105 protein-coding genes, 2 tRNA genes and 3 pseudogenes (2 of these 110 running past the window's edge) are annotated in these 111048 nt (G+C 64.1%); 52 read left to right on the top strand and 58 right to left on the bottom strand.

Translation table 11 applies throughout. From position 1 onward, the window contains the following. The 5 genes from FYK34_RS09100 to FYK34_RS09080 all read left to right on the top strand — a co-directional run. Positions 1 to 452, top strand: the 3' portion of a protein-coding gene (locus FYK34_RS09100; RefSeq protein ID WP_149296075.1) for a hypothetical protein. The gene continues 82 nt to the left of window position 1, outside the view; 452 of the gene's 534 nt are visible here — the last part of the coding sequence; the start codon falls outside the window, past its left edge; the stop codon is at positions 450 to 452. 62 nt (positions 453 to 514) lie between these two features. Further along, on the top strand, positions 515 to 1876 hold the full coding sequence (gene radA / locus FYK34_RS09095) for a DNA repair protein RadA (RefSeq protein WP_149296074.1): 1362 nt from the start codon (positions 515 to 517) through the stop codon (positions 1874 to 1876). 2 nt (positions 1877 to 1878) lie between these two features. After that, complete coding sequence (locus FYK34_RS09090; RefSeq protein ID WP_149296073.1) at positions 1879 to 2439, top strand: sigma-70 family RNA polymerase sigma factor; 561 nt, start codon at positions 1879 to 1881, stop codon at positions 2437 to 2439. Further along, positions 2436 to 2621 (top strand): zf-HC2 domain-containing protein, encoded by a 186-nt coding sequence (locus FYK34_RS09085; protein WP_149296072.1) that lies wholly within the window; start codon positions 2436 to 2438, stop codon positions 2619 to 2621. Before FYK34_RS09090 ends, FYK34_RS09085 begins: the two co-directional genes overlap by 4 nt. Before the next feature lie 74 nt (positions 2622 to 2695). Next, positions 2696 to 3601, top strand: a complete 906-nt coding sequence (locus tag FYK34_RS09080; RefSeq protein WP_149296071.1) for a tetratricopeptide repeat protein — start codon at positions 2696 to 2698, stop codon at positions 3599 to 3601. Positions 3602 to 3645: 44 nt separating this feature from the next. Here FYK34_RS09080 and FYK34_RS09075 read toward each other — a convergent pair whose 3' ends face one another. Further along, positions 3646 to 3996 (bottom strand): DUF2325 domain-containing protein, encoded by a 351-nt coding sequence (locus FYK34_RS09075; protein ID WP_149296070.1) that lies wholly within the window; start codon positions 3994 to 3996, stop codon positions 3646 to 3648. Between the two features lie 153 nt (positions 3997 to 4149). On the opposite strand from FYK34_RS09075, the gene FYK34_RS09070 reads away from it, so the two are divergent. Next, positions 4150 to 4941 carry a transporter substrate-binding domain-containing protein gene (locus FYK34_RS09070; protein WP_149296069.1) on the top strand — a complete coding sequence of 264 codons (792 nt, stop codon included), beginning with the start codon at positions 4150 to 4152 and terminating at the stop codon, positions 4939 to 4941. Here the strand turns inward: FYK34_RS09070 and FYK34_RS09065 are convergent. After that, positions 4932 to 5894, bottom strand: coding sequence for a hypothetical protein (locus tag FYK34_RS09065; RefSeq protein ID WP_149296068.1), 963 nt, complete (start codon positions 5892 to 5894; stop codon positions 4932 to 4934). The two genes, FYK34_RS09070 and FYK34_RS09065, sit on opposite strands and share 10 nt — an antisense overlap. A 111-nt stretch (positions 5895 to 6005) precedes the next feature. Beyond that, positions 6006 to 7589 carry an ABC1 kinase family protein gene (locus tag FYK34_RS09060; RefSeq protein WP_231137413.1) on the bottom strand — a complete coding sequence of 528 codons (1584 nt, stop codon included), beginning with the start codon at positions 7587 to 7589 and terminating at the stop codon, positions 6006 to 6008. A gap of 159 nt (positions 7590 to 7748) precedes the next feature. On the opposite strand from FYK34_RS09060, the gene FYK34_RS09055 reads away from it, so the two are divergent. From FYK34_RS09055 to nudB, 7 genes are read left to right on the top strand one after another with little or no spacing between them, the layout of a single operon-like run. After that, entirely contained in the window at positions 7749 to 8480 is a 732-nt protein-coding gene (locus FYK34_RS09055; protein WP_149296066.1) for a C40 family peptidase, read from the top strand. Between the two features lie 60 nt (positions 8481 to 8540). Then, positions 8541 to 8762 (top strand): hypothetical protein, encoded by a 222-nt coding sequence (locus FYK34_RS09050; RefSeq protein WP_149296065.1) that lies wholly within the window; start codon positions 8541 to 8543, stop codon positions 8760 to 8762. A gap of 12 nt (positions 8763 to 8774) precedes the next feature. After that, a complete protein-coding gene (locus tag FYK34_RS09045) occupies positions 8775 to 10013 on the top strand; it encodes a lipoprotein-releasing ABC transporter permease subunit (RefSeq protein WP_149296064.1) in 1239 nt (412 codons plus the stop codon). Then, complete coding sequence (gene lolD / locus FYK34_RS09040; RefSeq protein ID WP_149296063.1) at positions 10006 to 10698, top strand: lipoprotein-releasing ABC transporter ATP-binding protein LolD; 693 nt, start codon at positions 10006 to 10008, stop codon at positions 10696 to 10698. The genes FYK34_RS09045 and lolD overlap by 8 nt, the downstream gene beginning before the upstream one ends. Positions 10699 to 10752: 54 nt before the next feature. Continuing rightward, positions 10753 to 12042, top strand: a complete 1290-nt coding sequence (locus FYK34_RS09035) for a mechanosensitive ion channel family protein (protein ID WP_231137412.1) — start codon at positions 10753 to 10755, stop codon at positions 12040 to 12042. Between the two features lie 12 nt (positions 12043 to 12054). Further along, on the top strand, positions 12055 to 12675 hold the full coding sequence (locus tag FYK34_RS09030; protein WP_149296062.1) for a response regulator transcription factor: 621 nt from the start codon (positions 12055 to 12057) through the stop codon (positions 12673 to 12675). Beyond that, a complete protein-coding gene (nudB, locus tag FYK34_RS09025; protein ID WP_149296061.1) occupies positions 12676 to 13128 on the top strand; it encodes a dihydroneopterin triphosphate diphosphatase in 453 nt (150 codons plus the stop codon). It begins immediately after the preceding gene. A 77-nt stretch (positions 13129 to 13205) separates the two neighbouring features. Here the strand turns inward: nudB and FYK34_RS09020 are convergent, their stop codons facing one another. The 4 genes from FYK34_RS09020 to gntR all read right to left on the bottom strand — a co-directional run bounded on the left by FYK34_RS09020 (position 13206) and on the right by gntR (position 17030). Then, positions 13206 to 13820, bottom strand: coding sequence for a beta/gamma crystallin domain-containing protein (locus tag FYK34_RS09020; RefSeq protein WP_149296060.1), 615 nt, complete (start codon positions 13818 to 13820; stop codon positions 13206 to 13208). 183 nt (positions 13821 to 14003) lie between these two features. After that, the gene (locus tag FYK34_RS09015; RefSeq protein ID WP_149296059.1) at positions 14004 to 15311 is read right to left on the bottom strand and encodes an MFS transporter; all 1308 of its coding nucleotides are present in this window, start codon (positions 15309 to 15311) and stop codon (positions 14004 to 14006) included. 26 nt (positions 15312 to 15337) lie between these two features. After that, a complete protein-coding gene (locus tag FYK34_RS09010; RefSeq protein ID WP_149296058.1) occupies positions 15338 to 15838 on the bottom strand; it encodes a gluconokinase in 501 nt (166 codons plus the stop codon). A 172-nt stretch (positions 15839 to 16010) separates the two neighbouring features. Next, complete coding sequence (gntR, locus tag FYK34_RS09005; protein ID WP_149296057.1) at positions 16011 to 17030, bottom strand: HTH-type transcriptional regulator GntR; 1020 nt, start codon at positions 17028 to 17030, stop codon at positions 16011 to 16013. 112 nt (positions 17031 to 17142) lie between these two features. Between gntR and FYK34_RS09000 the strand changes: the two genes are divergently transcribed. Next, positions 17143 to 17754, top strand: a complete 612-nt coding sequence (locus tag FYK34_RS09000; protein WP_149296056.1) for an FMN-binding negative transcriptional regulator — start codon at positions 17143 to 17145, stop codon at positions 17752 to 17754. Between the two features lie 151 nt (positions 17755 to 17905). Here the strand turns inward: FYK34_RS09000 and FYK34_RS08995 are convergent, their stop codons facing one another. Next, positions 17906 to 18727 (bottom strand): hypothetical protein, encoded by an 822-nt coding sequence (locus FYK34_RS08995; protein WP_149296055.1) that lies wholly within the window; start codon positions 18725 to 18727, stop codon positions 17906 to 17908. Positions 18728 to 18971: 244 nt separating this feature from the next. On the opposite strand from FYK34_RS08995, the gene FYK34_RS08990 reads away from it, so the two are divergent. From FYK34_RS08990 to FYK34_RS20885, 3 genes are all read left to right on the top strand, one after another. Beyond that, positions 18972 to 23114 carry a PAS domain S-box protein gene (locus FYK34_RS08990; protein ID WP_168209692.1) on the top strand — a complete coding sequence of 1381 codons (4143 nt, stop codon included), beginning with the start codon at positions 18972 to 18974 and terminating at the stop codon, positions 23112 to 23114. Between the two features lie 137 nt (positions 23115 to 23251). Then, positions 23252 to 23707 (top strand): GNAT family N-acetyltransferase, encoded by a 456-nt coding sequence (locus tag FYK34_RS08985; RefSeq protein ID WP_149296053.1) that lies wholly within the window; start codon positions 23252 to 23254, stop codon positions 23705 to 23707. A 25-nt stretch (positions 23708 to 23732) separates the two neighbouring features. Further along, on the top strand, positions 23733 to 24704 hold the full coding sequence (locus FYK34_RS20885) for a GNAT family N-acetyltransferase (protein ID WP_231137411.1): 972 nt from the start codon (positions 23733 to 23735) through the stop codon (positions 24702 to 24704). 1 nt (position 24705) lies between these two features. Here FYK34_RS20885 and FYK34_RS08970 read toward each other — a convergent pair whose 3' ends face one another. The 9 genes from FYK34_RS08970 to FYK34_RS08930 all read right to left on the bottom strand — a co-directional run bounded on the left by FYK34_RS08970 (position 24706) and on the right by FYK34_RS08930 (position 35263). Beyond that, positions 24706 to 25386 carry a DUF3313 domain-containing protein gene (locus FYK34_RS08970; protein WP_168209691.1) on the bottom strand — a complete coding sequence of 227 codons (681 nt, stop codon included), beginning with the start codon at positions 25384 to 25386 and terminating at the stop codon, positions 24706 to 24708. Positions 25387 to 25574: 188 nt separating this feature from the next. After that, a complete protein-coding gene (locus FYK34_RS08965) occupies positions 25575 to 25772 on the bottom strand; it encodes a hypothetical protein (protein WP_149296051.1) in 198 nt (65 codons plus the stop codon). Positions 25773 to 25995: 223 nt separating this feature from the next. After that, positions 25996 to 26886 (bottom strand): maltose ABC transporter permease MalG, encoded by an 891-nt coding sequence (gene malG, locus FYK34_RS08960; RefSeq protein ID WP_149296050.1) that lies wholly within the window; start codon positions 26884 to 26886, stop codon positions 25996 to 25998. A 10-nt stretch (positions 26887 to 26896) separates the two neighbouring features. After that, a complete protein-coding gene (malF, locus tag FYK34_RS08955) occupies positions 26897 to 28426 on the bottom strand; it encodes a maltose ABC transporter permease MalF (RefSeq protein WP_149296049.1) in 1530 nt (509 codons plus the stop codon). Positions 28427 to 28489: 63 nt separating this feature from the next. Next, positions 28490 to 29698, bottom strand: a complete 1209-nt coding sequence (malE, locus tag FYK34_RS08950; RefSeq protein WP_149296048.1) for a maltose/maltodextrin ABC transporter substrate-binding protein MalE — start codon at positions 29696 to 29698, stop codon at positions 28490 to 28492. 36 nt (positions 29699 to 29734) lie between these two features. Then, complete coding sequence (locus FYK34_RS08945) at positions 29735 to 30868, bottom strand: ABC transporter ATP-binding protein (protein ID WP_149296047.1); 1134 nt, start codon at positions 30866 to 30868, stop codon at positions 29735 to 29737. An 18-nt stretch (positions 30869 to 30886) separates the two neighbouring features. Beyond that, positions 30887 to 32485 carry an alpha-glucosidase family protein gene (locus tag FYK34_RS08940; protein WP_149296046.1) on the bottom strand — a complete coding sequence of 533 codons (1599 nt, stop codon included), beginning with the start codon at positions 32483 to 32485 and terminating at the stop codon, positions 30887 to 30889. Between the two features lie 76 nt (positions 32486 to 32561). After that, a complete protein-coding gene (locus FYK34_RS08935; RefSeq protein WP_149296045.1) occupies positions 32562 to 33857 on the bottom strand; it encodes a maltoporin in 1296 nt (431 codons plus the stop codon). Between the two features lie 371 nt (positions 33858 to 34228). Next, complete coding sequence (locus FYK34_RS08930; RefSeq protein ID WP_149296044.1) at positions 34229 to 35263, bottom strand: substrate-binding domain-containing protein; 1035 nt, start codon at positions 35261 to 35263, stop codon at positions 34229 to 34231. A gap of 165 nt (positions 35264 to 35428) precedes the next feature. Here FYK34_RS08930 and FYK34_RS08925 point away from each other — a divergent pair, with 165 nt between their 5' ends. From FYK34_RS08925 to FYK34_RS08895, 7 genes are all read left to right on the top strand, one after another. Further along, on the top strand, positions 35429 to 37051 hold the full coding sequence (locus tag FYK34_RS08925; RefSeq protein WP_168209690.1) for a methyl-accepting chemotaxis protein: 1623 nt from the start codon (positions 35429 to 35431) through the stop codon (positions 37049 to 37051). A gap of 11 nt (positions 37052 to 37062) precedes the next feature. After that, a complete protein-coding gene (locus tag FYK34_RS08920; RefSeq protein ID WP_149296042.1) occupies positions 37063 to 37782 on the top strand; it encodes a substrate-binding periplasmic protein in 720 nt (239 codons plus the stop codon). A gap of 194 nt (positions 37783 to 37976) precedes the next feature. Then, on the top strand, positions 37977 to 38648 hold the full coding sequence (locus FYK34_RS08915; protein WP_149296041.1) for a CerR family C-terminal domain-containing protein: 672 nt from the start codon (positions 37977 to 37979) through the stop codon (positions 38646 to 38648). Then, the gene (locus FYK34_RS08910; RefSeq protein ID WP_196782671.1) at positions 38641 to 39603 is read left to right on the top strand and encodes an HlyD family secretion protein; all 963 of its coding nucleotides are present in this window, start codon (positions 38641 to 38643) and stop codon (positions 39601 to 39603) included. Before FYK34_RS08915 ends, FYK34_RS08910 begins: the two co-directional genes overlap by 8 nt. Beyond that, positions 39600 to 40523, top strand: a complete 924-nt coding sequence (locus FYK34_RS08905) for an ABC transporter ATP-binding protein (protein ID WP_196782669.1) — start codon at positions 39600 to 39602, stop codon at positions 40521 to 40523. The genes FYK34_RS08910 and FYK34_RS08905 overlap by 4 nt, the downstream gene beginning before the upstream one ends. A 15-nt stretch (positions 40524 to 40538) precedes the next feature. After that, complete coding sequence (locus tag FYK34_RS08900; protein ID WP_149296039.1) at positions 40539 to 40973, top strand: hypothetical protein; 435 nt, start codon at positions 40539 to 40541, stop codon at positions 40971 to 40973. 68 nt (positions 40974 to 41041) lie between these two features. Beyond that, positions 41042 to 42178 (top strand): ABC transporter permease, encoded by a 1137-nt coding sequence (locus FYK34_RS08895; protein WP_149296038.1) that lies wholly within the window; start codon positions 41042 to 41044, stop codon positions 42176 to 42178. A gap of 85 nt (positions 42179 to 42263) precedes the next feature. Here FYK34_RS08895 and FYK34_RS20620 read toward each other — a convergent pair whose 3' ends face one another. The 5 genes from FYK34_RS20620 to FYK34_RS08870 form a co-directional block, all read right to left on the bottom strand. Further along, complete coding sequence (locus FYK34_RS20620) at positions 42264 to 42968, bottom strand: hypothetical protein (RefSeq protein ID WP_174774511.1); 705 nt, start codon at positions 42966 to 42968, stop codon at positions 42264 to 42266. A gap of 245 nt (positions 42969 to 43213) precedes the next feature. Continuing rightward, positions 43214 to 43822, bottom strand: a complete 609-nt coding sequence (locus tag FYK34_RS08885; protein ID WP_149296037.1) for a 3'-5' exonuclease — start codon at positions 43820 to 43822, stop codon at positions 43214 to 43216. Next, the gene (locus FYK34_RS08880) at positions 43822 to 45627 is read right to left on the bottom strand and encodes a putative nucleotidyltransferase substrate binding domain-containing protein (protein ID WP_149296036.1); all 1806 of its coding nucleotides are present in this window, start codon (positions 45625 to 45627) and stop codon (positions 43822 to 43824) included. The genes FYK34_RS08885 and FYK34_RS08880 overlap by 1 nt, the downstream gene beginning before the upstream one ends. A gap of 55 nt (positions 45628 to 45682) precedes the next feature. Beyond that, positions 45683 to 46462: a class II glutamine amidotransferase gene (locus FYK34_RS08875; RefSeq protein ID WP_149296035.1), complete on the bottom strand. Its 780-nt coding sequence runs from the start codon at positions 46460 to 46462 to the stop codon at positions 45683 to 45685. Between the two features lie 160 nt (positions 46463 to 46622). Next, a complete protein-coding gene (locus tag FYK34_RS08870) occupies positions 46623 to 47534 on the bottom strand; it encodes a LysR substrate-binding domain-containing protein (protein ID WP_149296034.1) in 912 nt (303 codons plus the stop codon). A gap of 143 nt (positions 47535 to 47677) precedes the next feature. Between FYK34_RS08870 and FYK34_RS08865 the strand changes: the two genes are divergently transcribed. The 3 genes from FYK34_RS08865 (at position 47678) to FYK34_RS08855 (ending at position 50722) form a co-directional block, all read left to right on the top strand. Continuing rightward, complete coding sequence (locus FYK34_RS08865) at positions 47678 to 48538, top strand: MBL fold metallo-hydrolase (RefSeq protein WP_149296033.1); 861 nt, start codon at positions 47678 to 47680, stop codon at positions 48536 to 48538. Positions 48539 to 48549: 11 nt separating this feature from the next. Next, the gene (locus FYK34_RS08860; RefSeq protein ID WP_149296032.1) at positions 48550 to 49233 is read left to right on the top strand and encodes a DsbA family protein; all 684 of its coding nucleotides are present in this window, start codon (positions 48550 to 48552) and stop codon (positions 49231 to 49233) included. 163 nt (positions 49234 to 49396) lie between these two features. Next, entirely contained in the window at positions 49397 to 50722 is a 1326-nt protein-coding gene (locus tag FYK34_RS08855; RefSeq protein WP_231137410.1) for a chitinase, read from the top strand. A gap of 17 nt (positions 50723 to 50739) precedes the next feature. On the opposite strand, the gene FYK34_RS08850 is transcribed toward FYK34_RS08855, so the two are convergent. From FYK34_RS08850 to FYK34_RS21060, 9 genes are all read right to left on the bottom strand, one after another. Next, on the bottom strand, positions 50740 to 51465 hold the full coding sequence (locus tag FYK34_RS08850; protein ID WP_149296031.1) for a peptidylprolyl isomerase: 726 nt from the start codon (positions 51463 to 51465) through the stop codon (positions 50740 to 50742). A gap of 187 nt (positions 51466 to 51652) precedes the next feature. Further along, positions 51653 to 52429 (bottom strand): peptidylprolyl isomerase, encoded by a 777-nt coding sequence (locus tag FYK34_RS08845; protein ID WP_149296030.1) that lies wholly within the window; start codon positions 52427 to 52429, stop codon positions 51653 to 51655. 31 nt (positions 52430 to 52460) lie between these two features. Beyond that, entirely contained in the window at positions 52461 to 53249 is a 789-nt protein-coding gene (locus FYK34_RS08840) for a peptidylprolyl isomerase (RefSeq protein WP_149296029.1), read from the bottom strand. A gap of 20 nt (positions 53250 to 53269) precedes the next feature. Beyond that, entirely contained in the window at positions 53270 to 53536 is a 267-nt protein-coding gene (locus FYK34_RS08835) for a BolA family protein (RefSeq protein WP_149296028.1), read from the bottom strand. After that, positions 53533 to 53835 carry a YciI family protein gene (locus FYK34_RS08830; RefSeq protein ID WP_149296027.1) on the bottom strand — a complete coding sequence of 101 codons (303 nt, stop codon included), beginning with the start codon at positions 53833 to 53835 and terminating at the stop codon, positions 53533 to 53535. Before FYK34_RS08830 ends, FYK34_RS08835 begins: the two co-directional genes overlap by 4 nt. Further along, positions 53835 to 54368, bottom strand: coding sequence for a septation protein A (locus FYK34_RS08825; RefSeq protein ID WP_149296026.1), 534 nt, complete (start codon positions 54366 to 54368; stop codon positions 53835 to 53837). Before FYK34_RS08825 ends, FYK34_RS08830 begins: the two co-directional genes overlap by 1 nt. Positions 54369 to 54429: 61 nt before the next feature. Continuing rightward, complete coding sequence (locus FYK34_RS08820; protein ID WP_149296025.1) at positions 54430 to 55371, bottom strand: SPFH domain-containing protein; 942 nt, start codon at positions 55369 to 55371, stop codon at positions 54430 to 54432. Between the two features lie 9 nt (positions 55372 to 55380). Then, the gene (locus tag FYK34_RS08815; protein WP_149296024.1) at positions 55381 to 55806 is read right to left on the bottom strand and encodes an NfeD family protein; all 426 of its coding nucleotides are present in this window, start codon (positions 55804 to 55806) and stop codon (positions 55381 to 55383) included. Between the two features lie 98 nt (positions 55807 to 55904). Further along, positions 55905 to 56033 carry a hypothetical protein gene (locus FYK34_RS21060; RefSeq protein ID WP_269203866.1) on the bottom strand — a complete coding sequence of 43 codons (129 nt, stop codon included), beginning with the start codon at positions 56031 to 56033 and terminating at the stop codon, positions 55905 to 55907. Positions 56034 to 56137: 104 nt separating this feature from the next. Here FYK34_RS21060 and FYK34_RS08810 point away from each other — a divergent pair, with 104 nt between their 5' ends. Further along, complete coding sequence (locus tag FYK34_RS08810) at positions 56138 to 56725, top strand: IMPACT family protein (protein ID WP_149296023.1); 588 nt, start codon at positions 56138 to 56140, stop codon at positions 56723 to 56725. A gap of 32 nt (positions 56726 to 56757) precedes the next feature. After that, complete coding sequence (locus tag FYK34_RS08805) at positions 56758 to 57690, top strand: DHH family phosphoesterase (protein WP_149296022.1); 933 nt, start codon at positions 56758 to 56760, stop codon at positions 57688 to 57690. Positions 57691 to 57693: 3 nt separating this feature from the next. Here the strand turns inward: FYK34_RS08805 and FYK34_RS08800 are convergent, their stop codons facing one another. Then, a complete protein-coding gene (locus FYK34_RS08800) occupies positions 57694 to 58353 on the bottom strand; it encodes an HAD family hydrolase (RefSeq protein ID WP_149296021.1) in 660 nt (219 codons plus the stop codon). Positions 58354 to 58510: 157 nt separating this feature from the next. On the opposite strand from FYK34_RS08800, the gene FYK34_RS08795 reads away from it, so the two are divergent. Together FYK34_RS08795 and FYK34_RS08790 are read left to right on the top strand one after the other, a co-directional pair. Continuing rightward, entirely contained in the window at positions 58511 to 59146 is a 636-nt protein-coding gene (locus FYK34_RS08795; protein ID WP_231137409.1) for a nucleotide-binding protein, read from the top strand. A 179-nt stretch (positions 59147 to 59325) separates the two neighbouring features. After that, positions 59326 to 60276: a GMP reductase gene (locus FYK34_RS08790; RefSeq protein WP_149296019.1), complete on the top strand. Its 951-nt coding sequence runs from the start codon at positions 59326 to 59328 to the stop codon at positions 60274 to 60276. Positions 60277 to 60314: 38 nt separating this feature from the next. Here FYK34_RS08790 and FYK34_RS08785 read toward each other — a convergent pair whose 3' ends face one another. The 8 genes from FYK34_RS08785 to lptF form a co-directional block, all read right to left on the bottom strand. Then, positions 60315 to 61052: a class I SAM-dependent methyltransferase gene (locus tag FYK34_RS08785; protein WP_149296018.1), complete on the bottom strand. Its 738-nt coding sequence runs from the start codon at positions 61050 to 61052 to the stop codon at positions 60315 to 60317. Between the two features lie 80 nt (positions 61053 to 61132). After that, positions 61133 to 61612, bottom strand: a complete 480-nt coding sequence (locus FYK34_RS08780) for a MaoC family dehydratase (protein WP_149296017.1) — start codon at positions 61610 to 61612, stop codon at positions 61133 to 61135. A gap of 58 nt (positions 61613 to 61670) precedes the next feature. After that, positions 61671 to 62210, bottom strand: coding sequence for a GNAT family N-acetyltransferase (locus tag FYK34_RS08775; protein ID WP_149296016.1), 540 nt, complete (start codon positions 62208 to 62210; stop codon positions 61671 to 61673). Further along, complete coding sequence (locus FYK34_RS08770) at positions 62207 to 62977, bottom strand: alpha/beta fold hydrolase (protein WP_149296015.1); 771 nt, start codon at positions 62975 to 62977, stop codon at positions 62207 to 62209. Before FYK34_RS08770 ends, FYK34_RS08775 begins: the two co-directional genes overlap by 4 nt. Positions 62978 to 62988: 11 nt before the next feature. Next, positions 62989 to 63555 (bottom strand): GNAT family N-acetyltransferase, encoded by a 567-nt coding sequence (locus FYK34_RS08765; RefSeq protein WP_149296014.1) that lies wholly within the window; start codon positions 63553 to 63555, stop codon positions 62989 to 62991. A gap of 65 nt (positions 63556 to 63620) precedes the next feature. Continuing rightward, entirely contained in the window at positions 63621 to 66191 is a 2571-nt protein-coding gene (locus FYK34_RS08760; RefSeq protein ID WP_149296013.1) for a [protein-PII] uridylyltransferase, read from the bottom strand. Position 66192: 1 nt separating this feature from the next. Beyond that, positions 66193 to 67269: an LPS export ABC transporter permease LptG gene (lptG, locus tag FYK34_RS08755; protein ID WP_149296012.1), complete on the bottom strand. Its 1077-nt coding sequence runs from the start codon at positions 67267 to 67269 to the stop codon at positions 66193 to 66195. Positions 67270 to 67281: 12 nt separating this feature from the next. Beyond that, complete coding sequence (gene lptF / locus FYK34_RS08750; RefSeq protein ID WP_149296011.1) at positions 67282 to 68382, bottom strand: LPS export ABC transporter permease LptF; 1101 nt, start codon at positions 68380 to 68382, stop codon at positions 67282 to 67284. A gap of 193 nt (positions 68383 to 68575) precedes the next feature. Here lptF and FYK34_RS08745 point away from each other — a divergent pair, with 193 nt between their 5' ends. The 5 genes and pseudogenes from FYK34_RS08745 to FYK34_RS08725 form a co-directional block, all read left to right on the top strand. Next, positions 68576 to 70141, top strand: coding sequence for a leucyl aminopeptidase (locus FYK34_RS08745; RefSeq protein WP_149296010.1), 1566 nt, complete (start codon positions 68576 to 68578; stop codon positions 70139 to 70141). Further along, entirely contained in the window at positions 70128 to 70556 is a 429-nt protein-coding gene (locus FYK34_RS08740; protein ID WP_149296009.1) for a DNA polymerase III subunit chi, read from the top strand. Before FYK34_RS08745 ends, FYK34_RS08740 begins: the two co-directional genes overlap by 14 nt. A 44-nt stretch (positions 70557 to 70600) precedes the next feature. Further along, positions 70601 to 72901 (top strand): hypothetical protein, encoded by a 2301-nt coding sequence (locus FYK34_RS20700; protein ID WP_196782667.1) that lies wholly within the window; start codon positions 70601 to 70603, stop codon positions 72899 to 72901. Continuing rightward, positions 72898 to 73449 carry a cob(I)yrinic acid a,c-diamide adenosyltransferase gene (locus FYK34_RS08730; protein ID WP_149296008.1) on the top strand — a complete coding sequence of 184 codons (552 nt, stop codon included), beginning with the start codon at positions 72898 to 72900 and terminating at the stop codon, positions 73447 to 73449. Before FYK34_RS20700 ends, FYK34_RS08730 begins: the two co-directional genes overlap by 4 nt. A gap of 150 nt (positions 73450 to 73599) precedes the next feature. Then, positions 73600 to 73713 (top strand): annotated as a pseudogene (locus FYK34_RS08725) (IS5/IS1182 family transposase); the annotation flags it as partial. Positions 73714 to 73766: 53 nt separating this feature from the next. Here the strand turns inward: FYK34_RS08725 and FYK34_RS08720 are convergent. Both FYK34_RS08720 and FYK34_RS08715 read right to left on the bottom strand, forming a co-directional pair. After that, positions 73767 to 73988: pseudogene (locus tag FYK34_RS08720) on the bottom strand (transposase); the annotation flags it as partial. Between the two features lie 256 nt (positions 73989 to 74244). Then, a complete protein-coding gene (locus FYK34_RS08715) occupies positions 74245 to 75642 on the bottom strand; it encodes an OmpP1/FadL family transporter (protein WP_149296006.1) in 1398 nt (465 codons plus the stop codon). Positions 75643 to 75802: 160 nt separating this feature from the next. Between FYK34_RS08715 and FYK34_RS08710 the strand changes: the two genes are divergently transcribed. The 5 genes from FYK34_RS08710 to FYK34_RS08690 are packed head-to-tail and all read left to right on the top strand — an operon-like array spanning position 75803 to position 83696. Then, on the top strand, positions 75803 to 78766 hold the full coding sequence (locus FYK34_RS08710; protein WP_149296005.1) for a molybdopterin-dependent oxidoreductase: 2964 nt from the start codon (positions 75803 to 75805) through the stop codon (positions 78764 to 78766). Beyond that, complete coding sequence (locus tag FYK34_RS08705) at positions 78763 to 79944, top strand: VOC family protein (protein ID WP_196782665.1); 1182 nt, start codon at positions 78763 to 78765, stop codon at positions 79942 to 79944. The genes FYK34_RS08710 and FYK34_RS08705 overlap by 4 nt, the downstream gene beginning before the upstream one ends. Positions 79945 to 79958: 14 nt before the next feature. Next, positions 79959 to 80936, top strand: a complete 978-nt coding sequence (locus FYK34_RS08700; RefSeq protein ID WP_149296004.1) for a fumarylacetoacetate hydrolase family protein — start codon at positions 79959 to 79961, stop codon at positions 80934 to 80936. Next, a complete protein-coding gene (locus FYK34_RS08695; protein ID WP_149296003.1) occupies positions 80933 to 81832 on the top strand; it encodes a 4Fe-4S dicluster domain-containing protein in 900 nt (299 codons plus the stop codon). The genes FYK34_RS08700 and FYK34_RS08695 overlap by 4 nt, the downstream gene beginning before the upstream one ends. Continuing rightward, on the top strand, positions 81822 to 83696 hold the full coding sequence (locus FYK34_RS08690) for an acyl-CoA synthetase (protein ID WP_196782663.1): 1875 nt from the start codon (positions 81822 to 81824) through the stop codon (positions 83694 to 83696). Before FYK34_RS08695 ends, FYK34_RS08690 begins: the two co-directional genes overlap by 11 nt. Positions 83697 to 83698: 2 nt before the next feature. Here FYK34_RS08690 and FYK34_RS08685 read toward each other — a convergent pair whose 3' ends face one another. Then, complete coding sequence (locus tag FYK34_RS08685) at positions 83699 to 84361, bottom strand: TetR/AcrR family transcriptional regulator (protein ID WP_168209689.1); 663 nt, start codon at positions 84359 to 84361, stop codon at positions 83699 to 83701. 120 nt (positions 84362 to 84481) lie between these two features. Between FYK34_RS08685 and FYK34_RS08680 the strand changes: the two genes are divergently transcribed. From FYK34_RS08680 to FYK34_RS08655, 6 genes are all read left to right on the top strand, one after another. Continuing rightward, the gene (locus tag FYK34_RS08680) at positions 84482 to 85132 is read left to right on the top strand and encodes a TetR/AcrR family transcriptional regulator (protein ID WP_149296000.1); all 651 of its coding nucleotides are present in this window, start codon (positions 84482 to 84484) and stop codon (positions 85130 to 85132) included. 240 nt (positions 85133 to 85372) lie between these two features. Then, positions 85373 to 85888, top strand: coding sequence for a MarR family winged helix-turn-helix transcriptional regulator (locus FYK34_RS08675; RefSeq protein ID WP_149295999.1), 516 nt, complete (start codon positions 85373 to 85375; stop codon positions 85886 to 85888). Positions 85889 to 85926: 38 nt separating this feature from the next. Next, on the top strand, positions 85927 to 86607 hold the full coding sequence (locus FYK34_RS08670) for a paraquat-inducible protein A (RefSeq protein ID WP_149295998.1): 681 nt from the start codon (positions 85927 to 85929) through the stop codon (positions 86605 to 86607). Beyond that, positions 86604 to 87248 carry a paraquat-inducible protein A gene (locus FYK34_RS08665; RefSeq protein ID WP_149295997.1) on the top strand — a complete coding sequence of 215 codons (645 nt, stop codon included), beginning with the start codon at positions 86604 to 86606 and terminating at the stop codon, positions 87246 to 87248. Before FYK34_RS08670 ends, FYK34_RS08665 begins: the two co-directional genes overlap by 4 nt. Before the next feature lie 371 nt (positions 87249 to 87619). Further along, positions 87620 to 89248 (top strand): PqiB family protein, encoded by a 1629-nt coding sequence (locus tag FYK34_RS08660; RefSeq protein WP_196782661.1) that lies wholly within the window; start codon positions 87620 to 87622, stop codon positions 89246 to 89248. After that, entirely contained in the window at positions 89245 to 89823 is a 579-nt protein-coding gene (locus FYK34_RS08655) for a PqiC family protein (RefSeq protein ID WP_149295995.1), read from the top strand. The genes FYK34_RS08660 and FYK34_RS08655 overlap by 4 nt, the downstream gene beginning before the upstream one ends. 118 nt (positions 89824 to 89941) lie before the next feature. Here the strand turns inward: FYK34_RS08655 and FYK34_RS08650 are convergent, their stop codons facing one another. The 6 genes from FYK34_RS08650 to FYK34_RS08625 form a co-directional block, all read right to left on the bottom strand. After that, on the bottom strand, positions 89942 to 90751 hold the full coding sequence (locus tag FYK34_RS08650; RefSeq protein ID WP_149295994.1) for a bestrophin-like domain: 810 nt from the start codon (positions 90749 to 90751) through the stop codon (positions 89942 to 89944). 129 nt (positions 90752 to 90880) lie between these two features. After that, positions 90881 to 92311 carry a putative bifunctional diguanylate cyclase/phosphodiesterase gene (locus FYK34_RS08645; protein ID WP_149295993.1) on the bottom strand — a complete coding sequence of 477 codons (1431 nt, stop codon included), beginning with the start codon at positions 92309 to 92311 and terminating at the stop codon, positions 90881 to 90883. Between the two features lie 17 nt (positions 92312 to 92328). Continuing rightward, positions 92329 to 93915 carry a methyl-accepting chemotaxis protein gene (locus FYK34_RS08640; RefSeq protein WP_168209688.1) on the bottom strand — a complete coding sequence of 529 codons (1587 nt, stop codon included), beginning with the start codon at positions 93913 to 93915 and terminating at the stop codon, positions 92329 to 92331. A gap of 73 nt (positions 93916 to 93988) precedes the next feature. Beyond that, complete coding sequence (locus tag FYK34_RS08635; protein WP_149295991.1) at positions 93989 to 95518, bottom strand: DHA2 family efflux MFS transporter permease subunit; 1530 nt, start codon at positions 95516 to 95518, stop codon at positions 93989 to 93991. A 10-nt stretch (positions 95519 to 95528) separates the two neighbouring features. Continuing rightward, positions 95529 to 96671, bottom strand: a complete 1143-nt coding sequence (locus FYK34_RS08630; protein ID WP_149295990.1) for an HlyD family secretion protein — start codon at positions 96669 to 96671, stop codon at positions 95529 to 95531. Positions 96672 to 96714: 43 nt separating this feature from the next. Beyond that, entirely contained in the window at positions 96715 to 98166 is a 1452-nt protein-coding gene (locus FYK34_RS08625; protein ID WP_231137408.1) for an efflux transporter outer membrane subunit, read from the bottom strand. 88 nt (positions 98167 to 98254) lie between these two features. On the opposite strand from FYK34_RS08625, the gene FYK34_RS08620 reads away from it, so the two are divergent. After that, a complete protein-coding gene (locus FYK34_RS08620; protein ID WP_149295989.1) occupies positions 98255 to 98893 on the top strand; it encodes a TetR/AcrR family transcriptional regulator in 639 nt (212 codons plus the stop codon). Between the two features lie 144 nt (positions 98894 to 99037). After that, positions 99038 to 99697 carry a TetR/AcrR family transcriptional regulator gene (locus FYK34_RS08615; RefSeq protein ID WP_149295988.1) on the top strand — a complete coding sequence of 220 codons (660 nt, stop codon included), beginning with the start codon at positions 99038 to 99040 and terminating at the stop codon, positions 99695 to 99697. Positions 99698 to 99746: 49 nt separating this feature from the next. On the opposite strand, the gene FYK34_RS08610 is transcribed toward FYK34_RS08615, so the two are convergent. Next, positions 99747 to 100685, bottom strand: a complete 939-nt coding sequence (locus tag FYK34_RS08610; RefSeq protein ID WP_149295987.1) for a GGDEF domain-containing protein — start codon at positions 100683 to 100685, stop codon at positions 99747 to 99749. A 116-nt stretch (positions 100686 to 100801) separates the two neighbouring features. Here FYK34_RS08610 and FYK34_RS08605 point away from each other — a divergent pair. Next, positions 100802 to 101669, top strand: a pseudogene (locus tag FYK34_RS08605) (IS5 family transposase); the annotation flags it as partial. On the opposite strand, the gene FYK34_RS08600 reads toward FYK34_RS08605, so the two are convergent. The 3 genes from FYK34_RS08600 to FYK34_RS08590 form a co-directional block, all read right to left on the bottom strand. Then, the gene (locus FYK34_RS08600) at positions 101638 to 102654 is read right to left on the bottom strand and encodes a tyrosine-type recombinase/integrase (protein WP_149295986.1); all 1017 of its coding nucleotides are present in this window, start codon (positions 102652 to 102654) and stop codon (positions 101638 to 101640) included. The pseudogene FYK34_RS08605 and the gene FYK34_RS08600 sit on opposite strands and share 32 nt — an antisense overlap. A 162-nt stretch (positions 102655 to 102816) precedes the next feature. Further along, positions 102817 to 102892: transfer RNA gene (locus tag FYK34_RS08595), tRNA-Thr, on the bottom strand. A gap of 46 nt (positions 102893 to 102938) precedes the next feature. Next, a complete protein-coding gene (locus FYK34_RS08590) occupies positions 102939 to 103364 on the bottom strand; it encodes a hypothetical protein (RefSeq protein WP_149295985.1) in 426 nt (141 codons plus the stop codon). A 270-nt stretch (positions 103365 to 103634) separates the two neighbouring features. On the opposite strand from FYK34_RS08590, the gene FYK34_RS08585 reads away from it, so the two are divergent. Next, positions 103635 to 103707, top strand: a tRNA-Thr gene (locus tag FYK34_RS08585). Here FYK34_RS08585 and nudC read toward each other — a convergent pair. From nudC to FYK34_RS08570, 3 genes are read right to left on the bottom strand one after another with little or no spacing between them, the layout of a single operon-like run. Further along, a complete protein-coding gene (gene nudC, locus FYK34_RS08580; RefSeq protein ID WP_149295984.1) occupies positions 103707 to 104510 on the bottom strand; it encodes an NAD(+) diphosphatase in 804 nt (267 codons plus the stop codon). The two genes, FYK34_RS08585 and nudC, sit on opposite strands and share 1 nt — an antisense overlap. Positions 104511 to 104536: 26 nt before the next feature. Next, entirely contained in the window at positions 104537 to 105670 is a 1134-nt protein-coding gene (locus tag FYK34_RS08575) for a YbdK family carboxylate-amine ligase (RefSeq protein ID WP_149295983.1), read from the bottom strand. Further along, complete coding sequence (locus tag FYK34_RS08570) at positions 105663 to 106868, bottom strand: cation:proton antiporter (protein ID WP_149295982.1); 1206 nt, start codon at positions 106866 to 106868, stop codon at positions 105663 to 105665. The genes FYK34_RS08575 and FYK34_RS08570 overlap by 8 nt, the downstream gene beginning before the upstream one ends. Before the next feature lie 92 nt (positions 106869 to 106960). On the opposite strand from FYK34_RS08570, the gene FYK34_RS08565 reads away from it, so the two are divergent. Beyond that, entirely contained in the window at positions 106961 to 107782 is an 822-nt protein-coding gene (locus FYK34_RS08565) for a M90 family metallopeptidase (RefSeq protein WP_231137407.1), read from the top strand. On the opposite strand, the gene FYK34_RS08560 is transcribed toward FYK34_RS08565, so the two are convergent. Both FYK34_RS08560 and katG read right to left on the bottom strand, forming a co-directional pair. Continuing rightward, a complete protein-coding gene (locus tag FYK34_RS08560; protein WP_149295980.1) occupies positions 107779 to 109092 on the bottom strand; it encodes an MFS transporter in 1314 nt (437 codons plus the stop codon). The two genes, FYK34_RS08565 and FYK34_RS08560, sit on opposite strands and share 4 nt — an antisense overlap. A 183-nt stretch (positions 109093 to 109275) precedes the next feature. Beyond that, a protein-coding gene (gene katG, locus FYK34_RS08555) for a catalase/peroxidase HPI (protein WP_149295979.1) crosses the window boundary here: on the bottom strand, positions 109276 to 111048 show its 3' portion. The gene runs 438 nt beyond the window's last position; the window shows 1773 of its 2211 coding nt (coding positions 439-2211); the start codon falls outside the window, past its right edge; its stop codon occupies positions 109276 to 109278.

The following is a 111048-nucleotide window of genomic DNA, read 5'->3' as shown; positions in this document are numbered from 1 at the left end:
ATTCCGACAAGGCGATAGGCGCCGCCTGCCGCCAGACCGGCCGTTCGCTGGAAGAGTGCTACCAGCGCAATCCGAATGCCGACAAAGCCTTCATCTACGCCGGATGGCGCGAGATGAACGAGTACATGGCCAAGAACAAGCTGGAGACGATGACGCCGCCGGTGGACAAGCAGGCCGATGCCAGCGGCGGCGCGGCGGTGGGCGATGCCCGCCCGCCGGCGCCGGCGGCGGGCAAGTCCAGCGATGCCGGGCCGCATCCTTTGACCAGCGAGGAGGCCGACCGCGCGGCCAAAACCGACCCCGAGGTGGCCGCCGTGCTGGCCGCCATGCATCGCCAGGACGGCGGCGGCAAGCCCGCGCCGTCCAGCAAGGGTGAGGCCGATCAAAAGCGCCTGCTCAACATCATCAACGAAATCAACAAATCCGACCCCAATCGCCCGCCGCAACACTGACGCGGCGACGCGCAACGCCGGCTCCTGTTATGCTTGGGCCTTTGTTTGCGTAACTCGATTCGATGGCCAAGAGCAAAACCGTATTCAGCTGCACCGAGTGCGGCGGACAGTCCCCCAAGTGGCAGGGCCAATGCCCGCACTGCAATGCCTGGAACACCCTGGTGGAAGCCGTGGCCGCGCCGGCCGCGGCCAGTCCGCGCTTCCAGTCCTGGGCGGCCAATGTCACCAAGGTGCAGAAGCTGTCCGAGGTGCAAACCGAAGAAACCCCGCGCGACCCTTCCGGCATTGAGGAGCTGGACCGCGTGCTGGGCGGCGGCATCGTGCGCGGCGCCGTGGTGCTGATAGGCGGCGATCCCGGCATCGGCAAGTCCACGCTGCTGCTGCAGGCCCTGTCGCAGATCGGCCAGAGCCGCAAGGTGCTGTACGTGTCCGGCGAGGAGTCGGCGCAGCAGATCGCGTTGCGCGCCTCGCGCCTGGCGCTGGATACCAGCCGGGTGGATCTGCTCGCCGAAATCTGCGTCGAGAATATCCTGTCCACGCTGAAGCGCGAGCAGCCGGAAGTGGTGGTGATCGACTCCATCCAGACCTTGTACACCGAGCATGTGACCTCGGCGCCGGGTTCGGTGTCGCAGGTGCGCGAATGCGCGGCGCAGCTGACGCGCATGGCCAAGCAGAGCGGCATCACCGTGCTGCTGGTGGGCCATGTCACCAAGGAAGGCTCGCTGGCCGGCCCGCGCGTGCTGGAGCACATGGTGGACACCGTGCTGTATTTCGAGGGCGATTCCCATTCCAGCTACCGCATGATACGGGCGATCAAGAACCGCTTCGGCGCGGTCAACGAGCTGGGCGTGTTCGCCATGACCGATCGCGGCCTGAAAGGCGTGTCCAACCCGTCCGCCATCTTCCTGTCTTCCTACCGCGACGATGTGGCCGGCTCCTGCGTGCTGGTGACGCAGGAAGGCACGCGGCCCTTGCTGGTGGAGATCCAGGCGCTGGTGGACGACTGCCACGGCTTCCAGCCCAAGCGTCTCACCGTCGGCCTGGAGCAGAACCGGCTGGCCATGCTGCTGGCGGTGCTGCACCGCCATGGCGGCGTGGCCTGTTTCGACCAGGACGTATTCCTCAACGCAGTGGGCGGCGTCAAGATCAATGAGCCGGCGGCCGATCTCGCCATCATCCTGGCCATGGTTTCCTCCTTGCGCAACAAGGCGCTGCCGGAGAAGCTGGTGGTGTTCGGCGAGGTGGGCCTGGCCGGCGAGGTGCGCCCGGTGACGCGCGGGCAGGAGCGGCTGAAGGAAGCGGCCAAGCTGGGCTTCACCCGCGCCATCGTGCCGTCCGCCAACAAGCCGCGGCAGGAGATAGAGGGGCTGAAGGTGCTGGCGGTGGATAGGCTGGACCAGGCTGTGGAATTCTGCAGGGAGTGAGCATGATAGATCCGCAACAGATCGAGCAGGAGCGGCCCTACCTCTTGCGCTACGCGCTGGCTCAGCTGCGCGAGCGCGACGCGGCGGAGGAGGCGGTGCAGGAAACGCTGCTGGCGGCGCTGGAGTCCAAGGATAATTTCTCCGGCAAGTCCAGCCTGCGCACCTGGCTGACTTCCATTTTGCGCTTCAAGCTGATTGACGCCTTGCGCCGCAAGGGCAAGGAAAAGCTGTTCGAGTCTCTGGAAGATGAGGCTGACGACGGCGATTTCGACGGCCTGTTCGCCAAGGACGGCCATTGGCGCGAACCGGTAAAGGCCTGGAGCGGGCCGGAGTCGCAGCTCGTTTCGAAGCAGTTCTGGGAGGTGTTCGAGCAATGCTCCAAAGTGATGCCGCGCCGCACCGCCATGGTATTCGCCATGCGCGAAGTGATGGGCATGGAAATCGCCGAGATCTGTAACAATCTCGAGATTACGGCGACCAACTGTTCAGTACTGCTGTACCGGGCGCGCATGACGCTGCGCGAATGTTTTTCCACACGCTGGAGCCGGGAGGACGAGCGATGAAGTTGAGTTGCCGCGAAGCCAGCCGGCTGATTTCGGCCGGCCTGGACAGACCCTTGAGCGCAGCCGAGCATCTCAAGCTGCGCATGCATCTGTTGTTGTGCGGCAATTGCCGCCAGTTTTCCCGGCAGCTCGATTTGCTGCGGCAGGGCGCGCGCCGCGCCGGCCAAGGTTTGGAGCCGTAAACGGATAGTCGATACTTTGACATTGTCATTTTAATTGTTGATACTGGGCCTTTCTTGACGGAAAGGCCTTTGTCATGTCCGCTGGCGAACTGCTGCAACATCTGATTCAAATCCATGATGACCAGCCGGACGAGGCGGCTGAGCAATTGCGGGGGCTGGTTCAGGCGCCGGACCTGGCGGCGGCCGATCGTCCGCGTCTGGCCTGGCTGATCAATCACATGCTAGGCGAGGAAAAAGGCCAATGGCGCGCGGCCTGGTCCTTGCTGAAGCACTTGCCGCTGGATGGCGCCAACCAAACGCTGCTGCGGCATTGCTTCGTCGCCGCCACGCTGGCCGGGGACGCATTGGGCGTATGGCAGCTGGAAAGGCAGTGGCGCGATGCCGGGGCGCAGGACGCCGAGATCCATCTGCTGGTGCGCGTGGGCGTGCTGCAGGGCCTATGCCGCAGGGCGCCCCTCGCGTCCTTGCTGATCATGTTGAATGAGGTTCTGGACGTGTTGGATGCCGGCAAAGCCCAGGGGCATGATGCCACTTTGGCCATGTTGTTCAACAACATCGTATCCACCCTGCTGGAGCGGGCTGACCTGGAAAACGAAGGCGCCGCCGCTTGGAACACGCTTTGGCGCGCCGCCCAGGCGGCGCGTGGCTACTGGGGGCGTGCCGGCAACTGGGTCAATCACGAGCGCGCCGAATACCTGCTGGCGCAGACGGCCAATCGTTTCCAGCGCTGGCAGGAAGGCTTGGCGGCGGCCAATGAAGGCTTGGCCCTGATCGCCGCCAATGGCGAGGAAGCCGTGGATCAGGCTTTCCTGCTGCTGGAAAGAGCCAGGGCCTTGTTCGGCCAGGGACGGGAGGCGGAGGCGAGGGGCGCCTATGATGCCGCCGAATCCTTGGCCGCGGGGTTTGGCGCCAGCTTGCGGCCATGGTTTGATGGCTGCGCCCGGCGGGCAAAAAAGAAGCCGGCGCTGGCCGGCTTGTGAGTCTACAAAGGTCGAGCTTGGAGAAAATTTCGGGCTGCGGGCGCTCAGCGTTTGCGCCTGCCGGCGGCCTCCGGCCCACGCTTGGGGCAGGCGGCGCAGGGCTGTTCGCACATGCCGGCGCCGGTTAGCGATTGCTTCAGCGCGCATACGGAGCGGCGACAGGCGATGAAGCGGATTTGCTGCTCGGCCGCCAGTTCGCGGAAGTGGCGCATCACATTGTGGCCCAGGAAGTCGGTGAACAGGATCAACAGATCGGTGCCGGCGGGCAGCCGGTCTACCTTGCGTTGATGCGAGCTGTTGCGGCCGCTGAGGTGGCGGTGGATGGTGATGCCGTAGTCTTGCAGCACGTCCGGAATATTGCCCAGCGTATCGGCTCCAACCAGCATGGCGTTCATGCGCGATCTCCTGTGGTGATTTTTGATAATGATAATAATTATCATTTAATGAGTCAAGCCTCCCTGGCCCGCGGGCTCGATGGCGAGAGGTCCGCGTAGCGCCTATGTTGTAAACATCGCGTTGCAAACGCCGGCGCCGGCGGGGAGGGCGTCATGAGATGGACGGGACTGTCGTGCTATTGGATCGCGTCTTGCCTGGCCTGGGCCTGCAGTCCGGCGCAAGCCGACCTGTTATCCAAGGTGCAGCGCCAGGGTACGCTGGTGGTAGGCGTGGAGGGCACGTTTCCGCCTTACAGCCAGTGGAATCACGGCAAGCTGGAAGGGTTCGAGGTGGACTTCAGTCGCGCTTTGGCCAGGCAGATGGGCGTGGAGGCGCGCTTCCAGGCCATAGGCTGGAGCCATATGCTGGACAGCCTGGCGCATGGCCAGGTGGATGTGGTGATCAATCAGGTGGTTTCCACGCCCGATCGCCAGCGCCGTTTCGATTTTTCCATCCCTTATACCTATTCCGGCATGCAGATGGTGGTGCGCAAGGCGGATCAGCTGCGCTTTCGCGATGCCGCCGCTATGCGCGGTAGCCATGTCGGCGTCGGGGCGGGCACCAATTACGAACAATGGCTGCGCGCCCATGTGCCTCAGGCTCATCTCCACCTGTATCACGATGACCTGACCAAATACGAAGGCCTGCGCCGCGGCGAGGTGGACGCCATCGTGATCAATCGGCTGGCCGCGTTTAATTTGATGCTGAGCACGAAGGGCGATCTGGTGGCGGCGGGGCATGTGCTGGCACCGGAGGATGCCTGCGTGGCCATGCGCAAGGGCGATCCGGCGTTTCTCGCCATGGTGAACCGCGCCATTGGCCATCTGCTGCGCGACGGCACCTTGCTGGATTTGTCGCGCAAGTGGTTCAAGGCCGACATCGTCAGCCGGCCGGATCAGCCGTAGACATCCACCTGGCTGACCAGCCCAGCCTGGCCGTCATCTTTCAAGTAGACGCCCGCGCTTTGCATCTGCGCGGTGGGCGTGGCGCTGGCCGCGTCGCGGCGTATCGTCAGCGGCGCCCGCACGCTGGGCAGCAGGATGGCGCCGATATGCGCCTGTTGCAGCGTCTCCGTCTGATCGCTGCCGTCGGTGAGGCGGCCGGTCCATATCTTCAGCTGCGCGTAAACCGGGTCCGACTCGTCGATCACGCCGTCGTGGTTGGCGTCGTATTTCGCCAGATCGGCGAAGCCGTCGCCGGTTTGCGGGCCGAAAAGTTCGCCGCCATTGTTGATCTTCCCGTCGCCGTTCTTGTCCAGGACCAGCCAGCCGCCGTTGCTGGGGAATGGCAGCTGGCTCGCCTGCCCATTGTTTTCCAGATCGAAATTCACCGTGGCGCCGCTGAAGCCGCCGGCGTCGGGGCCCAGCGTGATCATCAGCGGATCATGCGGCTGGCCGCCGCTTTGGCTGCTGGTGCTGCTGTGGTATTGATAACGGCTGCTCATGGACAGGTTCAGCGAAAACTGAAATTGCTTGCCGTCCTGGGTGGCGATCTGGCCCTGCGCCGCGAAGTTCAGCTGCTGGGTTTCCTGATAGTCGATCTCCTGCAGCGTCGTGACGGCGGGCGTCGGGGGCGGCGCGGCCGCGCCGCTGTCGTTCTTGGCGGGAGACTGGCCGTCCCACAGCCAGATCTGGATGCCGAAGGCTTTTTCCAGTATGGCCTTGACCAGGCCGAGCAGGCCATTGGTGTCGCCTTGCAGCATGGCAGACTGCAGGCTCCGCACGCCTTGCTGGCTAAGCTGCACATTGTCGGGCGCGGCCGGGGGCGGCTGGGAAACCGTCACGGTTTGCCGGATGCTGGCGGTCTGGGTTTGCGTGAACTGGCTGGAAAGATCGGCGGAAACGGAAGCGATGCGCATGGCGGCGGTCCGATGAAGGCGCGGGGATGTTTCCTTCATCGGCACCGTCCGCCGTAACTTGATGCTGTGGCGAATGCGTATCGCCAAGCGGCTGCCGATCTGCTACGGCGCTTATAAATCCTTGCCGGAGCGCCAGATGGACCAGACCAGCCAGATGCTGTTGAGCAGCGCCAGCATGAAGCCGAAGAAGCCGAAAAAGGGCAGGCCGAACAGCTTGGGCCCCGCGTTCACCGTCATCACAATGGACGAGCCTATGATCAGGCAGCCGGTGACGATGCCCATGGTCAGCCGGTTGCTGCTGCGGTCCAGTTGCTTGCCGAAGCTGTCCAGGCGCTGCAGGTCCAGATTGACGCGAAACTTGCCGTGGCGCATGTCGCGGCCCACGCGCACCAGGTCGCGCGGCAGGCCGGTGATCATTTCCAGCCCTTCCGACAGGGACTGCTTGCCGCGCTTGAGCAGCGCGGCCGGGTGGTAGCGGGCGACCATCAGCTCCTTGACGAAGGGCGTGATGTGCGCCACTAGCTGGAAATCCGGGTTCAGCTGGCGCCCCAGGCCTTCCAGCGTCACCAGCGCCTTGAACAACATGGCCATGTCCGGCGGCAGCACGATGCCGTGGTTGCGGATCAGGTTCATGATGTCGGCGATCAGCTGGCTGATGTTCAGATTCTTGAGCGGCACATGTTCGTACTGGAACATGAATTCGCCCACTTCGTCGGCGAATTTCTGCATGTCCACCGGCGTGTTGCCGGTCCATTCGATCAAGACGTCTATGATGCCATGCTCGTTGTGCTCGGCCACGGCGGACAAGAGATCGACGATTTCGTCGCGCCGCAGGTGGCTGATGCGGCCCACCATGCCGAAGTCGATGAAGGCGATGCGGTGCTCGGCCAGGAAGAACACATTGCCGGGGTGGGGGTCGGCGTGGAAGAAGCCGTTGACCAGTATCATCTTCAGCACCGCGTCGGCGCCGCGCTGCGCCAGCAGCACCGGGTCCAGGCCGCTGGCCGCCAGCCGCGCGAGATCGCTGGCCGGGATGCCGTCGACGAAGCTCTGCACATTGACCGCGGCATTGGTGTACTCCCAGTGCACGCGCGGCACCTCCACGCAGGGATCGTCGGCGAAGTCCTTGCCGAAACGCTCCATATTGCGCGCCTCTATCGCCAAGTCCAGCTCGCGCCGGAGCGAGCGCGAGAACTGGGCGACGATGCCGGATGGCTGGTAGCGGCGCAGCTCCGGGAATTCCAGCTCCACCAGGTGGGCGAGGTGGGCCAGGATGCGCAGATCGGCCTCCACCTTTTCCGAAATGCCGGGGCGGCGCAGCTTTACCGCCACCTCGCTGCCGTCGCGCAGCCTGGCGCGGTGCACTTGGGCGATGGAGGCGGAGCCTATCGGCTGCATGTCGAAGGCGAGGAAAAGCTGTTCGGCGGACTGGCCCAGAGCCTCGCGCACCAGCCGTTCCACCGCGGCGGGCGGCAGCGGCGGCACGCGGTTTTGCAGTTTTTCGAATTCTTCTATCCAGTCCGGCGGAAACACGTCGACGCGGGTGGACAGGATCTGGCCCAGCTTGATGAAGGTGGGGCCCAGCTCCTCGCAGGCCAGCCGCAGCCGCACCGCCGTCGGCTGGCCGGACTCGCCGTCCGGCAGCCCCAGGTTCAGCCATTCGCTGGCTTTTTCCATGGCGCGCGGCAGCTTCAAGCGCTGGGCGAACTCTCCCAGGCCATGCCGTATCAAAATTCCGCTGATTTCTCTTAATCGCGGTAAGTCCCGCATTGCAATCAAGGTTTCCCGTATCATGTGCTTTTCGCCGCTCCGCTTGGCTTTACACTACCGGCCCCGTCCGATAGAGTGCGGCCTATGAAATTGCAACTCCGCTTATCTGCGCTGGCGCTGGCGGGCTTCATGGTCTTCGCCCAGGCCGCGCCAGACAAGGCCGCGCCGGACAAGCCTCCGGCCGATAGCGCCGCAGCCGACAAACCGGACGACCCCATCTCCAAATACGCCGCTCCGCAAGAGGATGCGGTGGGCGACCTGCTTTTGCAAGCGATGAGTCTGTTGGGCGTGGCTTATCGCTTCGGCGGCAACACGCCGGATGACGGCCTGGACTGCAGCGGTTTCATCCGTTACGTATTCCAGAAGTCGCTACGGGTGAACCTGCCGCGCACCGCTGCCGAGATGGCTCATGTGGGCAAGGCGGTGGGCCGCGGCGAACTGATGCCGGGCGATCTGGTGTTCTTCAATACCCGCGGCTTCAATTATTCCCATGTCGGCATCTACATGGGCAACAACAAATTCATCCACGCGCCGCGAACGGGCAAGAACATCGAAGTGTCGAACCTGTCGCAGAGCTACTGGACGGCGCGCTACAATGGCGCGCGCCGGGTCAATCGCAGCACCGCCTATCTGCCGGCGGACACATCCGAGGATGTGAGCGTGAAGGGTGGTTCGAAAAAGTCGGAACCGGCGGCCAAGTGCCGCAAGGGTCACAAGAAATGCAAGGCCGCCGCCGCGTCGGCGCGCGGCAAGAAGGGCGCCAAGGCTGCGCACGCCGCGAAGTCCAGCGCCAAGAAGAAAAAGCACAGGCACTGATCGGCCTGGCCGAGCGACGATGCCCGCAGTTTGCGGGCATCGTGTTTTCAGGAAGGTAATATGACATTGAAGATTGAGATGCCGGTCTGGAAGGATCCGGACGGCAACGTCGTCGCCTGCGTCGAGAAGCTGAAGGTGATGCGCGAAAACCTGGAAGAGATCGCCCAGCTGGCGCAGGACGCCTTCGAGGACGCGGTGCTGATGGGCTGCGAGGAGCAGCAGGTGCGCGACTATCTGGCGGCCTTGATGCAGAGCCTGGAAAACCCTTACCGTCCCGAGTGAGAAAAGCAGAACATGCCATTTGAAGCCTTTATCGGGCTGCGCTATCTGCGCGCCAAGCGCCGCAATGGATTCATTTCCTTCATTTCCCTGATTTCCATCGTCGGCATCGCCTTGGGCGTGGCGGCGCTGATCATCGTGCTGTCGGTGATGAACGGCTTCCAGAAGGAAATCCGCGGCCGCATCCTCAGCGTGGCCTCGCATCTGGAAGTCAGCGGCTACGATGGCCGCCTGCCCGATTGGCAGGGCATGCAGGCCATGCTGGCCAAGCAGCCCCATGTGCTGGCCGCGGCGCCTTTCGTGTCCAGCCAGGGTCTGTTCGTGGCTTATGGCAATGTGCGCGGCGGCCTGCTGCGCGGCATCGAGCCCAAACTGGAAAACCAGGTGGTGGACGTGGGCCGCCACATGGTGGCCGGCAAGCTGGAAGACCTGAAGCCGGGCAGCTTCGGCATGGCGCTGGGCGTGGAGCTGGCGCGCCAGCTCGGCGTCGGCGTCGGCGACAAGGTGACGCTGATGACGCCGCAGGGCAACATCACGCCGGCCGGCATGATTCCGCGCAGCAAGCAGTTCACCGTGGTGGGGATCTTCAAGGTGGACATGTATGAATTCGACGCCTCGCTGGCCATGGTCAATCTGCGCGACGCCCAGGTGCTGGCGCGCATGGGCGATGCGGTCAGCGGCGTGCGGCTGAAGCTGGACGACCCGATGCTGGCGCCGCAGTTGAAGGCCGAGCTGCGGCCGCGGCTGCCGCAGCTGATGGTGACGGACTGGACCGACACCAATGCCAATTACTTCCGCGCGGTGCAGATCGAGAAGCGCATGATGACCATCATCCTGACGCTGATCGTGGCCGTGGCCGCCTTCAACCTGGTGTCCACGCTGGTGATGGTGGTGACGGACAAGCAGGCCGACATCGCCATTCTGCGCACGCTGGGCGCCTCTCCGGGCAGCATCATGAAGATTTTCGTGATTCAGGGCGCCGTGGCCGGCGTGCTGGGCACCTTGTCCGGCGCCGTCGGCGGCGTGATCATCGCGCTGAACCTGGACGTGATCGTACCCATCATCGAACGCATCATCGGCACCAAGCTGCTGTCCAGCGACGTCTACATGATCGACTATCTGCCGTCCGACGTGCAGTGGGGCGACGTGTCCACCATCACCATCATCTCCTTGCTGCTGGCGCTGTTCGCCACGCTGTATCCCAGCTGGCGCGCCGCGCGCACGCAACCGGCGGAGGCCCTGCGCTATGAGTAAGGTATTGAGCTGCCGCGGCCTGGGCAAACGCTACCAGGAAGGCAAACTGGGTCTGGACGTGCTGTCCGGCATTGATCTTGACGTGAACCGGGGCGAGCATCTGGCCATCGTCGGCGCCTCCGGCTCCGGCAAGAGCACGCTGCTGCACTTGCTGGGCGGGCTGGACTCGCCCAGCTCCGGCAGCGTGGAGGTGCTGGGCAAGGACCTGTCCAAACTGTCCGAAACCGAGCGAGGCCGCCTGCGCAACGAATCCATGGGCTTCGTCTACCAGTTTCACCACCTGCTGCCGGAATTCTCCGCCTTGGAAAACGTGATGATGCCGCTGCTGATCCGGCGCATGGACAAGGCCGAGGCGGCGCGCCGGGCCGGCGAGATGCTGGACAAGGTTGGCCTGGGCAAGCGGCTGGAACACAAGCCGGGCGAACTGTCCGGCGGCGAGCGCCAGCGCGCCGCCATCGCGCGGGCTCTGGTCACGCAACCGGCCTGCCTGCTGGCGGACGAACCCACCGGCAATCTGGACGCGCAAACGGCGCGCCAGGTGTTCGAGCTGATGCTGGAGCTGAACCGCACCCTGGGCACCAGCCTGATCATCGTCACCCATGATCTGGAGCTGGCGGGCCGCACCCAGCGCGTGCTGCGATTGAACGAAGGGCGGCTGGCGCGGTCGGAAACGGTTTCCGCCTGAAAATGAAACGGGCCGAATTTCGGCCCGTTTCCCGTTTTGACAAGGAGTCGGACTTTGCTGTTGTTCATCCGCAAGGAAATGGATTTCTTCGCCCTGATGGATGCGCTGCAGACGCGCAACGGGCTGATAGAGCTAGGCATAGGCGCGGCCTGCATGCTGTTGGCGCTGTTCATCGCGCGCCGTCTTTACCACCGCTGGTTCTCCCATCACCCAGAGCGCTACGAGCAGTTCCTGCCCTACCTGGGGTTCCGCTTGGTGCTGCCGCTGTCGGCGCAGCTGCTGGTCATCCTGGCCAGCTTCACCTGGGGCCGGCTGGAACACGCGCCCATGCTGGTGCTGCACATCTTCAGCGCGCTGTTGTTCTGGCTGGCGGTGATCCGCCTGTGCACCGCTGTGGTGAGGCAGGCATTTCCCAACGGCCGCTTTGAGCGGCATTCCGAACACCTGTTGGCCACCGTGCTGTGGCTGGGCTTCGTCAGCTGGGCGATAGGCTTCGATGTGGCGGTGACAGACTGGCTGGAGTCCATCAGCTTCTCCATAGGCAAAACCAGGCTGGACATGCTGACCATCATCAACGGCCTGCTGTGGGTGACGGTGATCGTGGTGGTGGCGTTGTGGGGCAGCCGCCTGATCGAGGCGCGCATCATGAAGCTCAAGCACCTCGACTCCAATCTGCGCATCGTGTTCGCCAAGCTGACGCGCACCTTGCTGTTGATCGCCGCGGTGCTGATCGCGCTGCCGGTGGTGGGCATCGACCTGACCGTGCTATCGGTGTTCGGCGGCGCGGTCGGCATCGGCCTGGGTTTCGGCTTGCAGAAGATCGCCAGCAACTTCGTGTCCGGCTTCATCATCCTGCTGGACCGCTCCATTCGCATCGGCGACCGGCTGATGGTGGACAATCGCGTCGGCTACGTCACCAAGATCACCTCGCGCTACGTGGTGCTGAAGGGGGCCGACGGCACCGAGGCGCTGGTGCCTAACGATACCTTGATCTCCGGCACGGTGATCAACCAGTCCTACTCGGACAAGAATATGTGGACCAGCCTGCCGGTGCAGGTGGCTTACGGCACCGATCTGGACCTGGCGCTGGACTTGCTCAAGCAGGCCGCGGATCAGCCGCGCGTGCTGAAGAACCCGGGACCCAACGCCTTTGTCACCTTATTCGCCGACAGCGGCATCAATCTGGAGCTGGGCTTCTGGGTGGCCGATCCAGAAAACGGCTTCATGGGTTTGAAGTCAGACATCAATCTGGCCATCTGGCGCTTGTTCAAACAGCACAATATCGACATCCCCTTCCCGCAGCGGGAAGTGCGCATCATCGGCGACAAGCCGGCGCAGGGCTGACACGGAGGCATCATGAGCGCAAAGCGACTGGCTATCATCGACGACGACGAAGCGGTGCGGCAGTCGCTGCTGTGGCTGCTGGACGGCCAGGGTTACCAGGCCGACGGCTTCGACAGCGGCGAGGCCTTTCTGGCTGCTGAGAATGGTTTTGAGTACAATGGCATCATTTTGGACCTGCGGCTGTCCGGCGTCAGCGGCATCGTGGTGTTGGAAAAGCTGGCTGGCTGGCCGTATTGCCCGCCAGTGATCATGCTGACCGCGCATGGCGATGTGCCGCACGCGGTGGCGGCCCTGAAGCTGGGCGCGCTGGACTTCATCGAGAAGCCGTTCGACGACGTGCATCTGCTGGAGCGCGCGGCCGCCGCGGTGGCCTTGGACGAGCAGAACCGCCAGCTGCATGGCCAGCAACTCAAGGTGGCGGCGGCGCTGGCGCTGCTGACCGAGCGCGAGCGCGAGGTGATGCAGCTGATCCTGGCCGGCAAGTTGAACAAACAGATCGCCGAGGAGCTGTGCATCAGCATGAAGACGGTGGAGGTGCACCGCTCCCGGGTATTCGAAAAAATGGGCGTCAAGTCCGCGGTGGAACTGGCCGGCATGCTGGCGGCGCCCGGCGCGCAAGGAGGCAAGGCATAGATGGGCAGCAAGCAACCGGTGTCGGTGCTGGTGGTGATCCACACCCGGGATGGCCAGGCATTATTGCTGGAGCGGGCGGACAAGCCCGGCTACTGGCAATCGGTGACCGGCAGCCGCGAAGGCGACGAGGACCTGCTGGATACGGCGCGGCGGGAGCTGGCCGAGGAAACCGGGCTGGACGCCGAGCGTTACGTGCTCAGCGACTGGCACAAGGTCAATCGCTACGAAATTTACGAGCATTGGCGGCATCGCTACCCGGAAGGCGTGACGCACAACGACGAACATGTATTCGGCCTGTTGCTGGACGAGCCTTGCGAGGTGAAGCTGGCGCCGCGCGAGCATTTGGGTTACCGCTGGTTGCCATGGGATGAGGCGGCGGCGTTGGTGTTTTCGCCGTCCAACGCGGAGGCCTTGCGCGCGTTGCCGCAGCGCTTGGGGCTGAAGGCTGTCTGAGGCCCGCGCGCTCGCCTGCTGTTCAAAGCCCGCCTAGGCGGGCTTTGTCGCGTTTGTGGCGGCCCCGGAGGCTAGCCTTATTTCTTGACGCTGTTCAGGGAAAAGGTGATCCGGGTTTGATCGTCGCGGTGGTAAGACATATTGGCCGGGAAGGTTTCCGGGTGCGATGTGATGTGGATTTCGTGCTTATGCGGGTCCCATTGGAAGTAGATCGTGCCTAAGGCTACCGGGTTGCCGCCGCGATCAAACACGAAAATAGCGCAGGTGACTTCATTGGAGCTGCCGCTGGCCGGCAGAAAAACATAGCCATCCTGGCCGGATGGGACTTCGACTCGGCCGATTTCGGCGGCCTCGAAGATCATTTTGTAGTCGCCAGGCTCCCCGCCAGTCTTGTCGTGCAGCTTGAGCCCCACCGCGAAGAGGGTATCCAGCGCCAGCACCTGGAATTTGGATAGCCCGCTGATTTGCGCGTCTATGTTTTGATGGCGGCCGGGCGGGTATTCATGAGACAGGCCGCTGCCGTTGATGTGCTGATAGCAAATGACCTTGGCGGTTTCGCCGACTTCCACTGATTTGTATTTGTCATTGAGTTCGCCATGCAGGGTGACATCGTCGCCCACCTTGTAGTACGTGGGTTCGCCCTGCAGATCGCTGGTGCGAAAGAAAGCGATTTGGTCCGGTAATAGCGCCATGCCGTGCTCCTTGGTTTAGGGAAGGGGAAATCAGGCTTTGACTTGCAGGGCGCAGCATGCTGGCAGGCCATAAGAACGGCAACCGGCCATGCGGCCAGCGGGAGGCGGCTTGCTATTTCCCTGCTTTGTGCAGGGTTATGGCGAGGGAAAGAGCCCCGGCTTGCGCCGGGGCCGAGGGGAGCCTTAATCCGGGGAGACGCCGGGTTCGGGCAGCTGCTCGATGCGGCCGAGCAGGAAAACAAAGGCCAGGATGCCGACTGCCAGCATGCAGCCGGCCACCAGGAAGGCATTGGTGAAGGAATGGGTGGCGCCGACGATGAGGCCGGTGACGATGGGGGCGACCGCGCCCATCATATTGTTGGCGAAGTTCATGATGCCGCCCACGGTGCCGGTGCCGCCGCGCGGCGCGATCAGCGAGGGCAGGGACCAGCCTACCGGCGCGGCCGCGGCCAGGCCGCTCAGCGCGATGGTGATCCAGATGATGGCGATGTAGGGGTCTGTCGTGGTGGTGGCGCCGAACACCGCCATGCCCATGGCCATGCCGCACAGCAATACGGTCTTGCGCACGCGGGTCTCGTCATGGCCGCGCGCGATCAGCTTGTCTATCAGCCAGCCGCCCACAAAAAGATCGGCCGCGGTGGCGAACAGCCACGGTATCGCGGAAAACCACGCCGATTTCAAAATATCCATATGCATGGCCTGCACCAGATAGCCGGGCAGCCAGGTCAGGAACAGGTAGAACACGTAGCCGTAGGCGGCGAAGCCGATGGACAGCCCCCAGACTTTGCGCTGGCGCAGCAGATAGCCCAGCATGGCCAGCGAGCCTTGCTGGCTGACGCCTTCCGCGGTCGCGCCGCCCTGGGCGATGTATTGGCGCTCGGCCTCGCTCAGTTTCGCGTCGGCGCTGGGATCGCGATAGATCAGGTAGAAGGCGATGAAATACAGCACGCTGAGGACGGCGGACAGGCCAAAGCCCCAACGCCAGCCCAGATGCACCACGGCCAGCGCGATCAAGGGCACGCCTATCACATTGGAGAACTTGGCGGCTGCATCGAAAATGGCGGTGGCCATGGCCCGCTCGCGGCGCGGGAACCAGTAGCCGGTGGCCTTGGCGCTGACCGGGAAGCCCGGCGCCTCGGCGATGCCCAGCAACACGCGGGCGGCGAAGATGCCGGCAAAGCCGCCGGCGCAGGCGGTGAGGGTGGCGGCCACGCCCCATAGCAGCGCGCCCAGGCGGCCGATGCGCGTGGTGCCGAAACGGTCCAGGATCACGCCGGTGGGAATCTGCAGCAGCGCGTAGCTCCAGAAGAAGGCGCTGAACAGCAGGCCCAGCTCGCCGTTGCTGAGACCGAATTCATGCTGCAATTGCGGCGCGGCCACGGACAAGCTGATGCGGTCGAAGTAATTGATCAGAATGCCGACGCCGAGCAGCCAGCCTATGCGCCAGCGCCGGGTCGGGACCTGGTAAGTGTGTTGGGACGGGGCATGCATATTATTCTCCTCATTCCTGCGTGGTGTTATTCGAGCGTGGAAAGAATCTGCCGCAGCAGCGCCGGCAGCGGCGCGCCGATGTCTATGTCTATGGCGCGCTCGTCGGCAGCGGGCGGCTCCAGGTCGGCGAACTGGCTGGCCAGCAAGCTTTCCGGCATGAAGTGGCCGCTGCGTTCCCGCATGCGGGCGGCGATCAAGTCCGGCTCGCCGCGCAGATGGACGAAGCGCAGCTCGGGATCGCCGGCGCGCAGCACGTCGCGGTAACGGCGCTTCAGGGCCGAGCAAGCCAGCACGGCGCTTTGCCCTTGCGCGCGGTTGCGGCGCAATTGCTCGGCCAGATTGGCCAGCCAGCCGGCGCGGCTGTCGTCGTCCAGCGGGATGCCGGCGCGCATTTTTTCGATGTTTTCCGGGGGGTGGAAGCTGTCGCCCTCGATGAAGCCGGCGCCCAGTGCCTCGGCCAGCATCTGGCCCACGCTGCTCTTGCCGCAGCCGGCCACACCCATCACGACGATATTGCGGGTTTGCATGTTAGCGCTAACAATTTTGAGTGAAAGGAAAGCCGGCTGGAAGACGGCGGATTGCTGATGATGTTAGCGCTAACAAAAGTGGAGCAACAAGCGGCGAGATCAAATTTTCGATCGCAGCGGGAGGAAATGTAGTCGCCGCACAACAGCCGGGCGAGGGTTGTTAGGCCGGGTTTCAGCTGCTGCGGCGCAACATCAGCTCGAAGCCCAGATCCATGCGCAGGGTTTCCGGCGGGACGCCGTCCATCAGGCGCAGCAGGGCGCGGGCCGCTTGCTCCCCTATCGCGCGACGTGGCGTGGCCACCGTGGTCAGCGAGGGCGTGCACCAGGCGGCGGACTGCAGATCGTTGAATCCGGCCAGGGCCAGCCGCTCCGGCACCGCGATGCCCAGTTGCTGGCAGCGCGCCAGCGCGCCTATGGCCAGATCGTCGTTGCAGCAGAACAGCGCGTCGCAGTCCGGCCGTTGCCGCAGCGCGGCGTCGAGCATGTCCGCGCCCATTTGCATGCTGGACGGCGACGGGTCCAGCCATTCCAGGCCGGGGTCGCTCAGGCCGGCCGCGGCCAGCGCGGCGCGATAGCCGTCCAGCCGTTTCATCACGCGCTCGTCCAGTTGCGCGCCCAGAAAGCCGATGCGCCGCTTGCCGCGCGCCAGCAGGTGGCGGGTGATGGCGGCGCCGGCGTCTTCCTGCGAGAAGCCCACGCAACAGCGGCCGTCGTCGGCCAGGTCCATCATGTAGACGGCTGGCAGGGCGTGCTGGCGCAGCAGCGCGTCGAAAGGCTCCGCATGGCTCAGCCCGGTCAGCAGCAGGCCGTCCGGGCGGTGCTGCAGATAGGCGCGCAGCAGTTGCAGCTCCTGCTCCGCGTCGTAATGGCTGTTGCCTATCAGCATTTGGTAGCCGGCCGGCGCCAGTACGGCTTCGATGCCGGCCAGGGTATCCAGAAACACCGTGTTGCCCAGCGAGGGGATCAGCACCAGCACGGTGCGCGAGCGCGCCGAGGCCAGGGCGCTGGCCGAGCGGCTGGGCACATAGCCCAGCGCGTCCACCGCCTGCAGCACCTTGTCGCGCAGCGGCGGCGACACCAATTGCGGCTGGTTAAGGGCGCGCGATACGGTAATGGCGCTGACGCCGGCGGCCTTGGCCACATCATGCATGGTGATGCCGCCGCCGGAGCGGACTCGCGGTTTTCTGGACATGAAGCTGATAAAGAGTGAAGACCCCCGCCATTGTAACGCAGCGCGAGGCGCGCATGGCTTGCCTGCTCATGACGTAAGCTTAATAATGACAAATTACTTGCCGGAGCCTGCCATGTATCTGCCCAAGCATTTTCAAGAGTCCGATGTCGAAGCCTTGTTGGCCTTGATGCGAGCCCGCCCCTTGGCCGCGTTGGCGATCAACGGCGAGGACGGGCCGGTGGTCAACCATATCCCTTTGCTGGCGTCGCGCCAGGGCGAGACGCTGGTGCTGCGCGGGCATGTGGCGAGGGCCAATCCCTTGTGGCGGCAATTGGAGAACGGGCCGCAAGCCGTCGCGGTGTTTCAGGGCGACGACGCCTATATCACGCCGGCCTGGGACCCGGACAAGACCAAACATGGCAAGGTGGTGCCCACCTGGAACTATAGGGTGGCGCACGCGCGCGGCCGCCTGCGCGCGGTGGACGATCCGCAGTGGCTGCGGGCCATGCTGCATGATTTGACGGCGGAGCATGAGGCGGCATTCGACGCGCCGTGGCGGGTGGATGACGCGCCGGCCGACTATATCGACAAGCTGTCGCGCGCCATCGTGGGCATAGAGCTGGCGGTGGAGCGCTTGGACGGCAAGTTCAAACTCAGCCAGAACGAGAGCGAAGCGGCGCGCGGCAGCATCCGCGAGGGATTGGCCGCGCGCGGCCAAACAGGGGTGGCCGTCGCGATGCGCTAGGTGCGGTTGACGTTGGCGGCCGGCGTCGCGTGTGAGCCTCCCACGGCTTTATTTGTGCCGCGCGGACAGGGCATGCTGTGCGGCGCGCGCAACGCCTCGCTTCGCCCCGCAATCCCTGGCGAAGCGAGCGCTCAGTCCACGTCAACCGCCGCTATCGACGCATCCGGCCCAGCAAGGCGGCCATATCGTCCGGCGGCGGGCGCTTGCCCTGTCGCAGCTGGCGCAGCAGATTATCGAGAAAACCGCATAACAGCATGGTGGATGTGGCGACCGCGCCTATGCCGGCGGAGTCCCACTCCGTCACGATGCCTTGTAGATAGGCGGTGAGCCGGTTGCTGCCTTGCTGGTAATCGTGGTGGAGCGTGATGGCAGGCGTGCCCCATAGCTGGTAGTTGTGCTGCAGCGTGGTCTTTTCCAGCCGTCGGCGGCACAGGATGTCGTTGCCGTCGAACTCGAGGAATAGCGGATTCAGGGTGGAGCAGCCCCGGATGTGGCCGCGATAGGCGCGAGAAATCAGGCCGATGCAGGACTCGATTTCTATCATGGGCTGGCGGCTGGGCACGGGATAGCCCAACAACAGGGTGAAGGCGGCGGCCAATGGGTCCGCCCAGCCTCCCGCCAGCTCAAAACAGTGAGGCTGCGCTTGCCGGTCCAGCCAGGCCGCCGGCAGATGGATGGCCCCGATCTCCATGTGCTGAGAGCAGGCGCAATCCAGGTCGCGCAAAGGCCAATTGTGCCCGTCCGCGCAAGCCCAGGCCTGCTGCGGATAGGCGACGCTCAGCTCGGACAGCACGGCTTCCGAGGTGATGATGAATACCTCGCCGTGATAGGAAACGAACAGGCCGCTGCCAAAAGCAGGGCCAAACAAGCCGCCCGTGCTCATGGGACGGAAGGCCGCCACCATGGGATTCAGCTGCTGATAGATCCGTTCCAGACATTGCAACGGATCCTCCAGATTGAATTGGAACTCCATCCCCGATCCTTCAAACCAATTATTGTTTTACCGCTGAAGAATAGTTCAAATTCGGACGAATGCGACGCTGTCCCGCGACTGCCGCCGCGTCGGCGCCTTGGGCAACAATGCTATACATCTAGTGTGGGTGCTGAGGATAAGCATGGTGCGATGAGTGGGCCGGCGCGCGCGGAGCGGCGCCAGGACTGGCGCTGTGATTGGCTTGGGGGACAAGATGCGGATCAAGCCGCGGACGCGATATATCTTGTTGGCGACGGCGGGCTACGGGATTTTTGCCTGGGCCTGGCTGGCCTTTGCCGGGGACGGCATCCGCATGCTGGGCGGCTCGAATCCGTCCATGCTCAATGAAGGGCTGTTTGCGCTCTGCAGCGTGTTGCTGTTGTCGCTGGGCTGGCGCGCCGCGCCGACAGAGGACGGCGCCTCGGCTGCGCAGCGTCCCGCGGCGCTGGCGGCGGACCTGCTGCCCAGGCAGGGGGCAGTCGGACTGGCGTACGCGCTGGCCTGCGTGCTGACCGCGGCCATCGTGGCCTTGCGCGTGGCGCTGGTGAGCGATGCCGGCGCGCAGCCCTCGCTGATCCTGTTCACGCTGCCCATCGTGCTGTGCGCCAGTCTGGGCGGTTTCGGCCCCGGCCTGCTGGCAACCCTGCTGGCGCTGCTGGCCGCGGATTTCTCGCCGGCCTGGCCCTGGCATGCCACCCTGCGCTGGAGCAGCCCGCTGCAGCAGGCCTTATTGTTGGGCGAGGGACTGGCGATTTCCGGTTTTGGCGCCATGCTGCGGCGCAGTCTGTCGCGGGCGGAGCTGAACCACAGGCTGCTGGACTCCGTGGTGTCCAGCACTTCGGACGCCGTGTTCATCAAGGACGTGCAAGGCCGTTACCTGCTGATCAACCAGGCGGGCCTGGCCTTTGTCGGCAAGGCGCGGGCGGATTTGCTGGGGCGGGATGACCTGGCGGCCTTTGATGAAGCGACGGCGCGCAAGCTGATTGCCTCGGATCGCGCGGCCATGCAATCGGGGCGGGTGCAGACTTACGAGGAATGCCTGACCTTGCAAAGCGGCGAGCGCATGGTGTTCCAGGTGACCAAGGGGCCTGTTTACACGCCGGATCATCGCCTGATAGGCCTGTTCGGCATTTCCCGCGACATCACCGAGCAAAAGCGCGCCGCGGAGGCCCTGCAAGCCAGCGAGGCGGAATTGCAGCTGGCGCAGCAGCTGGCCAGCCTGGGCAGCTGGAGCTGGGATTTGGCCAGCAATCGCGTGCATTGGTCCAATGAGACTTATCGTCTGTTCGGGCTGGCCAGCCAGGACGCCCCCCCCGCCTATGCCGCTTGGCAGCGTTACTTCACGCTCGATGGCTGGATGCAGCTGTCCGACGCGATGGAGCGCTGCCGCCTGATCGGCCTGGGTTACGAGTGCGACCTGGAATTGCTGCGCCAGGACGGCACCTCATGCTGGGTGACGGTGCATGTCGAAGCCCGGCGCGACGAAGAAGGCAAGGTGGCCGGCTTGTACGGCACCATACAGGACATCACCGAGCGCACGCAGATGGCCTTGCTGATCCAAGAGAGCGAGCAGAGGCTGCAATTGGTGGTGGAGGCGACCAGCGACGGCTTCTGGGACTGGGATTTGCGCAGCGGCAGGATTTACCGTTCGCCGCGCTTCTACGAGGTGACCGGCGCGCATCCGGAGGAGAATGACGGCGATTTCCGGTTCTTCCGCCAGCTGGTGCATGCTGCCGATCTGCCCTTCGTGCTGCAGGCGTTGGAGGCGCATCGAAGGGGCAAGACGCCGCGCATCGAGGTGGAGTTCCGGCTGGCCGATCAGACGAGCGGCGTGCGCTGGCTGCAGGTGCGCGGGCGGGCGGTGGAATGGGACGAGCGCGGCGCCGCCTTACGGCTGGTGGGCAATTTGTCCGACATCACCGAGCGCAAGCGCGTGGACGACGACTTGCGGCTGGTGTTGAACGAGGCGGGAGACGCGATCTGGGTGATAGACGCGGAGGGCGGCTTCGTGTTTGCCAATCCCGCCGCCTGCCAATTGACCGGCCACAGCATGGAAGAGCTGAAAACCATGCGCTTGCGCGACTTGCTGGCGGGGGAGTGCCTGTCTGCCCTGCCGGGTCATCTCGCCGCCCTCGATGCCGGCGCCTTCCAGCGCTCGGAATGGCTGCTGCGCCGCAAGAAGGGCGGCAACGTCAGCGTGGATCTCAGCACCGGCAAGCTCAAGGACGGCCGCTACATGGCCTTTGGCCGCGACCTGACCGAGCAGCGCCGGGCGGAGCAAGCGCTGCGCCAGCGCGAGCAGCAGCTGGCGCGCGTGATCGAGGGCTCGGACCAGGGCTACTGGGACTGGAATCTGAAGACCGGCAGCTTCCAGGTCAGCCCGCGCTGGGAGGGCATGCTGGGTTATGAGCCGGGCCAGATGCGCATCACGGGCGAAAATTGGTACAGCCATGTCCATCCCGAGGACGCCGAGCGCGCGCGCGAATCCATCCGCCGCAATCTGAGCGGGGAAGCGGCCAGCCATGAAGTGGAAATCCGTTGCCGCACGCGCGGCGGTGACTGGCGCTGGATATTGTCCCGCGGCCGGGTGGTGGAGCGCGACGAAACCGGCGCGCCGATGATGATGGCCGGCACGCATACCGACATTACCGAACGCAAGGTGTTCGAGCAGGCGCAAAAGGAAGCGGCCGCGGTGTTCGCCAGCAGCTACGAAGGCATCCTGATGGTAAGCCCCGATGGCTTCATCACCAAGGTCAATCAGGCCTTCACCCGCATCACCGGCTACAGCGCGGAGGATGTCGTGGGACGAAAGCCCAGCATCCTGTCGTCGGGCCAGCAGCCGGAGAGCTTTTACGAGGAGCTGTGGCGCTCCTTGCACGGCCACGATTTCTGGCGCGGCGAGCTGTGGAACCGCCGCAAGAACGGCGAATTGTATGCCGAGCTGCTCTCCATCTCCGTGGTGCGGGACGAGCATGGCGAAGTTCAGCATTACATCGGCATCTTTTCCGACATCACCCAGTTGAAGCAGCACGAGGCGGAACTGGACCGCGTGGCGCACTTCGATCCCCTCACCGGCGTGCCCAACCGGCGTCTGCTGTCCGACCGCCTGCGCCAAGCCATCGTGCGGGCGTCGCGCAGCGGCAAGTCCTGCGCGGTGTGCTTCCTCGACCTGGATGGTTTCAAGACGGTCAACGACCAATATGGGCACGAAATGGGCGACCAGCTGCTGATAGGCGTGAGCAGCCATCTGAAGTCCGTGCTGCGCGGGGGCGATACCCTGGCCAGGCTGGGCGGAGACGAGTTTGTGGTGCTGTTGTCCGACATCGAGGCCGCCGATGAGTGCGTGCTGGTGCTGGACCGCATCCTCGAAGCGGTGGCGCAGCCGGTGGCCATAGGCAGCGCGGCCATCAGCGTGACGGCCAGCGTAGGCGTCAGCCTGTATCCGCAGGACAACGCCGACCCCGACACCTTGCTGCGCCATGCCGACCAAGCCATGTATGTGGCCAAGGAGAGCGGCAAGAACCGTTACCAGCTGTTTGACCCGGAAAGCGACCGCAAGGCGCAAGAACACCGGCAGTTTCTGGAGCTGCTGCGCCAGGCGCTGGAGCGCAACGAGTTCGCGCTGTTCTATCAGCCCATGGTGGATCTGGTGGATGGGGAAATCATGGGCATGGAGGCCCTGATTCGCTGGCGGCATCCGCAGCGTGGCTTGTTGGCGCCTGCGGAGTTCCTGCCGCACTTGCGCGGCCACGAGCTGGAGAGCGCCTTTGGCGACTGGGTGCTGGACGCGGCGCTGAAACAGGCGTCGAAATGGGCGGAGGCCGGGCATCCCTTGCGCATCAGCACCAATGTCAGTCCAAGCTATCTGCACGGCGGCGACTTCTGCGCCAAGCTGGCGGCGGCCCTGTCGCATTATCCCAATGTGGCGCCTGATCATGTGGAACTGGAAGTGCAGGAAAGCGCGCAGGCCGATGTGGAAAAAACCATCGCCACCCTGCAGCAGTGCCGTGGGCTGGGCGTGCGCTTCGCCCTTGACGACTTTGGCACCGGCTACGCCTCTTTGAATTATCTGCGGCGTTTGCCGGTGGATACGCTGAAAATCGACAATAGCTTTGTCCACGGCATGCTGGTCAGCATAGATGACCGCCGCACGGTGGAGGGCGTGATCCAGCTGGCCGGCATCTTCGAGCGGCGTGCCGTCGCGGAGGGGGTGGAGACCCTGCCGCACGCCGCCTTGCTGCGCCGCTTGGGCTGTCGCTACGCCCAAGGCTATGGCATCGCCCGCCCCATGGAGGCGGAGGCCGTGTCCGGCTGGTGCCGGCGCTGGTCGCAAGGCGCCATCTGGCGGCAGCTGGATGCAGCGGCGGAGCCGGATGGTCAAATGTAATGACAAGCCCTGACGCGCGGCGTTATGCTGCGCGACTCAGCCGGCCCGCCTTGGCGCAGTCCATGGCGGGCTTTTTCATGGTGCGCGGCCGGCACCGAATGGCGGCATCATCGGCGGCTGGCCGCGGGAGGGGGTCTATGTCTGAATCCTGGGAGGTCCGGCCGGCCTGCGCCGCGGATGCGCCGCGATTGAGCGAGCTGTACCGCCAATTGACCGGAGACCCTGCCGTCCGGGTATGTCCGGCGCGGCTGGAGGCTCTGGCCGATGGCCTGCGCGCGCAGGTGTGGGTTGGCGTGCGAGGCGGCGAAGTCGCGGGCACGGTCTGGCTTGGTTTTTGCGAGGACATCATGTACGGCGAGCAACCCTTCGCCGTGCTGGAAAACATCGTCGTGGACCCGCGCCATCGCGGCGAGGGCCTGGGCGAGGCCTTGCTGAAGGCGGCGGAGCGCCGTTGTCTGGCGCGCGATTGCAGCAAGATCATGCTGCTCAGCTCCGCCGGCCGGGAGGACGCGCATCGTTTTTTCCAGCGCCAGGGCTATCGCGGCGACGCCAAGCGCGGTTTCGTCAAATACCGCCGCGACATGGCGGTTTGAATCAAATCATTCGGGAAAACCAGCAGTGGCAAGCAATATCGAGATCAAGGCCAGGGTCAGCAACCCGGCGGCATTGGCAGAGCGGCTTCAAAACCTGGCCGGCGGCGCCGCGCGCGTGGACGCGCAAGACGACACCTTCTTCGCCTGCGCCCATGGCAGGCTCAAGCTGCGGGTGGACGGCGAGGGGCGAGGCAAGCTGATTTTCTATCAACGGCCGGACGCCGCCGAGATAAAAGCATCGGATTTCCTGGTCAGCGAGTGCGGCGACGCCGACGCGCTGCGGGTACTGCTGGCCCGCGCTTACGGCGAATTGGGCCGTGTGCGCAAGCTGCGCCGAGTGTATCGGGTCGGCCGCTGCCGCGCGCATCTGGACCGGGTGGATGGGCTGGGCGATTTTATCGAGCTGGAGACGGAGCTGGCCGCCGGTGAGCCGGAGCAGGCCGGGCGGCAGGCGGTGGCGGACTTGATGGCCGCGCTGGGCATCCGCGATGAGGATTTGATCGACAAGGCCTATCTGGACTTGTTGGCGGAGCGCTCCAAAACGGGTGTGAGCATCGCGCTGGAACGGCCGGACCAGCCGGAGGCGCTGGCGCTGATAGATGAACTGGACGCCTACCAGGTGCCGCTGTACCCGGCGGAAAGCCATCACGGCGTGGATGTCTCGGTATTGCTGCAGCCCAATGCGGCGTTCGCCGTCGCCCGCGACGAAACCGGCCAGGCGGTGGGCTGCGGCGCGGTCTGGTGCGTGCCGGAGTACGGCGAATTGAAGCGCATGTATGTGCGGCCGCAATGCCGCGGCCGGGGCGTGGCGCGCGCGCTGATGGATTTTCTGGAGGAGCAGGCCAAGGCCCGCGGCTGCGCCGCCATGACCTTGGAAACCGGCATCCACCAGCACGAGGCCATCGCCTTGTACCGCCGCGCCGGTTATGAGTTCTGCGCGCCGTTCAGCTCCTACGCCGAGGACCCGAACAGCGTGTTCATGCGCAAGCCGCTTTGAGTCAGGAAGCCTTGCCCAGATGGGCGGCCAGCTGGCGGGCGCTGTCCTTGCACCACTGGTCTATCAGCGGCTTGATCAAGTCCAGCGTCAGCGGCGCGTCCTTGGATTTGCTCTTCTTGTTTTCGCGCAGATTGACGGTGCCGGCCAGCAGCGTGCCGTCCTGGGCGTCCTCCAGCTGCGCCATGCTGCCTATCTTCAGCAGATAGGGTTCCTTGCCGGCGGCCAGCCTGGCCAGATTGAACACGGCCTTGACCGGCAGCAGGTCCACCGCGTCCATGCCGGGCCGGTCCTGGGTGAGGCCGGTCACCGCCACGCGCAAGCGCGCCACGCCCGGCGCAGCTTGCAGCGCCACCTTCACGCCGGCCGCTTCCAGTTCGGCCTGCAGACGTTGATGGAAATAGGAAACGATGGCGTTTTCATCGCCGGACTGCAGCAGTTCCCAGTTGCCGTCCTGGCCCTGGCGCATGAACAGCAGCGGCTCCAGCAGCACGGCGTGATAGGTTTTCAGGTCCACGCCGGGTTTCAAGTACACGCGCTGGTCCGGCATCATCTTGCCGGGCTGGAAGGCATCCAGCGGCAAGGTGAACAGGTTTTCCTTGGGCGCGGCGGACGCCGGCTCGTCGGCCCAGGCTGCGCCGCTGAGGGCGAGCAGGGTGCAGATAGTCAGTACGGACAATTTCATGATTGGCCTCGAAGTTGCGGTCAGTGCAATACGCTGACATGCGCTTGGCCGAATGGTTCGGCTTATTGCATTCTCGGGGCCTGTCGCGCGCTTGTCTAGATGGTATGCGGCAAGCATGGTAGGGCAGGCGGCAAGGCCTTGCCCGCGCAGGATCATCATCCATCAAGCGGTCAAAGTCCGAAAGGCGCTCACCGCCGCAAATAAGTAAAGAGCGCCAATGCCAGGATGCAGGCGATGATCATCAGATTGAGCAGGACTTCCTCCTCGACCGCTTGAAAGCGGCTGCGGTCGCGCTCGGCGAGGCGGTCGCCATGGAGTTTTTGAAACCAATAATGCAGGAGATTGCTGGGGTGGGACGGCTTGGGGTCGCCATGTCCGGATTTCATGATGCAGGCCCTGTGCAAACAAAAGCTTATGACAAAGCATTTTACGCCGGCGGTTTATGCAATCAACATGAATTGGCTTGAGGAAGACCGGAAAAAAGCGAGAAGTTGATCCAGCGCAGAAGCGGCAAGGGAAGAGGGCGCGGGGTGTCGCGGAATGGTTAAGGCGAGGCGCCAAGCGGGCCGCATCCGTTCCCGGCCCGTCGGCGCCTGTCTGCTCGATGTTTCAGCCCTTGACCCCGCCGCTGCTCAGGCCGCTGACCATCCAGCGCTGGGCGACGATGAACAGCACGGTGATGGGCAGGCCGGACAGGATGGCGGCGGCGGCGAAGTCGCCCCACAGATAGTTTTGCTCATACAAATACAGCTTGGAGCCGACGGCCAGCGTCAGGTTCTGTTCCTGGTGCAGCAGCACCGAGGCCACCGGGTACTCGATGATGGCACCGATGAAGGCCAGCAGGAAGACCACGCACAGAATGGGCAGGGCCATGGGCAGCAGCACGTGCCAGAAGGCCTGGAAGGGCGTGGCGCCGTCCACGATGGCGGCTTCTTCTATCTCCGCCGGCAGGGTGTCGAAATACCCCTTGATGGTCCAGATGTGCAGGGCGATGCCGCCGGCGTAGGCCAGCACCACGCTGCCGTGGCTGTCCAGGCCCAGCCATGGTACATAGCTGCCGATCTGGTCGAAGATGGAGTAGATGGCGATCAGGGACAGCACGGCCGGGAACATCTGCGCCAGCAGCAAGAGGTTGAGGCCCAGCTGTTTGCCGCGGAAGCGCAGCCGCGAGAAGGCGTAAGCGCTGGTGGTGGACAGCAGCAGGATCAGGCTGGCGCTGATGAAGGCGATCTTCACCGAGTTCCACAGCCAGCGCAGCACGGGGAAGGGCGGCTCCACCACGCGGCCGCCCACGTCGGTGTAGGACAGGCCGAAGGCCAGTTTCCAGTGCTCCAGGCTGATGCTGTCCGGCAGCAGGCTGCCGGCGGCGAAATTGCCGGGGCGCAGCGAGATGGACACGATCATCAAGAAGGGGAACAGGGTCAGCAGCAGGAAGGCGATCAGCCCCAGGTGGGCCAGCCAGAGCCGGCCGGTATGGGTATTGTCTTGAACCATGGCCATGGCGGTCTCCTCAGCGTTTTTCTTGCGCGTTGATGCGCGACAGGCGCAGATTGATCAGCGACAGCGCCGCCACCAGCACGAAAATCAAGGTGGAGATGGCGGCGGCCAGGCCGAAGTTCTGCCCGGAATCCTGGAAGGCGATGCGATAGGTGTAGGACACCAGGATGTCGGTGGTGCCGGCCGGCACCGCGCTGTCGATGAAGTCCGGGCGGCCATCGGTCAGCAGCGAGATCAGCACGAAGTTGTTGAAGTTGAAGGCGAAGGACGCGATCAGGAGCGGCATGATGGGCTTGAGGATCAAGGGCAGGGTGATCTGGGTCAGATTGGTCCAGGCGCTGGCGCCGTTGATGGCCGAGGCTTCGTACAGGTCGGACGGTATCGATTTGATCAGGCCCAGGCACAGCAGCATCATGTAGGGATAGCCCAGCCAGGTGTTGACGATCAGCAGCATGGCCTTGGCCAACAGCGGGTCGGAGAACCAGCTGGGGCGGATGCCGAACAGGCCGTGCAATACCATATTGATCTCGCCGAAGTTCTCATTGAACAGGCCGCGGAAGATCAGGATGGAGATGAAGCCGGGCACGGCGTAGGGCAGGAACAGCAATACGCGGTAAAGGCCGCGGCAGCGCAGGGCTTCCCAACTGAGCACGGTGGCCAGCGCTAGGCCGATGGCGAAGGTGAACAGCACGGTCAGGGCGGAGAATATCACCGTCCAGGCGAACACTTTCAGCATGGGTTTTTGCAGGTCGCGGTTGGCGAACAGCTGCCGGAAGTTTTTCCAGCCCACATTGACGCGGAAGCCCGGCGCGATGTTTTCGCCCTGGGCGGTGCGGTAGAAGCCGCGCTCGAAGTCCGGGCGCAGCGTTTCGCCGGTCTGCCGGTTCAGCAGGGCGCCGTCGGCCTGGCGCGCGTACAGGCGCTTGGCCGGGCTGAAGCTGCTGAGCGAGCTGAGGCGGTAGGGCACGGTTTGTCCCGGCAGGGTCAGCGTCAGTTGGCGCAGCGCAGGCTGCAGGGCGATGATGTCTTTCAGGCCCAGCCTGTCGTCGGCGCTTTGGCCAGGGGCCGCCTGCAGCGCCAGTTTTTGCGCGGCGGGCTGGGCGGCGTCCAGCTTGATCGGCGCGGATTGCCAGGCGGCGCCGTCGTCGCGCGCCAGTTCCACTCGATATTGCCCGCCCTGGCGATACAGCTGCAGATGCAGCGGGTCGCCCTCGCCGGCGTAGGTCTGCTCCAGCAGATAGGCCGTGGCGCGCTCAAAGCTCAGCAGATTGCTGGAGCTGTAATTGGTGAAGCCTATGCCCACGGTGTAAAGCGCGGGCAGCAGGACGAAGACCAGTATGGCCGCCACGCCCGGAAACAGGTAGCGCAGCGCGTAGGCCTGCTTCAGGGTGAAAATGGCGGCCGCGCCGGCCAGCAGGGCGAGGCCGCCCAGCGCCAGCCACGCATGGCCCGCCTGATAGACCAGGAAGTCCAGCCATAGGCCGGCCATCACGAGTACCGCGCCCAGCACAGGCCAGGCCTGGCGCGCTTGAATCTTGAACATGCTATGCACTCCCTGTTGCCCTGGGCCGCCGGACGCCGCAAGCGGCGTCCGGACTCAGCCGCCTCAGTTGCCGCGGATCTTGGCCGCCGCGGCGTCCAGGCCGGCCTTCACGCCTTGTCGGCCCTGGGTGACGTTTTGCAGCGTGGACTGCATGGTGGACCAGAACTTGCCCATTTCCGGGTTATTGGGCATGGGCGCGCCGGCCTTGGCGCTGAGCATGGTGGCGCGGATGTTCGGATCGCTCTTGAGCTGGGCGTAGAAGGCCTTGCTGGCCGGCACGCCCAGCGGCACGTCGTCGTTGATGGTCTTCAGCCCGTGCGGAGTCAGCATGGTGTTTTCGATGAACTCGGTCGCCAGCTCCTTGTTGTGGCTGGCGGCGCTGATCATGGCGCCCAGCACGCCGACGAAGGGCGCGGCCGGCTTGCCGTTGACGCTGGGAATCGGCGCCACGCCGAAGTCGATATGGCTCTTCTTCAGGTTTTCCCAGGCCCAGGGGCCGCTGATCATCATGGCCACCTGGCCCTTGTTCACGCCGGCCTCCATGTCGGCGTAGCTGGCGCTCTTGGGCATGGCGCCGCTATGGATCAGCTTCATCAGGGTGTCCAGGCCGGCCACGGCGCCGGCGTGGTTGACGCCCACGTTCTTGGCGTCATAGGTGCCGTCGGCCTTCTGCTTGAACGGGTAGGCGCCGCCGGCCGCCAGCAGCGGCCAGGTGAAATAGGTATTGGTGAAGTCCCACAGGATGGCCTTCTTGCCGCTGGCGGACAGTTTCTTGTCCAGAGCCATGACTTCGTCGAAGGTCTTGGGCGGCGTCGGCACCAGCGCCTTGTTGTAGATCAGCGCCACGGACTCCAGCGCGATGGGGTAGCCCCAGGTCTTGCCGCCGCTGGTGAAGGCCTTCCAGCCCAGGTCGTCGATTTCGCCGCGCAGCTTCTTGCTGGGGTTGACCGGGGAGAGCAGGCCGGCGGTGGACCATTCTCCCAGGCGGTCATGCGGCCAGATCCAGATGTCCGGGCCCTTGCCGGCGGCGGCGGCCTGCTGGAACTTGCCGGCGGCGTCTTCCGGGTGCTCCACCACTACCTTGACGCCGGTCTGCTTGGTGAACTCTTCGCCCAGCTTGGCCAGGCCGCGGTAGCCCTTGTCGCCGTTGATCCAGATCAGCAGCTTGGCGTCGCCGGAGGCCTGCGCCAGCGGGGCGGCGAAGGCGCCGGCCACGGCCAGGCTCAGGGTCAGGCAGGCGGCGCGGCTGAATTGTCTGCGAGTGATCTTCATCTCTATATCTCCTCTTCTTGGGGGTAGGGACGCTTGCTAGGCGCAAGCCAGGCCCGGATGGCGAGCCTGCAGATTGAGCGGGTCCAGGCGGCGCAGGGCCCGGCCCTGGTCGTCGAACAGATGGCCGTCGGCCGGATCGAACACCAGGCGGCAGGCGGTGCCGGGTTCGAACTGCACCAGCGGCGGCAGCCGGGCGGACAGCGGCTCGGCGCAGCCCGCGGCTTCCAGATACAGCACGGACGATTCGCCCAGGTGCTCGACGGCGATGACGTTGCCGCGCACGCTGTTGTCGCCGGCTTTCAGGCTCAGGTGCTCGGGGCGCACGCCCACGCACACCTCGGCGTCGGCGGGGAGGCCCGCGGCGTCCACAGCCACGCGCACGGCCTGGCCGTCGGCCAGCAATACCGTCGCGCCCTCGGCGTCCTGGCTTTGCAGGCGGCCGGGCAGGAAGTTCATGCCGGGCGAGCCGAGGAAGCCGGCGACGAAGCGGTTGGCCGGCTGGTAATACAGCTCTGACGGCGAGCCCACTTGCTCGATGCGGCCGCCGCGCAGCACCACGATGCGGTCGGCCAGGGTCATGGCCTCGATCTGGTCGTGGGTGACGTAGATCATGGTGGTGCCCAGCTCGCGGTGCAGCTTGGCGATCTCGATGCGCATCTGCACCCTGAGCGAGGCGTCCAGATTAGACAGCGGCTCGTCGAACAAAAACACCTTGGGCCGCTGCACGATGGCGCGGCCGATGGCCACGCGCTGGCGCTGGCCGCCGGACAGCTCCTTGGGCTTGCGCTCCAGCAGGTGCTCGATCTGCAGCACCTTGGCCACCTGCTCCACCTGGGCCGCGTAGTCGCTCTTGCGCTTGCCGGCCAGCTTCAGGCCGAAACCCAGGTTGTCGAACACCGACATGTGCGGATACAGCGCGTAAGACTGGAACACCATGGAGATGCCGCGCTTGACCGGCGGCAGCTCGTTGACGCGCGCGCCGTCTATTTTCAGCTCGCCCTCGGTGATCTCCTCCAGCCCGGCGATGGTGCGCAGCAGGGTGGACTTGCCGCAGCCGGAGGGACCGACGAATACGATGAACTCACCGTCCTGGATGTCCAGGTCGATTTCCGTCAAGGTTCGGGCCAGGCCGAAATCCTTGGTGATGCCTCGCAGGCTGACCGCTGCCATCTTGTTCTCCCGCCTGTTCTAGGCCAATTGGCCCATCCAGCCGCCCCAGCCTTCCAGCGTGAGTTCGCGGCCATCGCGCCGGGCGCCCGTCAGCGGGCAGCCGGCCAGTTCTTCCGCCTCCGCCGGCAGCGTGTAGCCGCGCGGCTCGGGGCTTAAATTGAACACGCACAGCGTTGTGTCGTCACGCGTGAATGCCAGCACCTGGGCGTCGTCGTCCAGGAAGCGGATGTCGCCGTCCTTGAGCGCCGGCTGGCCGCGCCGCCAGGCGATGAAGCGGCGGTAGAAGGCCAGGCAGGAGTCCGGATCCGCGTCCTGCACGTCCACCGCCAGCCGCCTGTGCGCGTCCGGCATGGGCAGCCACGGCGTCTCGCTGCCGAAGCCGCCGTCGGCCAGGTCATGCCGCCACGGCATGGGGGTGCGGCAGCCGTCGCGGCCCTTGAATTCCGGCCACATGGCGATGCCGTAGGGGTCTTGCAGCTGCTCGAAGCTCAGCTCTGCCTCGGGCAGCGCCAGCTCCTCGCCCTGGTACAGGCAGGCCGAGCCGCGCAGCGACAGCAGCATGGCCAGGATGCACGGCGCGAAGCGCGGGTGGCCGGCGTTGCGGCCCCAGCGAGTGGGCATGCGGATGGCGTCGTGGTTGCCGGTGGTCCAGCAGGCCCAGCCGCTGCCGATTTGCGCTTCCAGCTCGCGCACTTGGCGGCGGATGTAGTCGGCGGAGAAGGCCGGCGTCAGCAGGTTGAAGCTGTAAGCCATGTGCAGCTTGTCGTTGCCGGCGGTGTATTCCGCCATGCGGGCCAGGCTGTCGTCGTCGCCTATCTCGCCCAGGGCCACCGCGTCGTATTCGTTCAGCAGGCTGCGCAGCCGCTTGAGGAAGTCCAGGTTCTGCGGCTGCGACTTGTCGTAGCGGTGAGCCTGGTAGCCGTAGGGATTGTCCGCCGTCACGGTGGCGTTGTCCCGGATCTGGGCCGGGGGATTGTCGCGCAGCTGGGTGTCGTGGAAGTGGAAGTTGCAGGCGTCGAAGCGCAGGCCGTCCACGCCCAGCTCCAGCCAGAAGCGCACCTCGTCCAGCATGGCGTCCTGCACCTCCGGGTGGTGGAAGTTCAGGTCCGGCTGGGAGGCCAGGAAATTGTGCAGATAATATTGGCGGCGGCGGGTGTCCCATTGCCAGGCGGAGCCGCCGAACACCGACATCCAGTTATTGGGCGGGCTGCCGTCGGGCTTGGCCTCGCTCCACACATACCAGTCGGCGCGCGCGTTGTCGCGGCTGGCGCGGCTTTCCGCGAACCAGGCGTGCTGTTCGGAGGTGTGGGACAGCACCTGGTCTATCATCACTTTCAGGCCCAGGCGATGGGCTTCGCTCACCAGATGGCGGAAGTGTTCGATATCGCCGAACATCGGGTCCACGGCGCGATAGTCCGACACGTCGTAGCCGAAGTCCTTCATCGGCGACTTGAAAAACGGGCTGATCCAGATGGCGTCCACGCCCAGGCTGGCCACATAGGGCAGTTTGCCGGTGATGCCGGCCAGGTCGCCGACGCCGTCGCCATTGCTGTCGACGAAGCTGCGTGGATAAATCTGGTAAATCACGCCGCCGCGCCACCAAGCGCTTTTGCTCATGCTGCTCTGCTCCCGCCCCGCAGGGCATTGGATGGAAAACAAGGGGAGGCGGGCGCCTCCCCGATTCAACGATGGTTTACCACCAGGCTTCGGCCTGGGCGCCTATGGTCACGCCGTGAGTCTGGTTGCCGAAGTGGCCGACCACCGACAGCGGATTGTTGACGTCGGCGCCGGCGGCCAGCTGCGCGGCCTGGTTCCACTTGGCGTACGTGGCGAACAAGCGCAGCTGCGGACGGCTCCAGAAGCCTTGATCAGGCGAGATCAGGAAGGCCGCGGTGGTTTTGAACAGGGTGCGGCGCTCGCCATTCTCCGGCTTGACCTGGTCGTAGCCCATTTCCAGCGCCGCGCCCAGATGCTTGGTGAAGGCATAGGTAGGGCGCGCGCCCAGGGAGATCCAGGTTTGGCCATTGCCCTGGGCCGGCGTCTGCTTCTCCCATACCGCCACGGCCATGCCGCCGAACTTGCTGCCGGCAGGCTGCCATTGCAGCTGTTCCACCAGGCGGTACTTCTTGTCGTCGCTGTTGGCGTTGGGGTTGGGGTAGCCGTAGCTGCCGGCGATGCTGCCCTTCATGTATTGCAGGGCCAGCTTGTTGTAGCCGCCCAGCACGCCGCTCTGCGTGTGCATCACGTTGAAGGCGACGCCGTTGGTGGCCTGGTTGGCGGTGTCGGCGCTGTCTTTCTTGGCGTAGCGCAGGTCCAGGCCCAGGGTCAGCTCGCCGCCCGGATTGACCTTGATGCCGGACAGGCGGAAGTCGTGGCCGGTGACGCCCAGGGTGTGGTCCAGCTTGTCCACGGAGACATTGCCGCTGTCCACGGTGTTCTGGCGCCAGGCATAGGCGAACTTGCCCACGCCGACATCTATGTTTTCGATGCCGGCGCCGGGACCGGAGTTGTCCCAGAAATAGAAGTCATTGATGTGCACGTCCTGGCGGTCGTAGAAGCGCTTGCCTGCCCACACCTTGGCCTGGCCCAGGCCGATGTTCTCGGCGGTGACGAACATCTCGCGCAGGGCGAACTTGGAGTTGGAGTTGCCGTTCTTGTCCGAGCTGCTGTCTTCCCAGTCTTGCCACTGCTTGGCGCTCATGGCCAGGCGGGAGTCCACGCGGAAGCGCGCGCCGGTTTCGGCGTCGGCGTATACCTGCTTGCCCAGGGCCAGTTCGGCGTAGGTTTCGCACTCGTTGCCCAGGCGGTATTTGGCGCCTGCGCCGGGCAGCTGGAAGCACGATTGGGAGCCGCCGCCGCCCTGATTGCTGCCCACGCCGCTGCGCAGGTAGCCGCTGAAGTCCAGGCCGGCGCCATCGGCCAGTGCGGTCACAGGCAAGGCCGCTGCGAGGCTCAGCGCGGCCAGAGGGAGGAATGCTGCTGATTTCATCATCTACCCCTTCAATGTTGACTACGTTTCACTGGGCGAGGCATCTCGCCCGTCTCCATCTCAAATCGGTTTGAATGAATTTAAACCGGTTTAAATTTTGTGAAACGATCATACGTCCGAAGACGGATTCCGGGGTACGGCATTTCTCGCATTTGTTGAGACAAAACAAATGCACACGGTTTTTATGCTGCGGCTGCTTTCATGAAAACATTGTCATAATTTTAATTTTTCATTGGAATCAGTGGCTTGCGCATCTGTGTGCGTGGGTGGCTTGGGTTGATCTGTTGCATTGCAACGAATTAAACCGTTTCAAATTTGTAAGATTACAACATTGAGACGCAGACGAAGCCTCCGCAGGACGAAACAGGGGGTCAGCGAGGGGCGGCCTCGCTTTGGCGAGCCAGCGGCGCATCGGAGTTGCCTGGGCGCAGCACCGGCTGCCAGAGACGAGTCAGGCTTTGGGCAGGCTCGCCGGCCAGCCTGGCCAGCATCAACTCCGCCAGGGTCTTGCCCGCTTGCCTGGGTTCAGGCTGCAGTACGGCGCTGATGGGATCGGTTTCGCCATCGCTTTGCGGCAGGCCGCCGAACACGATGATGGAAAGGTCCTGGCCCGGTCTCAGGCCGGCTTGGCGCAGCGCCTGCATGGCGCCCACCGCGGCCACATTGTTGTCCACCACCACGGCGCTGGGGCGGGTCGGCGCGGACAGCAGCCTTTGCATGGCCAGTTTGCCCTGCTGAGGATTCAGTTCCGCGATCTCCAGCCGTTCCGGCGCGGGAACGATGCCGGCTTGCTCCAGCTCCAGCAGGAAACCATCGCGACGCTGGGACGCGAAGTTCATGCGCAGCGGCGCGCTGATCAGGCCGATGTCGCGATGGCCGAATTGCAGCAAGCGCTGCACGGCCAGGCGCATGCCGGCCTCGTTGTCGTAGTCGAACCAGGAGTAGGGTTGGGGCAGCTTGGAACGGCCGTGGGCGACGAAGGGAAAGCCGCGTTCCTGCAGGTACTGCAGGCGCGGATCGTTGACCAGGGTGCGCGCGACGATCAGGCCGTCCACGCGCGCGGCCGACACCATGCGGTGATAAGTCGCCAGCTCATTGGCCTGGGCGGCGGAGACGATGACCAAGTCCATCTGCGCTTCCGCCAGCTTTTCCGTGATGCCGGCGATCACGTCCAGAAACACGGGGTCGCCCAGGTCGGACGGCTCGAAGGGATAGATCAGCCCTATGCTGTCGGTCCTGCCCGTCGCCAGCTTGCGGGCGATGGTGTTGGGGCGATAGCCATGCTTGGCCGCGGCAGCCCGCACCCGCTCCCGGGTTTCGGCGTTGACTTCCGGAAAACCGTTCAGCGCGCGGCTGACGGTGGCGGGGGACAGTTTCAATAGGGCGGCGAGCTGGCGCAGGTTCATGACGAAAACGAGTGGGCGTTGCGTGAAATATGCCTAGGGTAGCGCGAAACGCGGAGGCTGGATATCGCTGGCGTCGGACGCGCCGCATGGGCTTTTGCGCGCGCCATCCTAGTCTACACTGTACTGATGCGTAGCAACGCCGCGGCCTGCGGCGGGGAGGCGGAGATGGCATGGCGTTTGACGGTGGGGCGGCGTATCGCCGTGTTGATTATCCTGTCCATAGTCTCCTTCGTGCTCTTGGGCGCGATCAGTCTGTCTCGCCTGAGCGCCGTGCAGCAGCAGTTGCGCAAGCTGGACGAGGTGTCGCTGGCCGAGGTGGACATCTCGCGCAGCCTGAGCGCCGAACTGACGGGCATGCGGCTGGAGACGGTGCGCCACATCGCCTCGCGCAATCCCGATGTCAAACGCGCGGCGGAGCAGCTGATACGCAAACACCGGGAGAACCTGGATCAGTTGCTGACGGCCTATCACAAGCTGCCCTTGCCGCCGGAGCAGCAACAGAAGGCCGAGCAGTTCCAGTCCACGCTGGCCGAATACATAGACGCGATCACGCCCTTGCTGGCGGCTTCGCTGGCCGATCCCGAGCATCCTCCGCCGGTGTACAACCCCAAGATCAACGGCGCGGCCAGCTCCATGGGCGCGCTGGTGGACGATATGGTCAAGAGCAGCCGCGACGACGCGAGCGCGGGGCGCGCGGGCGCGGAGCAGGATTACGCGGCGGCGTGGCGGCAGATGCTGACGGTGATCGCGCTGGGCGCGCTGGTGTTGTTGGCCGTCGGCTATCTGCTGCAGCGCTCCATCACCGTGCCTTTGGACGGCGCGCGCGACGCGTTGGCCAAGGTGGCGCGCGAGCTGGACTTCACGCGCCGCACCCAGCCGGCGGGGCGGGATGAGATCGCCGACGCGCTGCAGGCGCTGGATTCCTTGCTGCAAACGCTGCAAGACAGTTTCGTGGAGGTGGGCGGCGCGGTCGGCGGCGTGGCGGAATCCGCCCGCGGCATGCGCGAAACGGCGGACGAGCTGGCGGACAGCGCGGCGACGTCGTCCCAGGCCTGCTCCAGCATGGCGGCCTCGGTCGAGCAATTGACGGTCAGCATCGCCCATGTGCGGGACCGCGCGCAGGAGGCGAGCCGGCTCAGCAGCGACTCCGGGCAACTGGCCGCGTCCGGCGAGCAGGTGATACTGCGCACGGTGGGGCAGATTCAGACCTCGGTCGACGCCGTGCGCGAGGCGGCCGGCACGGTGGACACGCTGCGCGATCAGGTGGCGGCGATAGGCCGGGTGACCGAAGTGATCAAGGGCGTGGCCGAACAGACCAACCTATTGGCGCTGAACGCCTCCATCGAAGCGGCGCGCGCCGGCGAAACCGGCCGCGGCTTCGCCGTGGTGGCGGACGAGGTGCGCAAACTGGCGGAGCGCACGGCCCAGGCCACGCTGGAGATAGACGGCATGATTCAGGCGATGCAGCAGGAGGCGATGAACGCGGTGCGGCGGATGGACGAGGTGGTGAGCGGCGTGCAGGGCTGCGAGCAATCGGCCAATCGAGCCGGCGAAACCATCACCGAGATCAGCAGCCGCTCGGCCGAGGCGGTGGCCTTGGTCGGGGAGATCGCGGCGGCTATCGCCGAGCAGGCCGACGCCAGCACGACGATAGCCCAGCAACTGGAGCGCATCGCGCAGATTTCCGAGGAAAGCAGCGACGCCGCCGACTCCACTTCCGGTGCCGCGCAACGCTTGAACGCGCTGGCGGAGGAGCTGCACGCCACCGTCTCCCGCTTCCGGGTATAGGGGGCGCGGCGATGCGGCTGACTGCCGGCGCGATCCTGACCCTGGCGGCGGCGGCCGGCATGGCCCAGCCGCCGCATTACCAGTCCTACACGCTGGCGGTGGAGCCCTGGGGCATACTCGACACCGACCGCGGAGTGGGGCCGGACTTCATCCGCTTTCTGGCCGAGCGGGCCGGCTTCACCGTGGATGCCCGCGCCTGGCCGTATCTGCGCGTGATAGACGGCATGCGCAGCGGCGAAAACGCCATCAATCTGGGCATTCCCACGCCTGAGCGCGACCGTTACGGCATCGCCGTCTGCACCATAGGCTCGCTCAAGGTGTCCTTGCTGTATGGGCGCGGCGCGGGACGCCGGCACGACAACGCGGCCAGCTTCGCCGGCATGAGCATAGGCGAATTGCGCGGCAGCCGGACACTGGAGGCGTTCGACCGCGCCGTGCCGCACAAGCAGGTGCTGATCAGCGACATGAGCCAAGGTGTGCGCATGCTGGCGGCGGGGCGGCTGGACGCCACGGTCTGCGTCCGCCCCGGCTGCGGCAATGTGCTGGACGAGGCTGGCCTGGAGGAGCGGCAGGTGGGCGAATGGCTGTTCAGCGAGCAGCCGCTGGCCATCTATGTCTCGCGCGCTAGCGCGCTGTCGCGCGACTCCTCCACCATGCTGCGCTTGCGCCTGGCCTGCGACTCCTATGCCGGCAGGCAGGAAGTGCGCAGGCTGCTGGCGCCGTTTCACTAAGACCCGCCAACAAAACCCCCGGCCCCGCGTCGCGCCATCTGGCCCGCGCCGGCGCTGAATCCTTCCCCACCCGCATCGTGGCGCATCGCGCGTCTTGTCCCTTTGATTTGAAGCGCCGTCACGGTTTGCTTGCAATTGGAAAAAAATTTCCAGATAATTTGGAAAATATTTTCCAAATATCGAGCCAGCCCATTATGTTCCAGCCAGAGACGCCATCTCCCAAGCACGCCACCGGCGATGAAACCCGGCAGGCCCTGCTCAGTGCCGCCACCGAGGTCTTCCTGGCCGATGGCTGCAAGGCCGCGCGGGTCAAGGACATCGCCGCGCTGGCGGGCGTGCGCCTGTCGGCCATCAACTACCATTTCGGCGGCAAAGAGGGCCTGTATCTGGCGGTGCTGCAACACCATGCCAGGCTGGCCTTTCGGCACGCCCCGGTGCCGCCGCTGCCGCGGGAGCTGCCGCTGGAACAGCGCTTCCGCACTTTCGTGCAAGCCCTGGTGCGGCGCATGCTGGACCCGGCCAGCCCCTCGCGCATCGCCAGCCTGATGGTGCGGGAGGCGGCCAATCCGACGCCGGCGCTGGAGTCGATGCTGGAGCATGTGATCAAGCCGCAGTCGGCCATTCTGTTCGGCCTGTTGGCCGAGCTGTTTGGCCCGGATGCGACGCCGGACCTGTTGGCGCGTTGCGGCATCAGCGTGGTGAGCCAGAGCATGGCCTATGTCGGCATGCGGGCCCTGGTGGAAAAAATGCGGCCCGGTTTCTATCAGCGCGCGGATGGCCTGGACGAGCTGGCCGAACATATCAGCCAGTTTTCCTGGGCCGGCCTGAACGCCTTGGCCGCGATGGAAAGGAGCAAGCATGCGTAGCTGGATGGTTGCGGCGGCGTTGCCGTCCTTATTGGCGTTGGCGGGCTGCGAGAGCGGGGCCAGCGATGCGCTGCATGGCTATGTCGAGACGGAGCCGGTGCGGCTGGCGGCGCCGGTGGCCGGCAGGCTGTTGAAACTGCAGGCTGAGCGCGGCGATGCGGTGGCGGCGGGGCAGATCCTGTTCGTGCTGGAACAAGACAATGAAAAGGCGGCGGTGGCGGAGGCCGACGCGCGCGTGAAGCAGGCGCGGGCGCAGGCGGCCGACCTGGACAGCGGCAAGCGGCCCGATGAGCTGGCCGTGCTGGAGGCCGATTTGCGCATGGCCGAGACGGCGCTGCGCCAGTCCGAAGCGGACTGGAAGCGCCAGCGCGAACTGGCCGGCAGCGGTTTCCTCTCCCCGGCCGCGCTGGACGCTTACCGGAGCAAGCGCGATGCCGACGCCGCGCATGTGGCCGAGCTGCAGGCGCAGCTGCGCAGCGGCAAGCTGGCCGGCCGCGAGCAGAGCCGGCTGGCCGCGCAGGCCGGCGCGGATGCGGCGCGGGCGCAATTGGCGCAACGGCAATGGACGCTGGCGCAAAAAGCGGTGGCGGCGCCGCTGGCGGCGCGGGTGGAGGACAGCTTCTACCGCGTGGGCGAATGGGTGCCGGCCGGCGCGCCGGTGCTGGAGCTGCTGGCGCCGGGCGGGGTCAAGGCGCGCTTCTTCGTGCCGGAGCCGCTGTTGAAAGCATTCGCGCCGGGCGCCAAGGTTACGCTCAGCTGCGACGGCTGCGGCCAGCCCATCGCCGCCACCGTGCGCTTCATGGCCCGCGACGCGGAGTACACGCCGCCCATGATTTACAGCAAGGAAAACCGCAGCGAATTGGTATGGATGGCGGAAGCCGCGCCATCCGCCGGCGACGCCGCGCGCCTGCGGCCCGGCCAGCCGGTGGACGTGCGTCTGGCGGGCCGGCCATGAACGGCTATGTGATAGACGTGCAAGGCCTGACCAAGCGCTTTGGCGACAAGACCGTGGTCGACGGCCTCAATATGCAGGTGCGCGGCGGCGAAATCTACGGTTTCCTCGGTCCCAACGGCTCCGGCAAAACCACCTCCATCCGCATGATGTGCGGCCTGCTGACGCCGGACGGCGGCACCGGCCACACCCTGGGCTACGACGTGGTGCGCGAGGCGGCGGCGATCAAGCGCGAGGTTGGCTATATGACCCAGCGCTTCGGCCTGTACGAGGACCTGACCATACGCGAGAACCTGGATTTCGTCGGCCGCGTTTACGGCATGGACCGGCGGCGGGAGCGCGTGGACGCGGCGCTGGAGCGGCTGGGCCTGACGGGGCGGCAAACCCAGCTGGCCGGGCGTTTGTCCGGCGGCTGGAAGCAGAGGCTGGCGCTGGCCGCCTGCATGCTGCACCAGCCTCGGCTATTGCTGTTGGACGAGCCGACGGCGGGCGTCGACCCGCAGGCGCGGCGCGACTTCTGGGACGAGATCCACAAGCTGGCGCACGAGGGCATCACCGTGCTGGTGTCCACCCACTATATGGACGAGGCCGAGCGCTGCCACCGCCTGGGCTATATCGCCTACGGCAAGCTGCTGGCCATGGGCACACCGGATGAGTTGATCGAGCAGTCCGATCTGGTCACCTGGACCATAGCCGGCCAGGGCGCGGCCGGCCTGGCCAATGAGCTGGAGCGGTCGCCGGCAGTGGAAATGGTGACCCGTTTCGGCAATGCCCTGCATGTCAGCGGCGCCGATCCCGAGGCGCTGGCGGCGGCGCTGGCGCCGCACCGCGGCCGGCCGGGGCTGCAATTCGAAGCCGGCTCGCCGGCCTTGGAGGATGTGTTCATTCATCTGATGCGGCAATCCATGGACAACTTTCGCTGAATCTTCGGAGAAAATATGACAATCAACAGAAACAAGTTTGTGAATGCATTCGTGGTCTTCGCCTTATTGGCCAATATCGGCTTGTTTTGCTCCACGGCGATCCAGGTCGGCTTCGCTCATAACCTGGGCGTGCCCAGCGTGCCGGCGAATATCACGATGGCGCCGGATGAAGCGTTTGCCTTGCCGGGGCTGGCCGCGCGCGACTGGGCGGCCGGCGCTTGCGTCACGCTGGCCATGGTGGGCGCGCTTGCCCTGTTTGGGAAATTTTCCCGCCGCACGGCGCTGGCCCTGATCGCGATGGTGGAGTTCACCACTTTGCTTCCCATCATCCAGGCGCATTTCGGCGGCAGGCTGCCGGCCGGCGCGGACTGGATATTCATGCACCACTGCATCAGCGGCGGGCTGGCGCTGATTGCGGGGCTGATCGCGCCGGCGGAAGCGCGGGCGTAGCCGGCGGGTCGTTTCGGCGTTTTGGCCGGCGCCTAGCATGAGCGAGCGCCGGCAAGGAGAGTTCAGCAATGAGCGAGCGTTTCAGCCTGGCCCGGTTATGGGCGATCATCCTCAAGGAATTCATCCAGCTGCGGCGGGACCGCATCACCTTCGCCATGATGTTGCTGCTGCCGCTGGTGCAGCTGACCATTTTCGGCTTCGCCATCAACGGCGATCCCAAGCACTTGCCGACAGTGGTGGTGGCCCACGATCAAAGCCGCTTCAGCCGCGCCCTGATCGCGTCCATGGCCAACTCCGGCTATTACGATTTGATCCGAACCGATGCCGGCGATGCCGAGGCCGACGCCATGCTGGCGTCCGGTCGCGCGCAGTTCGCCGTGGTGATTCCGCCGGACTTCAGCCGCAAGCTGGTGCGCGGCGAGCGGCCGACCCTGCTGCTGGCCGCCGACGCCACAGATCCTTCTGCCACCGGCAACGCCATCGCCACCATGCAGCAATTGGCCGCCACCGCGCTGGCGCATGATCTGACCGGCCCGCTGGCCGGGCTGCAGCCGGGAGCCAGTCCGTTCGACTTGCGCATCCAGCGCCGCTACAACCCGGAAGGCGTCACCCAGTACAATATCGTGCCGGGGCTGATGGGCGTGATTCTGACCATGACCATGATCATGATGACGGCGCTGGGCATCACGCGCGAGGTGGAGCGCGGCACCATGGAGAACCTGCTGGCGACGCCGGTGCGGCCGCTGGAGGTGATGGTGGGCAAGATCGCGCCCTATGTGTTGATCGGCTATGTGCAGGTGGCGGTGATCCTGCTGGCGGCGCAGTTCGTGTTCCATGTGCCGTTCGTCGGCAGCCTGCCGCTATTGCTGCTGTGCGTGCTGACCTTCATCGGCGCCAATCTGACGGTGGGCATCACCATTTCCAGCGTCGCCCGCAATCAGACCCAGGCCATGCAGCTGACCTTCTTTTTCTTTCTGCCATCCATGCTGTTGACCGGCTTCATGTTCCCGTTTCGCGGCATGCCAGAGTGGGCGCAGGTGGTGGGCGAGGTCTTGCCGCTGACGCATTTCTTGCGGCTGATTCGCGGCGTCATGCTCAAGGGCAATGGCCCGGAGGTGCTGTGGCTGAATGTGTGGCCGCTGCTGCTGTTCATCGCCGTGGTGATGGGCATAGGCCTGAAACGTTTCCGCAAGACGCTGGATTGACGCCGCGGCGCGCCTCGCGTCCGTGGATCGGAAAATGAAACGCCGCCAGCGGCGGCGTTTCATTTTCGCCTGCTTGGGGCAGGGCTTACACCGATAAGGACATCAACAGGCTGGTGATGTCGTTGTTGCCGGCGCTGGCCTGATACAGGCTTAGCGCGGCCTGGGCCTGCTGATTGAGCGCGTTGCTCACCGCAGAGGCGCTGTTGGCGTTGTTGGTATTGCTACTGCTGCTTCGGCTGGCAGTCTGATTGCCGCTGTTCAGCAGATTGGCCAAGCCGTTGTTTTGATCGCCGCCGCCATGATGATGATGGTGGTGATGGTGGCGATGGCCGCCCTGGCTCTCCTGCGCGCCGTTGGCCTGTTGCAGGCCTTGCTGCAGCTGCTGGAAGGCCTGTTGCGCTTGGCTCAGGTTGCCGGATTGCAGGTCTTGGCCCAGGCTATTCAGCAACGAGGAAATGGAGCTGCCCGAGCCGGATACGTTGGATGCGTTGGATGCGCTGCCGGTGGTCTGGCTGTTGTTGGCCACGCTGATGGGGTCGGTGGCGGTGGTGGCGGCGCTGGCGCTGGAACTTGAGGCGGTCGCGCTGATCGCCTGGTTCAGGGCGGCGCTGAAATCCTGGCTGCCGGAGCCGGATTGGGAACCGTTCCATTGCTGCAGTGCGGCCAAGGCCTGCTGCGCGCCGGCCAGGTCGCCCTGTTGTCCGTATGGCGTCGGATGGCCGATATCTTGTCGGCGTAGCTGATGCAGCGAATGCAGTTGCTGCCAATTGTCAGTGCTGCGGATAGACATGGTGCTTCTCCTTGAAAACGTGGATGCCGGGCAGCGCTTCACGGATCCGCCGCTGTCCTGGACCGGGCGGCCTGCAATTCTTGCCGCCTTGCCGCCTTGGTTTGCCGCCTTGCCGGTGGGAATATGTCGGTTTTCCGATTTTTCTTGCCGGAACAATGGCTTGCTGATCCGGTAAGGAGCAAGCTGCGTGCCAGATGCAGAACTGGACTCAAAGGCAAGTGTTTATAAATATTGCGTCATATGGTTTAGCCATGGCCGCGCTGGCGCAACGCCTGGTAGAGCATGGCTACGCCCAGGGCATCGTTTAAGGCGTCATGGCGCGGCGGGGCGGGAATGGCCAGGTCGCGGTAGAGCTCCGCCAGCCGCAGGTCGATATGGGCGCCGTGATTTTGCTTGAACTTATAGTCGTAATACAGCCCGGAAACCTCTATCTTCCGCTGCGGCAGGCCTATGCCCAGCAGCGGCTTCACATATTTGTTCAGCACCGCCACGTCGTATTCCAGGTAGTAGCCAAGCAAGGGGCGGCCATCGATGAAGGCCAGCAGCTGTCTGATCGCTTCTTGCGGCGCCAGTCCATCCGCCAGGTCGCGTTGGCGCAGGCCGTGGATGGCGATGTTGCCGCCTTCGAGCGCGGCTTGCGGCTTGACCAACAGGTAGAGCGATTCGCTGCTGAGGATGCGGTTGCCGCGCAGCTTGACCGCGCCTATGGACAGCAGCTCGGCCTCCTGGATATTGAGGCTGGTGGTTTCGCAGTCCAGGCTGACCAGCTCGTGAGGATGCTCGTCAAGCAGGCTGCACCAGCGCGGATCGCGCAGTTTCGCCAGTTGCCAGCGTTTGCGCAAGCGGTCCAGCATCACAGGCTGCCCAAGCGGAAATGGTGGCGCAACAGCGCCTTGAAGCGCTTCACCACCGCCAGCGCCTCCTTCAGCAAGTCCCGCTCCAGGGTGGACAGTTGCTCAGGCGGCAGCAGATTGTCCGGCGGCTGGCCCGCGTCCATGCGGCGCAGACCGTGCTCCAGCCGCAGCTGGGCCAGGATGGATAGCGCCTCGCACACGTCGTCGGCCAGCGCCGGCTCCAGCCGGCCTTGCGCCACCAGCGCCTGGGCGCGCGCCGGACTGGCGGTTTCGGCCACGCTGTTTTCCAGCGCCAGGGCGCGCAGGCCGTGCACCAGCGGGAAGATGCCGCCTTTTTTCAGGTCCAGCGCATCTTGTCCCTCATGTTCGCGCGTGCGCAGGCGCGAGAACGGGCCGAGCGGCGTGTCAAACTGGTCCACGGCGCGGGCGAAGCGGGCGTAGAAGCCGGCGTCGTCTTGCAGCCGTTCGCGCAGGTAGGCGCGGCTGTCCTGCAGCAGGCTGGCGTCGCCGCACACCGCTTCGGCGTCGCAGAAAATGGCCAGCCGCATCATGCCCTCGCCGCTGGGATGGGCCAGCCAGCCGTGGATGCGGTCGCGCATGGCCGCGCGCGTCAGCCGCCATTCCGGATTGCTGACCATGACGCCGCCGGGGCAGGGCGGATAGCCGAAGCGGGCCAGGGCGGCGGAGAAGGCCTGGCAATGCTCCGCCAGCCGCTCCGGCGCGTAGCCGTCGCGCAGCAGCAGGGCATTGTCCTGGTCGGTTTTCAGAATCTGCTCGCCGCGGCCCTCAGAGCCCAGCACGATCAGGCAGCTGTTGTCCACCAGGTCGGCCGGGGCGATCATGCGCCAGGCGCGCGAAAACAGACGGGCGTTCAGCGCCTGCACCAGCCGGCCCAGCTGCGGCGGCCGCACGCCATGGCCGGACAGGATGCGGATCAGGCGGTCGATCTGGCCGGCGATATCGCTCAGCTCGTCCAGGCTGCTGGCTTGCTCCAGCCTTTGGGCGATCAGGTGGGAGTGATTGGAGAAATAAGACAACACGTCCACCTGGGCCAGGATGCCCACGGCGCTGCCGCGGTCGGTCACCACCAGCCGGCGCAGATTGCGCTGCGTCATCAGCAAGAGCGCATTGAACAGAAAGTCGTCGATGTCTATGGTCAGCAAGTCGTAGCCGCAATGGCGGCCTACCGGCTCGGCGCTGTCCACGCCGTCCACGATGATGTCGCGGAAGTCTGTGGTGGTGAAAATGCCCAGCCGCTCGCCTGCGCGCACCAGCACGGATTTGCTGCGGTGCGATTTCATCGCCGCCGCCGCGTCGCGGATGCTGTCCGCCGCATCGACGAAAACCGGCTGGCGGCAGCCGGCGTCGCGCACGGTGGCGGTGAGCAGGGTTTGCAGCTCCTGGTTGCCGGCGCGCTGGGCCAGCATGCCCAGCTTGTGCGACACGCCGGCGTAGAAATAGGCGCCGAAGCGCGGGTTATTTTCGGTCAGGGCCAGCAGTTCCGCCCGCGGCAGGGCGAACAGCAGGGCTTCTTCTTCCACCAGGAAACGGTGCGGCGTCTGGCCGGCGATCAGCGCGCGGGCGTCGAAGCTGTCGCGCGGGTGGTAGCGGGCCACCACCTCCTCGTCCGCCAGCTCGCACACCTTGCCCTTGATCACCACATACATCGCGTCTATCGCCTGGTTCGGCGCGATCACCACGGCGTCGTCGGGAAAGTAGACGATGTCGGCGCGCGCCTCCAGCGCGTCGCGCTCGGCGGGGCTGAGGGTGTCGAACGGCGGCTGGCTGAAGTCGAAGCGGCTCATGACGGGTCCGGTCGGTGGTGGCCTGTCTTCAGCATACCGTCAATCGGCAGGGGCGTCAGTCGGCCTTGCGCGTCATGAGCGGGGCGCCGTCGCGGAACAGGATCAGCTCGCCGGGCGCCAGCGCCGTCCAGTGCTCGTTGTCCGTCAGCGGCTGGGTGGCGATCATCGCCACCTGATCGCGCGGGGTGGTGACGGTGGCGAAGTCCACGCTGACGTCGTCATCCACCAGGTGGGCGGTATTGAACGGCGAGCGGCGGATGATGTAGTGCAGATGGGTGGAGCAGTGGGCGAACAGCACTTCGCCGTTGCTCAGCATGAAGTTGAACACGCCGCTGGCGCGGATTTCCGCGGCCAGCGCCGCCACCTCTGCGAACAAGGCCTCCAGCTCGGGCGGTTCCGCCCATTTGGCGCGCAGCCGCTCCATCAGGTAGCAGAAGGCCTGCTCGGAGTCGGTGGTGCCCACTGGGCGGAAATACTGGCCGGGCGCGGGCTGGAAGTTATCCAGATTGCCGTTGTGGGCGAAAATCCAGTATTGCCCCCACATCTCGCGCATGAAGGGATGCGTGTTGGCCAGATTGACCTTGCCCTGGGTGGCCTTGCGGATGTGGGCGATGACGTTTTCCGACTTGATCGGGTAGCGCCGCACCAGCTCGGCGACGGGGGACTCGACCGAGGGCTTGTCGTCCAGGAAGACGCGGCAGCCTTTCTGTTCGAAGAAGGCGATGCCCCAGCCGTCGGCATGGTGGTCGGTGAGACCGCCGCGGCGGTGAAAGCCCTCGAACGAGAACAGGATGTCGGTGGGGATGTTGCAATTCATGCCCAATAGCTGGCACATCGGTTTGATTCCACTTCTTGTCGGATTGCTTGGCGCCGGATATGACCGGCATGTTTCATGTAGCTGAGCTTAGGCGATCTGGACGCTGCCGGCAATTGCCAAAAACCCAGGCGCGCCGCATGCCATGCGGCCGCGCCGAATCGACATCAGGCGATGCGATTCAGGCGTCCGCGCGGTCCCACGGCGGCAGCGGGCCGCCCAGCTTTTCCAGCAGGAAATCCAGCAGGCTGCGCAGCGACAGCGGCAGCAGCCGGCGTGACGGATACAGCGCGTGTATGCCCAGTATTTGCGGCTGCCAGTCCGGCAATAGGGCCACCAGTTCGCCGCGGCGGACATAGGGCGCGGCCAGGTAGCTGGGTTGCAGGGCGATGCCGCCGCCGGCGGCCGCGGCGCAGAGCAGGGCGCTGGCTTCGTTGGCGCTGAGCGCGCCGCTGACGCGCGCGCTTTGCTGCTCGTCGCCGCGCTGGAAATGCCATTCGCTGCGGCCGAAATGGCTGTAGCTGAGGCAGCGGTGGCTTTCCAGCTCCAGCGGATGGGACGGCGCGCCGTGGCGGGCCAGATAGGCGGGAGAGGCCACCACCAGCGAGCGGCAATCGCACAGCCGCCGTCCCACCAGGCCGGGGTCTGGATCGTTGGTGATGCGGATGGCGAGGTCGATTCTTTCTTCTATCAGATTGACGGCGCGGTCGCCCAGCTGCAGGTCGATGCGCAGCTGCGGGTGGCGCTCGCTGAACTCCGCCACCAGCCCGCCCAGCACCGCCAAACCCAGCGAGGTGCTGGCCGCCACGCGCAGCAGGCCGCGTACCTGACCGTCGCGCAGGCTGGCGTCGGCGCGCACCTCGGCCGCCAGCTCCAGCATCTGCTGGCAGCGCGCCAGACAAGTGAGGCCGGCGTCGGTGAGGGTGACTTTGCGGGTGGAGCGCTGCAATAGCCGCACGCCCAGCCATTGCTCCAGTTCCTCCACATAGCGGGTGACCATGGGACGGGACATGTCCAGCTTGTCTCCGGCGGCGGTGAAGCTGCCCAGTTGGGCCACTTCGGCGAAAACCTGCATCGCGGTGAGCCTGTCCATTTATATGATCGATTTAAGAAACAATAATGCGCATTTTAGCGCATTTATTGGTTCGATAATTACGCCTATAGTGTGCGCATCTTCACTGACACGCAGTGCAACCCGCCGGCGGGCGCCGGCTTCAAGACTTAAGGAGTTACACCATGATCCGTCAAACCCTGATCGCCGCCGCCCTCGCCGCCGCCGGTTTCGCCCATGCCGGCGACCTCAAGCTGTCCGTCTACAACGCCGACAGCAACAGCTTCAACGTGTCTTCTGTGCTGGTCACCGGCGACAAGGACGCCGTGCTGATCGACACCGGCTTTACCCGCGCCGACGCCTACCGCATCGCCGCCCGCGTGCTGGACAGCGGCAAGAACCTGAAAACCATCTACGTCAGCCAGGCCGACCCGGACTACTACTTCGGCGCCACCGTGCTGAAGCAGATCTTCCCGCAGGCCGAGCTGGTGGCCGCGCCGCAAGTGCTGGCTCACATCCAGGCCAATGTGAAGGGCAAGGTAGCCTTCTGGGGTCCCAAGATGGGCGCCAACGCCCCGCAGGCCAAGCCGCTGCTGCCGACTGCGGTCAAGACCGACAAGATCATGCTGGAAGGCAAGGCGCTGGAGTTGCGCGACACCCAGGGCGTGATGGCTCACCGCGGCTATGTCTGGATTCCGTCCATCCGCGCCATCGTCGGCAATGTGGGCGTTTACTCCGGCATGCACGTCTGGACCGCCGACACTCAGAACGACGCCGAGCGCAAGGGCTGGTACCAGCAGTTGGACGATATGGAGGCGCTGAAGCCGGCCGTGGTGGTGCCGGGCCACATGATAGCCGGCGACAAGATGGACGTTTCCGCCATACGCTACACCCGCGACTATCTGAAAACCTTCGAGGCTAAAAACGCGCAAACCGCGAATAGCGCCGAGCTGATCTCCGCGATGAAACAGGCCTACCCGCAAGCGGCCGAAGTGTCCACGCTGGAACTGGGCGCCAAGGTGCGAAAGGGCGAAATGAAGTGGTAAGCGAGAGCGCAATGAAACTGCACTACTTTTACGATCCGCTGTGCGGCTGGTGCTACGGCGCCTCGCCCTTGCTGACGGCGGCAGCCACTTTGCCGGGCATGGAGCTGGTCATGCACGCCGGCGGCATGATAGACGAGGCCGAAGGCCGCACCATCACGCCGGACTGGCGCGGCTACGTGATGCCGCACGACGCGCGCATCGCGCAGATGAGCGGCCAGCCTTTCGGCGAGGCTTATTTTGAAGGCCTGCTGCGCGACATCGGCGCGCCGCTGGCGTCGGACCCGGCCATCGCCGCCATCCTGGCGGCCGGCAAGCTGGGCCTGGACCCGCTGGCCATGCTGGCCCGCATCCAGCAAGCCCATTATCAGGAAGGCCGGCGCATCGCCGAGTTTGAAACGCTGAGCGCCTTGGCAGCAGAGCAGGGCGCCGACGCGGCGGCCTTCGCCGGGGCTTGGCGCGCGGCGCGGACCGAGGCGGAGGGGCATATCGCCGAAACGCGTCAGCTGATGAATCGGCTGGGCTTGCGCGGCTTTCCGTCGGCGGTGTTGGAGCAGGATGGCCAGTTGGAGCGGCTGGAGCTGTCTGGCTGGTTAGGCAAGCCGGAGCAACTGGCCGCCGCCTTGGCCGAGCGGCTGCCCAAGCCGGCTCCGTCCGGCGACGACGCGCTGTTCTGCACGCCGGAGAGTTGCCGCTAACATGGCCCGCCATCGAAACCGCGTCCCCTCAGGGCGCGGTTTTCTGTGCGGTTTGCTTTGATAAATACCCAATATGGATTTTCATCTTGCATTCTCTGTTTCATCGCATAGTCTGAAATACCAATTAGATACCAATTGGCCAAATCAAGACAAGGAGATGGAGATGCAGATGCGATTCGGCATACCTTTGCGCGCGGCCGTTCTCGCGCTATCGCTGGCCTGGGGGCAGGGCGTCTTGGCGGCGTGCCCGGCCTGGACCGAGGGAACAAGCTACCAGGCGGGCGATGTGGTCAGCTACAGCCATGCCAACTACACGGCCCTGGTGGCGCACACGGCTTATGTCGGCGCCAACTGGAATCCGGCCGCCACGCCCACGCTGTGGGGCGCGGGCGGCACATGTTCCGGCGGCGACCCTACCCCTCCCACCCCGCCGACGCCTCCCACCCCGCCCAGCCCGCCGCCGGGCAATACGGTGCCGTTCGCCAAGCATGCGCTGGTGGGGTATTGGCATGATTTCGCCAATCCCAGCGGCCCGGCTTTCCCCTTGTCGCAGGTCAGCGCGGACTGGGACGTGGTGGTGGTGGCTTTCGCCGACGACGCCGGCAACGGCAATGTCAGCTTTACGCTGGACCCGGGAGCCGGCAGCCAGGCCCAGTTCATCCAGGACATCAAGGCTTTGCAGGCCAAGGGCAAGAAGGTGGTGCTGTCGCTGGGCGGGCAAAACGGTTCCGTGACCTTGAACAACGCCACGCAGGTGCAGAACTTCGTCAACAGCCTGTACGGCATCCTCACTCAGTATGGATTCGACGGCATTGACCTGGACCTGGAAAGCGGCAGCGGCATCGTGGTCGGCGCGCCGGTGGTCAGCAATCTGGTCAGCGCGGTGAAGCAGCTTAAGGCCAAGGTGGGAGCCAGCTTCTATCTGTCCATGGCGCCGGAGCACCCGTATGTGCAGGGCGGCTTCGTCGCCTACGGCGGCAATTGGGGCGCCTACCTGCCCATCATCGACGGCTTGCGCGATGATCTGTCGGTGATCCACGTCCAGTATTACAACAACGGCGGGCTGTACACGCCGTATTCCAATGGCGCGCTGGGCGAGGGCTCGGTGGACATGCTGGTGGGCGGCAGCAAGATGCTGATCGAGGGCTTCCCCATCGCCAACGGCGCCTCGGGCAGCTTCCAGGGCCTGCGGCCGGATCAGGTGGCTTTCGGCGTGCCTTCTGGCCGCAGTTCGGCCAATTCCGGCTTTGTCACGCCGGACACGGTGGCCAAGGCGCTGGGCTGCCTGACCGCGCTGCAGGGCTGCGGCAGCGTCAAACCTTTGCAAGCGTATCCAACCTTCCGCGGCGTGATGAGCTGGTCCATCAACTGGGACCGGCACGATGGCTACAACTTCTCCACGCCGGTGGCGGCCAGCCTGCATCAGCTGCCCGTGGCCAATGCGGCGAGCATGAAAAAGGCCGCCGGCAAGAAGCCGGCGGCCCGATAGGCTGACAGGATGGCCGCTTAGGCGGTCATCTGGTAGCCGCTGATCTGGGCGGCGGATACCAGGCTGTTCAGGTACTCGTGCATGGCCTGGTTGACGGCCATGTCGGTCAGATAGTGCTGCAGGCGCTCCTGGATCTCGTCGAAGCCGATCTTGCCGCCTTGCTCGCGTTGCTCCACCTGGATGATGTGATAGCCGAACTGGGTTTCCACCAGGTGAGGAGTGATCTGGCCGGCTTCGGTGCTGAATACGGCTTGTTCGAATTCCGGCACCATCTGGCCGCGGCCGAATTGGCCCAGGCTGCCGCCTTGCTTGCCGGACGGGCAGGTGGAGTGCTCCTGGGCCAGCGCGGCGAAGCGCGACGGGCTGGCTTGCACTTCGGCCAGGATGCCTTCGGCCTTGGCCTTGATCAGGCTGGCTTCCAGGCCTTCGCCCTTGGGCAGCAGGATGTGGTTGGCTACGGCGCTTTCGCCGGCGCTGAAACGCTCCGGGTAGCGCTCGTAGAAGTCGCGGCAGCTGGCTTCGTCTATGGTCGGCACTTGCAGTTTGCTGTCCAGCAGGGTTTGGATGGCTTGCTGCTCGTCGGCCACATCCAGGCCTTCGCTCTTGGCCTGTTGCACCAGCAGGGTGTGCAGGATCAGTTGCTGGATCGCGGTGTCGCGCGGGCTGGGGGTGTCGGCATAGTGGTCCAGTTGGGACGCGATCATCTCTTCGCTGATTTCCACGCCGTTGACGGTAATGGTCATGAGGATTCCTGTGCGGAGCGGCCGCCGGGCGGCGTTTCCGTGTGAGGCTGCGGTAGCAGCCGGTGAAAGGGGCAGGTCGGGCCTGCGCGACGATGTGCCGGCACGGTAAGCGCGGCGGAGCGGGCTGTCAAGTCTGGAAAAACAAACGGGGACGGCATGCCGTCCCCGTTGTCTCGCCAGAGGCGGATTACTGCTGAATCTGCGCCTTGGCCTTCAGCTCGGACACGTACTTCTCGACGCGGGCGCCCATCACGCGCTGGGTCAGCTGCGGGCGGATGTCGTCGAGCTTGGGCACGTTGCGCTCGGTGCGCATGTCGTCCAGCTTGATCACGTGCCAGCCGTATTCGGTCTTCACCGGCTTGGCGGTCACTTCGCCCTTGGCCAGCTTGGTCATGGCTTCGGAGAACGGCGCCACGAAGGTGCCGGCTTCCTGCCAGCCCAGGTCGCCGCCGTTGCCCTTGCTGCCCGGATCCATGGATTTTTCCTTGGCCAGCTTGTCGAAGGACTTGCCCTTCTTCAGCGCGTCGATGATGGACTTGGCTTCAGCCTCGGTCTTCACCAGGATGTGGCGGGCGTGGTATTGCTTGGTTTCCGGCACCGAGGCCACCAGCTTGTCGTACTCGGCTTTCAGATCGGCGTCGCTGATCGGATTGGCCTTTTCGAAGTCCTTGATCAGGTGGTTGGCCAGGGCCATGGCTTGCATATTGGCCAGTTCGGCGGTGAATTCCGGCGACTTGTCCATGCCCTTTTTCACGGCTTCCTGGCGCAGCACCTCGGCGGTCACCAGTTGGTCCTTGATCTGGTCGCGGGCCTGCGGCGTGATGTTCTGGCCCTGGGCTTCCATCATGTTGACCACGGCGTTGATGCGGGCGTCGGAAATTTGCTGGCCGTTCACGGACGGGCCGGCAAAGGCGCTGCCGGCGAAAGCGGCGAGGAGGGCGGTATGCAGCAGGATCTTACGCATTTTGTTTTATTCCTGGTTCGGTATCGGGGTGTTACTGGATTTTGCTCTTGGCGCGCAGTTCTTCCACGGCCTTGGCTATCACTTCTTCTTGCAGCTGGCGGCCGAGCTGCGGCTTGACCGCGTCAAGCGGCGGCACTTGCGCGTCGCGGACGTCTACCATCTTGAACACATGCCAGCCCAGCGGGGACTGGAACGGTTTGGCGCTGATCTGGCCCTTGGGAATCGCTTTCAGCGCTTCGGCGAGCTTGGGGTCCATCTGGGACAGATTGCCCCAGCCCATGTCGCCGCCGGTTTGCTTGGCGTTGGGGTCGATGGAGCGGGTCTTGGCCAGTTCCTCGAACTTGCCGCCCTTCTTCAGCTGGGCGATCAGCTTCTGCGCGTCGGCCTCGCTGGACAGCGTGATCTGCAGCGGATGGACTTCCTTGGTGCCGACAAACTTGGCCACTTCCTGGTCGTAGCGGGCCTTGATCTGGGCGTCGCCTATGCCGGCTTTGCCGACGATGTCGGCGAACAGCGCGTCGCGCAGCAGTTCCGAGCGCGCTTCGTCCATGCGCTTGATGAATTCCGGCTGCTTGTCCAGGCCGCGGCGGGCGGCTTCCTGCAGGATGACCTGACGGCTGATCAGCGAATTCTTCAGTTGTTCGCGCAGCTGCGGGGTGTCCTGCACCCGGCCGCCATTGCTTTGCACCACGTTGGCGACGGCGGCGTCCAGTTCAGACTTGTCGATGGCTACGCCGTTGACCACCGCGATGGATTCGGCGGCGGCCGGCAGACTGATCGAAGCCGCCAGCAGCAGCGCGGCGATACGGGAATGCTTCATGTTTGCCCTTTGGTAAAGATTCAGAGTTCTTCTGGTGTGAGCGCGCGGATGGCCAGCGCGTGCACGCGGCTGCGCATCAGGTCGCCCAGGGTTTGGTAGATCAGCCGGTGGCGTTGCACGCGGCCCAGGCCTGCAAAACGGGTGCTGACTATGGTCAGCGTATAGTGGCCGCCACCGCTCCTGGCGCCGGCATGGCCGGCGTGCAGGGCGCTGTCGTCCTGGATGTCCAGATGTTCCGGCGCCAGCGTCTGCAGCGCCGCTTCCAGCAATTGCACGGTGTCGCTCATGCCGGGAACACCTGGCGGAATGGCTTGACCTCGACGCGGGCGTAGACGCCGGCCGCGCGGTAGGGGTCGGCGTCGGCCCAGGCTTGCGCCTCGGCCAGCGAGGGGAATTCGGCGACGATCAGGCTGCCGGAAAAGCCGGCCGGGCCCGGATCGACGCTGTCTATCGCCGGAAACGGGCCGGCCAGCGTCAGGCGGCCGGCGTCCTGCAGCGCCTGCAGCCGGGCCAGATGGTCAGAGCGGGCGGCGAGGCGCTTGTCCAGCGTGCCGGGCGCGTCTTGCGCGACGATGGCGTACAGCATTATTTCTTTTCCTCGATGTACTTGGCCAGGAACAGGCTCTGGGCGATCACGAACAGCAGCATCAATCCCATGCCGCCAAACATCTTGAAGTTGACCCAGACGTCCTCGCTGAAGTGGTAGGCGACGAACAGGTTCAAGGCGCCCATGAAGGCGAAGAAGCCGCACCAGGCCCAGGTGAGCCTGCGCCAGATCGGCGCCGGCATGTCGATTTGCTGGCCCATCATCAGGCGCAGGCCGTTCTTGCCGGCGAATTCGCTGATCAGCAGGCCGCCGCCCATTACCCAGTACAGCACGGTGGGCTTCCACATGATGAAGTGTTTGTCGTGCAACAGCAGGGTGGCCCCGCCCAGCACGACGACCAGCCCCAGGCTGATCCATTGCATGGTGTCCACCTTGCGGTGCTTGAACCAGGCCCAGGCCACCATGACGACGGTGACGGCGATGGCCACGCCGGTGGCGATGAACATGTCGCGCGTCAGCCAATAAGCGGCGAAGAACAAGGCGACGGGGAGAAGGTCGGTTAAAAATTTCATGCGGGTGATTATGCGGGCAGGCGCAGGCAGATTCAAGCCGCGGCGGGGCCGCGGCAAGGGTTTAACGGTTAGTTTGTTTGACGACGCTAAGGGCGCTGGCCACCAGTCCGCCTACGTCGGCGACGTTGCTTGGCATGATGATGGTATTGTTTTCCTTGGCCAATTTGCCGAAGGCGGCAATGTATTGCTCGGCCACTTTCAGGTTGACCGCCTCCAGTCCGCCCTCGGTGCGCACGGCACCGGCAATGCGGTTGATCGCGTCGGCGGTGGCGTCGGCCACCAGGCGGATGGCTTCGGCCTCACCCTTGGCCTGGTTGATGGCAGCCTGCTTGTTGCCCTCGGAGTTGTTGATGGTGGCCTGCATCTCGCCCTGCGATTTCTGAATGGCGGCCTCGCGCGCGCCGGTGGCCAGGTTGATCTGCTCCACCTTCACGCCCTCGGACTGGGCAATGCGGGCGCGCTTTTCGCGCTCGGCGGTGATCTGGGCCTGCATCGCGTGCAGGATGTCCTGCGGCGGCACCAGGTCCTTGATCTCGTAGCGCAGCACCTTGACGCCCCAGTTGATGGCGGCCTCGTCCAGCGAGGCCACCACGCTGCGGTTGATGTCATCGCGCTCTTCAAATGTTTTGTCCAGCTCCAGCTTGCCTATCACCGAGCGCAGGGTGGTCTGCGACAGCTGGGTGATGGCGACGATGTAGTTGCTGGTGCCGTAGGAGGCCAGCTTGGCGTCGGTGACCTGGAAATACAGGATGCCGTCCACCTTGAGCTGGGTGTTGTCGCGCGTGATGCAAATCTGGCTGGGCACATCCAGCGGGATTTCCTTCAGGCTGTGCTTGTAGGCGATGCGGTCGATGAACGGGTTGATGATGTTGAGGCCGGGCGTCAGCGTGGCGTGGTAGCGGCCCAGCCGTTCCACGATGTAGGCATGCTGCTGCGGCACCACGGCCAGCGATTTGAAGATGAAGACGACGACGGCCAGGAACAGGATCAGGGCGATTTCCATGGTGGACTCTTATTCGGGTTGTTTCGAGGCGATCTTGAACAGATTGCCGGCGCGGCCTGCGATATAGCCGCAGTCTCCGGCCTGCAAGGCGGGGTCCAGCAGTTCGGCGTCCCACTCCGCGCCGCGGTAATGAATGCGGGCATGGCCAGGCGAGGTTGGCGCCAGGATTTCCACCTGGCGGCCCCAGTCGGGATCATCTTGCGGCTGCGAGGGCTTGGCCAGGCGCCGCCGACGCTGCCTGACCAGCGTGACGCCGATGACGCCGCTGAGGCTGGCGATCAGCCATTGCCACAGTTCGGGCGCGCCGAGCCAGGCGGCCAGGCCGCCGCAAGCCATGGCCACCGCCACCACCAGCAGATAAAAGGTGCCGGACATGAATTCTAGGATCAGCGCGACGAGCGCACTGCCCAGCCAGAAAGTAAGCGCTTGCAACATGGAAATCCCGCAAGATGGCCAGACGCTCATTGTCCGGCCATTTGATGAAAATGACAACGGGGTGGCTGCGAGGCCGCGTCGCCCGCTGTCTTGCGGGTTCAGACGTGGTCGCGGTCCGGCAGGTAGTGTGACAGATGGATGGCGTCCTCGCTCTCCAGCCAGCACTTCTTGATGAACAGCCACAGGCCGGCAATGATCAGCGAGGAGGTCAGCAACAAGGTTTTCATGGCGATGCTCCATGGGGTGCCTGCTTGCAGTCTAGACCTTCGCTGGGCGTTGCGAGGCTGCGGCGTTACAATGCCGACCCGTTTCAGACCGCAGGATGCGACAAATGTTCCAGCTCGAAGAAAAAGCCAGCGCCGAGGTGGACATCCGCAAGAGCCGTTTCATCGGCATCGTGCAACCGGTAGCCAGCCGCGAAGCGGCGCGGGCGGCATTGGACGAGATTCGGCGCCAATGGCCGGACGCCAGGCATTACTGCGCTGTCTTGCTGTGCGCGGGCGATTCCATGCTGGACGACGACGGCGAACCGTCCGGCACCGCCGCCAAACCGATGTATAACGTATTGCAGCACCGCGAAATCACCAATGTGCTGGCCGTGGTGGTGCGTTACTTCGGCGGCATCAAACTGGGAGCGGGCGGCTTGGTCAGGGCCTACACTCAAGCTGTCAACGCCGCGCTGGACCAAGCCAGGCTGACGCCCGTGGTGCGGAGACGTCGTGTTCGGCTGGGCGTGGATTTTTCCGGCGAGGCGCGCTTGCGGCGCTTGTGCCAGGACATGAGCGTGGTGGTGGTGGCGCAGCACTATGCCGAGCAGGCATGGCTGACGGTAGAGATGGCGGAGACGGGGCTGCAGGCGCAGCTGGCCGCATTGCTAGACGGCATGGCCGGCGCGCTGGAGGCGAAGCCCGACGATTGACGCGGATGAGTGAACGGGGAGGGGCAGGCAGGATGACTCAGAAACAATACAGGCTGGTCACGCGCAGCGACTTCGACGGACTGGTTTGCGCGCTTTTGCTGAACGAGCTGGGCTTGATCCGCGAGGTGCAGTTCGCCCACCCCAAGGACATGCAGGACGGCAAGGTAGACATAACCGGCGACGACATCACCACCAATCTGCCCTATGTGGCCAAGGCGCATCTGGTGTTCGACCACCATCTGTCGGAGACGCTGCGCAATGCGACCGACGCCGACAACTATGTGATAGACCCGCGCGCGCCGTCGGCGGCCCGCGTGGTGTACAACCATTACGGCGGCAAGCAGACCTTTCCCGATATCAGCCTGGAGATGATGGAGGCGGTGGACAAAGCCGACTCCGCTCAGTTCAGCATCGAGGAAATCCTCAATCCCAAGGGTTGGGTGCTGCTGAGCTATCTGATGGATGCGCGCACCGGGCTAGGCCGCTTCCGCGAGTTCCGCGTCGGCAACTTCCAGCTGATGATGGATTTGATCGGTTATTGCCGGAATCACTCCATAGATGAAATTCTTGCCCTGCCTGACGTGCAGGAACGGGTGGCGCTGTACCGCGAGCACGAGACCGAGGCCAAGGCGCAGATCCTGCGCTGCGCCCGCGTGCACGGCAATGTGGTGGTGCTGCATCTGCAGCAGGAAGAAATCATTCATCCAACCAACCGCTTCATGGTGTATGCCTTGTTCCCGGACTGCAATGTGTCCATCCACGTGATGTGGGGGCTGAACAAGCAAAACACCGTTTTCGCGGTGGGCAAGTCCATTGTCAACCGCAGCTCGCGCAGCAATATCGGCGCGCTGATGCTGCAATACGGCGGCGGCGGCCACGAAGCGGCCGGCACCTGCCAGGTGCCGCATGATCAGGCCGACGACGTGCTGGAGGAACTGGTGGCGCGCATCCGCGGCCTGGGCTGAGCCTTACAGCGTACGGATCAGCGCCAGCGCCTGGTGCAGGTCGGAGCAGACGGCCAGTGCGGCGGCGCGGTCGTCTTCGCTGGGCGTCAGCAGGTCGGGCACCAGAATCACGCGCGCGCCGGCGGCCACGCCGGCCTGCAGCCCCATGCGTGAGTCCTCCAGCACCAGGCAGCGCTGCGGCGCCACGCCCAGCCTGCCCGCCGCGGCGTGGTAGGCGTCTGGCGCCGGCTTGGTACGCGGCACCTCGTCGCCGGCGACGGTGATTTCAAAGAACGCTCCCAGTCCGCTGCGGCCCAGTTTCAGGTCCGCCTTGAGCCGTTGCGTGGAGGTGGCCACGGCGCGCGGGATGCCGTTCTGTTCGGCCCAGCGCAGCAGTTCCAGGATGCCGGCTTTCAGCGGGATGGGCTCGTGGCGCAGGATGTGCTGGTAATGCTTGTCCGATCCTTTTTGCAGCCGGTCCGCCGCCTCCTCGTCGCCCAGATACTCCGCCACGTAACGCATGCAGCCCTGGAAGGACATGCCTACCATGGCCTGCAGCATGTCTTCCCGGATCTCGATGCCCAGTTCGGCGCCGGCGCGGCGCCAGGTCTCGTTGGAAAGCCGTTCGGTGTCCAGCATCAGGCCGTCCATATCGAACAGCAGGGCGTCGAAACTGCGGGGCATTGCAACTCCTTGTCGGGTGAATCGTCTGTCTAGGGCCGATTGTGCGGCCAGACGGCGGGGACTGTCGAGCCGCAACGTCATGGAAAGGCCGGTTGGGTCATGGCTCTGGTATAGTGGCGACATGCGGCAAAGAGGGGAGGGCGATGTGCGGTCGGTATTGATAGCGAATCCGAAGGGCGGCAGCGGCAAGTCCACGCTGGCCACCAATCTGGCGGGATATTTCGCCGCCAGCGGCAAGAAAGTGATGCTGGGCGACGTGGACAGGCAGCAAACTTCCCTGCATTGGCTGAGTCAGCGTGACGCGGGCTTGCCATCTATTTCCGGCTGGGAAGTGGCGCCCAATGAGCCCAAGCGGCCGCCCAAGGGCACGGAAGTCGTGGTGCTGGACAGCGCCGCCGGCCTGCATGGCAAGAAGCTCAGCGCCCTGCTGTCGCAAGTGGGGCATGTGATCGTGCCGATCCAGCCTTCGCCTTTCGATATGTGGGCCAGCGAGGACTTCTTCGAGCAGATGCTGGAGGAAAAAACCATACGCAAGAACAAGGCCTTCATGGCGGTGGTGGGCATGCGGGTGGACCCCCGCACGCGTTCGGCGCGCGAGCTGGAGCAGTTCCTGGCGCGGCATGAGGTTCCGGTGCTGACCTGGCTGCGCGATACCCAGCTCTACGTGCAGGCGGCGGGCGCCGGGATGTCCTTGTTCGATTTGCCGGCCTCGCGCACGGCGCGCGACCGCGAAGCCTGGCAGCCCATCCTGCGTTGGCTGGGCGAGGACCCGCAGGCGTGGTGCGACAAGTAAAAATTTTACCTTCAGACTCTTGACGTGAAGAAATAATGAGCGTAGCTTGATTACGTAACTGCGTGCGAGCCAAAGACGGCATCGCAGGGGTAGCTGCAAATGGGAGCCTATAGGGCTCCCGTCTTTGTTTGGGGCCCCTGTTTTTTTCGACTACCTATCCAGCTTTGGGAGCAACACGCATGATCCAGACCGAACTCAATTACGGCGACGTATACCTGGTGCCGAAGAAAACCGTGGTGGACAGCCGCAAGGAGTGCGACACCTCCGTGCAATTCGGACCGCGCACTTTTGTGATGCCGGTCTATCCCTCCAATATGAAGTCCGTGGTATCGGCGGAGACCTGCGAGTACTTCGCCCGCCAGGGCTGGTTCTACACTATGCACCGCTTCAATGTCGACGCGGTGGCCTTCACCCGCGACATGCAGTCCAAGGGCCTGTTCGCCTCCATCAGCGTCGGCGTCAATGAAGACACCATCGAACAGCTGGACGCGTTGAAGGCGGCTGGCCTGACGCCGGAATACATGACGCTGGACATCGCCAACGCCTGGTGCGTCAAGGCGGAGCGGATGATCAAGCACATCAAGCAACACTTCCCTGACACCTTCCTGATCGGCGGCAACGTCGCCACCGCCGAAGCCGCGCGCGATCTGGAAGCCTGGGGCTGCGACGCGATCAAGGCCGGCATCGCCGGCGGCCGCGTCTGCATCACCAAGAACAAGACCGGCTTCCACCGTCCGATGATCTCCACCGTGCGCGATTGCGTGGGCGCGGTGAAGATTCCGGTGATCGCCGACGGCGGCATCGTCGAGCACGGCGACATCGCCAAGGCCCTGGTCTGCGGCGCCAAAATGGTGATGGCTGGCTCGCTGTTCGCCGGCTACGACGAATCCGCTGGTGATATCGTGGAAATCAGCGGCAAGCACTACAAGGAATACTTCGGCAGCGCCTCGCAATTCAACAAGGGCGCCTACGTCAACGTCGAAGGCAAGAAGATCCTGGTCGAGTACAAGGGCAGCATCCCCAAGCTGCTGCGCGAGCTGCAGGAAGACCTGCAGTCCTCCATCAGCTACGCCGGCGGCAGCACGCTGTCCGCGCTGCGCGAAGTGGAGATGATCCAGGTTTACCGTTGATGGCGCGAGCGCGCGCTCCGGTCATGCCGGCGCCGCGCTCAAACTAGCCGGCAGATGCTGTAGCGGTAGCCGTATTCGAAGCCATCGGGGTTGGAGATGGCCGGCAGGCTGGCGTCGAGCAGGGTTTCCGCATCGGCATAGCCGAAGGTGTCGCTCAGGGCGGCTTCGATATTGCTCTGCGTGGTCAGATAGGCGATGAGCTGCCGCCGGCTGAAGGTCACGGGCAGCGAGCCTTGCCCCTGGCGCATCAGCTGGATGCCGGTTTCCTCCGCCTGCGGCTGGAAATGCGGCACGGCGCGCTGAGGCGCGGGAAACTGCCGCGGATAGCTGTCGCGTAGCCAGTGATTGAAAGCCGGATCCGCGCGGTGGCCGGCCAGCCAGAAATTGTAGATCAGCCAAGTCGCGCCCGGTTGTGACGCCCGGCGCATTTCCCGCAGCGCCTCTGCGCGGTCGAACCAGTGAAAAGCCATGCAAATGCTCAGCAGGTCGTACTGGGCCGAGGCTAGCGACGCCAAATCGCCCACCTGGACGTCCAGGCCTTTGCGCCTGGCTTGCTCCGCCATCTGCGGCGAAGCGTCGATGCCTTCGACGGTATCGGCCAGCCTCAGCAAGGGCAGGGTGGAGTGACCGGTGCCGCAGGCGATGTCCACCGCGCGGCGATAGGGGCCGGCCAAGCCGGCTTCCCGCAGCCAGTCCTCGATGATGCCGTGCACGGGCGGGCGGTGCCGATCGTAGCGGCTGGCGATGTCCGGGTTGGCGAAATGATTGTGAGACATGGGTAGGCTCCGGCGATGAAGGGCTGGAGCATGGTTAGCTAATTGTCATTTTTCGTCAAGCGGGCTAACGCGTCGTCGCCTCAGGCTTGCGGGACGGGCGCGCTGCGTTCCGGCGCGGTTTGCCGGCATTGCAGCCAGATGGCGCACTCCAGCTGCATGGCGATGGCGTCATCCTGATTGCGCGTGGTCCATTTGACTTTCACCACGCCGAAGTCCGGCTGGCTGCCGGAGCGGCGCTTTTCCAGCACTTCCACTTCCACTTGCAGCGTGTCGCCGGCGCGCGTCGGCTGCGGCCAGCGCATTTTGTCTATCTGCATGCCGATCAGGCCGTTGGCGGCTTTGCCCAGTTCCGATTCGGCCACCAGGCGCATGGTCAGGCTGCTGGTGTGCCAGCCGCTGGCCGCCAGGCCGTTGAAGAAGGTCTGTTTCGCCGCCTCGGGGTCCGTATGGAAGGGCTGCGGATCGAACTGGCGGGCGAAGGCGATGATTTCGGCTTCGGACAGGGTGTGCTCGGCGCTGAAAAAGCGTTGGCCGAGCTGCAGGTCTTCGAAGTAGAGCATGATTCAGCTTACGTTAACGTAACATTGGCGGCCAGCATAGCGCGTGTCCGCGATCTGGTCAAAGATTGGATTGTCCTGATTCGAAAGCATAAATCCTGTCCAAGGACGGCTCGCCGTGCAGTTCCGCCGTTTCCTCGCGCAGCAGCCGGAAGCCATTTTTGAGCAGCACGCGCTCAGAGGCGGAGTGGCGGCTGTCCACGGCGGCCAGCAGTGGGCCATGCGCCAGCCAAGGCCGCAAGGCCGGCGCCAGCCAGCCCAGCGCTTCGCTGGCCAGTCCCTGCCCCCAGTGAGCGGGCGCCAGCTTATAGCCCAGCCACTGGCTGCCGTCGGCGAAGCGGGTGGCCTGCAAGGTGCCGATGGCTTCGCCGCCGGCCTTGAGGCGCAGTGCCCAGTTCAGCCAAATTTCGCCGCTGTCGGCCGGCGCGCCGCCGGCGAACTCGTGGTATTCGGCGCGCATGGATGCCAATGAGGGATGCGGCCGTTCCGGGATGAAGCGATATAGCTCAGCGGCTTGAAAGGCGTCGAACAGTTCGTCCGCGTGGGCCTCGCGCAGCGCTTCGATGCGCAGGCGGGCGGTTTCACCAGCCAGGGTATTCATGCGTTTGCCTTCAACGTCGATGCGATGGCGGCGGCGAATCCGGCTGGACTATCCCAGGCCAGGGAATGGCCGGCGTCGGGGACGATGCGGGTGGCGATGCCGTGGCGCGGCAGCCATTCGGTGTCCGGATCGGGCAGGGAGCGTTCGCCGAAGATGATGCAACGCGGCATGCTCAGCGCCTGCAATTGATCGCGCCAGCTGACCGGGCTGCCTTCTATCAGTCCCTTCGCCGCGCGGTGCACAGCCAGCGGCGAGGCGACGGCCATGCTGCCGGCCCAGTTGGGGTTGTTCGCCCCAAAGGCCGCAATGCTTGCCCCGTGGCCGCGCGCGACGTAGTCGGCCTCGCCCCAGGCCGCTATCGCGCGGCTATAGGTGCCGCCGCCGCTGTCCAAGTTCGGCTCGGCCAAGACCACGTGCCGGATGCGACCCGGCATCAAGGTGGCCAGTTCGATGGCGACACTGCCGCCCATGCTGTGGCCGAACAGGTCGAAGCCGCGCAAGTCCAGATGTTCGATCCATTGGGCCAGCGTTTGCGCTTGGGCGCGCGGGGTGTAGCTGAAGTCTTCCGGCTTGTCGCTGAAACCATGGCCCAACAGATCGACCAGCAAGGCGCGGCGGCCGGCTAGGCCCGGCTCGGCCATGAGCCGCGGATAGTCGAAGGACGAGGCGCAGCCCAGTCCATGCAGCATGATGAGCGGCGCGCCATGGCCGGGAAGGTCGTGATAGCGCAGATGGGCGTCTGGCTGGCTTAACTTGTGAGATCGCACGGAATTTGATTTTAGTTGGTCAGCGCATACAGGGTGGTGTGGCGCAGGCTGCCGTCCGGCGCGATGCGCTCGTTGCGCATGATGCCTTCCAGCGTGAAGCCGGCGCGTTCCGCCACGCGGCGGCTGGCCACGTTTTGCTCGTCGGACAGGCAGGCGATGCGGCGCAGGCCCAGCTCCTGCCGCGCAAAGGCGCAGATAGCGCGCGTGGCTTCGCTTATCAGGCCCTGACCTTGCCAGTCGTGGTGGACCCAGAAGCCGATTTCCGCCCGCTGGTGTTTCCAGCTGATGCTATGCAATCCGCTGGCGCCGACGAAGTGGCCGCCGTCCTTCAGGAACAGCAGCATGGTCAGGTTTTTGCGGGCTAGATAGTCGACGCGGCTTTGGCGGCAGAAGGTTTCCGAGATGTCGACCGACGGTTCTTCCAGCGCCCAGGGCATGGAGGCGGGGAAGGCGCGCAGCGCATCCAGCGAGGCGCAGACCGCGGAATATACGATGGGGCCGTCGCCGGGTTGCGGGCTGCGCAGAATCAGGCGTTCGCTTTCGATCTGGTCCGGGATGTCGCGCAGAATATCGCTCATGTCATGCTCCTTGCATTGTGAAATGCAATGGTAACGTTTGGCATGAAATATTCAAATGGGAAATTTCAGACGCGCAGCGCGTTGATCAGCTCCGCCTCCAGCGCCAGCGCGGTCTTGTCGTCTTTGAGTCCCGGGCCGGAAATCAGGAAAGAGTCTTCGGCGCGGCTGCCCAGGGTCATGATCTTGGCCGACTGCACATTGAGCCGGTAGTCGGCCAGCACCTTGGCGATGCGGGCCAGCAGGCCGGGTCGGTCTCCCGCCACGATGGACAGGATGAAGTAATTGTCCTTGTCATCCGGGCGGATGGAGACCTGCGGCGTGATAGGGAAGTGCTTCAGGTGGCGGCTGATGCGGCCTTGGGGCGGCAATGGCAGGGGCTGGTCCGCCGCCAGCGCGGCGGCCAGTTCAAATTCGATGAAGTTGATCATGTCGCGGTAGTCGCCGTCATGATGCTCGGGCACGAAGACGTGGAAAGTATCCAGCGCGTAGCCATGGCGCGTGGTGTAGACCTTGGCGTCGGCGATGCTGTAATTGGTGCGGCCGAAGAAGGCGCAGGCGCGGGCGAACAGTTCCGGCCGGTCCGGCGAGTAGACCAGCACCTGGATGCCGTCGTGGTCGTCGGCCAGCCTTGCTCTGACTTGCGGCGCGTCGGGGTTGAGCTGGCGGTTCAAGACGCGGGCATGCCAGGCGATTTCCTTGGCCTCGTGGCGCAGGAAGTAGACGGTGTCCAGCTGCGCCCACAGTCCGGCTTCCACGCCGTCCGGGATGGCGTGCAAGCGCAGCAGGGCGCGCGCCTGGTTCTTGCGGGCTTCGAGTTCCGAGGCGATGTCGGTTTCGCCGCCGCGCGACAGCACGCGCAGCGTGGCGTGGTACAGGTCTTCCAGCAGCTTGGCCTTCCAGGTGTTCCACACCTTGGGGCTGGTGCCGCGGATGTCCGCCACCGTCAGCAGATACAGCGCGGCCAGCCGGCGCGGCGTGCCCACCAGTTCGGCGAAGCGCTGCACGGTTTCCGGGTCGTAGATGTCTTGCTTTTGCGCGATGCTGGACATGGTCAGGTGGTGCTGCACCAGCCAGACGATCAGCGCGCAGTCTTCTTCCAGCAAGCCGTGGCTGCGGCAGAAGGCTTCGGCGTCGGCCATGCCCAGCTGCGAGTGGTCGCCGCCTCGGCCCTTGGCGATGTCGTGGAACAGTCCGGCCAGATACAGCGCCTCCGGCCGTTCGAAGTCGTTGATCAGCCGCGACAGGAAGGGGTATTCGTGGTTGTAGGCGCTGATGGCGAAGCGGCGCAGGTTGCGCACCACCATCAGGATGTGCTCGTCCACGGTGTAGACATGGAACAGGTCGTGCTGCATCTGGCCGATGATCTGGCCGAAGTTGGGCAGGTATTGGCCCAGGATGCCGTACAGGTTCATGCGCCTGAGCGTGCGGGTCAGGCCGGACGGTTCGCGGAACAGCTGCAGAAAGGTGGCGCGGTTGCGCGGGTCCTGGCGGAAGCGGTCGTTGATCTGGCTGCGCGCGTGCCACAGCGCGCGCAGCATGCGCGGCGCGAAGCCGGACAGCTCCGGGTGGCGCTGCAGCGTCAGGAAGGCTTCCAGGACGGCGTGCGGGTGGCGGTCGAAGACGTGGACCTCGCGTATGCCCAGCATGCCGTTGACCGCATGGAAGTATTCATTGATGTGCTGGGTGACGCGCGGCACCTGGCAGTAGATGCGGCCGCGCAGATTGGGCAGCAGGATGCCGTTGAGCTGGTTGACGGTTTTGGCGGCGCGGAAGTAAAGCTGCATCAGCTGTTCGCTGGCGCGCTTGGCCGGCGTGTCGGCCAAGCCCCAAGCCAGGGCGACTTGCTGCTGCAGGTCGAAGATCAGCCTGTCCTCGCGGCGCCGGGCCAAGAGGTGCAGGTCGATGCGCAGCTTCTGCAGCTCGTCCTCGCTATGCTTGATCAGCCTGGCCTCGGCCAGGGTCAGGATGCCGCGCCGCACCAGCGCGTCCCAGTTGTCGCCCAGGCCGGCCGCCTTGCTGATCCACAGTATGGTGTGCAGGTCGCGCAGGCCGCCCGGGCTTTCCTTGAGATTGGGCTCTAGATTGTTGCTGACGCCGAAGTGCTTGGTGTGCCGCTGCTGTTGCTCGCGCGTCTTGCCCTCGAAAAAGGCTAGCGGCTCTCGTTGGGCTTCCAGTTGCTGGATCAGCTCCAGCCACGGCGCCAAGGGGCCGGCCACCAGACGGTTTTCCAGCAGATTGGTTTCTATGGTGATGTCGGCGCGGGCCTCGCTCAGGCATTCCGCCACCGTGCGCACGCTGTGGCCTATCTCCAGGCCGATGTCCCACAGCAGGCCGATAAAGCCGGATACCTTGTCCTGCAGCTCGTTGGGCGCCGCCTCCGGCAGCAGGATCAGGATGTCGATGTCCGAACCCGGGAACAGCTGGCCGCGGCCGTAGCCGCCCACCGCCGCCAGGCTGGCCTCGCGCGCCAGGCCCTGCGCCGTCCACAGCTCGGCCAGCGCCTCGTCCACCGCGCGGCTGTAATGCCGCAGATAGGACGGCGCGTCGCGGGTTTCGCGGTAGCGCGCCGCCAGTTGTTGCCGCTTGTCGGCCAGCGTCTGCCGCCAATGTTGCAGGGGTGTGGCCGCAAGCGTCATATCAGCGCCTTTCCTGTTTCGCGATGATGGCGAGGCCGCCCAGGAAGAACAGCAGCGTGGGCAGCGTGGCGGATAGGATGGCGTTCCAGTCGTACAGCAGGCCGAGGTGGCCGAACAGGCGGTTGACAAAGTGGAAGGTCACGCCCAGACAGATGCCGGCGAACAGCTTGATGCCCAGCTGGCCGTGGCGGCGCTGCTGCGGCGTGAAGGCCAGGGCCACCAGCGCCATCGAGATGCAGGCCAGCGGGTAGAACAGCTTGCTCCACAACGCAATCTCATAGCGCTGGGTTTGTTGCTTGTTCTTCTTCAGGTGCTCGATATAGGTCAGCAGGTTCAGCGCCGACATCTGCTCCGGCACCACCAGCAGCACGGACAGAATGGACGGCTCGACGATGGATTTCCAGTTCAGGCTGGGGTAGAAGGCGCTGCTGGTGTGGTCGGCGGCCAGGGTGGTTTCCTTGACGTTCTCCAGCTGCCAGCTGTGATCCTGCTTGGAGTAGGTGCCGCGCTCCGCCAGGCGGGTGCGCACCAGCTTGAAGTTCTGGTCATAGGTGTAGATGCGCACGCCCAGCAGGGTGTTGTCCGGCAGCATCTCACGCACATTGATGAAGTTCTGGTTGTCCTTGACCCAGGTGCCGGAGCGGAATTCGCGCGCGATGATGGAGTGGGTGGCGGTCAGCTTGCCGCGTTCGGCCTCCTGCATGGACCACGGGGCGATGAACTCGCCCAGCACGATGGTGAGAATGGCGAAGCCCAGGCCGAACTTGAGCAGCGTGGAGGCAATCTGCTTCAGCGTGACGCCGGAGGTGCGGATCACCGTGTATTCGCTGGAGCTGGCCAGCTGGGTCATCGCCACCATGCCCCCTATCAGCACGGCCAGCGGCATCAGTTCGTAAGCATGTCCCGGCATCAGCAGCGCCACGTAGGTGGCCATGGCCGTGGCGTTGTAATTGCCCGTGCCCAGGGCGGGCACTTCGCCCAGGAGGTCGAAAAAGCCGTACAGGCCCAGCAGCGCCAGCAGGGTGAACAGCGTGGACTGGGTCAGCGTGCTGATGATGTAGCGGTGGATCAGTTTCATTGCTTGGTCGTGTCAGTTTTTGCCGAACATTTTGGCCAGCGACTGGCCAAACGGTTGTTGTGGCCGGTTGCGATGCTTGAGCAGCGCCAGCGCCAGCAAGAGCAGCAGCCCGTGCACCAGCGCGACCGCCCAATAACCGGCCTTGCCCTGCGCGATCCAGTTGCGCGCCAGCGTCAGGCCGTTTTGGTAGGCGAAGAAAAACAGCAGGGCAAACAGCAGGTTATAGGTGTGGCCGCTGCGCGGGTTGTAATAGGACAGCGGCAGGGCCAGCAGGGCCAGCACGATGCAGCTGATGGGCATGGACAGGCGCCAGGCCAGCTCGGCCCGGTATTCCGGATTGTTGCTGCCCAGCAGCACGCGGGTGGGGATGGATTGGCGGTTGCCGGCCGGGCCCGTGCTGATCTGGCTTTCGCCTATGCTGGCGATATAGCGCTTGAACTCGCCCACTTGATAGTCGGCCTTGCCCGGCTCGCCCACATAACGCTTGCCGTCCTCCAGCACCAGCGCCCGTTCGCCGTCTTTCTGCGTGGTGATGTAGCCGCGCTTGGCGAAAATGGTGCTGACTTTGCCGTCGGTCATGTCCTGCATGAAGATATTGGTGGCCGCGCTGTTCAGGCCGGAATAATTTTCAATGAAGTAAACCTTTGTCGCGGAAGACGATTCCTTGAAGACGCCGGGGGAAATGGCGGAGATTTCTTCGCGGCGTTTGATGATTTCCGCGTAATCCTGGCTGCGCTGGTCCGCCCAGGGGCCGACGAACAGCGTCACGCCGGCCACCAGCACTGCCAGCGGCAAGGTAAAGCGCATGATGGGCCAGATCCAGTCGCGCAGCGACAGGCCGGAAGACAGCCATACCACCATTTCGTGATCGCGCCAGGTGCGCGTCAGCACCACCAGCACGCTGACGAAAACGGTGAGGATCATCAGCACCGGGAAAAAGCCCAGCGTCCAGAAGCCGATCAGCGCGGTAATGGCCTCGTTGGCGATCTGGCCTTCCGCGGCGCGGCCCAGCATATTGATGGCCTGGGTGGACACAATGATGGCCAGCAACACGACGAAGACGCCCAGGGCGGTGAAAGTCAACTCGCGTGTCAGGCTTTTGTGGAAAACCATTTATTCAGTGCCTTTTTGACTTTTTGTGAAAAGCATTGTGATAATTCGATGAGACAATTCTGAAGCGCCATTTCCGGCAAAATCGGATTAAACAACAATCCCGCGTTCACCGGCGGCCTAGCCGTCCGTCTTCCCCGAGCTTAGACGGCCGTCATGAGGTGGGCGACGACACTCGTTCTACAGCGGAGTACCTATGGAATTTAACATAAAAAGCGGCAGCCCGGAGAAGCAGCGCGTCGCCTGCGTCATCGTCGGCGTTTACGAATCCCGCAAGCTGACTTTCGCCGCCGACCTGCTTGATCGCATCTCCAACGGCTTCATCAGCGACGTGATTCGCCATGGCGACATGGAGGGCAAACTGGGCAGCACGCTGGTACTGCATTCGGTGCCGCATACCCTGTGCGACCGCGTGATGCTGGTCGGTTTGGGCAAGGAACGCGAATTCCGCGCCAAGGAGTACCGCGAAGCGGTGCGCGCCTCGGTGAAGGCCCTGACCCAGACCGCCGCTGGCGAAGCCGTGAGCTATCTGACCGAGCTGACGGTCAAGAAGCACGATGTGGAATGGATGATAGAGCAGGCCGCCGTGGTGACGCTGGACGCGCTGTATCGCTTCGACCGCTTCAAGAGCAAGCAGGATGAGTCCGCGCGCGAGCCGCGCAAGCTGACGCTGGCCGTGCCGCGCCGCAGCGACCTGGCCGACGGCGAGAAAGGCCTGCAGCGCGGGCTGGCCATAGGCAACGGCATGCGCCTGGCCAAGGACCTGGGCAACCTGCCCGGCAATGTGTGCACGCCGACCTATCTGGGCGAGGAAGCGCGCAAGGCGGCCGAGGCCTTTGGCGCGGAAGCGGAAGTACTGGGGCCGAAGGAAATTGCCGAGCTGGGCATGCACTCCTTCCTGTCCGTGGCCAAGGGCAGCGAGCAAGAGCCGCGCCTGATCGTGCTCAAGCACCAAGGCGCCAAGGACAAGAACGACAAGCCCATCGTGCTGGTGGGCAAGGGCATCACCTTCGACTCCGGCGGCATCTCGCTGAAACCGGGCGAGGGCATGGATGAGATGAAATACGATATGTGCGGCGCGGCCACCGTGTTGGGCGCTTTCCGCGCCGCGGTGGAAATGAACCTGCCGCTGAACATCGTCGCCATCGTGCCCTCTTGCGAAAACATGCCCAATGGCAATGCGGTGAAGCCGGGCGACATCGTCACCTCGATGTCCGGCCAAACCATTGAAATCCTGAACACCGACGCCGAAGGGCGCCTGATCCTGTGCGACGCGCTGACCTATGCCGAACGTTTCAACCCGGCCACGGTGATCGACGTCGCCACGCTGACCGGCGCCTGCGTGATCGCGCTGGGCCATATCGCCACCGGCCTGTACAGCAACCAGGACAGCCTGGCCCGCGAACTGCTGGCCGCAGGCGAAGAAGTGGCCGACCGCGCCTGGCACATGCCGCTGTGGGATGAATATCAGGAAATGTTGAAGAGCCCGTTCGCCGACATGGCCAATATCGGCGGCCGCCCGGGCGGCAGCATTACCGCGGCCTGCTTCCTGTCGCGCTTCGCCAAGGCCTACGATTGGGCGCATCTGGACATCGCCGGCACCGCCTGGAAGGGCGGCAAGGACAAGGGCGCCACTGCGCGTCCGGTGCCGCTCCTGGTGCAGTTCCTGCAAGACCGCGCCGACATCGCGCTGGGCAACGTCGTCCGTCGCGGTCGTCCGCGCCGCGAGGCGCCCGAAGTGGCGGAAGATGACCAAGATTGATTTTTACACCCATGTCGCCGACCCGCAGGCTTTTGCCTGCCGGTTGGCGGATACGGTGCAACGTAAGAAAGAACGGTTGCTGATCTGGCTCGACAGCGAACGCGATGTCGAGGTGTTCAGCAACCGGCTGTGGAGCTTCGGCGATACCCGCTTCGTGCCGCATTGCCGGCTGGGCGCGCCGGAGGCGGCGGACACGCCGATATGGCTGGCGGCCAGCCTGCCGCATGATCTGGCGCATCCCGTTCTGCTGAACCTGGGGGCGGATGTGCCCTATGCATTTGAGCGGTTTGAGCGCATTCTTGAAATCGTGGGGCGCGACCCCGATTCGCTGGCCATCGCCCGCGAACGCTTCCGCGCCTACCGCGAGCGCGGCTGCACCATCGAACATCACGACATGAGTCAAACGCAGACATGACTGAGTCGCCGAAAGCCAATGAGCCAGACTGGTCCGGATTCAATTTGCCGGTCCTGACTGAGGTGGTGGAAGAACAGCCGGTGCCCACGCTGGCCGAAGAGGCCGTCGAGGTGCCGGAGTTCGATTTCTCCAGCGAACTGGACCTGCTGGCGCACGAGCTGGCGGATGCCCCTGCCGAAGGCGGCGTGGCGCTGGAAATTCCGGAGCTGACGCTGGAGGATTTGTTGGCGAGCGAAGCGCCGGCCGCCGCGGCAGAGCCGCCGGCGCTGGACTTCAGCGCCTTGCCCTCGCTGGAATTGACGGATGTCGGCTCGCTCGACGAGCCGACCGCGCTGGACTTTGTGCTGCAGCCGCGCGAACCGGCGGCCGGGCTGGAAGCGTTTGTCGACGCCAAGGATGTCCAGCTTACGCCCTTCCCTGATCTGGCAAGCCCGGCCAGCGAGTTAGCTGAGCCGTCCCCCTCCGAGCCAAGCCTGCCGGCCGAGGATGAACTGAGCTGGGACGATGTCGTGGCTGCAGCCGCGCAACTCCCTCCCGTCGAATCCATTTCCACTGAGGAACCGGCGCCATCGCCCGCACCCGAGGCGGGAGCGCTTGTCGAATCGTTGGACATCGAGTCTGAAGCGATCATGCTGCCGCCAGAGCCAGAGCCAGAGCCAGAGCCAGAGCCAGAGCCAGAGCCAGAGCCAGAGCCAGAGCCAGAGCCAGAGCCAGAGCCAGAGCCAGAGCCAGAGCCAGAGCCAGAGCCCGAATCCGAATCCGAATCCGAATCCGAGCAAGCGTCGGTTGCAGAGGCCGCTTCGGCGCCATTTGTTTCCATCTCGCTGGATAGCTTGCCCAGCGGCGTGCTGGGCGGCGGCATAGGACGCGAGCCGGCCCCGGAAACCGGACTGGAATGGCTGAACGATTTACCCCGGCCGGAGAGTCCGTCTGTCGCGGAGCCGGAGCCGACAGCGCCTTCGCTGCAGGATGTGTTGCAAGAGGCGGAGCGCGTGTTGGCGGAAGAGCGCGCGCAGTTGGCCGCCAAGGTGGAGTCCGAGCCGATCGCCGGGCCTGGGCCGGTGGCGGCGGATGCGCAGGAAACGCCAGAGCAGGATGAAGGGCAGACGGTGGCCGCGCTGGCCGATGAACTGGACGCGTTTGGCCAGTTTGCTGCAGACGATGAGCCTGAGTCGCAGCCGGAGGCGGCGAGCGAGGCGCAAGCCTTGGCCGTGTCCGCTCCGGACGTGGCCGATATTCCCGAGGCGCCGGTCGAGCAGGCGCTCGTCGAGGAAGTCCGCGCGCCGGAGCCGGCTGACGATGTCATGCCGCACGCTTCTCCGGCAGGCGATGAGCACAGGGCGCTCGCCGTGCCGGATGGCCAAGCCGCCTTGTCCGACCCAGGCGCCTTGCTAAGCGAGGAAGCGGCTGCGCCTTTGCCGGATCTTGACGTTGAAATGGCTGGTGCGCCGGATGCCGAAAGGGCGGCGGAAGAGGCCGCGTTTGCTGAACCGAGCGAAGACGCGGCCGCGCAGCCTCTGTCCGTCGTGGATGAAGCTGCCGTGGCAGTGACGGCTGAGGCCACGAAAACCGTGGCAGCGCAGGTCTTGTCCGAAGAGCCTGCGGACGCAGAACTGGCCGCCGAATTGGCAGATCATGGTGCCGTTACGACCGCGGAACCGCCGTCTGCATTTGAGCCGGTGGCGCCGCCGCAGCATGAGCCTGAGCCGCAAGCGCAGACTGCGGTGGAGCTGGGGGGCGATGCGATGGCCGGCGCGGACGCGGTGTCGCATGCTGAGCCGGACGCCTTGGCGGACGACGCGGGTTTGCCGCCGGGTCTGCTCCAGGGCTTGACTCATGACGAAACGTCGGACGAACCTGCGACCGCAAGTCCAGCCGCCGACGCCGACGCTTGGGCCGAGGGCGTGTCAGATTTGTACGAGGCCGTGCCGGCGCCGGCGCGCTTGCCCGACGAAGATATGCCGGCCTTGTCTGGCCTGTTGCAGCGGGGACAAGCCCATGCCGCGCCCACCCAGGATGCAGCCGCGGCTGCGGCGTCCGCGGTGTCCGTGGTGCAGGTGGCCGCCTTGACCTCCGCCGCTGCGGCGCCGGTTCGGTCTCCTCCGCCGCTGGATGAGCAGGCGTTGTACCAGGCGCTTTACGACAAGATGCTGCCGCGCATGAAGGTGGAGCTGTCGCTATGGCTGCAGGACGCGATTGAAGTCCAAGCCAAGCAGATGCTGTCCGGCATGATGCACCAGCTGAAGGAAGATTACGAAATGCTGTTCGGCGACGCGCTGAAGGATAGCCTGCGCCAGGCATTGAACGACGCCGGAGTCGGCGCGAAGGATGAGGATGCTTCATGAGTGATAGATTATCGGAAATAGTCACCCGTACCGGGGATGACGGCTCCACCGGCCTGGGCGACGGCAGCCGCGTGGCCAAGGACAGCGCGCGCATTCAGGCCCTGGGGGATGTGGACGAGCTCAACTCCGTCATCGGCGTGCTGCTGGCCGACCCGCTGCCGGAATCGATCACGCAATGGCTGGCCGAGGTGCAGCACGATCTGTTCGATCTAGGCTCGGAGCTGGCCGTGCCAGGCTACAGCGCCATCCAGGACAGCCACGTGCAGGCCCTGGAGGCTCTGGTGGCCTTCATGAACGAGGAGCTGGGTCCGCTCAAGGAGTTCATCCTGCCGGGCGGTCTGCGCAGCGCGGCGCTGGCCCACCAGGCGCGCTCGGTTTGCCGCCGCGCCGAACGCGCCGTGGTTGCCCTGGCGCGAGAGGAGGGGATCTCCCAGCCGCTGCGCCGTTACCTGAACCGCCTGTCCGATTTTCTGTTCGTGCTGGCGCGCTATCTCAATCGAGAAGGCGGGGTGGCCGATGTGCTGTGGAAGCCGGGGCGCGAGCGCTGATGCTTCACGTTGCTTAAAGCAAGAATATCGGCTGGTACGTGCTGCCATCTTGAACCGCTTCAGCATGCTGGGCGGTCCGTGCACGGTGGCGTAAATCCGTTTGGGGAAAGGGGGGCCTCTCCCTGTTCCGGATTTGTGCAACAGCGCCGTGAGAGGGTGATGGCCCGGTGTTTCGATGGCGAAGTGGCAGAGCGGCAGGTACGTGCTGCCATCTTGAACCGCTTCAGCATGCTGGGCCGTCCGTGCACGGTGGCGATGGCGTAAATCCGTTTGGGGAAAGGGGGGGCTCGCCCTGTTCAGGATTTATGCAACAGCGCCGCACGCAGACGAGAGAGCTCCATCTGCTCGGACGTGATCGGCTTGCCCGTGCCGCCGGTCAACTTGCCGGCCTTGTGGGCTTTGCACCAGTTGGCGAGCGTCTGCTCGGCAATGCCCAGTTCACGGGCAACCTGGGCCTGAGGTTTGCCTTCAGACTCAACTTGCCGGACGGCTTCTTGTTTGAATTCGGCGATGTAACTTTGCCGTGGAATCTTGTACATCGGAACCTCCGTATGCCAGTTTACCTGGCTACGCTTGGTATCCGAAATCTGCGCCCAACCTCAGAGAATGACTTATCCGACTTCACGCATTGCACCTGATTCTTGAAACCGCCCTGTTTAAGTCATCGGCAAGCGGGCAAGCCTTGCAAGAAAAAACCAGGATCAACCATGGGGAAGGGGTAGCACAGGGCATGCATTCTGGGTGCGCCATCGCTATTGATGTGTGACTGACTGTCGGGATGGAGGGGCCTCGGCCTCAGAATCGGTGGGTCAATCCCAAGCCTAGCAAATTGACGTGGGTGTGGTATTGCCCCGTCAGGGTGCCAGGCGTGCCATTGTTGGCTAGGTAGTCGTCATCGGTCCGATTGACTGGGGCCTCTTGCAGTTTCAAATAGCTGTAGGCCAGGTCCACGGTGTCGCGCGCGGTGAGGCGATAACTGGCGCCCAACGAGTACATCTGGCGGTTCGCGTCGGGCAATACGGTGAGGGCGTAGTTGGCGCCCGTGGTTGGCGACTGGTCATACATATAGCCCGCACGCAGCGTCCAGCGGCTGTTCAGCAGAAAGTCAGCACCCAGCGAGGCGCGCCAGCTGTTGCGCCATGCCGTCTGATAAACAATTTTGCGGTCCGGCAACAGGGCGGTGGGCATGTCGATTTCAACGTCTTGCAAATGATCGTGCCGGATCCAGCTCAAGTCGCCCATCAGGGACCAGCGCGGCGTCATGGGGCGGAACAGGCTGAGCGACAGGCTTTCCGGCGTGGTGACATCTATCGACGCCTTGCCATCCGCCAGGGCGGTGCAGAGGCCGGCATTGACGGGGGAGGCGGCCCCGCCCGGCAGGGCGTCCGGCAAGGTGAAGCGGGCATCGCCGTGCAGGGTTTGCCGGATGCGCGAGCGATAGGCGAGTCCGATATGCGTGCCGTCTTCATTGGCGAACAGGTAGCCTGCGTTGAAACCATAGCTCCAGTTGCTGCCGGTGACGCGGACCCGGGCATCGGGCAAGCCGGTGTATGCCGCCGCGCCGGCTTGGCAGGTGGCGGCGCCGTTGCCGCTGCTTTGGCACAGACCATAGGCCAGAGAGGCAAGGTCCTGATTCTTGCCCAGCTCCATGTCCAGGTACTGCGCGCTGAGTCCCAGCCCCACACTCTGGCGGTCGCTTAAGCGGAAGCCTAGCGAAGGGTTGATGTTTAGCGACTTGAAGTCGACATGATTGCCGTAATAGCGGCCGATGAAATTATCGTCATAGCTGATCTTCGCCCCATACGGCACGAACAGGCCCAGTCCTAGGGTCAGCTTGTCATTGATCTGATGCGACAGATAACCATGCGGGATGGCCGCTTGCTTGGCATAGCTGCCGCCGGCATCGGCCGGCGCAATGGCCAGGCCGTCAGCGGTGTTCCCCGCGCGGCTGCTGAAGTGGGAGTGCGGGTCAACGGCCGTGGCGCCCAGCGTGAGCTGCGTGCCGCTCAGCCAGGTCAGACCGGCCGGATTATAGAAAATGGTCGAGGGGTCGGCAGCCTCGGCCGAACTGGCGTTGGCGCTGCCCTGCGCGCGCACGCTTTGCACGTCAAATTGGTAGCCAGAGGCCCAGGCTGATTGTCCTATGCCGCTTGCAGCCATGGCGGCGAGCAGGGCGCATGAACGCTTTCTCATCTCTTCCTCCTGATTATTTGGCGCCGTCTTTGCGACGTGTAGTTAATTTTCAGTAATTGAACTTTTTTGTCAAGTTGACATTTGTGTTCAATTTTACGAGACTGAATTGATCCGGCTCAGACCGGGCGCTCGTGAAACGCCATAAAAAATGAGGAGAAGCATGAAGCGTGCACTACTGAAGGGCATCTTGCTGGGATTGTCCGCCGCGCTCACGGTGACTGCTGCCCGCAGCCGCGACTTCCGCAAGCGGCTGCGACAACGCAATCTGGTGGCGCAGATCTGTCTGAAAGACGGCAGCATAGGGAGGTATTACTGCCTTCGCGGCGGCAAGGTCCGCTCTTTTGCCGGCCTGCACCCCGCACCGGACGTCGCCATCGTGTTTCATGACGTGGCTACCGCTCTCGACTTCATGAAACCGCCGGCGGATCAGACCAAGATCGTCCATGCGGCCAAGCACTTCAAGGTCATGGTGCAGGGGCGGGATGATTTGGTGGTCTGGTTCATGCAGCTCATGAACACGCTGCAGACGGCAACGCTGCAGATGGGTTTGCCCCAGCGCGACGGCAGCCAGCGCTATTGCACCACGACCAATGGCGGGCCGCTGTTTGTCTACGTGAAAGAGGGGCGAATCGTCCGCACCACGCCCATAGACCTGGATGAGAGCGACGCGCCCAGTTGGACCATTCATACCTTGAAGCGGAGCTTCACGCCGCAGCGCCGCGCGACGGTCAGTCCGCACGCGCTGGCTTTGCGCTCCATGGTCTATGCGGAAAACCGCCTGCTCTATCCGATGAAGCGCGTCGATTTTGACCCGCATGGCGAACGCAATCCGCAAAACCGCGGTAAATCCGGCTATGTGCGCATCAGCTGGGAAGAGGCGCTTGACCTGGTGGCTGCCGAGATCAAGCGGATGAAGCGAGAGCACGGCCCCGGCGCGGTGGCCATCTACCACAGCTCCCACCATCAGTGGGGCAATGTCGGTTATTACCTGTCGGCTTTGCAGCGCTTTGGCAATTTGATCGGCTATACCCGGGTGCATCTGAACCCGGACAGTTGGGAGGGATGGTATTGGGGCGCCCAGCACCATTACGGCAACAGCATGCGGCTGGGCACCCCGGGGGCCTATGGTCTGGTGGAGGATTGCCTGCAGCAGTGCGAGCAGATCGTGTTCTGGTCCAGCGACCCGGAAACCACCAGCGGCTGTTACGCCGGTTCCGAAGGCACGCAGCGGCGCCTCTGGGCCAAGGACCTCGGCATCGAATTCATCCACATCGATCCGCATTGCAACCCGACGGCGCAATTGCTGGGCGGACGCTGGATTCCCTTGCGGCCGGGAAGCGATTCGGCTCTGGCATTAGCCATCATGCAGGTGTGGGTCAGCGAGGACCTGTACGACCGCGAATATGTGGCGAGCAAAACCACTGGTTTCGACGAGTGGCGGGCTTATCTGCTGGGCGAGAGCGACGGCGTCGCAAAAACGCCGGAGTGGCAAGAGGAAGAGACCGGCGTGCCTGCGCGGGATGTCCGCGCCCTTGCGCGACAATGGGCCAGGCGCAAGACTTATCTAGCGGCGGGCGGAGGCGGGCAGGGGCTGGGAGGCGCCGGCCGCAATCCCACCGGCACCCAGTGGGCGCGCTCCATGATTCTGCTGATGGCGATGCAGGGTTGGGGCAAGCCGGGCGTCAACTTCGGCAATCTGCAAATGGCCACGCCGCTGGACATGACTTTTTATTTCCCCGGTTATGCCGAGGGGGGGATTTCCGGCGACCTGCACTGGACGGCGACGGCCATCAGCAACTACAACCGCATGCCGCATGTGCTGAGCATGAACCCGGTCAAGCAGATGATTCCGCGGCAGAAACTGGCCGACGCCATCATCGAGGGCAAGAGCACGGGGTATTACTGGGACGGCGTCTCGCTGGAGGCCCAATTCGTGCCTTTCGAGTATCCGCTGCCGGGCCATTCGCGTGTGCACATGTTGTATCGTTACGGTGCGTCTTCGTTTGGCACGATGGCCAACTCCCAGCGCATGGTCGAAGCCTATCGACATCCGTCGCTGGAGTTCGTGGTCAACCAGTCCATCTGGGATGAGGGCGAGACTCAGTTCGCAGACGTGATCCTGCCTGCCTGCACCATGCTGGAGCGATGGGATATCGGCGAGTGGGCAGGCGCCGGCGCCTATGGCCACCATATCCAGGAACAACTCAACCACCGCATGATCGTGATGCAGCACAAGTGCATCGAGCCGCTGGGGGAGTCGAAGTCGGATTACCAGATTTTCCTGGAAATCCTGCAAAGAATGGGGCTGGGCGCGGTGTTTTCCGAGGGATGCGGTGAGCTGGACTGGTGCAAACGCGTGTTCGACTCTTCGGACCTGCCCCTCCATATCAGCTGGCAGTCATTTTTACGCAAGGGCTATTACGTGGTACCCGCGCCCTCCGAGGCGCAAAGAGAGCCGGCCTATTTCCGTTGGTATGCCGAAGACCGCCACAAGGACGTGCCGGAACCTCTGCCCTTGCCCTCGCAATATGCGGATGCCTTCGGCAAGGGGCTGCAGACCCCATCCGGCAAGATAGAGTTCTCCGCCACCACGCTGCGGCGGGCTTGCGCGGACAATCCGGAGCGGCAGGCGCTCAATCTCTATATTCCTTCGCCGGAGGGGCCGGTGGACAGGGAGCGCTTTGCGCGTTTTCCGCTGCAGCTCTTGTCCAGCCACCCGCGTTACAGCTTCCACACCTATAGCGACGGCAAGAACAGCTTCGTCAACGAGCTGGCGGCGCATCGCATCCTGAAAGACGGACACTACTACTGGGTCTTGCGCATCAGTCCGCAGGACGCCGCAGCGCGGGGCATCGCCCATCACGATCTGGTGCGCGTGTTCAACGAACGCGGCGCGGTGCTGTGCGCAGCTGAAGTCACGCCGCTGATCGCGCCGGGCATGTTGAAGGCCTTCGAATCCAGCGCGGTGTACGACCCGATTCCCGACCGTGACGGCGGCATGATAGACCGCGGCGGCTGTGTCAACCTGCTGACGTCTCCGCGGCCCATCGTCAAGGGCAGTTCGGGTATGGCGTCCAGCAACTGTTTGGTGGAGGTGGAAAAATGGATGGAGACTGCAGCATGACCAGTTTGCACGCGATGAATGCCACGCTGCGCGAGGCGATGGACGAGGCACCGTTTCCGTCCATCCTGCCGGAGTGTCCAGAGGACAGGCTGCCGGCCTTTGTGCAGCCGGTGCAGCGGCCTCCGGCCTTGGTAAATGCGGACGCGCTGGCTTTTCTGATTTTCGAGCGGCCCGATCTCGATCGCAGCGCCAGCTTTCTTCTCGACTTCGGCCTGCAATTGATCCGATGCGATGCGGATGTCATGTATTTTCGCGGCGGCGCCAGCCCGGCTTGCTGCTATGTGCTGCGCCGCGGCAAGACCGCGCGCTTCGTCGGACTGGGACTGGAGCTGGCCGATCCGAATGGCCTGGATGTCTTAATTCAGCAAGCGGGAGCATTTCCGGTCGACCATTTCGAGATGCCGGGCGGGGGACGGGCCGTGCGCCTGACCGACCCACTGGGACATGAGGTATGGGTGTTGGCGGGACGCGACCACGGGCAGGCCGGACCGCTACTGGAGAGCCGTCCGCCGGTCAATACCCCCGTGGATTCGCCGCGCGTGAACGCTACGGTGCGCCCGCGTTTTGGCGCTGCCAGCGTGGCCAAGCTGGGTCATGTGGTGTTCCAGGCCACGGATTTTAACGGTTTGACCAATTGGTATATGCGCCACTTCGGCCTGCTGCCTACTGACGTGCTGTATCTGCCTGATGGCAGTCCAAACTTGATTTTTTTCCGCTTTAATCGCGGAGGGACGCCAGCCGACCACCACAGCATCGTGATCGCGGGCGGGCTGGTCAACCGCTATGAACACAGCGCTTACGAAGTGCAGGACCTGGATGCGTTGGGGCAGGGCAGCCAGTATCTGCGGGCCCGAGGCTGGCAGCACGCTTGGGGCATAGGCCGGCATTCGCTGGGCAGCCAGCTGTTCGATTACTGGTTCGATCCATACGGAGCGGAGCATGAGCATTACGCCGACGGAGATCTGTTCACTGCCGATCACGCGCCGCGCTACAGTCCGATGAATGCCGCAGGCGTCTGGATGTGGGGGGACGATGTGCCGCCCCATATGCTGCCCAAGCCGAATCTGACTACCTTGTGGCGCGCCGCCGGCTTGTTGTTACGCGGCAAGCTGAGCCTGGTCCGACTCAAACTGCTGGGCGCGGCGCTATCTGCGCCGGCGCGGCCCTGGATGAAATGAGGAGAGAGATGGCAATGGCATTGACGATAGTGCGTTTCAAGCAAGCCGACGGCGAGCCCGGCTGGGGCGTTTTGTACGGAGACCGGGTGGCGCGGCTGAGCGGCGACTATGCCTCGACGGGGGACTTGATTGAGCATGGGCTGGCGGAGGCGAGCGCGCTTACGCCCGCACGCGCGGACTTGCAACTGGAGACCTTGGAGCTGCTGGCGCCGGTCACCGCCAATCAGCAGTTTCTCTGCCAGGGTCTTAATTACCGCTGCCATGTGCGCGAATCGGGCATGGATCCCGACAAGATACCGTTCAATACCCTGTTCACCAAGGCACCTTCGTGCATCATGGCGGCCCGCGGCGACATCGCGCGGCCCGGCCATGTGCGACTCCTGGATTATGAAGTGGAGCTGGGCGTGGTATTGCGGCGCCGCATCGATGGCCCGGTCGCCATCCACGAGGCCAATCTGCATGAGTATGCCGCCGCGCTGACCCTGGTGAACGATATCAGCGCGCGCGACGTCCAGTTGCCGCAAACTCAGTTCTACAAGGGCAAGAGCTATCGCGGTTTCGGCCCCGTTGGCCCTTATCTGGTGTTTCCGACGCCGGAAGAATGGCGCCGCCTGGGCGAGTTGCGCTTGCGCTTGGCGGTGAACGGCGAACTGCGCCAGGACAGCTACTGCCGCGAGATGATCTACCAACCGGCGCAGACGCTGACCGAACTGGCCGGCATGCATGACCTGTTCCCTGGCGATTTGCTGGCCACCGGCACGCCGGCCGGCTGCGCGGCGGTGGCGCCCAAGAGCAAGGTATTGACGTGGGCGTTGAGGGCGTTGATGTCGGAGCGACGCAAGTGGGCGCTGTTCCTGAAGGCGCAACAAGGCAATCGGCGCTATCTGCGGCCGGGCGATGCCATGGTGGCTTCCATCCGCACCGACGATTGTAGGCTAGATCTGGGTGAGCAACATCACCGGATCGTGGCGGCGCAGGGAGCGGCGCCATGAAGAAGTGGAATCTGATCATCGACGTCGAGCGGTGCCATAACTGCGGCAACTGCGTGCTGAGCAATCAGGACGAGCATGTGGGCAATGATTATCCGGTCTATGCGGCGTCACAGGCGCGCGGCGGGGCGTGGATACGCATAGAAAGCACGGCGCGAGGCATGCCGCCCATGGTGGACGCAGCCTATCTTCCCCTCATGTGCAATCACTGCGACGACGCCCCTTGCGTGGCGGAGGGCAAGGGAGCGGTGAGGAAGCGTGCCGATGGGATTGTCATTATCGATCCCGTGCTGGCCAAGGGAAGGCGGGATCTGATGGATGCCTGCCCTTATGGATCCATGCACTGGAATGAGGAGCGGGCGCTGCCGCAAATCTGGATCTTCGACGCGCATCTGCTGGACCAGGGCTGGCGAGAGCCTCGCTGTTGCCAGGCCTGTCCCACCGGCGCCATGCAGGCGGTGAAACTGTCCGATGAGGAGATGGGCGCCCGCGCGAGCAAGGAAAAACTGGAGGTGCTGCAGGCCGAATGGGGTACGCGCCCGCGCGTCTATTACCGTCATTTGCACCGTTTTACCCAGTGTTTCCTGGGAGGCAGTGCGGTGAGCGGCGCGGGGAGCGCGGCCGAGTGCGTATCTGGGGGCGAGGTGGCCTTGATCCGCGACGGCGCCGTGCTGCAGAGGACGAAGACGGACGGATTCGGCGATTTCAAGTTTGACGGTCTGCCGCGCGACAGCGGGCGTTATCGTGTGGAAATCCGTCACCCGGTATATGGTGAGGCCTGTCTGGATGTCGAATTGGGCCTCAGCCTTTATCTGGGCGCGGTCCGCCTGCAGCGCCGCTTACCGGATCCCCGTCCTGACCGCCCCTTTTCACAGCCGGAGCTGCAAAGTGAATCCTGAACAAGCCATCCGCAATCTTGCCGATATCGAACGGCTGGAGTCCGTGGCGCTGGAGCAGCGCCTGGCCGGCCTGGACTCCTGTTACGATGTCTTCAAACGGGCGGCCGCGACGCGCCCGGATGCCGTCGCGCTGCGTTTCCTGCCCAAGGGCAGCGTCGATGAGCGCGCGCAAAACATCAGCTACAGCGAGCTGTTCGCCAACATCACGCGGGCGGCAAACCTGTTTCACGAGTTGGGTGTGCGGCCGTCCGATGTGGTGTCGTATCTCTTGCCCAATTTGCCGCAAACGCATTACGCGCTATGGGGAGGCCAGGCGGCGGGCATTGTGAACGCGATCAATCCGCTGCTGGAAGCGGAGCAGATCGCCGCCTTGCTGAACGAAGTGTCCTGCAAGGTGCTGGTCACGCTTGGGCCTGCTGCAGGGACCGAGCTGTGGGCCAAGGTCGCGCAGTTGCGCAACAGGGTACCTTCATTGCAGGCCATCCTGCTGGTCGGCGAGCCGGCTTCGTCAAAGGCTGGCCTTTCGTTCGAGGACGAACTGGCCAGGCAGCCGTCGGATAGGCTGTTGAGCGGCCGCCGCATCGCACGCGAAGACTTGTGCGCCTATTTCCATACCGGCGGTACCACCGGCATGCCCAAGATCGCGCGGCACCGCCACGGCAATCAGCTGGCCAATGCCTGGTGCGGCACGATGGCCGTAGACATGGGGCCCGACGATACCTTGCTGTGCGGCCTGCCGCTGTTTCATGTCAATGGCGTCATCGTCACAGGGTTGGCCCCTTTCATGGCCGGAGCCTGCGTCTTGCTGGCCGGACCGGCGGGCTATCGCCACCGCGCCATGCTGGAGCAGTTCTGGCGGCTGGTGGCTCGCTACCGCGTGACCGCCTTCTCGGCTGTGCCCACCGTGTATGCGGCCTTGATGAGCGTGCCGCGCGGAGAGGCGGATCTGTCCTCGCTGCGTTTCGGCATCTGCGGCGCGGCACCGATGCCGGCGTCGCTGATCCGCCAGTTCGAACAGGCTACCGGGATTCGGATACTGGAGGGTTATGGCCTGACAGAGGGCACGTGCATCAGTTCGATCAATCCGCGAGACGGCGAGCGGCGGGTCGGCTCGATAGGTTTGCGCATACCGTACCAGCAGATGCAGCCCATCGTCCTGGACGAGCAGGGCGGCTATGTGCGCGATTGCGAAGTGGACGAGATCGGCGTGCTGGCGATACGAGGCCCCAATGTGTTTGCCGGCTATCTGGAGGACGAGGCCAATCGCCGGCTGTGGGCCTGCGACGGCTGGCTCAATACCGGAGACTTGGCGCGGCGCGACGCGGACGGATATTTGTGGCTGACCGGGCGGCAAAAGGAGCTGATCATACGCGGCGGCCATAATATCGATCCGGCGATGATAGAGGAGGCCCTGATGCGCCATCCGGCGGTACAGTTGGCCGCGGCGGTGGGGAAGCCCGATCCTTACGCCGGGGAGTTGCCGGTGGCGTACGTGGAGCTGCGCGCCGGGCAGAACGTCGATGTCGATGCCTTGCTGGAATGTGCCCGCGCGGGCATTCCGGAGCGCGCGGCGGTGCCGGGCGAGATCATTGTGCTGGAGCGGCTTCCCCTGACGGCGGTGGGCAAGGTTTTCAAGCCGCAGTTGCGTCATGATGCGAGCCGGCGGGTGCTGCGCAACCTGTTGCAGCCCTGTCTGCGACGAGCGGGCGCATGGGAGGTGGAGGTGGGGCCACATCCGGTGCATGGCGTGTTCGCCCGCATTTCGCTGGCGGCGCCGCCCCCGCTGCGCCAGCCACTCGCGCAAGAAATCGATGCGCTGATGTCCGGCTTCAGTCTGCGCTATGAGGTGGTGTGGATGGACTAGCGTTAGCCTCCGGGCAGCGAGACCGGGGGGCGGCGCATGGCGGGCAAGGGGCGAGTCAGCGCCGCCGCAATGCTGGCCGGCTCCACGCCCAGTCCCTGCAGCACGATTCCGGCGATGTCCTTCACATAGTCGGGCGGTGCGTCGCCGCTGGCGTGGCCGCGCATGGCCAGGATCAGCGTGCCGGTGAGCAGGTCTAGCGCCACGCGCTCGCTAGGGAAGCGAAAGAGACCGCTTTGCTTGCCGGCGCGCAGGTCCCGGCGCACGGGGTCAAGCGGCAGGTCCTGAATGAATTCCGGTCGTGCCACGAAGGCGGCCCAGGCCGGATCGTGCGCGGCCTTGTGCAGCCAGAGCTGAAGGCCGGTGCTCAAGCGCTGCAGCGGATCTTGCTGGTCACCCAGCTCAATCTCTATCGATTCGATGAAGTCGGCACTGAGCCATTCCACCGTGGCCTTGGTTAGCTCGGTGGTGGTGCGGAAGTAGTTATAGAAAGTGCCGCGGGCGATTTGCGCCTCCGCGATGAAGTCATCGATCAGAGGCGCCTCCGCGCCTTTGCGGGCGAATACGCGTAGCGCGGCCTGCAGGATTTTCTGTCGCGTGCGCTCTCGCCGCTGCTGGCCGACGAGAGTGCGGTGGTTGATGGGTTTGGCGTCGGGGGTGTTGTGCATGGGGCGGTGGGATTCTAGCGATGGATAAGGCTGATCGTAATCGAAACTGACGATTTTGTCAGAACGACGCCTCTTGTCTTCCTGATAGACAAGAGGCGTCATGAGCAAGGAGTGGCAAGCATGGAAAACAAGCGTCGTTGGCAGCGCAAGAAAGAAGCGAGGCCGAAGGAGATTTTAGAAGCCGCCTTCCGGCTTTTTGCGGCCAAAGGCTTTCACGCCGTGAGAATGGAGGATATCGCGGAGCTGGCCGGCATGAGCAGCGGCACGGCTTATCTGTATTTCGGCGGCAAGCGCGACATATTCACCAGCGCGGTGCGGCTGCGCCTGGCCGGCAGCTTTCGCTGGTTGGATGAGGTGGCTTCGTCGGAGGCGTTGGGCGCGCGGGAGCGCTTGCGGGGCGTGGTCCGGCAGTTCAATGATGCGACGGGCAGCGCGGAGTTCGCCGTCTTGTGTCGTTTGCTGATCGCGGAAGCCTGCAGTTTTCCGGAGTTGACCCGGCTGTTTGTCGAAGATGTGATCCAGCGCATGCGCGCGGCCATCGCCTGCATCTTGCTGGATGGCATCGCCTGTGGCGAACTGGCTCCCACCGATGCGCATGCGACCGTCGATGTCTTGATGGCGGCCTCTCTGACCGGTCTGCTGTGGCAGGCGCCGTTTGCTTCGCTATGGGGAGGGCAAAGCGGGGCCCGCGATGCGGGACGGCAGTGGCGCGGAACCCTGGATGCGCTGATCGAAGGACTGGCCTTGCCGGCGCCATGTCACGCCGCATAAGCGCCAGACGGCCATTCTTGTCATTTGTTTAAAGACCCATCCTTCAGGCTACTGCCGCATTCAGGCCTTTCAGCCCACTAAACTTTACCGCATAGTTTAATTAAGCATTGACGAGGTGTTTCTGCTTGTTATAAATTTACTGAGCAGTTTAGTTAATTGAAGGCCTCTCATCACGCTGCGGCTGTGCGGCGCCATGTCAGAGGACAGGTTTGCATCTTCAAATCACGAGCGAAGACACTGATGAATTACGCCAATCTTCCCGGTCCGGGTTCGTACAAGCTGGTTGCCGAGCGCATACGCCAGGTCAATCAGCGTCTGCCATGCGAGACGCCGCACAATGTAGACCTTTTCCACCAAGTCGATCACTTGTGGAAATGGCTGATGGCCTGCATGAGCCAGACGCTGTTCCTGAACCAGCTGAAGCCGGTCAGTTTCTTCACCTTGCTGATGCTGTATAGCGAAACCGACGGCTGCATGACGCCTACCTTCTTGGCCGAATGCCTGGGGGAGGGGCGCTCCAATACGACGCGCATCTGCGACGAACTGGTGAGCAAGGGCTGGATATGTCGCAAGAAGGGCGAGGAGTTCGACAGGCGGCGAGTCGAGTTGATATTGACGCCGCAGGGGACCGCCATGGTTGAGACGCAGTTGTTGCGCTTGCGGGAACTGGCCGATATCGCCTTCGATCCCCTGGACGATGGCGAAAGGAACGCCCTGGGGCATTTGCTGACGAAACTGGCAGCTTTCGCCGAGTAGCGCGGCCTGGTCCAACGGCAACAGGGGCGATGGCCGCAATGAAAACCGTAAACATGGCAAGGCGCGAGGGCGGGTGCGGGGAGGCGAAGCGGGATGGACTTTCGCTGGTGGCCTGCGAATACTGCGATGCCGTATATCGGCGGACGGAACTGGTGCCGGGTTGCTGCGCGGAGTGCCTGCGCTGCGGAGGCCGGCTGTACCGGCAAGCCAGGCTGGATCATGCGCATCAGCTGCCTTTGTCGCTTGCGGCTTTGCTGCTATTCCTGATCGCCAATGCCAACCCTATCGTATTGATGAGCCTGAGAGGGACGCGCGTCGAAGCCACGCTGTGGGACGCCGTGCAGGCGCTGTATATGGACGGCATGGCGCCGGTGGCCGCCCTGGTCGGGGTGACCACCATCCTGTTTCCGCTAGCGGAGTTGCTGCTGCTGATCTACTTGCGGCTGGCGCTGGTCCGGCGCCGCATCCCGCGCGGTTTTGCGCGCGTGTTGCGCTGCATCCAGTGGGTTCGGCCCTGGGGCATGATCGAGGTGTTCATGGTGGGCGTGCTGGTTACCGTGGTGAAGCTGTCCGTGATGGCCGAGGTCTTGCCCGGCGTGGCGCTATGGGCCTTCGGCTTGCTGGTTTTCCTGCTGGCGCTGCTGTTGTCGTTCGACCTGCCCACGCTGTGGCGGCAGCTGGAACGGGCGCGCGCCATGGAACAGGGGCTGAGGGAATGAGCGCGCGCGCGGCTGACGCCGTGCCCACTGCGACGGCACTGGGTCTGATTTCGTGCCATGCCTGCGGCGCCTTGAGCCCGCGTGAGCGGGAGCAGGGTCCTTGTCCACGCTGCGGGGCCGCTCTGCATCATCGCAAACCGAACAGCCTGGCGCGGTCCTGGGCTTTCCTGATCGCCGCGCTGGTTTTGTATTTCCCGGCGAACCTGCTGCCCATCATGGTCACCCAATCCATCTTCGGTGTATCCCGCGACACGATCCTATCCGGCGTCATCTATTTTTGGACATCGGGGGCGCAGGGCCTGGCCTTGCTGATTCTGACGGCCAGTGTGGTGGTGCCTCTGCTGAAGATGATGATCCTGGCCCTCTTGCTGCTGTCGGTGCGTCGTCGCTCGACCTGGCGCTTGCGCCAACAAACGCGGCTTTATCGTCTGGTCGAGTTGGTCGGCCGCTGGTCCATGCTGGATGTCTTTGTCGTTGGCCTGCTGGCGGCGCTGGTGAGGGCCGGCGCGCTGGCCACCATCGTGCCGGGCACCGGCGCGCTCGCATTCGCCTCGGTGGTGATGCTAACCATGCTGGCTTCCCGTAGTTTCGATCCGCGCTTGCTGTGGGACGCGCAGGACGCGGGCGATGATGCTGTCTAGTCCGGCCAAGCCGGTTTGGTGCGGCAGACGGTGGCGCGGGCTTGCTGCCGCCGCGGCGTGCGGCTTGTTGCTGCTGCCTTCGGCAGGACGGCAGGACGGTGCCGCCAGCCCGCAGGCCCAGGCCGCGTTTGCCTTCACCGCCTGGCGCATGGACTCGTCTACGCCGCTGGATCCCCCGGTTACGCGGGAGGGGCCGTTCGCGGCTGGCCTGCTGGTCGTGGGGAGGCGTGAGAACGTCCTGGCCGATCTTGCATCCTGGACGGCTTGTCCGACGGCTTTCTCCGGGGTGTCTGTCCGGAACTGCGCCGCGCCTAAGCGCCCCATCGTGAATGACGATCCACGCTTGTCATGGTTTTTGCTGGATATGGATGATGATTAAACTGCATACTCTCCGCTTCTCCCCCAGGCCGCCGAGGCCGGCGCGTCGCCGGCCGTCCCGCTGGCTGCCTTCCCTGGTCTGGCTGGTGCCCATCGTGGCGGCGGCGATAGGCCTGTCCTTGTTGATTCATGCCCTGATGGTCAGTGGGCCGGAGATCACCGTGACATTCCGCACGGCGGCGGGACTGGTGCCCGGCAAGACGCCGGTGCGTTACAAGGATGTTGAAATCGGCCTGGTCAAGGCGGTGCGGCTGGCTGACGATCTCTCACATGTCACGGCCACCATTGACCTGAGCCAGGATGCCCGGCGCTTCGCTTCGCGGGGCGCTCGCTTCTGGGTGGTGCGGCCACGTTTTGCCGCTTCCGGTATTTCCGGAATGGAAACCTTGCTCTCTGGTGCCTATATCGCGGTGGACGCGGGAGGATCGCCGCAGCGGGAGCAGCACTTCGCCGGGCTGGATGTGCCGCCTGTGGTCACCACTGACGCCACGGGCAAGCAGTTTGTCCTGCAGGCGGCGGACCTGGGCTCGCTGGATATCGGCTCTCCGGTCTATTACCGCCGAGTGGAGGTTGGCAAGGTCGTGGCGTACCAGCTATCCCCGGATGGACGGGACTTGTCGCTGCGCGTGTTCGTCGACAAGCCTTACGACAGGCTGGTGACGGCGGATACCCGTTTCTGGCATGCCAGCGGGATTGACATCAAGCTGGACGCCGCCGGCATCAAGGTGAACACGCAATCGCTGGCGACCGTGCTGATGGGCGGTGTGGCCTTCCAGACGCCGGATTACGCTAGGCGCGCCGCCCCCGCCAACGAAAATACCCAGTTTCAGCTCGCCCAGGACCAGACCGAGGCGATGAAGACGGTGGATGAGATGTCGCCCATGCTGGCGGTGTTGAATTTCGACCAGTCCGTGCGCGGATTGTCGCCCGGCGCGCCGGTGGATTTGCGCGGCGTGGAGGTTGGCAAGGTGCGCTCCATCGGCATTGAGTACCGGCGAGATAAGGAAACCTTCCGCTTACCGGTGGTGGTGGAACTATACCCGTCGAGGATGGGGCTCAAGCGCAAGGATGTGGGCGACGATCAGCATGCCCGGACCATAGCCGAGGCGCTGAGCAAGCGGGGGCTGCGCGCGCAGCTGCGCACGGGCAGCTTGCTGACTGGCCAGCTCTATGTGGCACTGGATTTCTTCCCCAAGGCGCCGCCGGCCAATATCGATTTTTCCGGCGCCATACCAGAATTGGCCACAATACCCGGCAGCTTCGACCAGTTGCAGAACAAGATGGAGGATATCGTGAACAAGCTGGACAAGGTGCCGTTCGACCAGATCGGCCAGGAGTTGCGCGTGAGCATGGCTTCCTTGAACCAGATGCTGGGCAATGCCAATCAGTTGGTGTTGCAGTTGCATGGCGATGTGGCGCCACAGGTCTCGGCGGCCCTGCTTGACGTTCGCAAGACGCTGAACGAGGCGGATCATCTATTGGCGGCGGATGCGCCGACGCAGCGGGACGCACGCCGCATGATGCAGGAACTGACGCGAGCGGCTGTGTCCCTGCGCACCCTGACCGACTATCTGGAGCGCCACCCGGAAGCCGTGGTCCGCGGCAAGGGGGATACGCCATGACGACGCGCCGGAGTCTGCCGGCCATGCTGCTTGCCGCCGTCTTGCTGAGCGGCTGCGCTTCGCCGGAACCTCGCTACTACACCCTGGCTGCCGCGAGGGACGGCATTCAGGGCGATCCAGGCGGCGCGCCAATGTGGATAGAGGTGGCGCCGGTGCGGGTGCCGGAGCGCCTGAACCATTCCAACCTGATGCTGGATGAGGCAAATGGCAGGCTCAAACTGCTGGAGCGGGACCTCTGGTCCGCGCCCTTGCCGGAGGAGATGCGGGATGCCCTGTCCCGGCGTCTGCGGGAAGGCTTGAACGCGGTGGATGTGTATCAGCAGGATGCGCCGGCCAAGGGGCCGATGTTCCGGATCTCGGCCCAGTTGGTCGGCATGCAGGCCGGGATAGGGATGGCCGCCCGCGCGGAGCTGTGCTGGACGGTGGAGCGGCGGCCGGATGGGCGCGTTGCAGCGGGCTGCACGCGCTCGGCACGGCCGGCGGCCGCCGGCGTGGAGGATGTGGTGGCGGCTTATCGCCAGGCCGTCACCGATGCTGCAGCTGACATCGGATCGGCGCTGCGCCGCATGCCCTGAGGCGAGGCAGGTCCGTGGGGGAGCGAACTCGGACGCTGCGCTCACGCAGGAGGCGGATGGAACGGATGGCGGGCGCACCCAGCGCCCTGGCGGGAGGACTGCCAGGGCGCTGATTTTTTTAGATGAAGGAGTGCCGCGGAGCAGGTAAGTCGTCTGGCGTGGCATGTTCTTCTTTGTCTAGCGACTCCAGCAGCAGGTCGAAGGGGGAGCGGGAAACCTTGAATATGCCCTGACAGGGGTGGGTCAGCTCCAGGATCAGAAAGTTGGCGCTGGCGATGGCGACGGCGCCCAGACACAAGATGAAGAAAGAGAGCGTATCGCCGCCGTTCAGTATGCCGTACAGGAAGAACAGCAGGCAGGCCCAGCCGAAGACGATGACCAGCAGCAGGGACGGAATCTGGTTGGACAGGCTGCGGATGATGTTGGACTGGATGGTGATGAAGTTATTGGAATACTGGCGGATGGCGTTCAGGTCGTCGCGGGTGACGTTGCGGAATGACTCTGAATGGGTGTTGATTCTGAGCAATGCCTCGATGTCGCCTAACAGGTCTTTGTAGTCCAGCTCATGCAAGGACACGCCGCGCTTGTTGGGCCAGTAGCGGTTCAATACCCGCAGCACGACGCCTTTCAGCATGGTCCGGCATGGTTTGGCGTCTTCCGGGAACTGCTTGAGCAAGAGATCGATATTGGCGGCCGCCGCCGCTAGGGCATTGAAGTCGCTCTGGTGGCTGTTGAAGGCGGCGTAAGACGACGAGACCAACAGGCCTAGCACGATGGAAAACAGGGTGCCGATCAGCGCGGAGATGGAGCGTATCAGGTCGCCGGAGCCGGCGCCGACGATATGGAAGAGTGCGTGCAAGCCGCAGCCAGCGGTGGCGAACAAGAAAGTGGCGACGGCGATCAAGAGGCAGTGATTGAAGGTCTTCATGGTGAAAGCGTGGATTCTTGGGTGGAATTGGACGGCATTCCTATCGGCGAGGGCGTGCGCGGGATGGGCGCTGCCCCTAAGCCAGCTTAGGACGGGCGCGCCGAAAAGTAATGGTGGGCGGGCTGCGGCCTAATGCGAGGCATGGGGTGCCCACGTATGAGGCTGAAATCCTTGGGCCAGCGAGAGGAAAGTTTCCGGCGGCAAGGGGCGGCTGAACAGATAGCCTTGCAATTCGTCTACACCCAGCTTACGCAGGAAGAGGGCCTGCTCGCCTGTTTCCACGCCTTCGGCCACGGTCTTCATGCCCAGGGTCTTGGCCAGGGCGATGATGGCGCGCACGATGGCGCCGGCGTCCGTGTCGCCCGGGGTATCCGCCACGAAGCTTTGATCGATCTTCAGCGTATCGATGGGAAAGCGGCGCAGATAGCTGAGCGAGGAATAGCCGGTGCCGAAGTCATCCAGCGACAGGCCTACGCCCAGGCGCTTCAGGGCGCGCAATTGCTCGATGGCCCATTGCGGGTCCTGGGCCACGGCGGACTCCGTCAATTCCACATTCAAGATGTCCGGCGTGCCGCCAGCCTGGGCCAGCGCGGCGCGCACATCGTCGATCAGCTGCGGGCGCTGCAGGTCTATCGCCGACAGATTGACGGCGACGCTGAGGTTAAGTCCCGCGCGCTGCCATGCGGCGGCCTCCGCCAAGGCCTGGCGCAGCACCCATAGGCTGATGTCCGTAATGGTGCCGTTTCGTTCCGCCAGCGGAATGAATTCGGCGGGCGAAATGTCGCCCAGCTGCGCGTCGCGCCATCGGACCAGCGCCTCCGCGCCGTGCACCCGCCCGTCCCGCGCACCCACCTTGGCTTGCAAGGCCAGAGATAGGGCACCTTGCTGGATAGCGCTGGGCAGGCGTGCCTGGATTTGATATTGCCGCTCCTGTTTTTGGCCAAGTTCCTGGGTGAACAGGCGGACACCTCCGCGCGGGTTATGGAGCAGTTCATCCTTGGCCGCAATGTAGCCGGCCTGGATCAGACTTTCCGCCTGCTTGCCGACATCCTCGCTTCTGGCCAGGCCGATGGAGACTTCCAGGTGGAAGACATGGCCTCTCCATGCCAGGGGCTGGGTCAAAGCCGATCGCAGGCGCTCCGCCAGCGCTAACGGATCTGGGGCGGCGCTGGCGGCGACAAACAGCTCCCCTTGGATGCGGGCGGCCAAGCCCACATCTTGCATGGTTTCCTGCAAGCGCTGCGCGATGATGAGCAGGGCATGCAGCGCTGCCGCAATGCCGTGTTGTTCGCCTATCTCGTTGATGCCGAGCACCAACAGGAAGATCAGGCTGCATTTTTCGCCCTTGGCTAGGGCCTGGTCTGTTTTTTCGATCAGCCAGTCCAGATTGGGCAGGTCGGTTTGAATGTCGTGCGTCGCCTGATAGCGCAGCAGCGCTCGGACCACAGGGCTGGCGTTTTCCTTGGCGAGCCAGGGATACGCGTGTTTCGCGTTGGCGGCGGATAGCAAAATGCTGTCTTGGGGCATCTCCGTCCACTCCTCGTCTGTCGGTTGGTGCATGATGAAGGCATTCCCGTTTAAAGAGAATGCTCGAAGCGGCTGGTCATGGCGTGTAATTGCTGCGCCGTATGCCCCAGCTGTCGCGCCGCTTTGTGGATGGACTCTACGCTGCTGCTGTTTTGCTCCACTAGCTGGCTGATTTCTTCGATTTTCCCCGCGACTTCGCTGGAGCTGTGTTCTTGCTGCTGTAGCATGGCGGCGATATTGCGCGAAGAGGACTGGATGCCGTCAGCGGAGCGCTGAATCGCGTCGTAGGTCTCGCGGCTTTCATTCATCAGGCTATGGCTGATCTGGACTTCGCCGGCGGCCATCGCCATGGCGGACAGGGTGTTGGCCGTACAGGTGCCGATGCGTTCGACAGTGGCGGTGATCTCCACCGTGCTGCTGCTGGTGCGCTCGGCCAGCTTGCGCACTTCGTCGGCTACCACGGCGAAGCCGCGGCCGGTTTCCCCGGCGCGCGCGGCCTCGATGGCGGCGTTCAGGGCCAGCAGATTGGTCTGATCGGCGATTTCCTTGATGATCTCGGCCAGGTTCTGGATGGAGGCGACTTCGGATTTCAACTCGGTGATCAGTTGCTGCGCGCTGTCCATGCGCGAAACCACTCCTAGCGATGCCGTCTGTGTATCCACGATCTGTCCCAGGCCTTGCGAGACCTTCTCTGCGGTCAGAGTGGCCTGGCCGGCGCTGCTTTGAGTGGCGAGGGAAATCTCGCTGACCGACTCGGTCAGCTGCTCTATCGCCGCCGCCATGGTGCGGACGCTGTCCGCGCCCAGGTGGATGCGCTGGTTGGCCATGTCCACTTGGTCGTTGAGCGCGTGGGACTGGGACTCGACATGACCGGCGATGCTCAGGATGTCGGCGAAGACGGCGCGCAAGCCCACCTTCATCGACTGGATGCCGATGAGCAGCCGGAAAAACTCGCTGGAGGCGCGAGTGTCCAGCTCGAAACGCAAGTCGCCGGAGGCGATCTTGAGCAGGGCCTCCCCCGATCGCTTCATGGGCGGAACAATGCCTAGCCAGGTCCACAGGCCAAGCGCGGGCGCGGCCAGCACGCCGGCGCCGGCGGCCAGCCATCGCCCGTGATCGCCCAGGCACAGCGCCGCACCAAAGCATAGTGCGGGCAGCAGGGCCATCAACGCCAAGCGGGCAGTGACTGAGGTGTCGCGCCGATAGCGCGTTGCCGGAAAGCGGATGCTGCGGTGGTTGACGGCCTGGTACAGGGCGTTGGCCTCGGTTATCTGCCTGGGTGTCGGGCGTGTGCGCACCGACATATAGCCCACTTTGCGGCCGTCTTCGATGAGGGGCGTGACATAGGCCTCCACCCAGTAAAAATCGCCGTTCTTGCAGCGGTTCTTGACGATGCCGCGCCAGGGCAGATCGGCCTTGAGCGTGCGCCACATGTCCTCGAACGCCTCGGCCGGCATGTCCGGATGGCGGATGAGGTTGTGGGGCTGGCCCAGCAGTTCGTCTTGGCGGTAGCCGCTGATCTCGACGAAACTTTGGTTGGCGTGCAGGATCACGCCCTTGAGGTCGGTGAGGCTGACCAGGGGGCATTTGGGATCGAGATGGTGTTCCTGGTCCGTAATGGGTTGATTGTTGCGCATGGGCGCTCCCTCTAAGTTCGGGCAAGGCGGCGCCATGCCCCAAAGTCGTGAAACTCTGAATGGTTTGCCCGCGTTAGTGCACGTTGCTGGTGTCCGCCACGCGGGTCGGTTTGGGAGCCAGCCAGACGAAGCAGGCCGCTACGACGAAGGACAGGCCGCTGATCCAGAACATCTCGTTGGTCGACAACATGATGCTTTGCGCGTCCACCAGGCTGTTCAGCATATTGCGCGCCGGTTCGACGCCGAAGGCCGCGCTCATCTGGCGCATGGCCTCACCACTGGAGTCCACCATGCCGGTCAGGATGTCGTGATACTTCTTGGCCTTGTCGTCCCAGCCAGTGGTAACCAGCGAGGTGGCGATGGCACCCGACATGGTGCGCAGGAAATTCATCAGGCCGGCGGCGGAGGCCATTTCCGCCTCATCCACGCTGGACATGGCCAGCCCGATCAGCGGGACGAAGAAGAACGGCATGCCCAGCCCTTGGAAGAACAGCGGCATGGACACCTGCCAGAAGCTGACGTCGGTGGAATTGAAGCTGCGGAACAGGGTGACGCCGCCCAGCCACATCACGCCCATGAACACCAGGGGGCGCGGGTCCATGCGGGTGGTCAGGTGGGCAACCAACGGGGCCGCCAACACGGACAGCACACCGCTGAGCGCCTGGGCGATGCCCGCGTCGGTGGCGGTGTAGCCCATATAGCTTTGCAGCCATTGCGGCGTCAGCACAGTGGCGCCGAAGAACGAACCGAAGGCGAGCGCGATGGTCGTCACGCTGACCCAATAACCGCGGTGGCGGAACACTCTCAGGTTGACCACCGGGTTGCGGTCAGTCAGTTCCCAGATCAGGAAGGCGATGAAACCTATCGCGGCGATGACGGCCAGGTAGACGATTTCCGTGGAGGCGAACCAGTCCAGGTCCTTGCCTTCGTCCAGCATGATCTGCAGCGCGGCCACCCACACCACCAGCAAGCCCAGGCCGACGGCGTCGATGCGCGAGTTTTGCCGCGTGCTCTCCTGCCCTTTGAGCAACTGCCAGCCCATGCAGCCACATACCAGCGCGATCGGCACATTGATGTAGAAAATCCACGGCCAGCTCACTTGGTCGCACAACACGCCGCCCAACACCGGCCCCAGCACCGGCGCCACCAGCGTGGTCAGACTCCATAGACCAACCGCGACGTTGGCCTTTTCCTTGGGGAATATCTGCTGCAGCAGGGTTTGGGACATCGGCATCAGCGGGCCGCCGGCCAGCCCCTGCAAGACGCGGAACAGCAGCAGCATTTCCAGCGATTGCGACAGCCCGCACAACAGCGAGAATAGGCCGAACAACATCATGGACGTAATAAACAGGCGCACCGTGCCGAAGCGGGCGGCTAGCCAGCCGGTCAAAGGCACGGTGATCGCCTCGGCCACTGCGTAGGAGGTGATCACATAGGTGCCCTGATTGGCGGCCACGCCCAGGCCGCCGGCGATATTGGGCACCGACACGTTGGCGATGGTAGTGTCGAGCACCGCGATGAAGTTGCCTGCCGACAGCGCGATCGCGGCGAGCCACAGCGTGGCGCCGGTTAGCGGGGAGGCATGCGTCGGGGAGTGGGACATGACCGTTTCCTCAATTGGCTCGGGTGTCTATGGTGGCGGTCATGGACAGCCCGACCGATAAGGGATGGGCTTTCAGTTCAGCCGGGTCTAGCTCAATGCGGACAGGCAGGCGCTGTACGACCTTAATCCAATTGCCGGTGGCATTCTGGGCAGGAATCACTGCGAAGGATGCGCCGGAGCCGCCGGACAGACCGGCCACCTTGCCGTGGTACTCGACGCTATCGCCGTACAGGTCGGCGGTGAGCTTGACCGGCTGGCCGACGCGGACTTTCTCCAGCTGCACTTCCTTGAAGTTGGCGTCCACGTGGGCTTGCTGCAGCGGCGCGACGGCAAGCAGGGGCGTGCCGGCCTGAACCCGCTGGCCCACTTGTACCTGGCGCTTGGCCACCACGCCGTCCACCGGCGCCCGTATCACCGTGCGCGCCAAGTCCAGCCGAGCCTGGTCGCGCCTGGCGCGCGCCAACGCCACTTCCGGGTTGGATTCCACCGTGGTGTTGTTGGTCAGCGTCTGGCTGCTCTTCAGCGCATCCATGGCAGCGCGGTAGTTGGCGTCGCTTTGGCTGGAGGCGGCCTGAGCGGCGCGCAGGCCGGCCTCGGCCACGGACAGCGCGTTTTGCGCGTTGCTCAGTTCTTCCGCGGACACCGAGCCGTTCTTGGCCAGGGCCAGGCGACGTTGGAAGTCGAGTTGGGCCCGCTCCAGATCGGACTTGGCGGAGACGAGCTGGGCGGAGGCGCGGGCTTGTTCGGCCTGACGGGCCTGCACCTGGGCCGATTGGTTTTCGTTGTTGGCGAAATAACCTTGCACGCGGCGCTCCGCGCGTTCCAGGTCGGCCTGGGCCAGGGCCAGGGCCAGCTTGGCATCGCTGTCGTTGAGCACGACCAGCACGTCGCCTTTCTTAACATGCTGGGTGTCCACCACGTAAACGGCGCGCACGGTGCCGGCCACCTCGGGGGTGACCTGGGCCACCTCGGTCGCCACATAGGCGTTGTCCGTACTCACATAATGGGAGGCCACCAGCATCCAGTAGCTGCCGTAGCCAATGGCGGCGACGGCAAGGGCGACGCCCAGCTGGACAAATAGTTTCTTGCGGCGAGTGGGCAGTTTGTCGGCAGGCATCTCGGAGGCGGGCAGGGTTTCGGTTTGGGCGCTCATGGGGTTGATTCCTTGGGTGACTTAGGAAGTGTTCGTTTGCGTATCAGAGGCTTGCGGCGCGATATCCGCCGCCCAGTGCCTTGATCAGCGCGATGTCCTGCATGAACTGCTGGCTTTGCAGGTCGGTCAGGACGCGACGGGTGTCGATGACGCTGTCTTCCGCGTTCAGCACCGTCAGATAGTTGGCCAGGCCGCCGCGGTAGCGGTCGTTTGCCACGCGGTAGGCTTCCTGCGCCGCCTCCAGCGCGGCTTTGCGTTGCCACAGCTGCGGCTCCAGCGTGCGCTGGCGGGTGACGGCGTCGGCGACTTCGCGCAGGGCCTGGATCAGGGTCTGGTTGTAGCTGGCTACGGCGGCGTCGTAATCGGCGCGGGCGACGCGATATTCGCCCTGCAGCTGGCCGCCGCGGAAAATCGGCAGATTGATGGCCGGGCCGATGCCGGCGATGCCGGAGCCGGACTTGGCCAGCAGGTCGAACGCGCCAAGCGATTGGCCGCCGGCGTAGGCTGTCAGATTGACGTTGGGGAAGAAGCCGGCGCGGGCCACGTCTATGCGTCTGGCCGCCGCTTCGGCGCGCAGGCGGGCTGAGGCCAGATCGGGACGACGGCCGATCAGCTCTGCTTGCACAGTGGCCGGCAAGGCTTGAGGGTGGCTGAGATCGACGGTAGGCCGGCGGATGGTCAGTCCTCGGTCGGGACCGGCGCCGAGCAAGGCGGCCAGGCTGTTGCGTTGTAGAGAGATCGCCTCGTCCGCGGCGATCAGGTCTGCCTCCGACGCGGCGCGGCGGGATTCCGCCTGCTCCACGCTGCCCAGCGTTTCCAAACCGTGCCATTGCCTGTCTTTCAGCAATTCCACGCTGTTGCGGCGCACCTGCACCGCTTTTTCCGCGGCGTCGCGGTCTGCGTACAGGCCGGCCAGTTGCGCGTAACCCGTGGCGATGGCGCTGGTCAGCATCAGGCGGCTTTGGGCGGCCTCGGCCCGCGCGGCTTCAAGCTCGGAGGTGGCGGCGGCAAGCTGGGCGCGGTTTTTGCCCCAGAAGTCGATTTCGTAGCTGAAGTCCAGCGCCGCGCGGGATGCGCTGTTGAAGCCTTGGGGGGCCAAGGCTTTGGGCACCCCGTTGTTGTAACTTTGCTTCAGGCGGCTTGTGCTGGCGTTGAGGTCCACACCGGGCAGCAGGCTGGCGCCTGCGGTTTGAGCATAACCTTCTGACTTGAGAAGACGCGCCTGGGCCGTTGCCAGGTCCGGCGAGTGGGCCAAGGCTTCGCTCATCATCTGGTCGAGTTGGACATCGTGGTAGCGGGTCCACCATTGCTGATCCGCCCAGTTCTGGCCGGCACCGCTCAGGCTGCGCGAGCTTGCCGACGCGGCCGTCTCTCGCAATTGGGGCTTGGGGCCCAGGTCCGGGATGGCGGCGCAACCGGCAAGCGCCCCGCCGAGTGCCAGCATCGCGCCGCAGCGCGCCATCAAATTGACTGAGTGTCCTGCATGTGCGTTCATTTTCCTCTCCATAACTAAACCACTGGGTAAATTTATATCAATACCGTATAATCGCTGTCAATGATTAATTAAACCAAACGGTAAAGTTATGAGGGTAAAAAGCGAAACCAGGCGGCAAGGCATCGTGCAGGCCGCGGCAACGGTCTTTCTGGAGCGCGGCTACGAGGCTGCTTCCATGGCGGAGATTGCGGCCCGGGCGGGGGGGTCTAAAGCCACCTTGTACAGTTACTTCCCCTCCAAGGAGGAACTGTTCCGTGTGGTAATGAAGACACAGGCTGAGCACCGCATGATGAAGGCATTTGGCAGCCTATCGCCTTGCGATGATCTGGAAGGAACGCTGCAGCGCTTCGGCGAGCATTATCTGAGCGTGATCTTGAGTCAGGACCTGCTAATCATGCGTAGTATCGTGATGGGAGAAGGGCCGCGCTCCAGCATGGGCAGGCTGTTCTTCCAGAGTGGCCCTGCCGAAGGCTGGGGCCAGCTCGCCGCATTTCTGGAAGGGGAGATGGCGGCGGGACGTCTCAGGCGCGCCGCATCATGGCGGGCGGCGTTGCACCTAATCAATCTGCTGGAAGCGGACTTTTTGGAGCTGTTCATCGCCGGGGGGCTAGCGCAGCCCGGGGCAAGGCAGATCGCCGAGTCGGTTGAAGCGGCGGTGCAAGTGTATCTACGCGGCTACGAGGCTGCGCCTGGAGGGGGTAGGGCCGCTTTGCCGGACGTGGCTTAGCAGTTTCTGCCGCCTATCCATTCAGCCTCCTCTGCAAGAAGGCTGCGGGACTCTCAGCGGTATAAGTTGACTCTGAGGTATGTTTATAGTGCTAAAATAAGTGCCACGGCAAGTTAAGCTTGCAGCATCTATTCTGGGGGCGATATGCGGGTGAAAACGGAGAGCCGTCGTCAGGCCATAGTCGAAGGCGCGGCGGAAGTCTTTCTCGAACATGGATACGATGCGACCTCAATGGCGGAAATTGCCGCGCGTATAGGCGTGACCAAGCCAACGCTATATGGCTACTTCCCATCCAAGGAGGAGCTGTTTGAAATGGTCATGAAAAAACTGGCCATCGATTTGCTGGCCTCCTCGTTTGAACATCTGAGCCCTGATAAGGATATAGACCTTACATTACAGCAGTTCGGCGAGCATTTTCTCGTCTGCATGCTGCAGCCCAGTCTGGTTACGTTGCGAGGCATCATCATGACCGAAGGGCGACGCTCGGGGCTTGGACTGTTGCTGTATGACAAGGGATTGGCTTCGCAGATAGACAGATTGGCCGACTTCCTGTGTTCGGAGATGGACGCGGGGCGTTTGCAAAAGGCCAAGCCCACGACGGCCGCCGCGCACCTTCTGGGTATGCTCGAGTCGGAATATCAGCGACATTTGCTGGGCGCGGCGTGTGAACAGCCGACGCGGGAGCAAATCGCAGAGTCAGTGCGGGATGCGGTTGCGGTATTCTTGCGAGGCTACGCACCTGAGCGCAAGCGCAGGACCAAGACAAAGACCGCAGAACAGGCAACCGTGGAAGGGCGAGGCTAGATTCCCGTACCCCGCGGCGAGGACGCATTCCCGATTTTGTCGCGTGGCTTCATCGTAGGGGGCGATAGACGGCCAACTGGTTCCTGCCAGCCACCTTGGCCTGGTAGAGGGCCTGGTCCGACAAATGAATCCACCCTTGCAAAGTGAGCGACTCATCGTCGGGGAGTTGCATGATGCCTGCGGAGAAGGTGTAGCTGAAGCCTGCGGCCACGGCATCCGGCGGCTTGCGGGCAAGTTCTTGGCGTACCCGCTCCAGCACCTGCAACGCTTCATCCTGCGAGGTTTCAGGCAGCAGTACGGCAAACTCTTCGCCCCCTAGGCGGCCGGTTTCGTCCTCCTTGCGCAGATTGTCGCGCAATAGCCCCGCGAAGTGTTTCAACACCTCATCGCCCTTGGGGTGGCCATATTGGTCGTTGATCCGCTTGAAATGATCGAGATCGAGAATGGCCAAGGTGGATGGGTGGTGATGGCGTAACGCTCGCTGGTATTCGCAGTCCAGCCTTTGCATGAAGTAGCGCCGATTGGACAAGCCGGTGAGTTCGTCAGTCCAAGCTTGTTTTTCCAGCTCTTCCTGCGCAGAGCGAAGCGCGTATTCGGTCTGCTTCAAGCGAGTAATGTCATTGCCTACCAGGACCAACTCGCCCGATGGATTGACCTGTTCGGTTATCAGCAACCATCTGCCATCCACCAGGTCAATTTCGAAACTGCGAAACTCTGCCGAGCGGTAGGTGCTATGTACGGTCTCCAGCCATTCTTCCAGCGAAAAGCCATGGGTTTTGGCACCCACGCCACGCATATACATCCAGCTCATCAGGTCATTGAAGTGGCAGCCCAAGACTTGTCGGTCTAGAAGGCCGAACATTTCAAGGAAGGCATGGTTGTAGAAAATGACCAAATCATCGACATCCACGACTGCGATGCCATTCTCGCTGTGGTCGATGTGTTCGATCAACACCTTCTGCAGCTGTTCTGTGATAACGAAATCCATATTCTTATATCCCCCCCCAATTTTATCTTAGAACGTGTTCACGATTATTGTGGTTTTGTATCGGCACGGCGCTGTTGCACAAATCCGCCCGTCCTGCGGCTTGGTAAGATAGCGGCATGACCAAGCCCGCCCCGAAACGCTACCGAACCACCAACTGGAAAGCCTACAACCAAGTCCTGATCCAACGCGGCTCGCTGTCCGTCTTGCTGGACACGAGCATGTCATGGCAAGCCACTCCACGCGGCAGGCGCGGACGGACGCAGACCTATAGCGATGCCGCCATTCCATTCTGCCTGACCATCAAAAACCTGTTTGGACTGGCGTTGAGGCAGACCATCGGCTTCGTGCAAAGCCTGCTCAAGTTGGCGGGTCTGGACTGGGGCGTCCCCGACTACAGCACGCTATCCAGACGGCAGCAGACGCTGCAGGTCAAGATTCCCTACCAGAAAAGCTCAGGCGCGCTGCACCTGCTGGTGGACAGCACAGGCATCAAGATGCTGGGCGAAGGCGAGTGGGCAGCGTGCGAAACTTTAGACTCGTTCAGCGATAACCAAGAAGCATGGCGCGGAGTATCGTCGGCAATGGCGCAAAGTGTATCTGGGCATCGATGCGGAAACCCTGCAGATCCACGCCATCGAGGTGACAGATAACCGCCAGGGCGATACGCAAATGTTGCCTTCGCTATTGACGCAAATCCCGGCCGATGAGCCGATAGCCTGCGTGAGCGGCGACGGGGCTTTCGATACCAAGGCATGCCATGAGGCGATTGCCGCACGCGGCGCGATCGGGTGCATTCCGACCCGCAAGAATGCGAGGCCATGGAAAGGAAGTTCGCTGGGTGTGCTGGCGCGGAATGAGATTCTGCGGGCGACCAAGCGATTAGGCAGAGCGATCTGGAAACACTGGAGTGGCTACCATCGCCGCAGCTTGGTGGAAACCAAAATGGGTTGCTTCAAACGGTTGGGTGAAAGGGGTCGTTGTCGCCGGCAAAAATCAGCTCAAAACGGCCTGTGATTGGATGGATAGAATCCAGTTCCGCGATGGCTTGATGCGACAAGGGGACGACGTGGGGAGTCCGCATCTTTGCCCCTCTGGTAGAGTAGCGGACGCCCTCTATCGGCTTGCGCGTCGGGGGAATAATCCAAACGCCACGTTCAAAGTCGATTTCCTCCCAGCGCGCCATCCTCAGTTCGCTTGACCGCAAAAATGTCAGTAGCGTGAGGCGGAGCGCCGCTCGGGTAAGCGTTCGGCCCTTATAGTCGCCAATGCTTTTTACTAGGGATGGCAACTGATCTAGTGGTAACGCGGCCCGGTGCTGTTTTTCCGGTACTTTCAGCGCGCCTTGCAGATCCAGCGCTGGATTGCTGGCAATGCGGCCCGTCTGCACAGCGTAGCGCATAACGGCGACGAGGTGCTGCTGTAGACGGTTGGCAACATCAAGCGCGCCGCGCTCCTCCACCTTGCGTAACACATCAAGCAGATGGTGAGTCTTGAGACTATCAACAGCCTCTTTGCCGATGAAGGGGAAAACGTCCATTTCAAATCGACGCAGGATGCGGTTGGCATGATCGGGTACCCAGCGTGCGCGATTGTTGTCGTGCCACTCCCGGGCTACACACTCTATGTTGTTTTCCGCCTGAGCTTGCTCCAAGCGCTTCGACTCGGCCTTTTCTTTGCCAGGATCGATGCCGCTGTCTAGCAGGCGTTTGGCCTTGTCGCGCGCTTCGCGTGCCTCTTTCAGGCTCATCTCAACGGCAGAGTCGATCACATTGCCTTGCGAGTCAAATTGCTGCGGGCCGCAGTACACGCCCAAGGCTAGCAGCTTCTCTTTGCCCCTAAGGTAATAACGCCAGCGCCAGTACTTGGATCCGTTGGGAAAGATCCACAAAAAAAGCCCACCACCATCTGCTTTCTTGGCAAGTTTGGAGGAGGGCTTGATGTTCTTAACCGCCTGTGCAGTGAGAGACATGGGGTATCTCCTTTATCGAACTAGCGATGTACCCCGAAATGTACCCCGGAATTGCGTTGGAAGCTATCGGAATCGCCAGGACAGCATAGGAAAGAAAAAGCCCGCAAACGCTAGCGTTTACGGGCTTTTTTGGAATTCCCAGGAAGACCTAGGAACAAGAATTGGTGCCGGCGGCAGGAATCGAACTCGCGACCCCCTGATTACAAGTCAGGTGCTCTACCAACTGAGCTACACCGGCGAAGAGGAGCGCATTATGCCTTGCTGTTTATGGCTTGGCAATAGGCTTAATGCGTTTTTTTATGCTTGCGGTGATGCTTGCCGGCTGGCTTCTTGTTTTTATGGGTATGGCCTTTATGCGCCTTGGCCGGTTTGCGCACGTGCTTTTTCGCGTGGCTGGCCTTGGGGGCCTTGGCGGAGGTGCGGGCCGGCTTGGCTTTGGCGTGGCGTTTGCCGGCGTGCGGCTTGGCCGCGTGTTTCTTGGCGTGGGTCTTGCCGGATTTGGCGTGGGATGCTTTGCCCTTGTACTTGTGCGCCTTGGTGGCATGGGGCACGGCGGCGGCCTTGGCGCGCGGCTGGTGCAGCGGCTTGGCGGCGGGGGCGGGCTGGAAGTCGCCGGGGAGCGGCTGGTCTTCCGGTTCCGCTTGGCTCAGGGGGCTGGCCAGGGCCAGGCCGATGGCGACGAGCGGGGAAATGAGCGTGATCAGTTTCATGTTTTTATCGGTTGGAGTGAGATAAAAGCGACGATCAGGATCGTGGCGCGACTTGCCTATTTTAGCATGGTGGAGGCTGACGGCCAGGCGTTGGGCCGTTAGCGCCGCCGCTGGATCCGTCGCGGCGGCTGCGCGGAGCCATGGTTCGCTTCTTGAAAGCGGCATCGAGAGCGTCCCTTGGGACTGTCGACAAAGCCCTTGATTCGGTCTTGCGCTTTTTGCCGCGCAATTGCCGGCGCTTGTCTCGGCGCGTCTTGGCTCTAGCGCTGTGCGGCCAGCGGCTGGACCGCTAGCGCGCCTGGCTTGTCACTAGAGGGGCGCGGGTTCGATTCCTGCCGCCGCTTATGCCGACGCGGCGCCGTTGCCGCGCATCTGCCCGCAGGCATGCTCGATCAGATGGCGAGCGATGGAGATGGGCGTAGGCAGCGTGGGCAGGGTGTCGATGTCGAACCAGCGCGCGTCTTCTATTTCGCCTTCTTGCGGGTGGATCTCGCCGCCTTCGTACTCGGCGATGAAGGCCAGCATCAGCGAGTGCGGGAAGGGCCAGGATTGGGAGAAGGCGTAGCGCAGGTTTTTGATCCTGACGCCCACTTCCTCGAAGGTTTCGCGATGCACGCATTCTTCCAGCGTTTCGCCGGGTTCGACAAAGCCAGCCAGCGCGCTGTAGACGCCGGGCGCGAAGTGCGGGCTGCGGGCCAGCAATAGTTCGCGGCCGCGCTGGACCAGCACCATCATGGCCGGCGAGATGCGCGGATAGTAGACCTGGCCGCAGCTGGGGCAGTGTCGGCCAAGTTGGTCGTGGCTGACGGCCAGCGGGGCGGCGCAGTGGCCGCAAAAGCGGTGGCTGCGGAAAAACTGGCGCAGCTGGGCCGCGCGGGCGGCGGCCTGGACCTGGCTGGCCGGCATGGCCATCAGGGCGGGGCGCAGCGACAGCCATTCCCCGTCGGCCGGCGGCGCGCCCACCAGCTCCGCCATGAACAGATTGCGCCCCTCATGGACGCCGAGAAAGCGCTGCGCGGTCAGCGCGCAACCGGCCGGCGCGGCGTCGGGCAGGGACTGGCCGCGCAGCCACAGCTGCGCGCCGTCGAAAACGCACCAGCGCGCGGGCAGGTCTGGCGCCGGGTGTTCGGGAAGTTCAAATGCCATGATGCGAAAGTCATGTGAGCGGAGGCTCAGTTTACGCCCACTCCGGGCGCCGCGTACATCCAGTGTTCGCTTTGCCGTCTCACTACTTCGCTGAGCGAGCCGCTTTGCTCATGCACCTGGCGCAGCCAGCCGCTGTCGCTATGGCATTTCAGCGCTTTTTGCCGCAAGGCGGCCAACTGGCGCTGGCTGCCCAGCGCCTCGGCGTGGGGCTCCAGCGCGCGCAGGGTGTCGAGCAAGTCGTCCTGCAGGCCGCGCTGCTGTTTGCTGCGCGCGTCCACCAGCATGCCGTCGTAGCCGAAGCGGCAAGCCTGGAAGCGGTTGTAGCTGTAGGTGAGATACGGCTCGGGGCAGATGTCGTCCCAGCCTTCTTCAAAGCAGCGCCTGGCCAGCATCTGGGCGTAAGCGGCCAGCAGCACCGGCGTTTCTATCGACAGCGGAGTATCGCAGATGCGGATCTCCACCGTGCCGTATTCCGGTTTGGGGCGGATGTCCCAATAGAAGTCCTTCATGCTGGCGACGATGCCTAGCGACTCCATGCGCTCGAAGTATTGGTTGAACTCATCCCAGTTCTTCACCACCGGCATGCAGCCGGACAGCGGGAAGGCGTTGACGCTGGTCAGGCGCGAGGTCTGGAAGGCGGTGTCCACGCCCTGGTAGAAAGGCGAGGAGGCGGACAGGGCGATGAAGTGCGGGATGTAGCGCGCCAGGTAGTGGGTGAGCCGCACGGCCACGTCGCCATCCGGGCAGCCGATGTGGATGTGCTGGCCGTAGACGGTGAACTGCTTGGCCAGGTAGCCGTACAGTTCGGAAACCAGATGGTAGCGCTCCTTGGGATAGATGCGCTGGTCGTCCCAGTGCTGGAAGGGGTGGGCGCCGCCGCCGGCCAGGCCCAGATTCAGCTTGTGCGCACTGTCCACCAGCAGTTTGCGTATGGCCAGCAGCTCTTCCAGCATGGCGTTGACGTCGCTATGAACGGCGGTGCCGATCTCTATCATGCCCTGGGTGATTTCGGGCTTGATGTCGAAGCCGTGCGGCTTGCGGTTGATCTGCAGCAGCAGATCGTCGGAACCGCGCGTCAGGTTGTAGTCGCGGCGGTTCAATATCATCAGCTCCAGCTCCACGCCCAGGGTGAGGGGCTGGCTTTGGGTGAATTCAAGCATGGCTGGCTCCTGCGGTCTCGCCGGCCAGGCGCAGGGCCAGCCGGCTGAAGATGGGGGCGAAAATCTCGTTGATCAGCAAGGCGGCCATCAGCGCGGCGCTGAAGTTTTGAGCCGCCTCGCCCAGCGACACCATGCCCAGGCCCAGCAGCAGGGCGGAGCCGCTGTTCATCGGGCTCAGCGCCAGGCCCAGCAGCGCGCCCTGCTTGCGCGACAGGCCGTTGCCGCGCGCGGCCAGCCACCATACCAGCATGCCGATGCCGCTGCGCAGCAGCAGGCACAGCAGCGCCAGCTGCCAATGCGAGGCCAGCGCCTGCGGCGACAGATGGGCGCCGGCGGAGACGAAGAAGGCGACGGTGAACACATGGCTCAGCGACAGGATGCCGGGTTCGCTGACGGTGTAGCCATGGCGCATGCCGCGCGTGCTCATGCCGGCGATCAGCAGGGCGAGCAGGGGCAGCAGCTGCAGCATGTCGGCCAGGCCCACCATCAGGGCGATCAGGCCGAACAGCATCACGCGCTGCGCCTCGCGCTGGTGGCCGCCCAACCAGCGGTTCAATTGCGTGGTGAGCAGGCCGGCGATCAGCCCCAGGCCAGCCGAACCCAGAATCAGCCAGCCTGGCATCAGGATGCCATCCTCCACGCTGTGATCGACCGACAGATGGCTGTAGGACAGCGCCAGGGCGAAGCCCGTCATGGCCAGCAGGCTGGATAGCGCGGTGGCGGTCAGCAAGCGCTCGCTGACCTGGCCGTCGGCGTGGGATTCGCGCACGATCTCCAGCACCACGATGGGCGAGGTGGCCATGCCCAACGCGGCCAGCATCAGGCTGGCAGGCGCGCCAAAGCCGGCGCCGTTCAGCAGCGCGAACAGCGCGGCGAAGACGAGCAGGCAGTACAGGAAGGAGGTGGCCAGCAGGGTTTTTTCCACGCGCAGCCAGCGCAGGTCCACGCGGCGGCCGGCTTCGAACAGGGCGATGCCCAGCGCCAGCTGCACGAAAAGCGAGGCTTCTTGCAGCAATTGTTGATTCAGCAGATTCAGGCTGTAGGGGCCGATGATCAGGCCGGTGACGATGTAGCCGGTGATGGCGGGCAGGCGCGCGACGCGCACTGCGATTTGGCCGCCTATCACGCCCAGCGCCAGCAGGATGCCGAACGCCGCCAGCGGGTTCAGCATCAGGGTGTGCCAGATGGGAAGGGTCATGCTGCTCTCTCCTTTATCGCGGGGGCGGGCATTGAATTGCCCGCGGCCCGCCCTAAGGTTCAATGACTGACGCGATTCCGAGCCAAGAGTTCATGCTATTAGACTGGATGCGCCGCCTGGGCGGCAAACGGATGCCGGCGGGCCTGTTGGCGCGCTTGCGCGAGGAGGCGGCCTGCATGCCGTTGCTAAAAGGGTTGTCGACCGAAGAAGCAGACCGCCTAGTCAAGCTGGCAGGCGAACTGCTGCGAGCCAAGACCGTTACCGGCCTTGAAGATATGGAAGTGGACGACGCCATGCGCTGCCGGCTGGCCCTGCAGCTTGCGCTGCCGGGGATGAACCTGGGCATGCGCGCCTATGACAACTGGCGCGAGGCCGTACTTTACCCGGCCCCCTTCGTGGTGCGCAACCGTTGGCAGGATGGAATCGGCCTGACGCACGAGGCGGAACAGGTGCTGATAGGCCAGGCGCACTATCAGGGGCCCCTGGTGTTTTCCTGGCCGGACGTGCGGGAATCGCCGTCGCTGGACGGCTGGAATGTGGTGATCCACGAGACGGCCCACCAGTTCGATATGCTGGATGGGCCGGCCAATGGCGCGCCGCCCCTGCACAGGGGAATGGACCGCAAGGAGTGGAGCCGGGCGTGGAATCAGGCCTACCGCCAGTTCTGCCACGCGGTGGACCATGGGCGGGACGGCTGGCTGGACCCTTACGCCAGCGAAAATCCCGCGGAATTTTTCGCCGTGCTCAGCGAGGCTTTCTTCGAGATCCCGCATCTGGTGCTCAGGGATTATCCCGATCTGTACCGGCAGCTGAGCCAGTTCTATCGGCAAGACCCGGCGGCGCGGCTGCCGCCGGTGGAAGAGGCGGCGCTATTGCCGCCTCCGCCGGACGGCATGCCTGCCAGCGCGGACTAGTCCTGCAAGGTCAAGGGCAGGCCGGCTCTCTCCCGGCGTAACAGATACGCGCCTATGGATAGGCCGACCAGGCATTGCGCGGCCAGGTAGTAAGAGGGCGCCATGGCGTCGTATTTCAGCCAGATGGACAGCAGGATGGGCGTCAGGCCGCCGGCGACGGCGTAAGCGACGTTGTAGGAAAAGGACAGTCCGGAAAAACGCACGGCGGCGGGGAAGGCCCGCACCATCACCAGCGGCACCGCGCCGACGATGCCGACGCTGAAGCCCAGCAAAGTGTACAAGGGATACAGCTGGCTGCTGTCCATGGCCAGGCGGGTGTAAAACACATGGCTGCTGGCGCCGAGCAGCAGGCTGCCGCCGAGCAGGGTCAAGCCGCTGCCTAGGCGATCGCTCAGCCAGCCGGCTACTAGGCAGCCCAGGGACAGGGAGACGACCGCCAGGCTGTTGGCGCGCAGCGAGTCCACCGGCAGGATGTTCAGCTGTTTCTGCAGATAGGCGGGCGTCATCAGGATGGCGACCACGATGGCGATGGCGAGGAACCAGGTCAGGAACATGGACAGCGCCACATTGGTCTTGTGCTGCCGCAATACGGTTTTCAAGGGCAGTTCGCGCGACAGCTTTTTGTTGGCCTTCATTTCGGCGAACACGGGGGTTTCGCGCAGCCATTGCCGAAGCTGCATGGCTACCATGCCGAATACGCCGCCGATCAAGAAGGGCACGCGCCATGCCCATTCCGCGATTTGGTGCTGGCTGAAGGCCAGGTTGACGCCGGTGGCGATCAGAGAGCCCAGCAGTATGCCTATGGTCAAGCCGGATGTGATCACGCCGCAGGCGAAGCCGGTGTGGCGGCTGGGCGCGTGCTCCGCCACGAATACCCAGGCGCCGGGGACCTCCCCACCTATGGCGGCGCCCTGCAGGATGCGCAGGAGCAGCAGCAGCAGGGGCGCGGCGATGCCGATGTCGTGGTAGGTGGGCAGCATGCCCATGGCCAGCGTGGGCAGGGCCATCAGCAGTATGCTCAGCGTGAACATGCGCTTGCGGCCGAACAGGTCGCCGAAGTGCGCCATGACGATGCCGCCGAGCGGGCGCGCCAGATAGCCCGCGGCGAAAATGCCGTAGGTTTGTAGCTGGCTCAGCCAGTCCGGCATGCTGGGGGGGAAGAACAGCTTGCCCAGCACCACGGCGAAGAACACGAAAATGATGAAATCGTAGAATTCCAGCGCGCCTCCCAGGGCTGCCAGCGAAAGCGTTTTGTAGTCTTGTTTCCCGAGCGGTCGGGCGGACGGCAGGTTAAGCGGGCGAGCATTCATCAATGGGGGTCCTCTTGTCCTGTTTATGTTCGGCCGCTTGTTTGAGCGCGGCCATGTGGACCAGAGTAATGTAGACCCCATTGTCTGACAATATGGCTGAGGCATTCCGTCAGGCGCGTTGTCTGCAAGGGCGGCGTCAGGCCAGCCGCCCCTCTTGGCGGAGGGCGGCCGGCGACGGCGGGCTTAGCGCAGATCGAAGCGGTCCAGATTCATCACCTTGTTCCAGGCGGCGACGAAGTCGCGCACGAATTTGGGCTGGCCGTCATGCTGGGCATAGACCTCGGCCAGCGCGCGCAGCTGCGAGTTTGAACCGAAGACCAGGTCCACGCGGCTGGCGCGCCATTTCAATTTGCCGCTGGCGCGGTCGCGCCCCTCGAAGGCATCGCGCGCGTCCGACGTCGGCTGCCACGCGGTGCCCATGTCCAGCAGGTTGACGAAGAAGTCGTTGCTCAGGACTTGCGGCCGCTGCGTGAACACGCCCTGATCGGACTGGCCGGCATTGGCGCCCAGCACGCGCAGGCCGCCCACCAGCGCGGTCATTTCCGGCGCGCTCAGCGTCAATAGTTGCGCCCTGTCCACCAGCAGCGCCTCGGCCGGCACGGTGAAGTGCCTGGGCTGGTAGTTGCGGAAGCCGTCGGCCTGCGGTTCCAACACGGCGAAGGATTCGACGTCGGTCTGGGCCTGGGAGGCGTCGGTCCGCCCTGGCGTGAAAGGCACGTCGATGGCGACGCCAGCGGCTTTGGCCGCCGCTTCCACCGCCGCGCAGCCGCCCAGCACGATCAGATCCGCCAGGGATACCCGCTTGCCGCCGTTTTGCGCAGCGTTGAAGTCGCGCTGCACGGCTTCCAGCATGGCCAGCGCGCGGGCCAGCTGGGCGGGCTGATTGACTTCCCAATCCTTTTGCGGGGCGAGGCGGATGCGCGCGCCATTGGCGCCGCCGCGTTTATCCGAGCCGCGGAAAGTGGAGGCGGAGGCCCAGGCCGTGGATACCAGTTCGGCGATGGATAGGCCGCAGGCCAGGAGTTTGGCTTTCAGCTCCGCGATGTCCTGGGCCTCGATCAGCGGGTGGTCCGCCGCCGGAACGGGGTCTTGCCAGATCAGGTCCTCGGCCGGCACTTCCGGTCCCAGGTAGCGCGCTTTCGGCCCCATGTCGCGGTGGGTCAGCTTGAACCAGGCGCGGGCGAAGGCGTCGGCAAAGGCCTGCGGATTCTGGTGGAAGCGGCGGGCGATCGGTTCGTAGATGGGATCGAAGCGCAGCGACAGATCGGCCGTGGTCATCATCGGCGGATGCTTCTTGGATGGATCGTGCGCGTCTGGGATCATATGCTCCGGTTTGACGCCTTTCGCCACCCACTGGTGCGCGCCGGCCGGGCTCTTGGTCAACTCCCATTCATAGCCGAACAGCATGTCGAAATAGCCGTTGTCCCAGGTGGTGGGATTCGGCTTCCAGGCGCCTTCTATGCCGCTGGTGGTGGCGTGGACGCCCTTGCCGGAGCCGAAGCGGTTGATCCAGCCCAGTCCTTGCGCTTCCAGCGGCGCGCCTTCCGGTTCCGGCCCCACCAGGGCGGGGTCGCCCGCGCCGTGGGCCTTGCCGAAGGTGTGGCCGCCGGCCACCAGGGCCACGGTTTCCTCGTCGTTCATCGCCATGCGGGCGAAGGTCTCGCGCACGTCTCGGCCGGACGCCACCGGGTCAGGCTTGCCGTCCGGGCCTTCCGGATTGACGTAGATCAGCCCCATTTGCACGGCGGCCAAGGGGTTTTCCAATTGCCGCTCGCCGGAGTAGCGGCTGTTGGCTTGATCGCTGGTGGCGAGCCAGCTTTGCTCGGCCCCCCAGTAGACGTCCTCTTCCGGCTGCCAGATGTCCACGCGGCCGCCGCCGAAGCCGAAAGTCTTGAAGCCCATGGACTCCATCGCCACATTGCCGGCCAGTATCATCAGGTCGGCCCAGGAAAGCCT

Source organism: Chromobacterium paludis (assembly GCF_008275125.1).
GTDB lineage: Bacteria > Pseudomonadota > Gammaproteobacteria > Burkholderiales > Chromobacteriaceae > Chromobacterium > Chromobacterium paludis.
This window is presented reverse-complemented; position numbering and strand designations above follow the sequence as displayed.

What these genes read in the sequence shown, in the direction of transcription:
- radA (WP_149296074.1), top strand. Translation starts at nt 515, where the DNA reads ATGGCCAAGAGCAAAACCGTATTCAGCTGCACCGAGTGCGGCGGACAG.
- FYK34_RS09090 (WP_149296073.1), top strand. Translation starts at nt 1,879, where the DNA reads ATGATAGATCCGCAACAGATCGAGCAGGAGCGGCCCTACCTCTTGCGC.
- FYK34_RS09085 (WP_149296072.1), top strand. Translation starts at nt 2,436, where the DNA reads ATGAAGTTGAGTTGCCGCGAAGCCAGCCGGCTGATTTCGGCCGGCCTG.
- FYK34_RS09080 (WP_149296071.1), top strand. Translation starts at nt 2,696, where the DNA reads ATGTCCGCTGGCGAACTGCTGCAACATCTGATTCAAATCCATGATGAC.
- FYK34_RS09075 (WP_149296070.1), bottom strand. Translation starts at nt 3,996, where the DNA reads ATGAACGCCATGCTGGTTGGAGCCGATACGCTGGGCAATATTCCGGAC.
- FYK34_RS09070 (WP_149296069.1), top strand. Translation starts at nt 4,150, where the DNA reads ATGAGATGGACGGGACTGTCGTGCTATTGGATCGCGTCTTGCCTGGCC.
- FYK34_RS09065 (WP_149296068.1), bottom strand. Translation starts at nt 5,894, where the DNA reads ATGCGCATCGCTTCCGTTTCCGCCGATCTTTCCAGCCAGTTCACGCAA.
- FYK34_RS09055 (WP_149296066.1), top strand. Translation starts at nt 7,749, where the DNA reads ATGAAATTGCAACTCCGCTTATCTGCGCTGGCGCTGGCGGGCTTCATG.
- FYK34_RS09050 (WP_149296065.1), top strand. Translation starts at nt 8,541, where the DNA reads ATGACATTGAAGATTGAGATGCCGGTCTGGAAGGATCCGGACGGCAAC.
- FYK34_RS09045 (WP_149296064.1), top strand. Translation starts at nt 8,775, where the DNA reads ATGCCATTTGAAGCCTTTATCGGGCTGCGCTATCTGCGCGCCAAGCGC.
- lolD (WP_149296063.1), top strand. Translation starts at nt 10,006, where the DNA reads ATGAGTAAGGTATTGAGCTGCCGCGGCCTGGGCAAACGCTACCAGGAA.
- FYK34_RS09030 (WP_149296062.1), top strand. Translation starts at nt 12,055, where the DNA reads ATGAGCGCAAAGCGACTGGCTATCATCGACGACGACGAAGCGGTGCGG.
- nudB (WP_149296061.1), top strand. Translation starts at nt 12,676, where the DNA reads ATGGGCAGCAAGCAACCGGTGTCGGTGCTGGTGGTGATCCACACCCGG.
- FYK34_RS09020 (WP_149296060.1), bottom strand. Translation starts at nt 13,820, where the DNA reads ATGGCGCTATTACCGGACCAAATCGCTTTCTTTCGCACCAGCGATCTG.
- FYK34_RS09015 (WP_149296059.1), bottom strand. Translation starts at nt 15,311, where the DNA reads ATGCATGCCCCGTCCCAACACACTTACCAGGTCCCGACCCGGCGCTGG.
- FYK34_RS09010 (WP_149296058.1), bottom strand. Translation starts at nt 15,838, where the DNA reads ATGCAAACCCGCAATATCGTCGTGATGGGTGTGGCCGGCTGCGGCAAG.
- gntR (WP_149296057.1), bottom strand. Translation starts at nt 17,030, where the DNA reads ATGTCCAGAAAACCGCGAGTCCGCTCCGGCGGCGGCATCACCATGCAT.
- FYK34_RS09000 (WP_149296056.1), top strand. Translation starts at nt 17,143, where the DNA reads ATGTATCTGCCCAAGCATTTTCAAGAGTCCGATGTCGAAGCCTTGTTG.
- FYK34_RS08995 (WP_149296055.1), bottom strand. Translation starts at nt 18,727, where the DNA reads ATGGAGTTCCAATTCAATCTGGAGGATCCGTTGCAATGTCTGGAACGG.
- FYK34_RS08985 (WP_149296053.1), top strand. Translation starts at nt 23,252, where the DNA reads ATGTCTGAATCCTGGGAGGTCCGGCCGGCCTGCGCCGCGGATGCGCCG.
- FYK34_RS08970 (WP_168209691.1), bottom strand. Translation starts at nt 25,386, where the DNA reads ATGAAATTGTCCGTACTGACTATCTGCACCCTGCTCGCCCTCAGCGGC.
- FYK34_RS08965 (WP_149296051.1), bottom strand. Translation starts at nt 25,772, where the DNA reads ATGAAATCCGGACATGGCGACCCCAAGCCGTCCCACCCCAGCAATCTC.
- malG (WP_149296050.1), bottom strand. Translation starts at nt 26,886, where the DNA reads ATGGCCATGGTTCAAGACAATACCCATACCGGCCGGCTCTGGCTGGCC.
- malF (WP_149296049.1), bottom strand. Translation starts at nt 28,426, where the DNA reads ATGTTCAAGATTCAAGCGCGCCAGGCCTGGCCTGTGCTGGGCGCGGTA.
- malE (WP_149296048.1), bottom strand. Translation starts at nt 29,698, where the DNA reads ATGAAGATCACTCGCAGACAATTCAGCCGCGCCGCCTGCCTGACCCTG.
- FYK34_RS08945 (WP_149296047.1), bottom strand. Translation starts at nt 30,868, where the DNA reads ATGGCAGCGGTCAGCCTGCGAGGCATCACCAAGGATTTCGGCCTGGCC.
- FYK34_RS08940 (WP_149296046.1), bottom strand. Translation starts at nt 32,485, where the DNA reads ATGAGCAAAAGCGCTTGGTGGCGCGGCGGCGTGATTTACCAGATTTAT.
- FYK34_RS08935 (WP_149296045.1), bottom strand. Translation starts at nt 33,857, where the DNA reads ATGAAATCAGCAGCATTCCTCCCTCTGGCCGCGCTGAGCCTCGCAGCG.
- FYK34_RS08930 (WP_149296044.1), bottom strand. Translation starts at nt 35,263, where the DNA reads ATGAACCTGCGCCAGCTCGCCGCCCTATTGAAACTGTCCCCCGCCACC.
- FYK34_RS08925 (WP_168209690.1), top strand. Translation starts at nt 35,429, where the DNA reads ATGGCATGGCGTTTGACGGTGGGGCGGCGTATCGCCGTGTTGATTATC.
- FYK34_RS08920 (WP_149296042.1), top strand. Translation starts at nt 37,063, where the DNA reads ATGCGGCTGACTGCCGGCGCGATCCTGACCCTGGCGGCGGCGGCCGGC.
- FYK34_RS08915 (WP_149296041.1), top strand. Translation starts at nt 37,977, where the DNA reads ATGTTCCAGCCAGAGACGCCATCTCCCAAGCACGCCACCGGCGATGAA.
- FYK34_RS08910 (WP_196782671.1), top strand. Translation starts at nt 38,641, where the DNA reads ATGCGTAGCTGGATGGTTGCGGCGGCGTTGCCGTCCTTATTGGCGTTG.
- FYK34_RS08905 (WP_196782669.1), top strand. Translation starts at nt 39,600, where the DNA reads ATGAACGGCTATGTGATAGACGTGCAAGGCCTGACCAAGCGCTTTGGC.
- FYK34_RS08900 (WP_149296039.1), top strand. Translation starts at nt 40,539, where the DNA reads ATGACAATCAACAGAAACAAGTTTGTGAATGCATTCGTGGTCTTCGCC.
- FYK34_RS08895 (WP_149296038.1), top strand. Translation starts at nt 41,042, where the DNA reads ATGAGCGAGCGTTTCAGCCTGGCCCGGTTATGGGCGATCATCCTCAAG.
- FYK34_RS20620 (WP_174774511.1), bottom strand. Translation starts at nt 42,968, where the DNA reads ATGTCTATCCGCAGCACTGACAATTGGCAGCAACTGCATTCGCTGCAT.
- FYK34_RS08885 (WP_149296037.1), bottom strand. Translation starts at nt 43,822, where the DNA reads ATGCTGGACCGCTTGCGCAAACGCTGGCAACTGGCGAAACTGCGCGAT.
- FYK34_RS08880 (WP_149296036.1), bottom strand. Translation starts at nt 45,627, where the DNA reads ATGAGCCGCTTCGACTTCAGCCAGCCGCCGTTCGACACCCTCAGCCCC.
- FYK34_RS08875 (WP_149296035.1), bottom strand. Translation starts at nt 46,462, where the DNA reads ATGTGCCAGCTATTGGGCATGAATTGCAACATCCCCACCGACATCCTG.
- FYK34_RS08870 (WP_149296034.1), bottom strand. Translation starts at nt 47,534, where the DNA reads ATGGACAGGCTCACCGCGATGCAGGTTTTCGCCGAAGTGGCCCAACTG.
- FYK34_RS08865 (WP_149296033.1), top strand. Translation starts at nt 47,678, where the DNA reads ATGATCCGTCAAACCCTGATCGCCGCCGCCCTCGCCGCCGCCGGTTTC.
- FYK34_RS08860 (WP_149296032.1), top strand. Translation starts at nt 48,550, where the DNA reads ATGAAACTGCACTACTTTTACGATCCGCTGTGCGGCTGGTGCTACGGC.
- FYK34_RS08855 (WP_231137410.1), top strand. Translation starts at nt 49,397, where the DNA reads ATGCAGATGCGATTCGGCATACCTTTGCGCGCGGCCGTTCTCGCGCTA.
- FYK34_RS08850 (WP_149296031.1), bottom strand. Translation starts at nt 51,465, where the DNA reads ATGACCATTACCGTCAACGGCGTGGAAATCAGCGAAGAGATGATCGCG.
- FYK34_RS08845 (WP_149296030.1), bottom strand. Translation starts at nt 52,429, where the DNA reads ATGCGTAAGATCCTGCTGCATACCGCCCTCCTCGCCGCTTTCGCCGGC.
- FYK34_RS08840 (WP_149296029.1), bottom strand. Translation starts at nt 53,249, where the DNA reads ATGAAGCATTCCCGTATCGCCGCGCTGCTGCTGGCGGCTTCGATCAGT.
- FYK34_RS08835 (WP_149296028.1), bottom strand. Translation starts at nt 53,536, where the DNA reads ATGAGCGACACCGTGCAATTGCTGGAAGCGGCGCTGCAGACGCTGGCG.
- FYK34_RS08830 (WP_149296027.1), bottom strand. Translation starts at nt 53,835, where the DNA reads ATGCTGTACGCCATCGTCGCGCAAGACGCGCCCGGCACGCTGGACAAG.
- FYK34_RS08825 (WP_149296026.1), bottom strand. Translation starts at nt 54,368, where the DNA reads ATGAAATTTTTAACCGACCTTCTCCCCGTCGCCTTGTTCTTCGCCGCT.
- FYK34_RS08820 (WP_149296025.1), bottom strand. Translation starts at nt 55,371, where the DNA reads ATGGAAATCGCCCTGATCCTGTTCCTGGCCGTCGTCGTCTTCATCTTC.
- FYK34_RS08815 (WP_149296024.1), bottom strand. Translation starts at nt 55,806, where the DNA reads ATGTTGCAAGCGCTTACTTTCTGGCTGGGCAGTGCGCTCGTCGCGCTG.
- FYK34_RS21060 (WP_269203866.1), bottom strand. Translation starts at nt 56,033, where the DNA reads ATGAAAACCTTGTTGCTGACCTCCTCGCTGATCATTGCCGGCCTGTGG.
- FYK34_RS08810 (WP_149296023.1), top strand. Translation starts at nt 56,138, where the DNA reads ATGTTCCAGCTCGAAGAAAAAGCCAGCGCCGAGGTGGACATCCGCAAG.
- FYK34_RS08805 (WP_149296022.1), top strand. Translation starts at nt 56,758, where the DNA reads ATGACTCAGAAACAATACAGGCTGGTCACGCGCAGCGACTTCGACGGA.
- FYK34_RS08800 (WP_149296021.1), bottom strand. Translation starts at nt 58,353, where the DNA reads ATGCCCCGCAGTTTCGACGCCCTGCTGTTCGATATGGACGGCCTGATG.
- FYK34_RS08790 (WP_149296019.1), top strand. Translation starts at nt 59,326, where the DNA reads ATGATCCAGACCGAACTCAATTACGGCGACGTATACCTGGTGCCGAAG.
- FYK34_RS08785 (WP_149296018.1), bottom strand. Translation starts at nt 61,052, where the DNA reads ATGTCTCACAATCATTTCGCCAACCCGGACATCGCCAGCCGCTACGAT.
- FYK34_RS08780 (WP_149296017.1), bottom strand. Translation starts at nt 61,612, where the DNA reads ATGCTCTACTTCGAAGACCTGCAGCTCGGCCAACGCTTTTTCAGCGCC.
- FYK34_RS08775 (WP_149296016.1), bottom strand. Translation starts at nt 62,210, where the DNA reads ATGAATACCCTGGCTGGTGAAACCGCCCGCCTGCGCATCGAAGCGCTG.
- FYK34_RS08765 (WP_149296014.1), bottom strand. Translation starts at nt 63,555, where the DNA reads ATGAGCGATATTCTGCGCGACATCCCGGACCAGATCGAAAGCGAACGC.
- FYK34_RS08760 (WP_149296013.1), bottom strand. Translation starts at nt 66,191, where the DNA reads ATGACGCTTGCGGCCACACCCCTGCAACATTGGCGGCAGACGCTGGCC.
- lptG (WP_149296012.1), bottom strand. Translation starts at nt 67,269, where the DNA reads ATGAAACTGATCCACCGCTACATCATCAGCACGCTGACCCAGTCCACG.
- lptF (WP_149296011.1), bottom strand. Translation starts at nt 68,382, where the DNA reads ATGGTTTTCCACAAAAGCCTGACACGCGAGTTGACTTTCACCGCCCTG.
- FYK34_RS08745 (WP_149296010.1), top strand. Translation starts at nt 68,576, where the DNA reads ATGGAATTTAACATAAAAAGCGGCAGCCCGGAGAAGCAGCGCGTCGCC.
- FYK34_RS08740 (WP_149296009.1), top strand. Translation starts at nt 70,128, where the DNA reads ATGACCAAGATTGATTTTTACACCCATGTCGCCGACCCGCAGGCTTTT.
- FYK34_RS08730 (WP_149296008.1), top strand. Translation starts at nt 72,898, where the DNA reads ATGAGTGATAGATTATCGGAAATAGTCACCCGTACCGGGGATGACGGC.
- FYK34_RS08715 (WP_149296006.1), bottom strand. Translation starts at nt 75,642, where the DNA reads ATGAGAAAGCGTTCATGCGCCCTGCTCGCCGCCATGGCTGCAAGCGGC.
- FYK34_RS08710 (WP_149296005.1), top strand. Translation starts at nt 75,803, where the DNA reads ATGAAGCGTGCACTACTGAAGGGCATCTTGCTGGGATTGTCCGCCGCG.
- FYK34_RS08705 (WP_196782665.1), top strand. Translation starts at nt 78,763, where the DNA reads ATGACCAGTTTGCACGCGATGAATGCCACGCTGCGCGAGGCGATGGAC.
- FYK34_RS08700 (WP_149296004.1), top strand. Translation starts at nt 79,959, where the DNA reads ATGGCATTGACGATAGTGCGTTTCAAGCAAGCCGACGGCGAGCCCGGC.
- FYK34_RS08695 (WP_149296003.1), top strand. Translation starts at nt 80,933, where the DNA reads ATGAAGAAGTGGAATCTGATCATCGACGTCGAGCGGTGCCATAACTGC.
- FYK34_RS08685 (WP_168209689.1), bottom strand. Translation starts at nt 84,361, where the DNA reads ATGCACAACACCCCCGACGCCAAACCCATCAACCACCGCACTCTCGTC.
- FYK34_RS08680 (WP_149296000.1), top strand. Translation starts at nt 84,482, where the DNA reads ATGGAAAACAAGCGTCGTTGGCAGCGCAAGAAAGAAGCGAGGCCGAAG.
- FYK34_RS08675 (WP_149295999.1), top strand. Translation starts at nt 85,373, where the DNA reads ATGAATTACGCCAATCTTCCCGGTCCGGGTTCGTACAAGCTGGTTGCC.
- FYK34_RS08670 (WP_149295998.1), top strand. Translation starts at nt 85,927, where the DNA reads ATGAAAACCGTAAACATGGCAAGGCGCGAGGGCGGGTGCGGGGAGGCG.
- FYK34_RS08665 (WP_149295997.1), top strand. Translation starts at nt 86,604, where the DNA reads ATGAGCGCGCGCGCGGCTGACGCCGTGCCCACTGCGACGGCACTGGGT.
- FYK34_RS08660 (WP_196782661.1), top strand. Translation starts at nt 87,620, where the DNA reads ATGATTAAACTGCATACTCTCCGCTTCTCCCCCAGGCCGCCGAGGCCG.
- FYK34_RS08655 (WP_149295995.1), top strand. Translation starts at nt 89,245, where the DNA reads ATGACGACGCGCCGGAGTCTGCCGGCCATGCTGCTTGCCGCCGTCTTG.
- FYK34_RS08650 (WP_149295994.1), bottom strand. Translation starts at nt 90,751, where the DNA reads ATGAAGACCTTCAATCACTGCCTCTTGATCGCCGTCGCCACTTTCTTG.
- FYK34_RS08645 (WP_149295993.1), bottom strand. Translation starts at nt 92,311, where the DNA reads ATGCACCAACCGACAGACGAGGAGTGGACGGAGATGCCCCAAGACAGC.
- FYK34_RS08640 (WP_168209688.1), bottom strand. Translation starts at nt 93,915, where the DNA reads ATGCGCAACAATCAACCCATTACGGACCAGGAACACCATCTCGATCCC.
- FYK34_RS08635 (WP_149295991.1), bottom strand. Translation starts at nt 95,518, where the DNA reads ATGTCCCACTCCCCGACGCATGCCTCCCCGCTAACCGGCGCCACGCTG.
- FYK34_RS08630 (WP_149295990.1), bottom strand. Translation starts at nt 96,671, where the DNA reads ATGAGCGCCCAAACCGAAACCCTGCCCGCCTCCGAGATGCCTGCCGAC.
- FYK34_RS08625 (WP_231137408.1), bottom strand. Translation starts at nt 98,166, where the DNA reads ATGAACGCACATGCAGGACACTCAGTCAATTTGATGGCGCGCTGCGGC.
- FYK34_RS08620 (WP_149295989.1), top strand. Translation starts at nt 98,255, where the DNA reads ATGAGGGTAAAAAGCGAAACCAGGCGGCAAGGCATCGTGCAGGCCGCG.
- FYK34_RS08615 (WP_149295988.1), top strand. Translation starts at nt 99,038, where the DNA reads ATGCGGGTGAAAACGGAGAGCCGTCGTCAGGCCATAGTCGAAGGCGCG.
- FYK34_RS08610 (WP_149295987.1), bottom strand. Translation starts at nt 100,685, where the DNA reads ATGGATTTCGTTATCACAGAACAGCTGCAGAAGGTGTTGATCGAACAC.
- FYK34_RS08600 (WP_149295986.1), bottom strand. Translation starts at nt 102,654, where the DNA reads ATGTCTCTCACTGCACAGGCGGTTAAGAACATCAAGCCCTCCTCCAAA.
- FYK34_RS08590 (WP_149295985.1), bottom strand. Translation starts at nt 103,364, where the DNA reads ATGAAACTGATCACGCTCATTTCCCCGCTCGTCGCCATCGGCCTGGCC.
- nudC (WP_149295984.1), bottom strand. Translation starts at nt 104,510, where the DNA reads ATGGCATTTGAACTTCCCGAACACCCGGCGCCAGACCTGCCCGCGCGC.
- FYK34_RS08575 (WP_149295983.1), bottom strand. Translation starts at nt 105,670, where the DNA reads ATGCTTGAATTCACCCAAAGCCAGCCCCTCACCCTGGGCGTGGAGCTG.
- FYK34_RS08570 (WP_149295982.1), bottom strand. Translation starts at nt 106,868, where the DNA reads ATGACCCTTCCCATCTGGCACACCCTGATGCTGAACCCGCTGGCGGCG.
- FYK34_RS08565 (WP_231137407.1), top strand. Translation starts at nt 106,961, where the DNA reads ATGCTATTAGACTGGATGCGCCGCCTGGGCGGCAAACGGATGCCGGCG.
- FYK34_RS08560 (WP_149295980.1), bottom strand. Translation starts at nt 109,092, where the DNA reads ATGAATGCTCGCCCGCTTAACCTGCCGTCCGCCCGACCGCTCGGGAAA.